The 82,044-nt window shown below is 63.9% G+C and carries 71 protein-coding genes, 1 other RNA gene and 7 pseudogenes; 55 read left to right on the forward strand and 24 right to left on the reverse strand.

The window, feature by feature from the left end:
• From H3V53_RS19270 to pyrF, 11 genes and pseudogenes are all read left to right on the forward strand, one after another.
• Positions 1-727 (forward strand): IclR family transcriptional regulator (locus H3V53_RS19270; protein ID WP_336599340.1); only part of this gene is annotated, 727 nt, incomplete at its 5' end.
• Positions 724-1,767 (forward strand): 2-dehydro-3-deoxygalactonokinase, encoded by a 1,044-nt coding sequence (locus tag H3V53_RS19275; protein ID WP_336599341.1) that lies wholly within the window; start codon positions 724-726, stop codon positions 1,765-1,767. The genes H3V53_RS19270 and H3V53_RS19275, both read left to right, overlap by 4 nt.
• Before the next feature lie 30 nt (positions 1,768-1,797).
• On the forward strand, positions 1,798-2,478 hold the full coding sequence (locus H3V53_RS19280; protein WP_336599342.1) for a 2-dehydro-3-deoxy-6-phosphogalactonate aldolase: 681 nt from the start codon (positions 1,798-1,800) through the stop codon (positions 2,476-2,478).
• Positions 2,475-3,261: pseudogene (locus tag H3V53_RS19285) on the forward strand (SDR family oxidoreductase). The gene H3V53_RS19280 and the pseudogene H3V53_RS19285 overlap by 4 nt, the downstream one beginning before the upstream one ends.
• Before the next feature lie 190 nt (positions 3,262-3,451).
• Positions 3,452-4,450, forward strand: coding sequence for a substrate-binding domain-containing protein (locus H3V53_RS19290; protein ID WP_054918925.1), 999 nt, complete (start codon positions 3,452-3,454; stop codon positions 4,448-4,450).
• Between the two features lie 202 nt (positions 4,451-4,652).
• The gene (gene araG, locus H3V53_RS19295; protein WP_336599343.1) at positions 4,653-6,167 is read left to right on the forward strand and encodes an L-arabinose ABC transporter ATP-binding protein AraG; all 1,515 of its coding nucleotides are present in this window, start codon (positions 4,653-4,655) and stop codon (positions 6,165-6,167) included.
• Positions 6,168-6,264: 97 nt separating this feature from the next.
• Complete coding sequence (gene araH, locus H3V53_RS19300; protein WP_054918868.1) at positions 6,265-7,281, forward strand: L-arabinose ABC transporter permease AraH; 1,017 nt, start codon at positions 6,265-6,267, stop codon at positions 7,279-7,281.
• Between the two features lie 43 nt (positions 7,282-7,324).
• Entirely contained in the window at positions 7,325-8,134 is an 810-nt protein-coding gene (locus tag H3V53_RS19305; protein WP_336599344.1) for an SDR family NAD(P)-dependent oxidoreductase, read from the forward strand.
• A complete protein-coding gene (locus H3V53_RS19310; protein ID WP_336599345.1) occupies positions 8,131-9,051 on the forward strand; it encodes an SMP-30/gluconolactonase/LRE family protein in 921 nt (306 codons plus the stop codon). Before H3V53_RS19305 ends, H3V53_RS19310 begins: the two co-directional genes overlap by 4 nt.
• Positions 9,052-9,245: 194 nt before the next feature.
• Complete coding sequence (locus H3V53_RS19315; RefSeq protein WP_336599346.1) at positions 9,246-10,310, forward strand: aldose 1-epimerase; 1,065 nt, start codon at positions 9,246-9,248, stop codon at positions 10,308-10,310.
• 154 nt (positions 10,311-10,464) lie between these two features.
• Positions 10,465-11,280 carry an orotidine-5'-phosphate decarboxylase gene (pyrF, locus tag H3V53_RS19320; RefSeq protein ID WP_054918882.1) on the forward strand — a complete coding sequence of 272 codons (816 nt, stop codon included), beginning with the start codon at positions 10,465-10,467 and terminating at the stop codon, positions 11,278-11,280.
• Here the strand turns inward: pyrF and H3V53_RS19325 are convergent.
• Genes H3V53_RS19325 through thiL form a run of 4 tightly spaced genes read right to left on the reverse strand, consistent with a single transcriptional unit; the run spans position 11,264 to position 14,014 of the window.
• Complete coding sequence (locus H3V53_RS19325) at positions 11,264-11,830, reverse strand: cupin domain-containing protein (protein WP_336599347.1); 567 nt, start codon at positions 11,828-11,830, stop codon at positions 11,264-11,266. The two genes, pyrF and H3V53_RS19325, sit on opposite strands and share 17 nt — an antisense overlap.
• Before the next feature lie 7 nt (positions 11,831-11,837).
• Complete coding sequence (locus H3V53_RS19330; protein WP_336599348.1) at positions 11,838-12,338, reverse strand: CinA family protein; 501 nt, start codon at positions 12,336-12,338, stop codon at positions 11,838-11,840.
• Positions 12,339-12,378: 40 nt separating this feature from the next.
• Entirely contained in the window at positions 12,379-13,017 is a 639-nt protein-coding gene (locus H3V53_RS19335; RefSeq protein ID WP_336599349.1) for a phosphatidylglycerophosphatase A family protein, read from the reverse strand.
• On the reverse strand, positions 13,007-14,014 hold the full coding sequence (thiL, locus tag H3V53_RS19340; protein WP_336599350.1) for a thiamine-phosphate kinase: 1,008 nt from the start codon (positions 14,012-14,014) through the stop codon (positions 13,007-13,009). The genes H3V53_RS19335 and thiL overlap by 11 nt, the downstream gene beginning before the upstream one ends.
• 308 nt (positions 14,015-14,322) lie before the next feature.
• On the opposite strand from thiL, the gene H3V53_RS19345 reads away from it, so the two are divergent.
• The 3 genes from H3V53_RS19345 (at position 14,323) to H3V53_RS19355 (ending at position 17,977) form a co-directional block, all read left to right on the forward strand.
• A complete protein-coding gene (locus tag H3V53_RS19345) occupies positions 14,323-16,617 on the forward strand; it encodes an NADP-dependent malic enzyme (protein WP_336599351.1) in 2,295 nt (764 codons plus the stop codon).
• A gap of 378 nt (positions 16,618-16,995) precedes the next feature.
• Positions 16,996-17,400 carry a ribonuclease gene (locus H3V53_RS19350; protein WP_336599352.1) on the forward strand — a complete coding sequence of 135 codons (405 nt, stop codon included), beginning with the start codon at positions 16,996-16,998 and terminating at the stop codon, positions 17,398-17,400.
• Positions 17,401-17,416: 16 nt separating this feature from the next.
• The gene (locus H3V53_RS19355; protein WP_336599353.1) at positions 17,417-17,977 is read left to right on the forward strand and encodes a barstar family protein; all 561 of its coding nucleotides are present in this window, start codon (positions 17,417-17,419) and stop codon (positions 17,975-17,977) included.
• A 154-nt stretch (positions 17,978-18,131) separates the two neighbouring features.
• Here H3V53_RS19355 and H3V53_RS19360 read toward each other — a convergent pair whose 3' ends face one another.
• Positions 18,132-18,872, reverse strand: coding sequence for a 16S rRNA (uracil(1498)-N(3))-methyltransferase (locus tag H3V53_RS19360; protein WP_336599389.1), 741 nt, complete (start codon positions 18,870-18,872; stop codon positions 18,132-18,134).
• Positions 18,873-18,891: 19 nt separating this feature from the next.
• Complete coding sequence (locus tag H3V53_RS19365) at positions 18,892-19,305, reverse strand: VOC family protein (RefSeq protein WP_336599354.1); 414 nt, start codon at positions 19,303-19,305, stop codon at positions 18,892-18,894.
• Between the two features lie 494 nt (positions 19,306-19,799).
• On the opposite strand from H3V53_RS19365, the gene tkt reads away from it, so the two are divergent.
• The gene (tkt, locus tag H3V53_RS19370) at positions 19,800-21,818 is read left to right on the forward strand and encodes a transketolase (RefSeq protein ID WP_336599355.1); all 2,019 of its coding nucleotides are present in this window, start codon (positions 19,800-19,802) and stop codon (positions 21,816-21,818) included.
• Between the two features lie 113 nt (positions 21,819-21,931).
• Entirely contained in the window at positions 21,932-22,942 is a 1,011-nt protein-coding gene (gap, locus tag H3V53_RS19375; protein ID WP_012401972.1) for a type I glyceraldehyde-3-phosphate dehydrogenase, read from the forward strand.
• A 91-nt stretch (positions 22,943-23,033) separates the two neighbouring features.
• Here gap and H3V53_RS19380 read toward each other — a convergent pair whose 3' ends face one another.
• Complete coding sequence (locus H3V53_RS19380; protein WP_054918903.1) at positions 23,034-23,726, reverse strand: FCD domain-containing protein; 693 nt, start codon at positions 23,724-23,726, stop codon at positions 23,034-23,036.
• A gap of 240 nt (positions 23,727-23,966) precedes the next feature.
• Here H3V53_RS19380 and H3V53_RS19385 point away from each other — a divergent pair, with 240 nt between their 5' ends.
• The 3 genes from H3V53_RS19385 to H3V53_RS19395 all read left to right on the forward strand — a co-directional run bounded on the left by H3V53_RS19385 (position 23,967) and on the right by H3V53_RS19395 (position 26,938).
• Positions 23,967-25,295: a C4-dicarboxylate transporter DctA gene (locus H3V53_RS19385; RefSeq protein WP_054918906.1), complete on the forward strand. Its 1,329-nt coding sequence runs from the start codon at positions 23,967-23,969 to the stop codon at positions 25,293-25,295.
• Positions 25,296-25,396: 101 nt separating this feature from the next.
• A complete protein-coding gene (alc, locus tag H3V53_RS19390; RefSeq protein ID WP_336599356.1) occupies positions 25,397-26,407 on the forward strand; it encodes an allantoicase in 1,011 nt (336 codons plus the stop codon).
• Between the two features lie 18 nt (positions 26,408-26,425).
• Complete coding sequence (locus H3V53_RS19395) at positions 26,426-26,938, forward strand: ureidoglycolate lyase (RefSeq protein ID WP_336599357.1); 513 nt, start codon at positions 26,426-26,428, stop codon at positions 26,936-26,938.
• Positions 26,939-27,053: 115 nt separating this feature from the next.
• On the opposite strand, the gene fur is transcribed toward H3V53_RS19395, so the two are convergent.
• Entirely contained in the window at positions 27,054-27,482 is a 429-nt protein-coding gene (gene fur / locus H3V53_RS19400) for a ferric iron uptake transcriptional regulator (protein WP_054918912.1), read from the reverse strand.
• 150 nt (positions 27,483-27,632) lie between these two features.
• Between fur and H3V53_RS19405 the strand changes: the two are divergent.
• From H3V53_RS19405 to H3V53_RS19450, 11 genes and pseudogenes are all read left to right on the forward strand, one after another.
• Positions 27,633-28,495, forward strand: a pseudogene (locus tag H3V53_RS19405) (outer membrane protein assembly factor BamE).
• Positions 28,496-28,666: 171 nt separating this feature from the next.
• Complete coding sequence (gene dapB / locus H3V53_RS19410) at positions 28,667-29,464, forward strand: 4-hydroxy-tetrahydrodipicolinate reductase (RefSeq protein WP_336599358.1); 798 nt, start codon at positions 28,667-28,669, stop codon at positions 29,462-29,464.
• 63 nt (positions 29,465-29,527) lie between these two features.
• A complete protein-coding gene (locus H3V53_RS19415) occupies positions 29,528-30,256 on the forward strand; it encodes a MotA/TolQ/ExbB proton channel family protein (protein ID WP_336599359.1) in 729 nt (242 codons plus the stop codon).
• A 31-nt stretch (positions 30,257-30,287) separates the two neighbouring features.
• On the forward strand, positions 30,288-30,749 hold the full coding sequence (locus H3V53_RS19420; protein WP_336599360.1) for an ExbD/TolR family protein: 462 nt from the start codon (positions 30,288-30,290) through the stop codon (positions 30,747-30,749).
• A gap of 275 nt (positions 30,750-31,024) precedes the next feature.
• Complete coding sequence (leuS, locus tag H3V53_RS19425) at positions 31,025-33,619, forward strand: leucine--tRNA ligase (RefSeq protein WP_336599361.1); 2,595 nt, start codon at positions 31,025-31,027, stop codon at positions 33,617-33,619.
• Between the two features lie 38 nt (positions 33,620-33,657).
• A complete protein-coding gene (locus tag H3V53_RS19430; protein WP_336599362.1) occupies positions 33,658-34,209 on the forward strand; it encodes an LPS-assembly lipoprotein LptE in 552 nt (183 codons plus the stop codon).
• A 55-nt stretch (positions 34,210-34,264) separates the two neighbouring features.
• On the forward strand, positions 34,265-35,407 hold the full coding sequence (holA, locus tag H3V53_RS19435) for a DNA polymerase III subunit delta (protein WP_336599363.1): 1,143 nt from the start codon (positions 34,265-34,267) through the stop codon (positions 35,405-35,407).
• A gap of 228 nt (positions 35,408-35,635) precedes the next feature.
• Positions 35,636-36,907 (forward strand): glutamate-5-semialdehyde dehydrogenase, encoded by a 1,272-nt coding sequence (locus H3V53_RS19440; RefSeq protein WP_336599364.1) that lies wholly within the window; start codon positions 35,636-35,638, stop codon positions 36,905-36,907.
• Between the two features lie 27 nt (positions 36,908-36,934).
• Positions 36,935-37,357: a CopD family protein gene (locus tag H3V53_RS19445; protein ID WP_336599365.1), complete on the forward strand. Its 423-nt coding sequence runs from the start codon at positions 36,935-36,937 to the stop codon at positions 37,355-37,357.
• 608 nt (positions 37,358-37,965) lie between these two features.
• Positions 37,966-38,079: pseudogene (locus H3V53_RS43665) on the forward strand (ESPR domain-containing protein); the annotation flags it as partial.
• 24 nt (positions 38,080-38,103) lie between these two features.
• Entirely contained in the window at positions 38,104-40,626 is a 2,523-nt protein-coding gene (locus H3V53_RS19450) for a YadA family autotransporter adhesin (protein ID WP_336599366.1), read from the forward strand.
• A 133-nt stretch (positions 40,627-40,759) separates the two neighbouring features.
• Here the strand turns inward: H3V53_RS19450 and H3V53_RS19455 are convergent, their stop codons facing one another.
• Positions 40,760-41,599 carry an SIS domain-containing protein gene (locus tag H3V53_RS19455; protein ID WP_054918948.1) on the reverse strand — a complete coding sequence of 280 codons (840 nt, stop codon included), beginning with the start codon at positions 41,597-41,599 and terminating at the stop codon, positions 40,760-40,762.
• Positions 41,600-41,891: 292 nt separating this feature from the next.
• Here H3V53_RS19455 and edd point away from each other — a divergent pair, with 292 nt between their 5' ends.
• The 4 genes from edd to H3V53_RS19475 all read left to right on the forward strand — a co-directional run bounded on the left by edd (position 41,892) and on the right by H3V53_RS19475 (position 46,575).
• On the forward strand, positions 41,892-43,799 hold the full coding sequence (gene edd, locus H3V53_RS19460) for a phosphogluconate dehydratase (protein WP_336599367.1): 1,908 nt from the start codon (positions 41,892-41,894) through the stop codon (positions 43,797-43,799).
• A gap of 19 nt (positions 43,800-43,818) precedes the next feature.
• Positions 43,819-44,460, forward strand: coding sequence for a bifunctional 4-hydroxy-2-oxoglutarate aldolase/2-dehydro-3-deoxy-phosphogluconate aldolase (gene eda, locus H3V53_RS19465; protein ID WP_336599368.1), 642 nt, complete (start codon positions 43,819-43,821; stop codon positions 44,458-44,460).
• 248 nt (positions 44,461-44,708) lie between these two features.
• Positions 44,709-46,070 (forward strand): GntT/GntP/DsdX family permease, encoded by a 1,362-nt coding sequence (locus tag H3V53_RS19470; protein ID WP_054918953.1) that lies wholly within the window; start codon positions 44,709-44,711, stop codon positions 46,068-46,070.
• 10 nt (positions 46,071-46,080) lie between these two features.
• Positions 46,081-46,575, forward strand: coding sequence for a gluconokinase, GntK/IdnK-type (locus H3V53_RS19475; protein WP_054918956.1), 495 nt, complete (start codon positions 46,081-46,083; stop codon positions 46,573-46,575).
• 815 nt (positions 46,576-47,390) lie between these two features.
• On the opposite strand, the gene purB is transcribed toward H3V53_RS19475, so the two are convergent.
• On the reverse strand, positions 47,391-48,779 hold the full coding sequence (gene purB, locus H3V53_RS19480) for an adenylosuccinate lyase (protein WP_336599369.1): 1,389 nt from the start codon (positions 48,777-48,779) through the stop codon (positions 47,391-47,393).
• 162 nt (positions 48,780-48,941) lie between these two features.
• Here purB and H3V53_RS19485 point away from each other — a divergent pair, with 162 nt between their 5' ends.
• From H3V53_RS19485 to H3V53_RS19515, 7 genes are all read left to right on the forward strand, one after another.
• The gene (locus H3V53_RS19485) at positions 48,942-49,898 is read left to right on the forward strand and encodes a LysR family transcriptional regulator (RefSeq protein WP_336599370.1); all 957 of its coding nucleotides are present in this window, start codon (positions 48,942-48,944) and stop codon (positions 49,896-49,898) included.
• Positions 49,899-50,061: 163 nt separating this feature from the next.
• Positions 50,062-51,354, forward strand: a complete 1,293-nt coding sequence (locus H3V53_RS19490; RefSeq protein WP_336599371.1) for a Glu/Leu/Phe/Val family dehydrogenase — start codon at positions 50,062-50,064, stop codon at positions 51,352-51,354.
• A 346-nt stretch (positions 51,355-51,700) separates the two neighbouring features.
• Complete coding sequence (locus tag H3V53_RS19495) at positions 51,701-52,594, forward strand: glutamate/aspartate ABC transporter substrate-binding protein (protein WP_054918961.1); 894 nt, start codon at positions 51,701-51,703, stop codon at positions 52,592-52,594.
• Between the two features lie 83 nt (positions 52,595-52,677).
• Positions 52,678-53,418: an ABC transporter permease subunit gene (locus H3V53_RS19500; RefSeq protein ID WP_054918962.1), complete on the forward strand. Its 741-nt coding sequence runs from the start codon at positions 52,678-52,680 to the stop codon at positions 53,416-53,418.
• Positions 53,418-54,095 (forward strand): glutamate/aspartate ABC transporter permease GltK, encoded by a 678-nt coding sequence (gene gltK, locus H3V53_RS19505; protein ID WP_054918965.1) that lies wholly within the window; start codon positions 53,418-53,420, stop codon positions 54,093-54,095. Before H3V53_RS19500 ends, gltK begins: the two co-directional genes overlap by 1 nt.
• Entirely contained in the window at positions 54,092-54,817 is a 726-nt protein-coding gene (locus H3V53_RS19510) for an amino acid ABC transporter ATP-binding protein (protein WP_336599372.1), read from the forward strand. The genes gltK and H3V53_RS19510 overlap by 4 nt, the downstream gene beginning before the upstream one ends.
• 253 nt (positions 54,818-55,070) lie before the next feature.
• A complete protein-coding gene (locus H3V53_RS19515; RefSeq protein WP_336599373.1) occupies positions 55,071-55,574 on the forward strand; it encodes a hypothetical protein in 504 nt (167 codons plus the stop codon).
• Positions 55,575-55,613: 39 nt separating this feature from the next.
• Here the strand turns inward: H3V53_RS19515 and H3V53_RS19520 are convergent, their stop codons facing one another.
• Complete coding sequence (locus H3V53_RS19520) at positions 55,614-56,519, reverse strand: class II glutamine amidotransferase (protein WP_336599374.1); 906 nt, start codon at positions 56,517-56,519, stop codon at positions 55,614-55,616.
• 205 nt (positions 56,520-56,724) lie between these two features.
• Here H3V53_RS19520 and pyrC point away from each other — a divergent pair.
• The 3 genes and pseudogenes from pyrC (at position 56,725) to rnpB (ending at position 59,098) form a co-directional block, all read left to right on the forward strand.
• Positions 56,725-57,790: pseudogene (gene pyrC / locus H3V53_RS19525) on the forward strand (dihydroorotase).
• 189 nt (positions 57,791-57,979) lie between these two features.
• Positions 57,980-58,633, forward strand: a pseudogene (locus H3V53_RS19530) (DUF3025 domain-containing protein); the annotation flags it as partial.
• Positions 58,634-58,684: 51 nt separating this feature from the next.
• Positions 58,685-59,098, forward strand: an RNA gene (gene rnpB / locus H3V53_RS19535) — RNase P RNA component class A.
• Positions 59,099-59,170: 72 nt separating this feature from the next.
• Here the strand turns inward: rnpB and H3V53_RS19540 are convergent.
• Entirely contained in the window at positions 59,171-59,593 is a 423-nt protein-coding gene (locus H3V53_RS19540) for an OsmC family protein (protein ID WP_336599375.1), read from the reverse strand.
• A gap of 602 nt (positions 59,594-60,195) precedes the next feature.
• Between H3V53_RS19540 and rplM the strand changes: the two genes are divergently transcribed.
• The 3 genes from rplM (at position 60,196) to erpA (ending at position 61,647) form a co-directional block, all read left to right on the forward strand.
• Complete coding sequence (rplM, locus tag H3V53_RS19545; protein ID WP_028371847.1) at positions 60,196-60,624, forward strand: 50S ribosomal protein L13; 429 nt, start codon at positions 60,196-60,198, stop codon at positions 60,622-60,624.
• Between the two features lie 11 nt (positions 60,625-60,635).
• Positions 60,636-61,028: a 30S ribosomal protein S9 gene (gene rpsI, locus H3V53_RS19550; protein WP_054918981.1), complete on the forward strand. Its 393-nt coding sequence runs from the start codon at positions 60,636-60,638 to the stop codon at positions 61,026-61,028.
• Between the two features lie 253 nt (positions 61,029-61,281).
• The gene (gene erpA / locus H3V53_RS19555) at positions 61,282-61,647 is read left to right on the forward strand and encodes an iron-sulfur cluster insertion protein ErpA (RefSeq protein WP_336599376.1); all 366 of its coding nucleotides are present in this window, start codon (positions 61,282-61,284) and stop codon (positions 61,645-61,647) included.
• An 89-nt stretch (positions 61,648-61,736) separates the two neighbouring features.
• Here erpA and H3V53_RS19560 read toward each other — a convergent pair whose 3' ends face one another.
• The gene (locus H3V53_RS19560; RefSeq protein WP_054919014.1) at positions 61,737-62,867 is read right to left on the reverse strand and encodes an anhydro-N-acetylmuramic acid kinase; all 1,131 of its coding nucleotides are present in this window, start codon (positions 62,865-62,867) and stop codon (positions 61,737-61,739) included.
• A 236-nt stretch (positions 62,868-63,103) separates the two neighbouring features.
• On the opposite strand from H3V53_RS19560, the gene tyrS reads away from it, so the two are divergent.
• The 3 genes and pseudogenes from tyrS (at position 63,104) to H3V53_RS19575 (ending at position 65,558) form a co-directional block, all read left to right on the forward strand.
• Entirely contained in the window at positions 63,104-64,351 is a 1,248-nt protein-coding gene (gene tyrS, locus H3V53_RS19565) for a tyrosine--tRNA ligase (RefSeq protein WP_336599377.1), read from the forward strand.
• 43 nt (positions 64,352-64,394) lie between these two features.
• Positions 64,395-64,854: pseudogene (dtd, locus tag H3V53_RS19570) on the forward strand (D-aminoacyl-tRNA deacylase).
• A gap of 32 nt (positions 64,855-64,886) precedes the next feature.
• Entirely contained in the window at positions 64,887-65,558 is a 672-nt protein-coding gene (locus H3V53_RS19575; protein ID WP_336599378.1) for a histidine phosphatase family protein, read from the forward strand.
• Between the two features lie 76 nt (positions 65,559-65,634).
• Here H3V53_RS19575 and ruvB read toward each other — a convergent pair whose 3' ends face one another.
• A complete protein-coding gene (gene ruvB, locus H3V53_RS19580; protein ID WP_054918988.1) occupies positions 65,635-66,699 on the reverse strand; it encodes a Holliday junction branch migration DNA helicase RuvB in 1,065 nt (354 codons plus the stop codon).
• Positions 66,700-66,808: 109 nt separating this feature from the next.
• A complete protein-coding gene (ruvA, locus tag H3V53_RS19585; RefSeq protein WP_054918990.1) occupies positions 66,809-67,390 on the reverse strand; it encodes a Holliday junction branch migration protein RuvA in 582 nt (193 codons plus the stop codon).
• Positions 67,391-67,554: 164 nt separating this feature from the next.
• On the opposite strand from ruvA, the gene H3V53_RS19590 reads away from it, so the two are divergent.
• Positions 67,555-68,187, forward strand: coding sequence for a LysE family translocator (locus H3V53_RS19590; RefSeq protein ID WP_336599379.1), 633 nt, complete (start codon positions 67,555-67,557; stop codon positions 68,185-68,187).
• A gap of 16 nt (positions 68,188-68,203) precedes the next feature.
• Here the strand turns inward: H3V53_RS19590 and ruvC are convergent, their stop codons facing one another.
• The 6 genes and pseudogenes from ruvC to H3V53_RS19620 all read right to left on the reverse strand — a co-directional run bounded on the left by ruvC (position 68,204) and on the right by H3V53_RS19620 (position 74,597).
• Positions 68,204-68,746: a crossover junction endodeoxyribonuclease RuvC gene (gene ruvC / locus H3V53_RS19595; protein WP_336599380.1), complete on the reverse strand. Its 543-nt coding sequence runs from the start codon at positions 68,744-68,746 to the stop codon at positions 68,204-68,206.
• A gap of 116 nt (positions 68,747-68,862) precedes the next feature.
• The gene (purH, locus tag H3V53_RS19600) at positions 68,863-70,428 is read right to left on the reverse strand and encodes a bifunctional phosphoribosylaminoimidazolecarboxamide formyltransferase/IMP cyclohydrolase (protein WP_054918995.1); all 1,566 of its coding nucleotides are present in this window, start codon (positions 70,426-70,428) and stop codon (positions 68,863-68,865) included.
• Positions 70,429-70,471: 43 nt separating this feature from the next.
• Positions 70,472-70,705, reverse strand: coding sequence for a Fis family transcriptional regulator (locus H3V53_RS19605; protein WP_007587477.1), 234 nt, complete (start codon positions 70,703-70,705; stop codon positions 70,472-70,474).
• A complete protein-coding gene (gene dusB / locus H3V53_RS19610; RefSeq protein ID WP_336599381.1) occupies positions 70,702-71,766 on the reverse strand; it encodes a tRNA dihydrouridine synthase DusB in 1,065 nt (354 codons plus the stop codon). The genes H3V53_RS19605 and dusB overlap by 4 nt, the downstream gene beginning before the upstream one ends.
• 198 nt (positions 71,767-71,964) lie before the next feature.
• Entirely contained in the window at positions 71,965-73,188 is a 1,224-nt protein-coding gene (locus H3V53_RS19615; protein WP_336599382.1) for a UbiH/UbiF/VisC/COQ6 family ubiquinone biosynthesis hydroxylase, read from the reverse strand.
• Positions 73,189-73,210: 22 nt separating this feature from the next.
• A pseudogene (locus tag H3V53_RS19620) lies at positions 73,211-74,597 on the reverse strand (aminopeptidase P N-terminal domain-containing protein).
• Between the two features lie 463 nt (positions 74,598-75,060).
• Here H3V53_RS19620 and H3V53_RS19625 point away from each other — a divergent pair.
• Complete coding sequence (locus H3V53_RS19625) at positions 75,061-75,672, forward strand: glutathione S-transferase C-terminal domain-containing protein (RefSeq protein ID WP_336599383.1); 612 nt, start codon at positions 75,061-75,063, stop codon at positions 75,670-75,672.
• Between the two features lie 288 nt (positions 75,673-75,960).
• Complete coding sequence (gene loiP, locus H3V53_RS19630) at positions 75,961-76,716, forward strand: metalloprotease LoiP (protein ID WP_336599384.1); 756 nt, start codon at positions 75,961-75,963, stop codon at positions 76,714-76,716.
• A gap of 95 nt (positions 76,717-76,811) precedes the next feature.
• On the opposite strand, the gene H3V53_RS19635 is transcribed toward loiP, so the two are convergent.
• The 3 genes from H3V53_RS19635 to H3V53_RS19645 form a co-directional block, all read right to left on the reverse strand.
• Positions 76,812-78,422, reverse strand: coding sequence for an FMN-binding glutamate synthase family protein (locus tag H3V53_RS19635; RefSeq protein ID WP_336599385.1), 1,611 nt, complete (start codon positions 78,420-78,422; stop codon positions 76,812-76,814).
• A 371-nt stretch (positions 78,423-78,793) separates the two neighbouring features.
• Positions 78,794-79,945, reverse strand: a complete 1,152-nt coding sequence (mnmA, locus tag H3V53_RS19640; RefSeq protein WP_336599386.1) for a tRNA 2-thiouridine(34) synthase MnmA — start codon at positions 79,943-79,945, stop codon at positions 78,794-78,796.
• A 42-nt stretch (positions 79,946-79,987) separates the two neighbouring features.
• Positions 79,988-80,485, reverse strand: coding sequence for an NUDIX hydrolase (locus H3V53_RS19645; RefSeq protein ID WP_336599387.1), 498 nt, complete (start codon positions 80,483-80,485; stop codon positions 79,988-79,990).
• A 279-nt stretch (positions 80,486-80,764) separates the two neighbouring features.
• Between H3V53_RS19645 and H3V53_RS19650 the strand changes: the two genes are divergently transcribed.
• On the forward strand, positions 80,765-81,907 hold the full coding sequence (locus H3V53_RS19650; RefSeq protein WP_336599388.1) for a Re/Si-specific NAD(P)(+) transhydrogenase subunit alpha: 1,143 nt from the start codon (positions 80,765-80,767) through the stop codon (positions 81,905-81,907).
• A 17-nt stretch (positions 81,908-81,924) separates the two neighbouring features.
• Positions 81,925-82,044: proton-translocating transhydrogenase family protein (locus H3V53_RS19655; protein ID WP_336599390.1), on the forward strand; the 120-nt coding region annotated here is incomplete at its 3' end.

Raw genomic sequence — 82,044 nt, forward strand, 5'->3', positions numbered from 1 at the left:
GTCGAAGGTATCGGCGGTGAGTTCCTGCATGTCGAACACCGCGAACGCGGTGCTGTCGACGGGGATGCCGGCCATGACGCGACAGATGCCTTACTTGGGGCCGGGCGGCTATCTGCTCGGCCCGAAGCTGATCGAACTCGGCACGATTGCGCTCGAACAGATGCCGCTCACGCAGGTTGCGCGTCCGCATCTGGAATCGCTCGCCGAACTCACGCACGACACGATCCACCTCGGCGTGCGCGACGGCGACGACGTGCTGTACATCGACAAGATTCCCGGCACGCGCGGCCTCGAAATGCGCTCGCGCGTCGGCCACCGGATGCCGCTCGCCTCCACTGGTATCGGCAAGGCGATGATGCTCGACCTCGTGCCCGACCAGTGGCAGTCGCTGTTCGACGCGTCGCGCCGCGCGCTAGCAGGCATGAGCTTCAAGCCCGACAACCGCCCCGACCAGCAGACCTTCATGCAGCGCATGACGCACTACTCGGCGGGCGGCTTCACGTTCGACCTGGAAGAGAACGAAGCGTCGATCCGCTGCGTCGCGGCGCCCGTGCGCGACGCGTCGGGTTCGATCGTCGCGGCGCTGTCGGTGGCGAGCACGATTCCGTACATGTCGCTCGAGCGGATGGACGAACTGATCCCCGTCGTGCAGCGCGAAGCGCGTGCCATTTCGGAAGAGCTAGGCTGGCGCGTTCCGCAACCGACTACCCGCAGGATCAAACGATGACTCAGACGGGCTCGACCCTGTCCCCGGCACAGACCCAGCACGCGGGCAGCGCTGCATTGATCGCGCTCGATTGGGGCACGACGTCGCTGCGCGCGTATCTGTTCGACGCGAATGGCGCGGTGCTCGACACGCGCGCGTCGACGGCGGGCATCATGAATCTGCCGCGCCCGGCAGCGGAAGGCGGCTTCGATGCCGCGTTCGACAGTGCCGTCGGCGGGTGGCTCGACCGCGCGCCCGGACTGCCCGTGATCGCCGCCGGCATGGTGGGCAGCGCGCAGGGCTGGAAGGAGGCGCCGTATGTGAACGCGCCTGCCAGCGCCGAAGCGCTCGTCGACGGCATCGTGCGCGTGCAGACGGCGCGCGGCGTCACGTTGCACATCGTGCCCGGCGTGCTGCAGAACGGCGAACTGCCCAACGTCATGCGCGGCGAGGAAACGCAGATTTTCGGCGCGCTCGCATGCGCGCAAGCATCGGCGGCCGGCAGCGGCGCGCTGATCGGCCTGCCCGGCACGCATGCCAAATGGGTGATGGTGCGCGATGCGCGGATCGAGCGCTTCGACACCTTCATGACGGGCGAAGTGTTCGCCGCGTTGTCGGAGCACACCATTCTCGGCCGCACGATGACCACGCCCGACCGCCCCGACACGGGTGCCTTCCTGCGCGGCGTGCGCGTCGCGCGCGACGAGGGCAAGGCGGGGATGCTGGCGACCATTTTCAGCACGCGCACCCTCGGCCTCACGGGGCAACTGACGCGCGAGCAGCAGCCGGACTATCTGTCGGGGCTGCTGATCGGTCACGAACTGAGCGGCCTCGAGGCGTCGCTCGCACAGCAGCAAACGACGCTCGCCGGCACCGCATTGAAGCTGATCGGCAACGAGGCGTTGTGCGAACGATATCGGCTCGCGCTGGCGCAGTTCGGCTGTCAGCAGGCGGAACTCGTCAAAGAGGCGACGGAGCGCGGCTTGTGGCGCATCGCGACGCAAGCGGGTCTCGTCGGCGAAACGCCGGGCGCGGCCCAGGCGGCGCAAAAAGCGAGCTGACGCATCCGGCAACACACGAAAGGAATCGCCATGCAACTCGACCTGAATCTGCCCGCACCGTACCAGCCGCACGCCGGCCTGATGGCCGCTTTCGAAGCGTGCCCGCTCGTCGCGATCCTGCGCGGCATCACGCCCGCTGACGCCGCCGATCACGGCCGCGCCTTGTATGAAGCGGGCTTTCGCATCATCGAAGTGCCGTTGAATTCGCCGGACCCGTTCGACAGCATCGCGGCCATCCGCCACGCGCTGCCTGCCGACGCCATCATCGGCGCGGGTACGGTGCTGCGCGGCGAACTCGTGCACGACGTGAAAGCGGCGGGCGGCGAGCTGATCGTGATGCCGCACAGCGACCCCGAAGTGGTGACGACGGCGAAGTCGCTCGCGATGGCGTGCGCGCCTGGCGTCGCGACGATGACGGAAGCATTCGTCGCGCTGAAGAACGGCGCCGACGTGCTGAAGATGTTCCCCGCCGAGCAGCTTGGCTGCCAGGTCGTGAAGGCGTGGCGCGCGGTGCTGCACAAGGACGTGCCGCTGTTGCCCGTGGGCGGAATCGCGCCGGACAACATGGGGCCGTTCCTGAGCGCGGGCGCCAACGGCTTTGGCCTCGGCTCGGCGCTCTACAAGCCCGGCCAGCCGGCGACGTCGACGGCCGCGCACGCGAAGGCTTTCATCAACGGGCTGCGCATCGCGCGCGCCGGCGTGAAGAAATGAACCGCCTGCAAGGCAAAGTCGCGCTGGTGACGGGCGCGGGACGCGGAATCGGCGCGGCGATCGCGACGGCGTTCGCACGCGAGGGCGCCGCTGTCGTGCTCGCCGAACTCGACATCGAAACGGCGCAGCGCACGGCCGCCGAGATCGCCTCGCTCGCGGTCGCAAACGAGCGGCAAGACGCTCGCGGTGCAGACGGACGTCACGCAAGCGGCGTCCGTGCAGCGCGCGGTGCGCGAAGCGGAAAAGGCGTTCGGCCCAGTCGACGTGCTCGTGAACAACGCCGGCATCAACGTGTTCTGCGACCCGCTGACCATGACCGACGACGACTGGCGCCGCTGTTTCGCCGTCGATCTCGACGGCGTGTGGAACGGCTGCCGCGCGGTGCTGCCGGGGATGGTGGCGCGCGGCGCGGGCAGCATCGTGAACATCGCGTCGACACACTCGTTCAAGATCATTCCGGGCTGCTTCCCATATCCCGTCGCGAAGCATGGCGTGATCGGGCTCACGCGCGCGCTCGGCATCGAGTACGCGCCGCGCAACGTGCGCGTGAATGCGATTGCGCCGGGTTACATCGAAACGCAGTTGACGCGCGACTGGTGGAACGGCCAGGCCGATCCCGCCGCCGCGCAACAGGCCACGCTCGACCTCCAGCCGATGAAGCGCATCGGCAAGCCGGAAGAAGTGGCGATGACGGCTGTCTTTCTCGCGTCGGACGAAGCGCCGTTCATCAACGCGAGCTGCATTACCGTCGATGGCGGGCGCTCGGCGCTGTATCACGACTGAAGCGCGACTGACGCAAGACTGAAGTCACAAAGAACAAAGCAGTAGCGAAGGAAACAGAAAAGCAGCAAAGCCGCCTCGACGAAGGGGCGACGGTGTGAACCGCCTGACGCGCTGGCCGCGTGTGTCGATGGCGGTACAAGAAGACGCGGCCAATACCTTCTCGTTACTCATTAGTCAGGAGACACGCATCATGAAACGCAGAATTTTCCTCACGCTGGCAGCAGCGGCGACGGCGGTGCTCTTCAACGGCCCCGTCGCGCAAGCCGCCGACCAGGTCAAGATCGGCTTCCTCGTGAAGCAGCCGGAAGAACCGTGGTTCCAGGACGAGTGGAAGTTCGCCGAGCAGGCAGCGAAGGAAAAGGGCTTCACGCTGGTGAAGATCGGCGCGCCGTCGGGCGAGAAGGTGATGAGCGCGATCGACAACCTCGCTGCGCAAAAGGCGCAGGGCTTCGTGATCTGCACGCCGGACGTCAAGCTCGGACCGGGCATCGTCGCGAAGGCGAAGGCTGACAACCTGAAGATGATGACGGTCGACGACCGTCTCGTCGACGGCGCAGGCAAGCCGATCGAGTCGGTGCCGCACATGGGCATCTCGGCTTACAACATCGGCAAGCAGGTTGGCGAAGGCATCGCGGCTGAAATCAAGAAGCGCGGCTGGGACATGAAGGACGTCGGCGCCATCGACGTGACCTACGAACAGCTGCCGACGGCGCATGACCGCACGTCGGGCGCCACCGACGCGCTGCTCGCAGCCGGTTTCCCGAAGGCCAACATCATCGCCGCGCCGCAAGCGAAGACCGACACGGAAAACGCGTTCAACGCCGCCAACATCGCGCTGACGAAGAACCCGAACTTCAAGCACTGGGTCGCTTACGGCCTGAACGACGAAGCCGTGCTCGGCGCCGTGCGCGCAGCGGAAGGCCGCGGCTTCAAGGCCGACAACATGATCGGCATCGGTATCGGCGGCTCGGACTCGGCACTCAACGAGTTCAAGAAGCCGGCGCCGACGGGCTTCTTCGGCACGGTCATCATCAGCCCGAAGCGCCACGGCGAGGAAACGTCGGAACTGATGTACGCGTGGATCACGCAAGGCAAGGAACCGCCGAAGCTCACGCTGACGACGGGCATGCTGGCCACGCGCGACAACGTCGGCGAAGTGCGTGAAAAGATGGGTCTCGCATCGAAGTAAGCGAAGCGAGTGCGCGTGAGTGCCGTCGCGGCACCCATGCGCGGCGCGCGCCGGGTCGGCATGAGCGGCGTGCGCCGGGTCGGCATGAGCGGCGCGCGCGAACGGTATCTGACGCAACAGAAGCAGAAGGGCAAGCCGTCGTGCGGGCGAAGTCAGAAGGCCGCGCATGCACGAAGGTTCAATCGAAGCAACAGGAGGCAAAGTGTCAGCGACGCTGCGTTTTGACAATATCGGCAAGGTGTTTCCAGGCGTGCGTGCGCTCGACGGAATTTCTTTCGACGTGCACGCCGGCCAGGTGCATGGCCTGATGGGCGAAAACGGCGCAGGGAAATCGACCCTGCTGAAAATTCTGGGCGGTGAATATCAGCCGGACTCCGGCCGCGTGTTGATCGACGAAAACGAAGTGCGCTTCACGAACGCGGGCGCGTCGATTGCGGCGGGTATCGCGGTGATACACCAGGAACTGCAATACGTGCCGGATCTCACGGTGTCCGAGAACCTGCTGCTCGGCCGCTTGCCGAACACGGTCGGCTTCGTGAAGAAGAGTGACGCGAAGCGTTTCGTGCGCGAGCAGCTCGCGGCAATGGGCGTCGATCTCGATCCGAACGCGAAGCTGCGCAAGCTCTCCATCGCGCAACGGCAGATGGTCGAAATCTGCAAGGCGCTGATGCGCAACGCGCGCGTGATCGCGCTCGACGAACCGACCAGCTCGCTGTCGCATCGCGAAACAGAAGTGCTGTTCAAGCTGGTGCGCGACCTGCGCGCCGACAACCGCGCGCTGATCTACATCTCGCACCGGATGGACGAGATCTATCAGTTGTGCGACGCGTGCACGATTTTCCGCGACGGCCGCAAGGTGGCGTCGCATCCTTCTCTGGAAGGCGTGAGCCGCGACACCATCGTCAGCGAAATGGTGGGCCGCGAAATCTCCGACATTTATGGTTACCGGCCGCGCGATCTCGGCGAGGTGCGCTTCTCGGCGAAAAACATCGAGGGCCATCCGCTTGCCGAGCCCGCGAGCTTCGACGTGCGGCGCGGCGAGATCGTCGGCTTCTTCGGTCTGGTGGGCGCGGGCCGCAGCGAACTGATGCACCTGATTTACGGCGACGACCCGAAGAAGGGCGGCGAACTCGTGCTCGACGGCAAGCCGATCAAGGTGAAGAGCGCAGGCGAAGCGATCCGCCAGGGCATCGTGCTGTGCCCGGAAGACCGCAAGGAAGAAGGCATCGTCGCGATTGCGTCGGTGGCTGAGAACATCAACATCAGCTGCCGCCGTCACTATCTGAAGGCGGGGCTGTTTCTCGATCGCAAGAAGGAAGCGGAGACGGCCGACCGCTTCATCAAGCTGCTGAAGATCAAGACGCCGAGCCGCCGCCAGAAGATCCGCTTTTTGTCGGGCGGCAACCAGCAGAAGGCGATTCTGTCGCGCTGGCTCGCCGAACCGGATCTGCGCGTGGTGATTCTCGACGAGCCGACGCGCGGCATCGACGTCGGCGCGAAGCACGAGATCTACAACGTGATTTATGAACTCGCCGAGCGCGGCTGCGCGATTGTGATGATTTCGTCGGAACTGCCGGAAGTGCTGGGCGTGTCCGACCGCATCGTCGTGATGCGCCAGGGGCGCATTTCCGGCGAGCTGCCGCGCAGCGCCGCCACCGAGCAATCGGTGTTGAGCCTCGCGCTGCCGAAGAGTTCGACGACGGCTCAGGCGGCCTGAACGCCCGCGCCGCGTGACACGATAGCCGTACGACATCTGTAACTGACGGGACCTGCAACTGTCCTGTAACCCGTGGGGAACGGGAGGAGTGAACCAAATGCAAGCCAGAGAAAACCTCGCGCAACAGGCCGCCAAGAGCGCCGCCGACGCGCTGATTCCGCAAGCCAGCGACAAGCAGAAGTGGTGGCAGCAGATCACGGAGTACAGCCTGATCGTGATCTTTGCCGTGATGTTCATCACGATGTCGCTGACCGTCGATCACTTTTTCTCGATCGAAAACATGCTGGGCCTCGCGCTGTCGATTTCGCAGATCGGCATGGTCGCGTGCACGATGATGTTCTGTCTCGCGTCGCGCGACTTCGATCTCTCCGTCGGCTCGACGGTCGCGTTCGCGGGCGTGCTGTGCGCGATGGTGCTCAACGCGACGGGCAACACGTTTATCGCGATCATTGCGGCCGTGGTGGCCGGTTCGGTGATCGGCTTCGTCAACGGCGCCGTGATTGCGTACCTGCGCATCAACGCGCTGATCACGACGCTCGCGACGATGGAAATCGTGCGCGGCCTCGGCTTCATCGTGTCGCACGGTCAGGCGGTGGGCGTGTCGTCGGATACGTTCATCGCGCTCGGCGGCCTTTCGATGTTCGGCGTGTCGCTGCCTATCTGGGTGACGCTGGTGTGCTTCATCGTGTTCGGCGTGATGCTGAATTCGACGGTGTACGGCCGCAACACGCTAGCCATCGGCGGCAATCCGGAAGCGTCGCGTCTGGCGGGTATCAATGTTGAGCGCACGCGCGTCTACATCTTCCTGATTCAAGGTGCCGTAACGGCGTTGGCGGGCGTGATTCTCGCGTCGCGTATCACGTCGGGCCAGCCGAATGCGGCCGAAGGCTTCGAGCTGAACGTGATTTCGGCGTGCGTGCTGGGCGGCGTGTCGCTGCTCGGCGGCCGCGCGACGATTTCGGGCGTGGTGATCGGCGTGCTGATCATGGGCACCGTCGAAAACGTGATGAACCTGCTGAACATCGACGCGTTCTACCAGTACCTCGTGCGCGGCGCGATCCTGCTCGCGGCTGTGTTGCTGGACCAGTTGAAGAACCGCGGTTCGCGTGACTGACGCGAGCAACCTGCACTCCATGTCAGAAGAAGGAAACCGAACGATGTCGTCTCCCGCCAACGCGAGCGCGCGCGACGCGCACAACCCGCACACCCATTACGCGCGCTATCCGAGCCTCGTGGACCGCACGGTGCTCATCACGGGCGGTGCGACGGGCATCGGCGCGTCGTTCGTCGAGCATTTCGTGGCGCAGGACGCGCGCGTCGCGTTCTTCGACATCGACGAAACGGCGGGCGACGCGCTCGCCGATCAACTCGGCGATTCGCGCCACAAGCCGCTTTTCCTGCGCGTCGATCTGACGGACATCGACGCACTGAGAAAAGCGATCGCCGACGTGCGCGCGGCGCTCGGCCCGATTGCCGTGCTGGTGAACAATGCGGCGAACGACAAGCGTCACAAGATCGAAGACGTGACGCCCGAATCGTTCGACGCGGGCATCGCCGTCAACATCCGTCACCAGTTTTTCGCGGCGCAGGCCGTCGCGGAAGACATGAAGGCGGCCAAAGGCGGCTCGATCATCAACCTCGGTTCGATCAGCTGGATGCTGAAGAACGGCGGCTTTCCCGTCTACACGCTGTCGAAGTCGGCGGTGCAGGGGCTCACGAAGGGGCTCGCGCGCGATCTCGGTCCCTTCAACATTCGCGTCAACGCGCTGGTGCCCGGCTGGGTGATGACGGAGAAGCAAAAGCGCCTGTGGCTCGACGACGCTGGCCGGCTCGCGATCAAGCAGGGCCAGTGCATCGAGGGCGAGTTGCTGCCCGAAGACCTCGCGCGTATGGCGCTCTTCCTCGCCGCCGACGACAGCCGCATGATCACCGCGCAGGACATCATCGTGGACGGAGGCTGGGCATGAGCGACGCAGTCACGAACGGTCAGGCGGCACTGCTCGTCGATTCGAAGTGCACGTTGGGGGAAGGCGCGACGTGGGACGCGCGCGCGGGCCTCTTCTACTGGACCGATATCGAAGGTGCGCGCCTGTGGCGCTACGATCCGCGCGATGGCCGCAGCACGTTCTGGCGCATGCCCGAGCGGCTGTCCACGTTCGCGTTGTGCGCCGATCCGCATTACATGCTGTTGGGTCTCGCGTCGCGGCTCGCTTTCTTCGACCTTGCGACGGGTGAGATCGAGCAGATCGTCGATGTCGAGCCGGGCATGAACACGCGCGTCAACGACGGCCGTTGCGACCGTCAGGGGCGCTTCGTGTTCGGCACGAAGGACGAGGCATCGCCGGTGCAGCCCATCGGCGGCTTCTACCGGTTGAATCACGATCTGTCGCTGGAAAGATTGCCATTGCCAGCGCCCGCAATTTCGAACAGTATCGCGTTCAGTCCCGACGGCGCGACGATGTACTTCTGCGATTCGCCGACGCTCGAAATCCGCGCGTGCGATTACCACGCGGACGGCAGCGTGACCAACGAGCGCCTGTTCGTGAAGCTGACGGACAAGACGGGCGAGCCGGACGGCTCGGCCGTCGATAGCGAAGGCGGCCTGTGGAACGCGCAGTGGGGCGGACGGCGCGTCGTGCGCTACGATGCGCTCGGGGTGGAAACCGAGCGCATCGATGTGCCGACGGCGCAGCCCAGCTGCGTCGCGCTGGGCGGCGCGCAACTTGCCACGCTGTATGTGACGAGCGCGCGCGTCGGTCTCGATGCTAAGGCGCTGGCGGGCGACACGCGTGCCGGTGGCGTGTACATCGCGACGCAACGTCGACGCGGCTTGCGGGAGCCGGTGTTCAAGGGCTCGCCGGCGTTGCGGGCGTCGAAGCCGTAACCGGCCGATGTCGGCAACTGTCGCCCAGGCCGGAAACCGAAGCAACCGAAGCAACCGAAGCAACCGAAGCAGGGCAGTCGCAGCATGCAACAAAGACCCAAGAGGCGGCCGCAGCGTCGCGCCGCCCGCATAAGCCGCCGTCCGTTCTTCAAAGGGCAGACGGCGCTGTCCGATGCCTCTCGTGGGAGTTTGATATGACTGTCGCGGATTCCGCTGTCCCGTCTTCTCCACAATCCCGCGCGCGCCGCGCACGCCTCGCGGCCGCCGTGCAGCCGGTGCTGGCCGGACCGAGCACGTCGGCCGTGGCCGTGGGCTCGACCAACGCCGCGTCGGGCGACGTCGCATGCGTGACGCTCGCGAATTCACTCTTGAGACTCGATGTCGTGCCGTCGCTCGGCGGCGGCATCACGCGCTTCGACTTTCGCAACGAAGGCACGCTGGTGCCAGTGTTCAGACGCTGCCGTCATGTCGCGGCCAATACGGATGCGAACGAACTCGCCTGCTACTCGCTGCTGCCGTATTCGAACCGGATCGGCGGGGGTCAATTCCGGCTCGGCGAGCGCGCGATCGACGTGCCGTGCAACCGCGCGGGCGAACCGCTGCCGATTCACGGCGACGGCTGGCTCGCGAAGTGGGACGTGGCCGCGGCGGACCAGGAAAGCGTCACGCTGACGCTCGACCTGCGCGACGGCAAGCCGTATGCGTATCGCGCGACGCAAACCTACACGCTCGACGGCGCGACGCTCGTCATCACGCTCGAAGTCGAAAACACCGGCCGCGACGCGATGCCGTTCGGGCTGGGCGTGCATCCGTTTCTGGTGCGCGACGCCGACACGCAACTGTCGGCGGCGGCGGCGGGCCTGTGGCTCTCCGGCGACGACTGGCTGCCCGTGCGCCATGTGCCCGTGCCGCCCGCGTGGCAATTCGGCGTCGCGTATCCGTTGCCGCGTAGCGTCGTCAATCATGCGTTCACGGGCTGGAGCGGACACGCGACGGTCGTGTGGCCGAAGCGGCGGCTGTCGCTGACGATGTCGGCGAATACCGAGTACTACATTCTTTACACGCCGGCGTCGAAGGACTTCTTCTGCTTCGAACCCGTCGATCACCCGATCAACGCGATGAACCTGCCGGGCGGCGCGGCCGCCAACGGCATGACGATGCTCGCGCGCGGCGAGCGGCTCGTGCGCTCGTTCAGCTTCGCCGTCGAGCGCACGGGTCTGCGCGCGGTCGCGGGCGGGCGCGGGGCGAAGCGGGGCTAACTTCGCCGCTCATGGCGTGCCAATTGTGCGACTGAGTGCGCGGCTACCTGCGCGACCAGATAGCGCGACGCGGCCCGCGCCCGGGCGGGCTCACATCGTCCGGCGCGAGTAAAATACGCGCCTCATCCGTCACCGAAGCGCCGCGAGATTTTCCATGTCCACATTCATCCAGACGCTCGACCACGCATGGCACACGACCCAATCGCTGCTGTGCGTCGGCCTCGATCCTGAGCCGTCGAAGTTTCCCGGCGCCTACGCCAACCGTTCGGACGCGATCTTCGACTTCTGCAAGAAGATCGTCGATGCGACCGCGCCGTATGCGTCGTCCTTCAAGCCGCAAATCGCGTACTTCGCCGCGCATCGCGCGGAAGAGCAGCTCGAACAGCTGATCGCGCACATTCATCTGAAGCATCCCGCTCTGCCCGTGATTCTCGATGCGAAGCGCGGCGACATCGGCAGCACGGCCGAGCAGTACGCGCGCGAAGCATTCGACCGCTATCGCGCGGACGCCGTCACGGTGAATCCGTACATGGGCTTCGATTCGATCGAGCCGTATCTCGAACACGATGGCAAGGGCGTGATCGTGCTGTGCCGCACGTCGAACCCGGGCGGCTCGGACCTGCAGTTTCTCGAAGCGGGCGGCCGTCCGCTGTATCAGACCGTCGCGCAACTCGCGGCGCAAAAGTGGAACGCGAAAGGGCAACTCGGGCTCGTGGTCGGCGCGACGTTCCCGAAGGAAATCGAAGTGGTGCGCGGCATCGTCGGCGATATGCCGCTGCTGATTCCGGGCATCGGCGCGCAAGGCGGCGACGTCGAGGCGACCGTGAAGGCGGGACGCACGGCGGCGGGAACGGGCATGCTGATCAACTCGTCGCGCGCGATCCTCTACGCAAGCAAGGGCGACGACTGGGTGGAAGCCGCGGCGCAAGCGGCGAAAGATACGCGCGATCGCATCAACGCGTTTCGCTGACGTGCGCTGAGTCGGGCGTGCCGAGCCGGTTGTGCTCAGCGGCCGGCCCGAGTCTGATGATCCGATCCCGATGCTGCGGATACTCGCGCAGCAGTGATTCGACGTCGGCAATCTCGAACTCGCTGAATTCGAACCCCGGCGCGACCGTGCAGCCGACGAGCGCCATATTCGCCGCACCGTTTGCCTCGTCGCACTGGGCGGCGAACCATCGGCCGGCGGGCACGACAGCCTGAAAGACACAATCGGGATGCTCGAGCGCATTGCCGAGCCGATGCACGGCGAGCGCGCCATCGTCGTCGAGCACGTAGACGTTCACCGGATCGCCGGCGTAGAAGTGCCAGACCTCGTCGGAGCGAATCCGATGCCACGCGGAATGCGCGCCGTCGCAGAGCAGGTAGTAGATCGCCGTGGACGCCGAGCGCCGATCGGCGGAGCCGTCGCGGCGCACGACATGCGCCGCACGATACGTCTCGCGAAAGAAGCCGCCTTCGGGATGCGGTTGCAGATCGAAGCGGCGAATCAGTTCGTCGCGGTCGTGACGCGTGGCCATCTGCGTTTTAGCGTTCGCGTTCGTCGAGCAGGGTCAGAAGGCCGCGCAATGCATGAGTCGCGGCCTGCACCCGCACGCGCTCGCGATCGCCCTTGAACACCAGCGTCTCGACGAGGGTGTGAAGCCGGTTGCTCCATCCAAAGCAGACCATGCCGACGGGTTTCGTCTCCGTGCCGCCGCCGGGCCCGGCGACGCCCGTAATCGACACGGCCACCTGCGCGCGCGAATTGCGCAGCGCGCCTTCGACCATCGCCCGCGCCACGGGCTCGGACACCGCGCCGTGCTTGTCGATCAGATCGGCGGGCACGCCGATCATCTCGCTCTTTGCCTGGTTCGAATACGTAACGAAGCCGCGCTCGAACCAGCCGCTGCTGCCGGAAATATCGGTGATGGCCGTCGCGACCATGCCGCCCGTACAGGATTCGGCCGTGGCAAGCATCAGCCGCTCGTCCCGCAGACGATTGCCGACGCGAATGGCGAGTTGGTGAACGACGGAATCGGTAGGCATGCTGGCCTCGGGTAGGAGACGTGACGAGAGGAGGAAAACGTCAGACCGACATCCGCCAGAGCGCAATCACGAGCAACGTGAAAAACGCCGCGACGAGATCGTCGAACATGATGCCAAAACCACCTTTCAGTCTGCGGTCGAAATAACGGATGGGGGGCGGCTTGACCATGTCGAAGAAGCGGAACACGACGAAGGCCCACAGCTGGCCGGTGAAATCGGCGGGCGTCACGATCAGCAGCACTAGCCAGAACGCGACGATTTCGTCCCACACGACGCACGACGGATCTTCAATGCCGAGCCTGTTCGCCGTGAAGCTGCAGATGCCGATGCCGGCGACGAACCCGGCCACGATCAGAATGCCCCATTCGATGACCGTGAGCCGCGCGCTGAACGCAGCGAACGACGCCCACGCGAACAGCGTGCCGATCGTGCCGGGCGCGACGGGCGACAGGCCGCTGCCGAAACCCAGCGACAGAATATGCAGCGGATGCGACAGCATGAAGCGCGCACTCGCGCGTCGCGGCTTCGGCGCGCGCGGCTTGCCTTGCGGCTCGCCGTTCGAGGTTGCGCTGGAGATACCGTCGCGCGCGGCGCCTGACGCGTCCGACGAACCGGGTTGTCCGCCCGTTGGCGCGTCGGAGAAACTGCCGGCGGGGCCAAACGAGGATTCATTCTGCATGGAAATGATCGAAGCCTTGCAACGTCAAAGTAAGGGGAGCGCCCGACGCATCGTGCCACACGATCATGGGCGCTGCGGTGGAAACCGCGCCTGCCGGATCGGGCGCAGTTATTGTACCGATGCGCGTCACGGGCACGCGCGCCTGTTGACCTGCCGCAACGACGGCTTCGCGTAAGGTGGACGGCGCGGTGAAGCACAGTTCGTAGTCGTCGCCGCCCGCGATCGTGCAGCGCCGCTGAACGTCGGCGGGAAGGCGGCGCAGCGCGTCGGAACGCGGCAGCGCGTCGGCATCGACGGACGCATTCACCTGCGAGCGCTCCAGAATGTGCATCAGGTCGCCCGCAAGACCGTCCGAGACGTCGAGCGCGGCCCGCGCGATGCCGCGCAGCGCGAGGCCCAGCGCGATGCGCGGCTCGGGCCATTCCATGGCGCGGCGGAATGTCGCAGCGTCGGTGGCATCGGCGGTCCATTCGCCGCGCTGCACGCCGAGGCTCGCGCGCGCGTCGCCCAGCGTGCCCGAGACCCAGATGTCGTCGCCGGGCTGCGCGGCGTCGCGGCGCAGCGCCGCTTGCGGCGGCACCGAGCCGAACACAGTGATGCACAGATTCAGCGGCCCGCTCGTCGTGTCGCCGCCGACCAGTTCGCAGCCCTGACGCCCGGCCAGCTCGAACAGGCCGTCGCTGAATGCCGAGAGCCAGTCGGCGTCGGCCTTCGGCAGTGAGAACGCCAGTGTGAACGCCTGCGGCTTCGCGCCCATCGCCGCGAGGTCCGACAGGTTCACGGCGAGCGCCTTGTGTCCGAGCGCCTTCGGATCGACATCGGGGAAGAAATGGCGGCCTTCGACCAGCATGTCCGTCGAAATGGCGAGCATCTCGCCGGCGGGCGGCGCGAGCAGCGCGCAGTCGTCGCCGATTCCGAGGGCGGCCCCTTGCGGATGAGGCAAAGCGGACGCGCGGCGCGCGAAGAAGCGGTCGATCAGCGAAAACTCTGAGAGCATAACCAGGCGTGAAGTGCGAAAAGCGGTCGGGCGAGATCGGTCGATATGCGTAACGAAGCGCGTAACGAACGGCATGACAAACCGTGTAACAGATCGTGTAACAAGCCGTGGAACAAGCGGGAACAGGCGCGAACACGACGTCAAACGCGTGCATTGTAGTCGCGGCATCGGTCGGGACCATGCTGTGTGCCTGCCTTTCACGCGCTTTCAGTCGCGGCAGCTGCACCCGGATTGCAGGGTTCGACTTTTGGGATTGGCGCTACAATGCGATCGAACATCTATTCTAATCCGCACTTCCAAGTCCGCTTATGTCGACTCCCGTCAATACCAAACTCCGCGAAGCCGCTCTCGATTATCACGAATTCCCGACCCCCGGGAAGATCGCGATCGCGCCCACCAAGCAGATGATCAACCAGCGCGACCTCGCGCTGGCGTACTCGCCGGGCGTCGCGTTCGCGTGCGAGGCGATCGTCGAGAACCCGTTGAACGCCGCCCGCTTCACGGCGCGCAGCAACCTGGTCGGCGTCGTGTCGAACGGGACGGCCGTGCTCGGCCTCGGCAACATCGGGCCGCTCGCGTCCAAGCCCGTCATGGAAGGCAAGGCCGTGCTGTTCAAGAAGTTCGCCGGCATCGACGTGTTCGACATCGAGCTGAACGAGACCGACCCGCACAAGCTGGTCGAGGTGATCGCCGCGCTGGAGCCGACTTTCGGCGGCATCAACCTCGAAGATATCAAGGCACCCGACTGCTTCATCGTCGAGCGCGAATGCCGCAAGCGCATGAAGATTCCCGTCTTCCACGACGACCAGCACGGCACGGCCATCGTCGTCGCGGCGGCGGTGACCAACGGCCTAAAGGTGGTCGGCAAGAGCATCAAGGAAGTCAAGCTGGTTGCGTCGGGCGCGGGCGCGGCGTCGCTGGCCTGTCTGAACCTGCTCGTCGATCTCGGCCTGCCGCTCGAAAACATCTTCGTGACCGACCTGGCGGGCGTGGTCTACAAGGGCCGCACGGAACTGATGGACCCGGACAAGGAGCGCTTCGCGCGCGAAACGGACGCGCGCACGCTGTCGGAAGTGATGAGCGGCGCGGACGTGTTCCTCGGTTTGTCGGCAGGCGGCGTGCTGAAGCAGGAGATGGTCAAGCAGATGGCCGACAAGCCGCTGATCCTCGCGCTCGCCAATCCGACGCCCGAAATCCTGCCGGAACTGGCGCTCGAAGTGCGCCCGGACGCCGTGCTCGCCACAGGCCGCACCGACTATCCGAATCAGGTCAACAACGTTCTGTGCTTCCCGTTCATCTTCCGCGGCGCGCTCGACGTCGGCGCGACGGTGATTACGAAGGAAATGGAAATTGCCGCAGTCAACGCGATTGCTGAGCTTGCCCGCCAGGAACAGTCTGACATTGTCGCGACCGCTTACGGGATTCAGGATCTGTCGTTCGGTCCGGAATATTTGATCCCGAAGCCGTTCGATCCTCGCCTGATCGTCCAGATCGCGCCCGCCGTTGCGCAGGCGGCGATGGATTCGGGCGTCGCGACGCGTCCGATCGAGGACATGGAGGCGTACAAGCAGCATCTGCAGCAGTTCGTCTATCACAGCGGCACCACGATGAAGCCGATCTTCCAGCTGGCGCGCGGCGTCGAGCCGGAGAAGAAGCGCATCGTGTTCGCGGAGGGCGAGGAAGAGCGCGTGCTGCGCGCGGTGCAGATCGTCGTCGACGAAAAGCTCGCGAAGCCGATCCTGATCGGCCGACCGGCCGTGATCGAGCAGCGCATCGCGAAGTACGGCCTGCGGCTCGTGAACGGCCAGGACTACACGATCGTCAACACGGACCACGACGAGCGCTATCGCGATTTCTGGCAGACGTATCACAAGATGATGTGCCGCAAAGGCTTCACCGAGCAGATGGCGAAGCTGGAAATGCGTCGCCGCACGACGCTGATCGGCTCGATGCTCGTCACGAAGGGCCACGCTGACGGCATGATCTGCGGCACGGTAAGCACGACGCATCGTCACCTGCACTTCATCGATCAGGTGATTGGCAAGAAGGACGGCGCGAAGGTCTACGCCGCGATGAACGCGCTGGTGCTGCCCGGCCGGCAGATTTTCCTCGTCGACACGCACGTGAATGTCGATCCGAGCGCGGAAGAGTTGGCCGAGATCGCGATCATGGCGGCCGAAGAAGTGCGCCGCTTCGGTATCGAGCCGAAGATCGCGCTCCTGTCGCACTCGAACTTCGGTACCAGCAATGCCCCTTCTGCGCAGAAAATGCGCGATGTGCTGGCTATCTTGCAGGAACGCGCGCCGCATCTGCAGGTGGACGGCGAGATGCACGGCGACCTCGCGCTCGACGCCAACCTGCGCAAGGAAATCCTGGCCGAGTCGACGCTGGAGGGCGACGCGAACCTGCTGGTGCTGCCGAACATCGACGCCGCGAACATCTCGTACAACCTGCTGAAGACGGCGGCCGGCAACAACATCGCGATTGGGCCGATCCTGCTGGGCGCGGCCAAGCCGGTGCATGTGCTGACCCCGTCGGCGACGGTTCGCCGGATCGTCAACATGACGGCGCTGCTCGTCGCCGATGTGAACGCGGCGCGTTAACTCCGCGCATTCTCCCGTTGCTGGCGATTTCGCCAGCGCGGGCAAAAAAAAAGCGTGCCCGCAATGGGCACGCTTCCAGATGATGGCCGGGAATGAGGCCATCCTGCAAAAGGCCGACGTGTGACAGCGCCCGCAGCACGCGGACCGTCCGGACGACGAGGCATGAAAGCCGTCCCAACATCTGCCTGAAGGTAAGTCTATCTCGCTCGAGATAACGCCTGCGTTGAAATTCGTCAAAACCGATGTCGGCAGCCGGGCAATTTCGCCCCGGCCGGTCTTTCGTCTGACTAAAGAACATTGATTCCAAAAGACATTAGCGATACCCTTACGTCTTTCATGGTCGTCAAACTCGTTAGTCAACAGCGGGAATTCTGATTCATGGCACGCAGGTGGCTTCGCGACGGCGTGCTGATCGCCGCCTTGATGGCCGGCGGTCTCGCCGGCGGCGGCGTGTCCACCGGCGCATTGGCCAGACAGGCTCAGCAGGAACAGGTCGGCGGCACCGTTGCGCTGGCGCAATTGCCGCCGGAGGCCGTCAAGACATTGAACTTGATTGCAGCCGGCGGGCCTTACCCGTATGAAAAGGACGGCGTCGTATTCGGCAATCGTGAGCGGTTGCTGCCTTCGCACCGGCGCGGCTATTACCACGAATACACCGTTCCCACGCCAGGCGCCCGTGATCGCGGCGCCCGCCGCATTGTCTGTGGAGGGCCGCTCAGGCGGACCGACAACTGTTATTACTCAGACGACCACTACACCAGTTTCAATCGCATCATTGAATGACATCGGGATAATCGGCATGAGCGACAACATCTACGCGCACGACTCGAAAGTCGCGACGGATCTTTTCGCGGCCGGCGACGGCAATCTGTTTCAGCGCGTCATGCAGATGCGCGATGCCGGCCAGGCCCGTGACGACCAGAACGAAGCCAGTACGGGCCTTTCATCGGAAGAGGAGCGCATGAGTCTTTTCCAGACCGTACGACCGAACATCGTGCAATCGATCCGCGCGTTTCGCGTACAGGATCTCGCCGACGAGGCGAACCGGCTTGGTCAGCATTTTCTTTATGCCTATGTCGGCAATGCGCAGTCCAAGCAGGAAGTCATGGAGACGATTGCGACGTCGTTCCTGTTTCCGAAGCACTTTGGCAAGAACTACGACGCGCTCTACGACTCGCTGACCGATCTGGTCCACAAGGCGGGCGCCCAGCCGGGTTTCGTGATCGTGCTCGAAGCATTGCCAATTGCCATCAAGTTCGACAAGGAAGCGCGCGAAACGCTGCTCGACGTATTCCGCGAGGCGGCCGAGTTCTGGGCGGAGCGCAAGGTCGCGTTCCGGGTTTTCTACTCCTTCGCGTGAGTTGTATGCAGATGACGACGCGTTCGTCGCAGTAAGCTGACGTCGTCTGATTCGCACCGAAATGAGAAAGGCCCGCCTTCTGGCGGGCCTTTCTCATTTGGAGGCCCGGGCGGAACGCTTCTGCGCCCAGGCCGCGCTGTCGATCCGCTGTCGCTTACCAGCCGCCCCAGCGCGCGGCCAGCGCGGACAGCACCGCGATTCCCGCCGTTTCCGTGCGCAGCACGCGCGGGCCAAGTCCCACGGCCATGAAGCCGTGGCTCGAGGCGGCAGCTTCTTCGGCAGCCGAAAAGCCGCCTTCAGGGCCGACCAGCACCAGCGCGCGCACCTTGGGCGGGTTAGCGGGCAGCGCCGAGAACGGCACGCTTGCGCGCGGCGATAGCAGCAGCCGCAATTCGCCGTCCACGGGATCTTTTGGCATCGAGCCGAGCCACGTCGCCAGTTCGCGCGTCGGCATCACTTCGGGCAGGCGGTTGCGCCCGCATTGCTCGCACGACGCCTGCACGATCCGCTGCCAGTGCACCTGGCGTCGCTGCGCGCGTTCGCCGGCAAGGCGCACCACGCTCCGTGTGGTCGTGAGCGGCACGAACTCGGACGCGCCGAGTTCCGTCGCCTTTTCGATCAGCCAGTCCATCTTGTCGCTGCCGGCGATCCCTTGTGCGAGCGTCAGCTGATACGGCGGCTCCGCCTCGACATCGCGAAAATCGCCGATCCGCACAAGGGTGCCGTGTCGGTCCATCTCGACTATTTCAGCGCCGAATTCGCCGCCATTGCCGTTGAAAAGGCTCACTGTGTCGCCGGGTTGCAGACGCAGGACGCGGACGTGCCGGTTGACTTCGTCCGGCAGGGAAACGATGTCGTCGGTTCGGAACGGGGTGCCGACGAAAAAGCGAGGCATAAGGGAAGTTCTCATTCACTCAAGACAGATGGCAGGCTAGCGCCCAGCGATAGCCGTCGGGATCTTCGATCTGGGCGAAACGATCTCCCCAGAACTGATCTTGCGGCTCGCTCAGCGACCTGGCGCCGGCCGCGACGGCCCGCGCATAAACGGCGTCGACGTCGTCGACATACAGATAAAACGATTGAGGTGCCGTCGTGCCCGCGCTTTTCGGCGTTTTTGCCGTCGAGCCGAACGCGCCCTCAGGGGCGAACATCACGATCAACTGATCCTGATAGGTCATTTCGACATGCATCACGGCGCCGTCGTCATGCACGCTGTCCCGGACATGAAAACCGAACGCCGCTTCGAAGAAGGCGATGGACGTATGCGCATCGCGAACCGTCAGATACGGCGTCAGCCACGGGACGCCGGCTGGGCGTGGGGCAGTCATCGGACTCTCCTGTAGCAGTGGGTCGTTGGCGCCATCGCCCTCGGCCGGTTTTCGCCGTGATGGCGGCCCCTGCCGGAGAAGCGATGAATTTTGCAGCAGTCTCAAAGCGAACGCTTTAAGAATCGGCTTAGTTTATCGTCTGATACGCGATGAATGGCGAACAATCAAGCCCCGGGCGACATTTCCAGGCGTGGCGCGGCGGCGGATTTCGGCAACGTGGCGGCACGAAAATCGCGCGATTCATCAAGTGTTTGCGCTTTCGCACGGGCGGCGCGAAGGCGCGTCGATGCACGCCCGATCGCTCGGGAACGCCCGTCCTATGGCCGAAAGCGAGCGCGGCTATCTGTTAGAATATCCCGCTTTGCAGCCCTGTCCGTTTGCTCTGCCCGCCTCGCGTCTCCCGGCGCCGCACCGTGCGCCGGAGCAGATCGGCCGCCGGGCTCCCGGACCCCCAACGGCGCCTTCCGCTTTTTGGACCATTCTCCGGAATCGACATGACGACCTCGTCTCCCGCCCCCACCTCCCTGATGGCCAACGCGATCCGCGCGCTGTCCATGGATGCCGTTCAACAAGCGAATTCCGGTCACCCCGGCATGCCGATGGGCATGGCCGAGATCGGCGTTGCACTGTGGTCGCGGCACCTGCGTCACAACCCGAGAAATCCGCACTGGGCCGACCGCGACCGCTTCGTGCTGTCCAACGGTCACGGCTCGATGCTGCTGTATTCGCTGCTGCATCTGACGGGCTATGACCTGCCGATGGAAGAGCTGAAGAACTTCCGTCAGCTGCACTCGAAGACGCCGGGTCACCCCGAGTACGGCATCACGCCGGGCGTCGAAACCACGACGGGCCCGCTTGGCCAGGGTCTGGCGAACGCGGTCGGCATGGCGCTCGCCGAGTCGCTGCTCGCAAACGAATTCAACAAGCCGGACGCGAAGATCGTCGATCACCACACGTACGTGTTCGTCGGCGACGGCTGCCTGATGGAAGGCATTTCGCACGAAGCCTGCTCGCTCGCGGGCGTGCTGAAGCTGAACAAGCTGATCGCGTTCTACGACGACAACGGCATTTCGATCGACGGCGAGGTGGTGCACTGGTTCCACGACGACACGCCCAAGCGCTTCGAAGCGTACGGCTGGAACGTGATTCCGGGCGTGATCGGCCATGACGTCGACGCCGTCGACGCCGCCATCAAGAAAGCCAAGCAATCGGACAAGCCCACGCTGATCTGCTGCAAGACGGTGATCGGCGAAGGCTCGCCGAACAAGGCGGGCACGCACGACGTGCACGGCGCGGCGCTCGGCGAGAAGGAAGTTGCCGCTGTGCGCGAGAAGCTCGGCTGGCACTATCCGCCGTTCGTGATTCCGGAAGAAGTCTACGCAGCGTGGGACGCGAAGGAGTCGGGCGCGAAGTTCGAAGGCGCATGGAACGACGCGTTCGCCGCTTATCAGGCGAAATACCCGCAGGAAGCGGCCGATTTCGCGCGCCGCATGGACAACAAGCTGCCCGCAGATTGGGCGGAGAAGGCGCAGGCGATCATCGCCGCCGCGAACGAGCGCGCCGAAACCATCGCCACGCGCAAGGCCTCGCAGCAAACCATCGAAGGGCTCGCAGCCGTCCTGCCCGAACTGCTCGGCGGCTCGGCCGACCTGACGGGCTCGAACCTGACCAACTGGAAGGCGGCGAAGTACGTGCGCGTAGGCGAGCAGGGCGCGGCGGGCAACTACGTCAACTACGGCGTGCGGGAATTCGGCATGAGCGCGGCCATCAACGGCCTCGCGGTGCACGGCGGCCACAAGGCGTTCGGCGGCACGTTCCTGACGTTCTCGGACTACAGCCGCAACGCGCTGCGTGTCGCCGCGCTGATGAAGTCGCCGTCCATTTTCGTGTTCACGCACGATTCGATCGGTCTCGGCGAAGACGGTCCGACGCACCAGTCGATCGAACATGTCGCGAGCCTGCGTCTGATTCCGCACATGCAGGTGTGGCGTCCGGCGGATACCGTCGAAACGGCCGTCGCGTGGACCCAGGCTGTCGAGCATCATGGCCCGTCGTGCCTGATCTTCAGCCGCCAGAATCTCGCGTTCAATCCGCGCACGGAGCAGCAGATCGCGAACATCGCGAAGGGCGGCTACGTGCTGAAAGACTGGAACGACGACATTCCCGCGCGCAAAATCATCCTGATCGCGACGGGTTCGGAAGTCGAACTGGCGATGAAGTCGGTTGAAGCGCTCGCGCGCGAAGGCATTGCGGCGCGCGTCGTGTCGATGCCGTCCACCACGGCCTTCGACAAGCAGGACGCCGAATACCGCGAACGCGTGCTGCCGCATGGCGTGCGCCGTGTCGCGATCGAAGCGGGCGTGACGGATTTCTGGCGCAAGTACGTGGGTCTGGAAGGCGGCGTCGTGGGCATCGACGTGTTCGGCGAGTCGGCCCCGGCAGGTGCGCTGTTCAAGTATTTCGGCTTCACCGTCGAGAAGGTTGTCGAGACGGCGAAGGCCGCGCTCGGCTAATCAGGGCAAACGCGCGTCGTGCGCAGGCGCTGGCAGGCAGCATGCGCACGACGACTCCGCATCGAACCGCCGAAGCATCAAGCAAGCATTTTTTCAGTCATCAGGAGATAAACATGACGATTCGCGTCGCAATCAACGGCTATGGCCGGATCGGCCGCAACACGCTGCGTGCCTTCTATGAAAACGGCAAGAAGCATGACCTCGAGATCGTCGCGATCAACGACCTGGGCGATGCCAAGACCAACGCGCACCTGACGCAGTACGACACGGCGCACGGCAAGTTCCCGGGCGAAGTGAGCGTCGACGGCGAGAACCTGATCGTCAACGGCGACAAGATCCGCGTGCTGGCTAACCGCAACCCGGCTGAACTGCCGTGGGGCGAGCTGGGCGTCGACGTCGTGATGGAGTGCACGGGCTTCTTCACGACGAAGGAAAAGGCGAGCGCGCACATCAAGGGCGGCGCGAAGAAAGTGATCATCTCGGCGCCGGGCGGCAAGGACGTCGACGCGACGATCGTCTACGGCGTGAACCACAACGTGCTGAAGGCCGAGCACACGGTCATCTCGAACGCATCGTGCACGACGAACTGCCTCGCGCCGCTCGTCAAGCCGCTGAACGACAAGATCGGCCTGGAAACGGGTCTGATGACCACGATCCACGCGTACACGAACGACCAGGTGCTGACGGACGTCTACCACGAAGACCTGCGCCGCGCGCGCTCGGCCACGCACAGCCAGATCCCGACCAAGACGGGCGCTGCGTCGGCTGTCGGCCTGGTGCTGCCGGAACTGAACGGCAAGCTGGACGGCTACGCGATCCGCGTCCCGACCATCAACGTGTCGATCGTCGATCTGTCGTTCATCGCCAAGCGCGACACGACCGTCGATGAAGTCAACGCGATCATGAAGGAAGCATCGGAAGGCGCGCTGAAGGGCATCCTCGGCTACAACTCGGCGCCGCTGGTGTCGATCGACTTCAACCACAACCCGGCTTCGTCGACGTTCGACGCGACCCTGACCAAGGTGTCGGGCCGTCTGGTCAAGGTGTCGAGCTGGTACGACAACGAGTGGGGCTTCTCGAACCGCATGCTGGATACGGCCGTCGCGTTCGCCAACGCGAAGTAAGCATTCCGCCAGCCGAGTTCAAGAACGCAAAAAAGCCGCTCTTCAGAGCGGCTTTTTTTATGCGCGGCTCAGCTTCGTAAACGGGCTTGTATCAGGCGTGCGGCGTCGGGAAATACACGCCTGCGCGCTGCGCCGCGTTCGCGATGTGCTTCTCGATGGCCTTGCCGGCCGCGTGCGGATCTCGCGCCTTGAGCGCATCGAGAATCAGCCGGTGCTCGTGGTACGTGGACAGCACCAGTTCACGCCGATAAAACGGCATCCGCTGGCTTTCCTTCATGATGTCCGCGCTGCTGCGCAAGATCGACTCGATGGCGGCGTTGCCCGCGATCGCCACGATCCGCATGTGAAAGTCGAAGTCCAGTTGCGCGGCCTCGTCGAGGTCGCCATGGGTGAGCGCCGTTTGCAGCGCCGCAATGTTGTCCTCGAACCATTCGACGTCGTCGTCGCCGATGGCGAGCGCCGCCATCCGTGCGACGAATCCTTCCAGCGCGAAACGCATCTGATACGTATCGGGCAGCGACGACTGATCCGCAAAACGCCACGGATGCGCCGTCGATGCCTTGGTCGATTGCACGTACACGCCCTTGCCCGGGCGGATTGTCAGCATGCCGAGCGCTTCGAGCGTCGATAGCGCCTCGCGCAGCGACGCGCGGCTGATGTCGAGCTCTTCCGACAACTGGCGCTGCGCGGGCAACAGGCTGCCGACGGGATAAGCGCCGCCCTCGATCCGCTCGCGAATGATCGCAATCGCGGCGTCGGTGACGGTGTGCGGAACGTTTTTCATGATCTCGGCGGCGGTTCAGAGCGGTCTGACCAGTATTGTAAATCCGCTTTGGCCGTCTCGTCCAAATCGCCGCGCACATACATTTTCCGTGCGACAAGGCCGGTCAGACCGCGTCGGGTAAACACCGTCCCACCAATCCTTGACCTCACTATATCGGCTTCCTACTATTCGCCATAACAGTACTGGTCGGACCAGTATGAACAGGTGGTGCAAGATTCAATTCCTGATCGGGAGAAAGCCGTGTTGAAGTTCTTCAATTCGCTGTTTGGCCGGGTGGTGATCGCTCTCGTGGCGGGCATCGTGATCGGCGCGCTGTTTCCGCATTTCGCGCAGTCGCTGCGTCCGCTGGGCGACGGCTTTCTGAAGCTGATCAAGATGGTGATCGGACCGATCGTGTTTTGCGTCGTCGTCAGCGGCATGGCGCACGCGGGCGATCTGAAGAAAGTGGGGCGCGTCGGCCTGAAAGCCGTCGTCTACTTCGAGATCATGACGACGATCGCGCTCGTGATCGGCGCCGTGCTCGCGTACGTGACGCGCCCGGGCGTCGGCATGAACATCGATATTCATTCGCTCGACGCCGGCTCGCTCGCCACCTACACCGAGCACGCGAAGAGCCTGAAGGACACGGCGGGCTTCCTGCTGAAGATCATTCCCGACACAGCCATCGACGCGTTCGCGAAGGGCGACATCCTGCAGATTCTCGTGTTCTCCGTACTGGTCGGTTCCGCGCTGTCGCTGCTCGGGCCGCGCGCGAAGCTCGTCAACAGTCTGATCGACGAACTCGCGCAGGTGTTCTTCCGCGTGATGAGCTTCATCATCAAGCTCGCGCCCCTCGGCGTGCTGGGCGCGATTGCGTTCACCACGGGCACGTACGGCGTCGCGTCGCTCAAGCAGCTCGGCATGCTCGTCATCGTGTTCTACGCGAGCTGCATCGTGTTCGTCGCCGTCGTGCTGGGCATCGTGATGCGGCTTGCCGGTTTCAGCATCTTCAAGCTGATCCGCTATCTGCGCGAAGAGCTGTCGATCGTGCTCGGCACGGCTTCGTCGGACGCCGTGCTGCCGCAGATCATGCGCAAGCTCGAATGGATGGGTGTGAAGGATTCGACTGTCGGCCTCGTGATTCCGACGGGCTATTCGTTCAACCTTGACGGCTTCTCGATCTATCTGACGCTCGCCGTGATCTTTATCGCGCAGGCCACGAACACGCCGCTGTCGACGCACGATCTGATCGTCGTCGTGCTGGTGTCGCTGATCACGTCGAAGGGCGCGCACGGCATTCCCGGCTCGGCCATCGTGATTCTCGCCGCGACGCTTTCCGCGATTCCCGCGATTCCCGTGCTCGGCCTCGTGCTGATCCTGCCCGTCGACTGGTTTGTCGGCATCGCCCGCGCGCTGACCAACCTGATCGGCAACTGCGTCGCGACGGTCGTGGTCGGCGTGTGGGAGAACGACATCGACAAGGCGCGCGCCCGCCGCGTGCTGAACCTCGACAGCGAATACCGCTTCGTGCCGACCCGCACCGATCTCGACGACGAAGCGGGCCCCGTGAACCCGGCGCACGCTGTCTGACACCGCTTTCCGCCATCTGACCGACCACCAATGGCAACGGCGGCGGGCTCGCAAGGTCCGCCGCCACTCATCACCTCACCCGACTGAACACCGAACCGATCATGGCCAATCCGATACTCGATCCGAACGCACCCGCCTTCACGCGCCGCTACATGAATCTCGCCGACCCGCGGCTGGGCGCGAAGGCACTCTTCGCCAGCGACGAATTCTTCGCGCCGAAGGAACGCATGCTCGACCCGCAGCCGGCCGTCTTCATTCCCGGCAAATACGACGATCACGGCAAGTGGATGGACGGCTGGGAGACGCGCCGCAAGCGCACGACGGGCCACGACTACTGCGTCGTGCGGCTGGCGCGGCCGGGCATCGTGCATGGTGTCGATCTCGATACGAGCCACTTCACGGGGAATTTCCCGCCGGCGGCCTCGATCGAGGCCTGCTATTCGAACGACGACGTTCCCGCCGATAACGCCGACTGGCAAACCATCGTCCCCGCGACCACGCTGCAGGGCAATCAGCATCACTATGTCGAAGTGGGCGACACGCGCGCCTTCACGCATCTGCGCGTGAACCTGTATCCGGACGGCGGGCTCGCGCGGCTGCGTGTCTACGGGCAGCCCAAGCGCGACTGGGAGCGTGTCGAGCGCGGCAGCCTCGTCGATCTGGCCGCTATCGAAAACGGCGCGTATCTCGTCGCGGCGAACAACCAGCATTTCGGACCCGCATCGCAAATGCTGATGCCGGGGCGCGGCGTCAACATGGGCGACGGCTGGGAGACGCGCCGCCGTCGGGAGCCGGGCAACGACTGGGCGATCGTCGCGCTCGCGCGGCCGGGCGTGATTCGCAAGGTCGAAGTGGACACGGCGCACTTCAAGGGCAATTTCCCCGACCGCTGTTCGCTGCAGGCGGCATCCGTCACGGGCGGCACCGATGAATCGCTCGTCACGCAGGCCATGTTCTGGCCCGTGCTGCTGCCCGAGCAGAAGCTGCAGATGGACAACGTGCATACGTTCAGCGCGGAACTGGCGGCGCTCGGTCCCGTCACGCACGTGCGTCTGAACATCTATCCGGACGGCGGCGTGTCGCGGCTGCGTCTGTGGGGCGAGCTCGAATAACGTTCGGCGGAGACGGCCATGAACACACTGCGCATCGAGCGCCTGACGCGAGCAGCGTTCGCACCGTTCGGCGACGTGATCGAACTGGAGGGCGCGCGCCACTATCCCATCAACGAAGGCACGACCGAGCGCTTTCACGACCTCGCCAACGTGGACGTGAGCACGCAGGGCGGCCGGGCGCTGATCAACGTGTTTCGCGCGCAGCCGCGTGCATGGCCGATCGACATCGCGATGATGGAGCGGCATCCGCTGGGCAGCCAGGCGTTCGTGCCGCTATCGGACGCGCCGTATCTGATCGTCGTCGCGCCGGCCGGCGAACTCGACCCGGCGAAGCTGCGCGCGTTTTCGGCGCATGGCTGGCAGGGTGTTAACTACGCGAAGGGCGTCTGGCATCATCCGCTGCTGGCGCTCGGGCGCGTCAGCGATTTTCTCGTCGTCGACCGTGGCGGCGAAGGCCCGAATTGCGATGAAGTAGCGTTGCCGCAGACGTGGCGTCTGACGCGTGAATCGTTCGAAACACTCGCCGTTTAAGGGTGTTTTCGAATCGGTAAGCAGACGAAAGCAAAAGGCCCGGTGGGCAAACCGACCGGGCCTTTCTGCGTTCGACCTGCGGGGGCCGCTCAACGCGACGTGGCGCAAGACTCCATCAATGCTTGCGATGCGGGCAATTTTCCTTCGTGCAGGCGCCGTACAGCGCGAGCGCGTGTTCCTGCAGCTTGAAGCCGCGTTCTTTCGCAATTGCCTGCTGGCGGTTCTCGATTTCGGGGTCGAAAAATTCTTCCACCAGACCGCAGTCGATACACACCAGATGGTCGTGGTGCGTGCCTTCGTTCAGTTCAAAAACGGCTTTACCCGACTCGAAGTTACTGCGCGACAGCAGACCAGCCTGCTCGAACTGCGTGAGCACGCGATACACCGTGGCGAGGCCGATATCCAGCTCTTCATGCAGCAGATTGCGGTAGACGTCTTCGGCCGTCAGATGGCGCACCGGGCTGTGCTGAAAGATTTCCAGAATCTTGAGGCGCGGTAGGGTCGCCTTGAGTCCGATATTTTTCAGATCGGTTGGATTGGTCATGGCAAGGGATCCCTAGAGTACAATGCAGGGTTCTAATAGTAATGTGAATTGCTGTTCAGGTCATCTTACACGGAAAGTCGCGCGGCTCGGGAAGCCCGCACGGTGAGGGAAATGATTCCAAAAGCTCTGTTGATCAACCGGGGGAGCCGCATGCGGGGTACCTTGATCGTCGCTGCGGCCGTAGCGCTTCTTGCTGGGTGTTCCACGTATGACAGCCTGACGCAGCGCTTCGCCCAAAGCATTACGCCGTACCGCATTACCGTGGTTCAGGGCAACTTCGTGTCGAAGGAAATGGCTGCGCAGATGCAGGTCGGCATGTCGCGCGCGCAGGTCAAGCAGGTGCTTGGCACGCCGCTTCTGTCGGACATGTTCCACGCGGATCGCTGGGACTACGTGTTCTATTTCAAGCGCGGCTCGACGTCGATCGTCCAGCAGCGTGACTTCATCGTGAATTTTGCCGGCGATCGCGTCGCGAGCTGGTCGGGCGGCGACGATCTGCCGTCCAACCTCGAACTGCTCGCCGATATCGACGGCGATCGTACGGGCAAGAAGGTTTCCGTCGCACCGCAGGCGCGAGCGCCGCAGGTGCGGCGAGCGCGCCCGTGGCGGCCGCATCGGCGCCTGCAGCGGCGCCCGCGGCGACGCTCGACACAGTCCGCTCGGCAACCTCGGACGCCTCACAGGCGGGCAGTCTGCCCATCGTCGATCCGAACGCGCAGGCCGCGCAGGCCGCGAACCGTCTGACCAACGCCGTGCAGGCGCCGGCGCCGGGCACGACGCCGTCGGTGCGCGCGAATACGCCGCCGTCCAACGGCGGCGTGCCGCAGAACTCGACGGAGCCGGGCAAGCCGCAGTTCCGCTTCACGCGTCCGCCGCCGCCGCAGATCCAAGGCGTGCCGAGCGAGAACCCGGTCGGCCCGACGGGTCCGGAAAGCAACAACGGCAAGTCGAAAGACGCGCCCGTGCAGTCGTCGCAGTCTTCTTCGCAAACGGGCACGGGAACGGGCGGCTGATTCCGTTGTCCCTACTAGCGTGACGGGCGGCTTGTCCGCCCGTCGTGCTTTTTGCCGCGATGCGCCGCGATGTTGCTCCGTTTTCGCGTGTTGCTCGCTCCGTATCTTTTGCCGCCAATCGTCGCGCTGTCTTACGGCGCGATGTTTTCGGCGCTGATTGCTGGACTACCCATGAAAATTGCCATCGCCGGCGCGTCGGGCCGCATGGGCCGGATGCTCATCGAAACCGTCCTCAATGATCCCGATGCAACGTTGTCGGGCGCGCTCGACCGCGCGGGCACGCCGCAACTCGGTCAGGATGCCGGAGCGTTTCTGGGCAAAGAGACGCGCGTGCCGGTTTCGGACGATATCGATGCCGTCCTCGCGCAATCCGACTATCTGATCGATTTCACGCGACCCGAAGGCACGCTCGCGCACATCGAAGCCGCGCTGCGCACGAACACGAAGCTCGTGATCGGGACGACGGGTTTCGACGACGCGCAAAAGGCGCAAATTCGCGCCGCGTCGGAAAAAACGGGCATCGTGCTCGCGTCGAACTTCAGCGTCGGCGTGAACGTGACCATGAAGCTGCTCGAATTCGCCGCGAAGCACTTCTCGCAGGGCTACGACATCGAGATCATCGAGGCGCATCATCGGCATAAGGTCGACGCGCCGTCGGGCACGGCACTGACCATGGGCGAAGTGATCGCGGGCGCGCTCGGCCGCAAGCTCGAAGATTGCGCCGTCTATGCACGCGAAGGCGTGACGGGCGAGCGTGATCCGTCCACCATCGGTTTTTCGGCGATTCGCGGCGGCGATATCGTCGGCGATCACACGGTGCTGTTTGCGGGAATCGGCGAGCGCATCGAGATCACGCACAAGTCGGCAAGCCGTCTGTCGTACGCGCAAGGCGCGCTGCGCGCGGTGCGCTTCCTCGAAGGCCACGCAAACGGCCTGTTCGACATGCAGGACGTGCTGGGCTTGCGCTAAGCCCGGCTCCTGGCCTGTTCTCATCCGTCGCGGCCGGGCGGCTGCGGCGAACAGCGAAATCCGATGGCAAACACGGGCATCCTCCACTACCTGCAAACCAGCGACGCCATCACGCATGGCGTCGCGTACGTGCTGCTGGCGATGTCGGTGGCGAGCTGGTGTTTCCTGATCGTCAAAAGCTGGATGCTGAGCCGCGCGAAGCGGCAAGGGCCGCGCGCGATCGCGCGCTTCTGGCAGGCGCCGACGCTCGCCGACGGCGTCGCGGCGCTGCGTCTCGCGGATCGGGAGCACATCTTTTCTCCGTTGGCGGAAGCGGCGCTGCAGGCGTCGGAAGTCGAGGCCCCGGGCGTGCTGCTCGCGCGCGTCGAGCGCAGCGAGCGGGTGTTGCGGGCGCTGCGTCAGGCGCTGCACCGCTCGCAGCGGCGGCTGGAGTTCGGCCAGGTGCTGCTGGCGTCGGTGGGCAGCACGGCGCCGTTCGTCGGCCTGTTCGGCACCGTGTGGGGCATCTATCACGCGCTCGGCAGCATCGCGCAGAGCGGGCAGGCGATGATAGAGAACGTCGCGGGGCCAGTGGGCGAGGCGCTGATCATGACGGCCTTCGGCCTCGTCGTCGCGATTCCCGCGGTGCTCGCGTACAACGTGCTCGGGCGGATGGTGCGGCAGTTGTCGGAAGAACTCGACGGCTTCGCGCACGATCTGCATGCGTACGTCTGCGCGCCGGCGGGCGACGTCGCCGGGAACGCGCACGCCGCGCACCCCAGCGAGCGCGCCCCCGCCCGCACGCAGGTCTAAGCAGTTGTAGCAGGCAACGGGAGGCGATCACATGGCATTCGGCGGACTCGACCGGCACAAGACAGCCGCGCCGATGGCGGACATCAACATGACGCCGCTGATCGACGTGATGCTCGTGCTGCTGGTCATTTTCATCATCACGGCGCCGCTGTTCACGCACGCGATCCGGCTGGATCTGCCGCGCGTCGCGGCCGCCGAGGCGCGCGAGACGCCAAACACCGTCACGCTGTCGATCGACGGCGCGGGCAGGATTTACTGGAACGACAAGCCCATCACGCTCGACGAGATGCGCGCGCGCTTCAACGACGCGGGCAAGCAGCAGGAGCAGCCGGAAATCCACCTGCGCGCCGAGCGCTCGACGCGCTACGAAGTGATCGCCCAGGTGATGGGCGCGGCGCAGCAGGCGGGGCTCGAACGGATCGGTTTCGTGACGGAGCCGCCAGCTGACAACGCGAAAGCGGGGCAGCAGCAGCCGGCCTCGACGGCGCGATAGGTCGAGAAGCTGCAACCGGCGGCACAGCGGTAGCAAGCCGCGACAAGCAACAGCACGACGGGCCAACCGCCCGCTTCAGCACGGAGTCGCGCCCAATCGGCGCGCAAAACGCGCGACACACCCGGATCGCGCGCGGCGCGAGCCCGGCCGAACGGTATAATCAGCCCTTTCCCCTTGACGACAGGGGAAACGATCCAAATTTCATCACGCAGCACACCGTGCCGGTGCCGACGCACCGACCAGCGGCAGGCACCGAACAGCGATCCCATCACACCATGCACGAAAAATACGTTCCCTCCGACGTCGAATCCGCCGCGCAAGGACAATGGCGCGCCACCGACGCGTACAAAACGACGGAAAAGGCCGACAAGCCCAAGTTCTATTGCGTTTCGATGCTGCCGTATCCGTCGGGCAAGCTGCACATGGGGCACGTACGCAACTACACGATCAACGACGTGATGTACCGCTATCTGCGGATGAACGGCTACAACACGCTGATGCCGATGGGCTGGGACGCGTTCGGCATGCCCGCCGAAAACGCCGCGATGGCCAACAACGTGCCGCCCGCAAAGTGGACCTACGACAACATCGCGTACATGAAGAAGCAGATGCAGTCGATGGGTCTTGCCATCGACTGGTCGCGCGAAGTCGCCACCTGCTCGCCCGACTACTACAAGTGGAACCAGTGGATCTTCCTGAAGATGCTGGAAAAGGGCGTCGCGTACAAGAAGACGGGCACGGTGAACTGGGATCCCGTCGATCAAACCGTGCTCGCGAACGAGCAGGTGATCGACGGACGCGGCTGGCGTTCGGGCGCGCTGGTCGAAAAGCGCGAAATCCCGATGTACTACATGCGCATCACGCAGTATGCCGATGAACTGCTGAACGATCTCGACGGCCTCGGCTGGCCGGAGCGCGTCAAGACCATGCAGCAGAACTGGATCGGCAAGAGCTTTGGCGTGACCTTCGGCTTTCCGTACGAACTGGACGGCGAACAGAAGCTGCTGCGCGTGTTCACCACCCGCGCCGACACGATCATGGGCGTCACTTTCTGCGCTATCGCCGCCGAGCACCCGCTCGCGACGCGTCTCGCGCAAGGCCGTCCGGAACTGCAGGCGTTCATCGACGAATGCAAGCACGGCGGCGTCGCCGAAGCCGACATGGCGACGATGGAAAAGAAGGGCATGGCCACGGGCTTTTTCGTCAAGCATCCGCTGACGCAGGAGAAGGTCGAGGTCTGGATCGGCAACTACGTGCTGATGAGCTACGGCGAAGGCGCCGTGATGGGCGTGCCCGCGCACGACGAGCGCGACTTCGCGTTCGTGAAGAAGTACGGTATTCCCGTGAAGCAGGTGGTGGCCGTCGAAGGCAAGACGTTCTCGACGGACGCATGGCAGGAGTGGTACGGCGACAAGGAAAGCGGCGTCCTGATCAATAGCGGCAAGTACAACGGACTGAAGTACGCGCAAGCCGTCGATGCGATCGCGGCCGACCTGAAAGCGCTCGGACTCGGCGACAAGCAGGTCACGTGGCGTCTGCGCGATTGGGGCATTTCGCGCCAGCGTTACTGGGGCACGCCGATCCCGATCATCCACTGCCCGTCGTGCGGAGACGTGCCCGTGCCGGAGAAGGATCTGCCCGTCGTGCTGCCCGAAGACCTCGTGCCGGACGGCACGGGCAATCCGCTCGCGAAGTCCGAGGCGTTCCTGAACTGCACGTGCCCGACGTGCGGCGCGCCCGCGAAGCGCGAAACGGACACGATGGACACGTTCGTCGATTCGTCCTGGTACTTCTATCGCTACGCGGCACCCGACGCGAAGACGATGGTCGACGAGCGCACCGATTACTGGATGCCGATGGACCAGTACATCGGCGGCATCGAGCACGCCATTCTTCACCTGCTGTACTCGCGTTTCTGGGCGAAGGTTTGCCGCGATCTGGGCATCGTGAAGTTCGGCGAGCCGGCGAAGAACCTGCTCACGCAGGGCATGGTGCTCAACGAAACGTATTACCGCGAAAACGAAGCGGGCAAGAAGACCTGGTACAACCCGGCCGATGTGACCGTCACGCACGACGACAAGGGCCGCCCCGTCGGCGCGACGCTCCATGCCGACGGCCAGCCCGTCGAGCTGGGCGGCGTGGAGAAGATGTCGAAGTCGAAGAACAACGGCGTCGATCCGCAGGTGCTGATCGACCAGTACGGCGCCGATACCGCGCGTCTTTTCACGATGTTCGCGGCGCCGCCCGAGCAGCAGCTCGAATGGTCGGGCGCGGGCGTCGAGGGCGCGAGCCGCTTCCTGCGTCGCGTGTGGGCGTACGGCCAGGCGAACGAAGCCGCGCTGTCGCAGCGCGCCACGTTCGACGCCGCGACGCTCGCCGACGCCGACAAGACCCTGCGTCGCGAAATCTACAGCGTGCTGAAGCAGGCCGATTTCGACTACCAGCGTCTGCAGTACAACACGGTCGTGTCGGCGGCGATGAAGATGCTCAACGCGATCGAGAGCGCGAAGGGCGCGAGCCAGGCCGTGCTGCGCGAAACATACGGCGTGCTGCTGCGCGTGCTGTACCCCGTCGTGCCGCACATCACGTTCCAGCTGTGGCAGGAACTCGGCTATGCAGACGAGTTCGGCGGGCTGCTCGACGCGCCGTGGCCGAAGGTCGACGAGAAGGCGCTCGAGCAAAGCGAGATCGAACTCGTGCTGCAGGTGAATGGCAAGGTGCGCGGCGCCGTGACGGTCGCGAAGGACGCATCGCGCGAAGCGATCGAGGCCGTCGCGCTCGCACACGAGATGTTCGCGAAGTTCAGCGAAGGCAAGCCGGCGAAGAAGGTGATCGTCGTGCCGGGCCGTCTCGTGAACGTGGTCGTCTGACGGACGTGACCGGCGCTAACTGCGAACCAGGAGCCCATGTGACTCGCAGATCGTTTTTGACTTTCGCATGCAGCGCAGTGCTGCTGTCCGCGTGCGGCTTCCAGCTGCGCGGCCAGCAGGACTACGCGTTCAAGCGTCTGGCTATCACGGGCGCATCGGCGCCCGTTTCCGCGCGCCTGACGCGCATGGTGCAGGGCGGCAGCGACACGGTGATCGTGAATTCGCCTGTCAACGCCGACGCGATCCTGCAGGTCACGGAAGGGCGCGGCAGCAGCGTGCTGACGCTGAACTCGCTGGGCGTGGTCGAGGAATACGCGCTCGACTACTGGCTGAGCTACACGGTGCGCGGCGCGGACGGCACGCTGCTGATTCCGCCCAGTTCGATTCACCTGAACCGCGCGATGACATACAGCGACCAGTTCTCGCAGGCAAAGGCCTCCGAAGCGGACATCCTCTACGCGGACATGCAGAACGATGCCGTCGATCAGTTGATACGGCGTCTGGCCGTCGTGAAGTCGCTGCATCCCGCGCCGGGCCAGGAAGTGCCGGGCGTGTCGCCGCGCGCGCCGCTGCCGCCGCCGCCGCTTTGACCGGCTATTTTTGACCCACTGATTCGAAACGTTTCACTCTCGTTCATCCGTCGCCATGCAACTGCGTCTTGACGCGCTCGAAGCGCATCTCGGGAAAGGACTCGCCGCCCTGTACGTCGTGTACGGCGACGAGCACCTGCTCGCGCAGGAAGCGTGCGACCGCATCCGCGCTGCGGCGCGCGCGAACGGCTTTACGGATCGCACGGTGTTCACGGTCGAGCGCAGCTTCGACTGGAGTTCGCTGCTCGGCGCGAGCCAGTCGATGTCGCTGTTCGGCGACCGGCAACTGGTCGAGTTGCGCATCCCTACGGGCAAGCCCGGCAAGGAAGGCGCGGACGCGCTGAAGACACTCGCGGCATCGGCGAATCCCGACGTGCTCACGCTCGTCACGTTGCCGCGCCTCGATGCCGCCACGCAGAAGTCCGCCTGGTTCACGGCCTTGTCAGAAGCGGGCGTCGCGCTGAAGGTCGATCCCGTCGAGCGCGCGCAGTTGCCCGGCTGGGTCGGGCAGCGTCTTGCGCAGCAAGGCCAGCGCGTCGCGCCGGGCGATGACGGCAAGCGCGCGCTGCAGTTCATCGCGGAGCGCGTCGAAGGCAATCTGCTCGCCGCGCATCAGGAAATCCAGAAGCTCGGGCTGCTGTATCCGGCGGGCGTGCTGAGCTTCGAGCAGATTCACGACGCCGTGCTGAACGTCGCGCGCTACGACGTGTTCAAGCTCAACGAAGCGATGCTGGCGGGCGATGTGAGTCGCCTCTCGCGGATGATCGATGGCCTCAAGGGCGAAGGCGAGGCCGCCGTGCTCGTGTTGTGGGCCGTCGTCGAAGAGATTCGCACGCTGTTGCGGATCAAGCGCGGCGTCGAGGCGGGCAAGCCGCTCGCGATGCTGCTGCGCGAAAACCGCGTGTGGGGCCCGCGCGAACGGCTCGTCGGCCCGGCGCTGTCGCGCGTGACGGAAGCCGCGCTCGAAAGGGCGCTGGCGCTCGCGGCGAAGCTCGACCGGCAGGTGAAGGGTTTGTCGGGCGGCACGCCGGGCAATCACCGCAACGACCCGCCGCCCGATCCGTGGGCCGGGCTGTTCGAACTCGCGATGAGCGTGGCGGGCGCTGCGCCGGCTTCGCATGCGCAAGCTGGCGGCGCGCGTTCCGCCCCAGCGCGACCGGGCCCAGCGCGACCGGCGCCAATGCGCCGACCGTCGTAGGCTGTCGCCTGCGCGACGGATCAGGCAGAGGGACGCGCTTATCGGGCGCAGACGCCAGATTCATCGCAGACGCGGCGCGGCAGCCTGCCCCAGCCTTGTGACACGGCGCCCCGGCGCTGAGCAGACAACTGTCACACGTCATACAATCGTCGCAACGTTCCGCTTACTGCAATTGTTCGCCGCGCTTCGCATGCATTCGAAGCAACACGCGGCACAACGGGAATCATCATGGATATCGACCAGTACATGACCGACCTCGGCCGCCGCGCGCGTCACGCATCGCGCGCGATGGCGCGGGCGTCGACGGCGGCGAAAAATGCCGCGCTCGAAGCGGTTGCCGTCGCGATCGAGCGCGACACGCAAGCGCTGAAAGAAGCGAATGCCCACGATCTGGCCCGTGCGCGCGACAAGGGGCACGACGCCGCCTTCATCGACCGCCTGACGCTGTCGGACAAGGCGCTGAAAACGATGGTCGAAGGCTTGCGGCAAGTGGCCGCGCTGCCCGATCCCATCGGCGAGATCAGCAACATGAAGTATCGGCCGAGCGGTATCCAGGTCGGCCAGATGCGCGTGCCGCTCGGCGTGATCGGCATCATCTACGAATCGCGCCCGAACGTGACAATCGACGCCGCCGCGCTGTGTCTCAAGTCTGGCAACGCCACGATTCTGCGCGGGGGGTCCGAAGCGCTCGAATGCAACACGGCGCTCGCCAAGCTGATCGGCGAAGGCCTCGAAAAAGCGGGCCTGCCGCAGGAAGCGGTGCAGGTCGTCGAAACGTCGGACCGCGCGGCCGTCGGCAAGCTGATCACGATGACCGAATACGTCGATGTGATCGTGCCGCGCGGCGGCAAGAGCCTTATCGCCCGTTTGATCGAAGAAGGCCGCGTGCCGATGATCAAGCACCTCGACGGCATTTGCCATGTGTACGTCGACGATCGCGCGGATATCGCGAAGGCGATGACGGTGTGCGACAACGCCAAGACGCATCGCTACGGCACCTGCAACACGATGGAAACGCTGCTGGTCGCGCGCGGCATCGCGTCCGAAGTGCTGCCGGCGCTCGGCAAGCTGTATCGCGGAAAGGACGTGGAGCTGCGTGTCGATCCGGCGGCGCGCAAGGTGCTGGAAAGCGCGGGCGTCGCGCCGCTGGTCGATGCGACGGAAGAGGATTGGCGCACCGAATATCTCGCGCCCGTGCTGGCCGTGAAGGTGGTCGACGGCGTCGATCAGGCGATCGAGCACATCAACGAATACGGCTCGCATCACACGGATGCGATCGTCACGGAAGACCACGACCGCGCGATGCGCTTCCTGCGCGAAGTGGATTCGGCGAGCGTGATGGTGAATGCATCGACGCGTTTTGCCGACGGCTTCGAGTTCGGCCTGGGTGCGGAAATCGGCATTTCCAACGACAAGCTGCACGCGCGCGGACCCGTTGGGCTGGAAGGGCTGACGTCGATGAAGTACGTCGTGCTGGGACACGGCGAAGGCCGCCAATAAATTCTCGAACGTCGAAGAAGAACAATCATGTCGTTCCTGTGGATCAAGACGTTTCATATCGTTCTGGTCGCTTCGTGGTTCGCGGGGCTGTTCTATCTGCCGCGAATCTACGTGAATCTCGCGATGGAGACAGATGCGAACGCGCGAAAGCGTCTGTTGCTGATGGCGCGCAAGCTGTTTCGCTTCATGTCGTTCATCGCGGTGCCGGCGCTCGCGTGCGGGCTGTGGCTGTGGCTCGTGATGGGGATTGGAAGTGGGGAGGGCTGGATTCACGCGAAGGTCGGCGTGGTCGTGCTGTTGATCGCCTATCACGTGTATTGCGGCGTGCTGCTGCGCACGTTCGAACGCGGCGAGAACCAACGCTCGCACAAGTGGTATCGGATGTTCAATGAGCTTCCCGTGCTGGGCATGCTGATCGCCGTGGCGCTGGTGGTGATCAAGCCGTTCTGATTTTCTCTTCCCTGTTTTCTGATGCGGAACGGGCTCCTTAAGGAGCCCGTTTTTGTTTTGGCGTACAGCTTTGGCGCTGCCTTGCCGCTCCGATGGTAGTGCGATCCGCACTCGCGCGTCGCTCGACTCCGGCTCTCTACGGCTGGTCTCAGGCTCATTTCCAGCGCATTGTCAGCGCGCGCAGGTTATCGCTGCATCGCCTTCCTCCGCTTCCCACAGGTCATGCAGGTCCAATTCCGAGTGCCTCTCAAAGTCTGACCGCTGACGTAAGAATTAACGAAGACAAGTAAGTCTCGGCTACGTAGGAATCTTGAAACGCTTTGTCATTTTTGCCTTGGTTTAAGAGTCGTCCTATTCGTCGTTTTGATAATCCTCAATAAAGTTCGACCCCGCTGCGACAGGTTAACGCAGGATTCTTAGTTAGCATGACTAAGCCTTTGCCGTTGGCCGACCGCAACTCGCCTGCTGACGTGACGGCGGTATCTGACAGAACGTAAGCATCGACTTGCACAGATGTTCCGGAATGCCGCGCTTTGCGTAAGTCACAGCCAGTCGCGCGCTCGCGAAGTTTGAACTTTGCAGCATCAACTAAAAATTTAGGATAACGGATGAATAAGGCTTATCGGTCAGTCTGGAATGAAGCGTTGGGAACCTGGGTGGCGGTTCAGGAAAATGCGAGGGGACGTGGGAAGAAGTCTGCTCGTTCCGCGTTGGTTTTCACGGCCATCACGTCGGCGATTGGTGTCATGTCCGCGACGCCTGCATGGGCGGCCTCGATCGCGAACAGTTCATGTTCTCCCGACGGTCCGGGTAGTGGTACGTGGTCGAACGTGGCGGGCTGTTGGGCCAACGCTGGCGCCGCTGGCGCGCTGCACAACCTTGGCGAGACCGTCATTGGTTCGTACGGTTATGTGCCGACCAATGTCAGCTTCGCCACCATTTTCGGTTTCGCGGGCCAGTCCAACGCGCTGTACGGCACGTCACTGGGCGCGAACGGCGTAGTTGCCAGTGGCGCACAGAACAGCGTGGCCTTGGGCGCTGGATCAGTCGCGACGGAATCCAACACGGTCTCGGTGGGACGAGTCGGAAACAACCCGCTCTACAACGTTCATACCAGCGGCGACTCAACCGGAGCGGATTCCGCGCCCATGAACCAGTCGCTTCTCGGCACGGTGAATCGCCGCGTGACGAACATGGCAGCGGGTATCAACGATACGGACGCAGCCAACGTTTCTCAGGTCAAGGGCGTGACGAGCGCGCTAGGCGGCGGCGCCGGCGTCAATTCCGACGGCTCCGTCAAGAAGCCGACGTACGTCGTGCAGGGCGCGAGCGTCAGCGATATCGGCTCGGCGCTGTCGAAGCTCGACTCCGTCGTCAGCAACGTCAACAATGGCGCCGGTATCAAATATTTCCACGCGACTTCGACGCTCGCCGATTCGGTCGTAGGCGGCGCAAACTCCATCGCCATCGGCGGCGCGGCGGTGACGGGCGCGGCGGCCAATGCAATCGCCATCGGCGCCAACGCATCGGCGCAGGGCGCGAACTATTACGATGGCAGCTATAGCGTTGCGATTGGTTCGGGCGCGCGCGCGGATTCGACAGCAGGCAACTGGGGCCACGACACGGCCATCGGCGGCAACGCGAACGCCAGCACGACCAATGGCACAGCCGTAGGTTATGGTGCGACGGCATCCGGTATCACCGCCAGTGCGGTCGGATTCACTGCTACTGCCGGCGGCGGTTACGCAAACGCAGTCGGCTACCAGACCAACGCAGCGGGTCAGGACAGCGTGGCGATCGGCACGCAGGCGAACGTCGCCGCGACGGCTTCACAGAGCGTCGCACTGGGTGCGCGGGCCACGGCATCGGCGATTAACTCGGTTGCGCTCGGCACCAACTCGACGACTACGGCAAACCTGGGCGCCGCTGCCTACAACCCCGGCTCGGCGGCGCTGTCAGGTACGGCTTCCGTCGCCAACGGCGAAGTGTCGGTGGGCAAGGCAGGCGCTGAGCGTCGCGTGACGAACGTCGCAGCAGGTTCCGCTGCAACGGATGCCGTGAACGTGAGCCAACTGCAGTCGGAAGACGCAAAGGTCAACGGCGTCTCGAACAGCGTGGCCAACCTCAGCAACACGGTCAACAACTTCGCTGGCAGCGTCACGAACATCAACAACATCAGTACCTCCGTGACGAACATCGTCAACGGCGGCGGCATCAAGTACTTCCACGCGAATTCGACCCGCGCGGATTCGGTCGCCTCCGCGACGGACGCGGTGGCGATCGGCGGTAACGCGACGGCCTCTGGCAACTGGTCGCAGGCGGTCGGCGAACTGACGACGGCCAGCGGCACGAGTTCGCTGGCAATGGGCGACGCGACGATCTCGACGGGCGCCGCGTCCGTCGCGCTCGGCGCGCACGCAACAGCGGCCGGCGCAGCAGGCATCGCGATCGGTCAGAACGCACAAAACCTCGCTGGCGCCAACAACTCGCTGGCGCTCGGCGGAGACGCCGCTGCCGGTGACAAGGCAGTCGCGATCGGCAATGGCTCGAAAGCGGCCGGCACGTGGGCGGTTGCAGCCGGCGTGAATTCGCAGGCAGCGGGTGCACAGGGCTCGGCGTTCGGCAACAGCGCCAGCGCGAGCGGTTCGCTGGCGACGGCGCTGGGCACGGGTGCTGCCGCGACAACCGCGAATTCGGTGGCGATCGGTGCGTACTCCACCACCACGGCCAATCTGAGCGCGGCGGCATACAACCCGGGCTCGGCGGCGCTGTCGGGCACGGCTTCCGTCGCCAACGGCGAAGTGTCGATGGGCAAGTCGGGCGCTGAGCGTCGCGTGACGAACGTCGCAGCAGGTTCCGCTGCAACGGATGCCGTGAACGTGAGCCAGTTACAGTCTGAAGACGCGAAGGTCTCGGCTTTCGGCAATAACGTGTCGAATCTGAGCAACACGGTCAACAACTACGCCGGCAGCATCACGAACATCAACACCTCGGTGACGAACATCGTCAACGGCGGCGGCATCAAGTACTTCCACGCGAATTCCACGCGCACGGATTCCGTCGCGTCGGGCACGGCGCTGACGATGATTCCCGACGTCGATCAGGGCAAGACGGTGGCGGTCGGCGTCGGCGCGGGCACGTATCAGGGCTATCAGGCGGCTGCGCTGGGCGCGTCGGCGCGGGTCACGGAGAACATCAAGGTCAAGCTTGGCGCGGGCATCAGCGCGCAGGGGACGACCTTCGGTGCGGGTGCGTCGTACCAGTGGTGAGCGCGCGTCGCGCGTTTACAAGCCGTACGCCTCAAACAAGGCGCAAACAAGGCGCAAACAAGGCGCAAACAAGCCGCAAACGAAGCGGGCTCCATCGCGAGCCCGTTTTTCATGCGCTGGACCGCAAGAGCCGCTATGTCGCCACTCTGCGCTGCGCAATCAGATCCTTCGCGCCCGCGAGCTTCTCCGCCAGCTCCGGCCCGCGTTCCAGCGCGACGCCGACAGCCAGAATGTCGCCGATGGCCAGATGCGACGTGCGCGATGTCATCGGCGAAAAGATGTCGGTGTCTTCGTCGACGTTGGCGAACAGGCCGACCGTCGCGATGCGCGCCAGCGGCGAATTGCCATGCGTCACGGCGATCACCTTCGCGCCCGCGGCCAACGCTGAACGCGCCGCATCGATGATGTCGCGCGTGCGGCCCGTATTCGAAATCGCCACCACGACATCGCCTTCGCCGAGCAACGCCGCCGACATCAGAAACGTGTGCGGATCGGAATACGCGACGCTCGGCATGCCCAGGCGGAAGAACTTGTGCTGCATATCGAGCGCGGCGATACCCGAGCCGCCCGCTCCGTAAAACTCGATGCGTTTCGCCTGCGCGAGCAACTGGATCGCCGCCGCCACGCTATCGGAGGACAGATTGTTGCGCACCTGGATCAGCGCGCCGATGGTCCGGTCGAGCACCTTCGCGGCTACGCCGGGCACGGGCTCGTCGGGGCGCACGTCGCGATAGACGGCGGGCACCTCCGTTGCTATGCCTTGCGCCAGGCGGATCTTGAATTCGCGGAAGCCTGAAAAGCCCAGCGCATGGCAAAAGCGCGCGATGGTCGGCTGACTGACACCGGCGCGCGCGGCCACCTCCGTCATCGACAGGTCGAGCACTTCGCGCGGCGCTTCGATCACGTAGTCGGCGAGCTTGCGTTCGGAAGGACGCAACTGGTCGCGCATCGCCTCCACCTGGGACAGCATCATCGGGAATCTCGCACTATGCTGAAGAATGCGTGGACTATAGCTGATACACGGATAAGTACAAAAACTACATATGTGCCGTAGGGGATTACCCTGATGGCATCGTGAATTTCGCTGAAACGTCCGCCTCGCAACGGATTGAGATGATTTCTGAAGCGACGCAGATTCAGCAACTGCCACATTGTGTGCTTGTAGTTTTTCTACTAATATCCCGGTTGCCGGCTTCCATGCCGTTCCCCGCGATATCAATCTGGCGCAGCGCGCACGAGCGCGAGCCAGCGACGAAGGAGCATCGATGGTTTCCCCGCATTCGCAACTGATGAAGGTCACGAAGCGCGTGATCGAGCGCAGCAAGCCGACGCGCGCAGCCTATCTGGCGCGCATCGACCATGCGCAAGGCAAGTTCCCGGCGCGCGGCGCGCTGTCTTGCGCGAATCTCGCGCACGGCTTCGCCGGCATGGAGGGCAACGACAAGCTCGTCATCAAGCAGATCCGGCAACCGAATATCGGCATCGTCTCGTCGTACAACGAGATGCTCTCGGCGCACGCGCCGTACAAGGATTTCCCGGACATCATCAAGGCCGCCGCGCGTGAAAACGGCGGCGTCGCGCAGTTCGCGGGCGGCGTGCCGGCGATGTGCGACGGCATCACGCAGGGCAACGCGGGCATGGAACTGTCGCTGTTCTCGCGCGAAGTGATCGCGATGAGCACGGCCGTCGCGCTCACGCACAACATGTTCGACGCGGCGCTGTGCCTCGGCGTGTGCGACAAGATCGTGCCGGGCCTGCTGATTGGCGCGCTGCAATTCGGCCATCTGCCCACCATCTTCGTGCCCGCCGGCCCGATGACGAGCGGCATCTCCAACGACGCGAAGGCCAAGGTGCGCCAGGAATTCGCAACGGGCCAGTGCAACCGCGAGGCGCTGCTCGAATCGGAAGCGGCCGCGTACCACGGCCACGGCACCTGCACCTTCTACGGCACGGCCAACAGCAATCAGATGCTGATGGAAATCATGGGCCTGCATCTGCCCGGCTCGGCGTTCGTGCACCCGCACACGCCGTTGCGCGACGCGCTGACGGCGCAAGCCGCGCGCCGCGTGCTCGATCTGACCGTTGAGCGCGGCAACTACATGCCGATCGGCCATGTGATCGACGAGAAGGCGATCATCAACGGCATCGTCGGTTTGCTGGCGACGGGCGGTTCGACCAATCACACGCTGCACCTCGTCGCGATTGCGCGCGCGGCGGGCATCATCATCGACTGGGACGATTTCGACACGCTGTCGGCATCCGTGCCGCTGCTCGCGAAGGTCTACCCGAACGGCAAGGCCGACGTGAACCACTTCCACGCGGCAGGCGGCATGGCGTACCTGACGCGCACGCTGCTTGAAGGCGGCCTGCTGCACGACGACGTGAATACGGTCGCGGGCAAGGGCCTCGCGCATTACACGGAAGAACCGAAGCTGCTCGACGGCAAGCTCACGTGGGTGCCCGCCGCCACGGAAAGCCACGACACGGCGGTACTGCGCAGCATCAATGATCCGTTCCAGCCGGACGGCGGCCTGCGCCTGATGCAAGGCAAGCTCGGCCGCGGCGTGATCAAGATTTCGGCCGTCGCGAAACAGCATCGCACGGTGAAGGCGCCCGCGATCGTGTTCGATTCGCAGGAAGCCGTGCAGGAAGCGTTCGATAACGGCGAACTCAAGCGCGACTTCATCGCCGTCGTGCGCTTCCAGGGCGCGCGGGCAAACGGCATGCCCGAGCTGCATCGTTTGACGCCGCTGCTGGGCGTGTTGCAGGATCAGGGTTTCCACGTCGCGCTCGTGACTGACGGCCGCATGTCGGGTGCGTCGGGCAAGGTGCCCGCCGTGATCCACGTGTCGCCCGAAGCGCTGCTGCAAGGGCCGCTCGGCAAGGTGCGCACGGGCGACATGCTCGTCATCGACGCGGAAGCGGGCGTGCTCGATATCGAAATCGACGATGCGCAATGGGCCGCGCGCCCGATTGCCGTGTCGCAGCATCAGGCGGAAAACGAAGTGGGTTTCGGGCGCGAACTGTTCGGCGTGTTCCGCGCTGCGGCGGCGCCGGCGGAAATGGGCGCGTCGGTGTTCGGACCGCTCGTCGGCGAAGCGCCGCACGCGGCGCAGGCAGATCAAACGGCAGGCGTTGCTGCGCGCGAAGCCAGCCACGCAATGCAGACATAAAGCGAAAAGGAGTCTGAAGATGACGTCGAAAACAGTCAGCGAAATCGTGCGCCTCGGTCCCGTGATCCCGGTTCTCGCATTCGATACGGTCGAGCAGGGCGAGCACGTGTCGCGCGCGCTGCACGCGGGCGGCGTGAAGGTGCTCGAAATCACGCTGCGCACCCCAGCCGGCATCGGCGCGATCGAGCGCGCGAGCCAGCTGGCGGAAGACATCGTGGTCGGGGTCGGCACGATCACGCGGCCCGAGCACTGCGAGCAGGCGAAGAAGGCGGGCGCGCAATTCGGCGTGTCGCCGGGTCTGACGAAAGACATGCACAAGGCCGCGCAGGACGCCGGCTTGCCGTTGCTGCCCGGCGTGATGACGCCGAGCGACATCATCGTCGCGCTCGAACTCGGCTATGAGATCGTCAAGTTCTTCCCCGCGCAGCAAGCGGGCGGCGTGCCGATGCTGCAAGCGTTCTACGGTCCGTTCCCGACGCTGAAGTTCTGCCCGACGGGCGGCATCACGGCGGAAACGGCGCCGAATTTCCTCGCGCTGCCGAATGTGGTCTGCGTCGGCGGTTCGTGGCTCACGCCGAAGGCGGCACTTGCCGCGCAAAACTGGGACGAAGTCACGCGTCTCGCGCGCGCCGCCAGCGAGTTGGCCGCCCCGGCGCATTGATGCGCCGCGCCGCGCTTTAACCGAACCCCGCAAGCGGCTTCATCGAACCTCGCCGTTAGCCTCTACAGGCTCTCGCGGCGAGGTTTTTTGCTTTTTGCGCGGGTTTATTCCGTGCGCGATTTACGTCAACAAACAGTAAAATTCAGCGTCCGCGAACGCGCCTGTATTGACGGCGCTTCAGCGTCCGGAAGCGGGCGAGGTGCAGCAGCACTTTGCAATCAAACCAACAAAACCAATGGAGGAGCTTCATGGAAGCTGTCCACGGCAGCATGCTGCTGATTTACGCCGTGATCGCCATTGCAGTGCTGATCCTGATGATCACGCGCTTCAAGGTGTATCCGTTCCTCGTCCTGATCATCGTGTCGCTGCTGCTCGGTCTTGCCGTCGGCATGCCGGCGGGCACGATCGTGAAGTCGTTCGAAACGGGCAACGGCAACACGCTCGGCCACATTGCGATCGTCGTCGGTCTCGGCACGATGCTCGGCAAGATGATGGCCGAATCGGGTGGCGCCGAGCGCATCGCCACCACGCTGATCAACTGGTTCGGCGAGAAGAACATTCACTGGGCGATGATGTGCGTCGCGATCATCGTCGGTTTGCCGGTGTTCTTCGAAGTCGGCTTCGTGCTGCTGATTCCGATTGCGTTCAACGTCGCGAAACGCACGGGCAAATCGCTGCTGCTGATCGGCTTGCCGATGGTCGCGGGTCTGTCCGTCGTGCACGGCCTGATTCCGCCGCACCCGGCCGCGCTGCTCGCCGTGCAGGCCTATCACGCTGACATCGGCCGCACGATTGCGTATGGCCTGCTCGTCGGCGTGCCGACGGCGATTGTCGCCGGTCCGCTGTTCGCGCTGCTGATTCATCGGCAGATCAAGCTCGCCGAGAACAATCCGCTCGCCGCGCAATTCATCGATACCGAGCATCAAGAGGGCTCGCGCGAACTGCCGGGCTTTGGCATCACGCTGTTCACGATTCTGCTGCCTGTGATCCTGATGCTGATCGGCAGCTGGGCGGATCTCATCGTCCCGCCGAAGACGACGGCGAACGATCTGCTGAAGTTCATCGGCATCTCCGACGTCGCGCTGCTGATCGCCGTGCTCGTCAGCTTCTGGACGTTCGGCGCGAAGCGCGGCTTCAACCGCGAGCAGATCCAGAAGTTCTGCGGCGAGTGTCTGGCGCCCATCGCGGGCATTACGCTGATCGTCGGCGCGGGCGGCGGCTTTGGCCGCGTGCTGCTGGATAGCGGCATCTCGAAGGAGATTGTCGCGACGGCAACGGCGGCGCATCTGTCGCCGCTGATGTTCGGCTGGCTCGTGGCGGCGATGATCCGTCTTGCGACGGGTTCCGCGACGGTTGCGATGACGACGGCCTGCGGCATCGTCGCGCCTGTGGCGGCGGCAAGCGGCGTGCAGGTGAAGCCGGAACTACTGGTGCTGGCCACGGGTTCGGGCTCGCTGATTTTCTCGCACGTCAACGACGGCGGTTTCTGGCTGATCAAGGAGTATTTCGGCATGACGGTGGGGCAGACGTTCAAGACATGGTCGCTCTGCGAAACCATCATCTCGCTGATGGGCCTGGGTTTGACCTTCGCGTTGGCGGCGGTCCTGTAAGGAGTTTCAGATGATTTTGATCGTGATGGGCGTGTCGGGCGCCGGCAAGACCCTGATTGGCGAAATGCTGGCGGAGCGGCTCAAGTGCAGCTTCACCGACGGCGACGCGTTTCACAGTGCCGCCAACAAGGAAAAGATGCACAACGGCATTCCGCTGACGGACGAAGACCGCTGGCCGTGGCTCAGAACGATCCGCGCGGCGATCGAAGAGAAGCAGCGGGCGCACGAGACGGCCGTGTTCACGTGCTCGTCGTTGAAGCGCTCGTATCGCGATGTATTGCGCGACGGTGATCGCGATGTGTGTTTTGTTTATCTGAAGGGATCGCGGGAGGTGCTCGAAGAGCGTCTTAAGACGCGCACCGGGCATTTCTTCGATCCTTCGCTGCTGCAGAGTCAACTCGATACGCTCGAAGAGCCGGGTGATGACGAGGCGATTACGGTGAGTATCGAGTTGACGCCTGAGCAGATCGTCGAGGAGACGCTGGCTAAGATCGCCGCCAGGTAGTTTTTTTGTTTTGTCTGCGACGCTGTGATTCTGCTTGCATCGGCGGTGCTGTGTTTTTTCGCTCGCATCCGCGAGGCGGCTAGCGTTGCCGTTGGTGTCAGTGTTTTCGCTTGCATCCGCGATGCGGTGGTTGCTGCGCTAGCGTTGCCCCTGTGCGGGGCGGCAGTTACTTTCTTTGCCGCCGCAAAGAAAGTAAGCAAAGAAAGTAAGCAAAGAAAGCGGGCTAACACCACTAACTCTTGCCCTTTACCCACGGGTCCCCAACGTCCCCACACCTCACACGGCAACGCACTCGCTTTAGGTGCGTTGCCAACGTTCTTCCCCCCGCTCCTCACCCACTTCACGCGTCCGTACAACGGCTAGCCGTGTCTGACATTTGGCGTTCCATTGCGGCAAACTCTGTGTAGGTCGTCTCGCCGTTTAGGCTGATGCACGGACAGCAATCCATCGGGCACCGATCGGTTTGCAGTGCGATGGGTTTGCGATGCGATGACCTACACAGAGTTTGCCGCATGGCGGCTCAAACCATCCGGCGTGGCTATTTGATGTACGGATGGGCAAGCGGGTGCGGCGCTGCCTCGCGCGCGGGCAACTGACGCACGCTGATGCGCTGCCGCGCGAAGGATGGGGACGCGGAGAGCCCGTGGAAAAGCGTCAAGCGGCTCGGCGTGAGCGGCTTTCTTTTGCCTGCTTTTCTTTGCCGCTGCAAAGAAAAGTAGGTGCCGCCCCGCACAGGGGCAACACCAGCAAACCAGAGGCAAAACGCGGATGCCAGCAAAACCCCCAAAAGTGCGTCGGCAGAGGGGAAAAAAGCGTTACTTGATCCGCTTGGCCAACTCAGCGGCCATACCGACGTAAGAAGCAGGCGTCATCGCCAGAAGACGCGCTTTGGCGTCAGAAGGAATGGCAAGGCCGTTGATGAACACCTGAAGTGCATCCCGCGTGATGCCCTTGCCACGCGTCAGCTCCTTCAACTGCTCGTACGGGTTCTCGATGCCATAACGGCGCATCACCGTCTGCACCGGCTCGGCGAGCACTTCCCACGTCGCATCGAGGTCGTCGTTCAGGCGCTGCGGATTCACCTCGAGCTTGTCGAGGCCGCGATTCAACGCATCATAAGCAAGCAGCGAATAACCAAACGCAACACCGATATTGCGCAGCACCGTCGAATCCGTCAGATCGCGCTGCCAGCGCGAAACGGGAAGCTTGTCGGCGAGATGGCGCAGCGTCGCATTCGCAAGACCGAGGTTGCCTTCCGAGTTTTCGAAGTCGATCGGGTTGACCTTGTGCGGCATCGTCGACGAACCGATTTCGCCTGCCTTCGTCTTCTGCTTGAAGTAGCCGAGCGAGATGTAGCCCCACACGTCGCGGTCGAGGTCCAGCAGGATCGTGTTCGCGCGCGCGACGGCGTCGAACAGTTCGGCCATGTAATCGTGCGGCTCGATCTGGATCGTGTACGGGTTGAACGTGAGCTTCAGGCGCTGCTCGACCACTTCCTTCGAGAACGCTTCCCAATCGAACTCCGGATACGCCGACAGGTGCGCGTTGAAGTTGCCGACGGCCCCGTTCATCTTGCCGAGCAACTCGACCTTCGCAATGCGCTCGATTGCGCGCGCAAGACGCGCCGCGACGTTGGCAATTTCCTTGCCCAGCGTGGTCGGGCTGGCGGGCTGGCCGTGCGTGCGCGAGAGCATCGGCTGATCGGCGTGCGCATGCGCGAGCGCGACGAGGCGCTGGTGCACGGCGCGCAGCGCGGGCAGGATGACATGTTCGCGCGCGCCCGCGAGCATCAGGCCGTGCGACGTGTTGTTGATGTCTTCGGACGTGCACGCGAAGTGAATGAACTCGCTCGCGCGCTCCAGTTCCGGCTGACCCTTCACCGATTCCTTCAGCCAGTACTCGACCGCCTTCACGTCGTGATTCGTCACACGCTCGATGTCCTTGATGCGCGCGGCGTCATGCGCGGTGAAGCGCTCGACGAGTTGCAGCAGGAACTGCTCCGACGCTTCGGAGAAGCGCGGCACTTCGGCGAAACCGGCGCGCGACAGCGCGATCAGCCAGTGAATTTCCACCGTCACGCGATGGCGCATGAAGGCGGCTTCCGAGAGCCAGTCGCGCAAGGCTTCGGTTTTCGATGCATAACGGCCGTCGAGCGGAGAGAGGGCGGTCAGCGCGAAGAGGGTGTCGGGGCGGGTGTCGGACATGATGGGGCGGGCAGGATCGTGAAGAAAGCGATACGGGGAGAACCGGGAATTTTACCACTTTAGGACATGCGCTCCGGCGCGTGCGGATGCGCGACGGCGCTTCGGGACGCACGCCGCCGCTAGAATGCTGACTTTCCGTCATTGCTGGAGTGTTGGGTCTGTATGGAACTGAAATGGCTCGAAGACTTCGTTTCGCTGGCGGAAACGCGCAGTTTCAGCCGGTCGGCGGAATTGCGGCACGTGACGCAGCCCGCATTCTCGCGACGCATCCAGGCGCTCGAAGCGTGGCTCGGCACGGAACTGATCGACCGTTCGGTTTACCCGACGCGGCTCACGGCGGCAGGCCAGGTGTTCTACGAACAGGCGCTCGCGATGCTGTCGCAGTTTCACGAGGCGCGCACGCTGTTGCGCGGCCATACCGCGACGCCTGCCGCGACCATCGAGTTCGCCGTGCCGCACACGCTGTCGCTCACCTACTTTCCGCGCTGGCTGCAGCGCATCGAGGCGCAGCTCGGTTCGATCCACACGCGGCTGCGCGCGCTGAACGTGCACGATGCCGTGCTGTCGCTGGTCGAAGGCGGCTGCGATCTGGTGATGGGCTACCACCATCCGAGCCATCCCGTCGCGCTCGACCCGGCGCGCTACGACATGTTGACGCTCGGCATCGAATCGATCAGTCCGTTTTCCGCGCCGGGCAAAGGCGGGCGCCCGCGCTACACGCTGCCCGGCACGTCCGACGCGCCCACGCCCTATCTGTCGTACACGCCGAATGCGTACCTGGGCCGCATGACGGAGGTGATCTTCGCGACCGCGCCGGGGCGGCTCTATCTCGACCGCGTGTATGAAACGGACATGGCGGAAGGGCTGAAGGCGATGGCGCTCGCGGGACACGGCGTGGCGTTCCTGCCGCACAGCGCCGTCGAGGACGCCATTGCCGAAGGCCGCCTGATCCGGCTCGACCGCGCCTCGCGCGGCGTCGCGCAAGGGCAGTTGACCCTCACGATGGAGATTCGCCTGTATCGAGACAAGCTCGCCGTGCAAGGCGACGACGCGCGCCAGCAGCTCGTGCGCGCGCTGTGGGATGTCGTGAGCGCCGAACTCGCGCACGCCTCGAAGTAGGCAACAGTGCATTGCGCGGCCCGGCAATACCCGCTCTGCGACATGTATTTGCGGTTTACGCAGCGTTATGCAAGAAAAGCATAAGGGGATGATCAAACGGCATTGGACCCTTCGAGCGCTTTCTTTCGACAATGGCGGCACCCGATAAAACGCTGGAGCGTTCATGTCTACCGCGGCAAATCTGCAGTCCATCCCGTCCTACCTTCACGCCGACGATCTCGGCCCCTGGGGCAACTATCTGCGTCAGGTCGATCGCGTCGCGCCGTATCTCGGCTCGCTGTCGCGCTGGCTCGAAACGCTGAAGCGCCCGAAGCGCATTCTCATCGTCGACGTGCCCATCGAGCTCGATAACGGCACCGTCGCGCACTTCGAAGGCTATCGCGTGCAGCACAACGTATCGCGCGGTCCGGGCAAGGGCGGTGTGCGTTATCACCAGGACGTGACGCTGTCGGAAGTGATGGCGCTGTCGGCGTGGATGTCGGTGAAAAATGCTGCCGTGAATGTGCCCTACGGCGGCGCTAAAGGCGGTATCCGCGTCGATCCGCGCACGCTGTCGCGCGGCGAACTGGAACGCGTGACGCGCCGCTACACGAGCGAAATCGGCATCATCATCGGACCGAACACCGACATCCCCGCGCCGGACGTGAACACGAACGAGCAGATCATGGCGTGGATGATGGACACCTACTCGATGAACCAGGGCCAAACGGCCACGGGCGTCGTGACGGGCAAGCCGATTACGCTGGGCGGGTCGCTCGGCCGTCGTGAAGCGACGGGCCGCGGCGTGTTCGTGGTCGGCTGCGAAGCGGCGCGCCGCATCGGCATGGACATCGAAGGCGCGCGCATCGCCGTGCAGGGCTTCGGCAACGTGGGCGGCATCGCGGCGCGTCTGTATCAGGAAGCGGGCGCGAAGGTCGTCGCCGTGCAGGATCACACGGGCACGCTTTACAAGGAGTCGGGCATCGATGCCGTCGCGCTGCTCGAGCACGTCGCGAAGCACGGCGGCGTGGGCGGCTATGCGGAAGCCGACAAGATCGCGAACGAAGACTTCTGGACGATCGAATCGGACATCCTGATTCCCGCCGCGCTGGAAAACCAGATCACCGAGAAAAACGCCGGCAAGATTCGTACGAAGATCGTCGTGGAAGGCGCGAACGGCCCGACCACGACAGCCGCCGACGACATTCTGCATGACAAGGGCATCCTCGTGATTCCCGACGTCGTCGCGAATGCGGGCGGCGTGACGGTGTCGTACTTCGAGTGGGTGCAGGACTTCTCGAGCTTCTTCTGGACGGAAGACGAGATCAACGAGCGTCTCGAGCGCGTGATGCGCGAAGCGTTCGCGGCCGTCTGGCAGGTGGCGAGCGAGCAGAAGGTGTCGGTGCGCACGGCGGCGTTTATCGTTGCGTGCAAACGCATCCTCCAAGCGCGCGAAATGCGCGGCCTGTACCCCTGATGCACGCATGGCCGGCGCAGCAATAGCCGGCCGACAGGGCGCCCGGCGAGGAGGGCGCCCGCAGCGCTTCACCAGCGCGAATCAGGCAGTTCGCGCAGAATACCGGGCGGACGGCATCTTCGGATGCCGTCCGTTTTTGTGCAGTTGAAGTGGGCTGCAACCGGCAAAAACGACGCATCCGATGAGGTTTGCATCGGCCGGTAAAGCCGCTGTAAGCCAATACGGACGGCGCCGCCGCGCAAATGGTGGCTTTACGCAACACTGCGCGCGGAACATGGTTAACAACCATACTTTCAGAATAATTACTGAGATACACTGGCGCCGGTTCTTGCCAAGGAGATCACAAATGAAGGTTAAAAAAGCTGCGCTGCTTCTCGCGACTCTGGGTTTGTTCACGGTAGGCGCGCAAGCGCAGGACGCCGGCACGCTGAAGAAAATCAAGGACACGGGCGTCATTTCGCTGGGTCACCGCGAATCGTCGATTCCGTTTTCGTACTACGACGACAAGCAGAACGTGGTCGGCTACTCGCAGGAATTCGCACTGAAGGTCGTGGATGCCGTCAAGCAGAAGCTGAATATGCCTGACCTGAAGGTCAAGCTCACGCCTGTCACGTCGCAGAACCGTATTCCGCTGGTGCAGAACGGCACCATCGACATCGAATGCGGCTCGACCACCAACAACGCCGAGCGTCAGCAGCAGGTCTCGTTCTCGAACACGATCTTCGTGATCGGCACGCGTTTGATGACGAAGAAGGATTCGGGCATCAAGGACTGGGCTGACCTGAAGGGCAAGACGGTTGTCACGACGGCGGGCACGACGTCGGAGCGCCTGCTGCGCAAGATGAACCAGGACAAGAACATGGGCATGAACATCATCAGCGCGAAGGATCACGGGGAATCGTTCCTGACGCTGTCGACGGGCCGTGCCGCTGCGTTCATGATGGACGACGCGCTGCTCGCGGGCGAGCGCGCCAAGTCGAACAATCCGGGCGATTTCGTGATCGTCGGCGCGCCGCAATCGCATGAAGCGTACGGCTGCATGATTCGCAAGAACGATCCGGAGTTCAAGAAGGTCGTCGACGATGCGATCGCCAAGGTCGAAACGTCGGGCGAAGCCGACAAGATCTACAAGAAGTGGTTCGAATCGCCGATTCCGCCGAAGGGCCTGAACCTGAACTTCCCGGAAAGCGATGACATCAAGGCGTTGTACAAAGCACCGAACGACAAGGCAATCGACTAAATAACGTCAACTGTCGGACAACGTGTTGAACGGAACGGAAGGGGCAGGCGCTTCTTCCGTTTCTTTTTGTTGGAGTCTTCGTCATGTCATACCACTGGAACTGGGGCATTCTGCTGAGTCCGGTTTCCACCGGCGAGCCGACCACCTATCTCGGTTGGCTGCTATCCGGTCTCTGGGTGACGGTCACCGTGTCGCTGTGCGCGTGGGTGATCGCGCTGATCGTGGGTTCGTTGTTCGGCGTGCTGCGCACGGTGCCGAACAGGAAACTCGCGGCGATCGGCACCGTCTACGTCGCGATCTTCCGTAACATCCCGCTGATCGTGCAGTTCTTCATCTGGTATCTGGTGATACCGGAACTGCTGCCCGTCTCGATCGGCACATGGTTCAAGCAACTGCCGCCCAGCGCGCAGTTCTTTTCGTCGTCGATCATTTGCCTGGGCCTGTTCACCGGCGCGCGCGTGTGCGAGCAGGTGCGCTCGGGCATCAACGCGCTGCCGCGCGGCCAGCGCGGCGCGGGTCTCGCGCTCGGCTTCACGCAATGGCAGACCTACCGCTACGTGCTGCTGCCCGTCGCGTACCGGATCATCGTGCCGCCGCTCACGTCCGAGTTCCTCAACATCTTCAAGAACTCCGCCGTCGCGTCGACGATCGGCCTGCTCGATCTGTCCGCGCAGGCGCGCCAGCTCGTCGACTACACGGCGCAGACGTATGAATCGTTCATTGCCGTGACCGTCGCGTATCTGCTGATCAACCTGATCGTGATGACGCTGATGCGCATCGTCGAAGCCAAGAGCCGGCTGCCAGGCTACATCGGAGGCAAGTGATGCATCATTTCGACTGGAGCGGCATTCCGGGCTCACTGCCTACGTTATGGACGGGCGCCATCGTCACGCTGAAGATCACGATTCTCGCGATCGTGGTCGGCATTGTGTGGGGCACGGTGCTCGCGCTGTTGCGGCTGTCGGGCATCAAGCCGCTGGAATGGTTCGCCAAGCTCTACGTAACGCTTTTCCGTTCGATCCCGCTCGTGATGGTCCTGCTGTGGTTCTTCCTGATCGTGCCGCAGGTGCTGCAGAACGTGCTGGGCCTGTCCGCCGACATCGACATTCGCCTCGCGTCGGCGATGGTCGCGTTCTCGCTGTTCGAAGCCGCGTATTACTCGGAAATCATCCGCGCGGGCATTCAGGCGGTGCCGCGCGGGCAGGTGAACGCGTCGTTCGCGCTCGGCATGAACTACCCGCAGGCCATGCGCCTCGTCGTGCTGCCGCAGGCGTTTCGCGCGATGGTGCCGCTGCTGCTCACGCAAGCCATCGTGCTATTTCAGGATACGTCGCTGGTCTACGTGATCAGTCTCGCCGATTTCTTCCGCACGGCCACGAATATTGGCGATCGTGACGGCACGAACGTCGAGATGGTACTGTTCGCCGGTGCGTGTTACTTCGTGATCTGTGTGGTCGCGTCGGGCCTCGTCAAAAGTCTTCAGAAAAAGGTCGCAAGATGATCTCTATCAAGAACGTATCGAAGTGGTACGGCCAGTTCCAGGTGCTGACCGACTGCACGACGGAAATCAAAAAGGGCGAAGTGGTCGTCGTGTGCGGCCCGTCGGGCTCGGGCAAGTCGACGCTCATCAAGACGGTGAACGGTCTCGAGCCGTTCCAGAAGGGCGAGATCGTGATCAACGGCCAGTCGCTCACCGACAAGAAAACCAATCTGTCGAAGCTGCGCTCGAAAGTCGGCATGGTGTTCCAGCACTTCGAGCTGTTTCCGCATCTGTCGATCACCGAAAATCTGACGCTCGCGCAGATCAAGGTGCTCGGCCGCTCGAAAGACGAAGCGACGGCGAAGGGCCTGAAGCTGCTTGATCGCGTCGGCCTGCGCGCGCATGCGGATAAATATCCGGGCCAGCTGTCGGGCGGCCAGCAGCAGCGCGTGGCGATTGCGCGCGCGCTGTCGATGGACCCCATCGCGATGCTGTTCGACGAGCCCACGTCGGCGCTCGATCCCGAAATGATCAACGAAGTGCTCGACGTGATGGTCGAACTGGCCCAGGAAGGTATGACCATGATGTGCGTGACGCACGAAATGGGCTTTGCGAAGAAGGTCGCGCATCGCGTGATCTTCATGGACAAGGGCCTCATCGTCGAGGACGATCGCAAGGAAGATTTCTTCGCCAATCCGAAGTCGGATCGCGCGAAGGATTTTCTGGCGAAAATCCTGCACTGAGTTCACTTCGCCGCACAGAAAAAGCCGCTTCTCTGAAGCGGCTTTTTTATTTTTACGCTTGGATCGTTGAACTCTTGCTGATATCGAGAAAATGATAAGAAATATTTAGGAATATCGTTTAATGCGTTTCATCTAATCGGATTCGTCTCATTTGTTCTGCGATGATCTCGGCATAATCTTACGGTCCGAGTTTAGTAATTGCGCGAATCGCACGCGTCGCGCGGATTCAATTCAGACCCATGCGAGACAACCGATGAAAGTGTTTCTGCTGAACAGCCTTGTCGTTCACGAACTGGTATCCATGCATCTGGAAGGGCAGTGGCTGACGGCGGAACAATTCGCCGAGTCCGCAACTCTTTGGATCTCCCGTCATGCACCTGACATTCAGTTATCCGAAAAAACAATCGCGGAATTGCGGTTGGCGGCGATTCAGATTGCGAAGGATCTGATGAACGATGTTCAAGAGTCGCCGCTGACGTGTCTTTTCTTGGAAATTCCTGACGTCAACTACGCAAACCCGCTCAGTACGAAAGCATTTTCAGCGAGCCTGAACGTATGTCGCGAAAAGTTGTGTGGCTACGGACTGAGCCGCGGCGAAAAAAAAGGAAGCGGCAAAGATGCGGTGCTCGACGGGCGAACTGAACTGCGACCCTGCGCTGCGTCTGCTTGTCTGCGGAGCAAAGACGCCTTGCAACTGCGCGCCCGGCAACTGCGCGCCCGGCAACTGCGGCGCACGGGGCGAACTGCTTACGCGTGACGTATCGCCGCGTCTGGCATGACGCGGGCCGGGAGCCGATCAGGATTCGTATGCGGCGGCGTCGTCGGACTCGAGATCGACGACGGACGCAGCGGGCAGCATGCTCGCCGACGCGCTCGCGTCGCACGCCGGATTGCGCGCTTTCTCGAGCACGGCGGGCGGGACGGGCACATTGATGCGGGCGATCACTTCGCCGTGCTGGAACATCAGCAGGTCGCCGGGCTGGAATGCCGTCCACACTTCGTTGTCCGTCAGCGGCTGGGTGGCGATGACGGCGACGCGGTCTTCGGGCGTCGTGTACTTGGCGAAGTCGATCGAGACGTCGGCGTCGACAAGATGCGCGGTTGAAAACGGCCAGCTGCGCACCAGGTAATGCAGATGAGTCGAGCAGTGCGCGAACAGCGCCTGGCCATTCGACATCAGAAAATTGAACACGCCGAACTGTGTGATCTCGCGCGTCAGCGTTTCCAGCGCGGCGAACAGCTCGTTCAGCGGCGGCTGCGAGCCGGGAAACGTCTTGCGTAGTCCTTGCAACAGGGCGCAGAAAGCTAGCTCGCTATCCGTGCTGCCGACGGGCTGATACACGCCTGACAACACCGGGCTGTAATTCTGCAGGTCGCCGTTGTGCGCGAAGATCCAGTGCCGTCCCCACAACTCGCGCATGAACGGATGGCAGTTTTCGAGCACGATATGCCCCTGCGTCGCTTTGCGGATGTGCGCGATCGTGTTTTTCGACTTGATCGGGTAGCGCTTGACCATCTCGGCGATAGGCGACGTGGCCGACGACTGATGATCGATGAACAGGCGACAGGCCTTGTCTTCGAAGAAGGCGATGCCCCAGCCGTCGGAGTGGTGGTCGGTGACGCCGCCGCGCGCCGCGAAGCCGGTGAACGAGAACGTGACGTCCGTTGGCGCGGCGCAATTCATTCCGAGTAGTTGGCACATGATGCGAAAGACGAGCCTTTCTAACGGGGTATGCGCCGGGGCATAAGCACGCCGGGGCCGACCCGTTACAATGATGATTTTCCAAGCATATCACCGAGCCAGAAACGGCAAAAAGCAAAATTGACGGGTGTTTTGCCTGCATTTTGTGCAAAGACCTCGTCAGTTGTGCGATCTGCCGCGCCGCCGCCGCTCGTGACTTCCCGCCATGACTGCCTCTACTGCCGCTTCCGTCGATACCCTCACGCTCGCCCGTCCCGATGACTGGCACCTGCACGTCCGCGACGGCGCGATGCTCGCCGCCGTGCTGCCACACACTGCGCGCCAGTTCGGCCGCGCGATCATCATGCCGAACCTGAAGCCCCCCCGTCACGACGACGGAAATGGCGCGCGCCTATCGCGAGCGCATCGTCGCGGCGATTCCCGCCGGCGTGAAGTTCGAGCCCCTGATGACGCTGTATCTGACCGACAACACGCCGCCCGACGAAATCCGCCGGGCGCGTGAAAGCGGCTTCGTGCACGGCGTGAAGCTGTATCCGGCGGGCGCGACGACGAATTCGGACGCAGGCGTCACCGACATCCGCAAATGCGCGAAAACGCTCGAGATGATGCAGGAATCGGGCATGCCGCTGCTGATTCACGGCGAGGTGACGGACGCATCAATCGACCTGTTCGACCGCGAAAAGGTGTTCATCGACCGCGTGATGACGCCGTTGCGCCGCGATTTCCCCGCGCTGAAAGTCGTGTTCGAGCACATCACGACCAAAGACGCCGCCGATTACGTCCGCGACGCGGGCGCGCCGCCCGAACTGCTTGGCGCGACGATCACCGCGCATCACCTGCTGTACAACCGCAACGCGATCTTCCAGGGCGGCATCCGTCCGCATTACTACTGCTTGCCGGTGCTCAAGCGCGAGACGCATCGCGTGGCGCTGGTCGAGGCAGCGACGTCGGGCAATCCGCGCTTTTTCCTCGGCACGGACAGCGCGCCGCATCCGAAGGGGCTGAAGGAGCATGCGTGTGGCTGTGCGGGCTGCTACACGGCGCTGCACGCGCTCGAGCTGTACGCGGAAGCGTTCGACGGCGCGGGCGCGCTCGACAAGCTCGAAGGCTTTGCGAGTTTCCACGGCGCGGATTTCTACCGGCTGCCGCGCAGCGAGGAGAAGGTGACGCTGCGCCGCGAAGCGTGGACGTTGCCGGCGGAGGTCGCTGCCGGCGAGACGCCCGTCGTGCCGTTGCGCGGCGGCGAGACGATCGGCTGGAAGCTCGTTTGAACGCTTGCTGAGCCGATGTCGCGCAATGTGGATCGGCCGGGTGGCGCGCTCAAGCGCGTCGTACCTGGTTTTGCCGATATCGACTGGGCGAGGCCGTGGTTCGCCCAGGTAGCGGCGCGCGGCGTGCGCTGGCAACGTGCCGCGCTGCACAGCGCGGCAGAGCAGTTGCGCGAGATGAACGCCGATGCCATGTCGGCCGGCCTCGCCACGGGTCGCGGGCAGCGCCTCGCCTTCATCGCGCAGGACGCACTGCCGCCCGGCACCGCGTACGAAGCGCACATTGCCGCGACGGGCTGCGTGCCGACGCGCCACAACCTGCACGATTTTTTCAACGCGCTGATGTGGTTCCAGTTTCCGCGCATCAAGGCGGCGCTGACGGCGCGCGGCTCGGCGGCCGTCGATGCGCTGGGCGTCGGTCCGACGCGCGGCGGCACGCGCGACGCGCTCACGCTATTCGACGAGAACGCCGTGCTGTTCGCCTGCGCGGACCCGGCGCTGAGCGCCGCGCTGCGGGCGTTCGACTGGAAGACGCTGTTCATCGATCACCGGGCCGCGTGGGACGAGCGGTGCGAAGTGCGCTGTTTCGGGCATGCGTTGCTGGAGAAGCTCGTTGCGCCGTACAAGGCCTGCACCGCGCATGCATGGATCGTCGGCGTGCCTTCGGCGTACTTCATGTGGACGCGTGCCGCACGCGATGCCTATCTCGACGAAACGGTGGGGCGGGCGCTGCTCGACGGCGCCGGATTCAGCAGCCAGATGTTCGCGCCGCTTCCCGTGCTCGGCATTCCGGGCTGGTGGGCGGAGAACGGCACGCCGTCGTTTTACGACGATGCGTCCGTGTTTCGCAGCGGGCGCCGGTCGCGAACGGGCCCGGATGGTAAAATCGCCGCCAGCAAAGCAGGCCAGGCAGTCGCGGCTTCGACGGTTTCGGCCGGCGAGGGCGAGGAAAGTCCGGACTCCACAGGGCAGGGTGATGGCTAACGGCCATCCGTGGCGACACGCGGAACAGGGCAACAGAAAGCAAACCGCCGATGGCCCGGCGCAAGCCGGGATCAGGTAAGGGTGAAACGGTGCGGTAAGAGCGCACCGCGGCTGCGGCGACGCAGACCGGCACGGTAACCTCCACCCGGAGCAATTCCAAGTAGGCAGGCGCGCATCTTCGCGATGCAGGACGGGGCCCCCGTCTCGTCTGCGGGTAGGAAGCTTGAGCGCGTCAGCAATGGCGCGCCTAGAGGAATGGCTGCCACGCGTGGCGCGCTTTCGGGCGCGTCGCGTGCACAGAATCCGGCTTATCGGCCTGCTTTGCCGCTCAAACGACAAATGCCGGCGTCCGTGTGGACGCCGGCATTTTCTTTTTCGATGCGCCGATGCGCTGCGGCTTTACTCGGCGACGATGTCGAACGAATGCGTGAGTTCGGCCGTCTTCGCGATCATGATCGACGCCGAGCAGTACTTGTCGTGCGACAGATTGATCGCGCGCTCGACCGTCGACGGATTCAGGTTCTTGCCCGTCACCGTGAAGTGAAAGTGGACCTTCGTGAATACCTTCGGGTCTTCGCTTGCGCGTTCGGCTTTCAGCGTCACCGAGCAGCCGGAAATTTCCTGGCGGCTCTTTTTCAGGATCATCACGACGTCATACGCCGTGCAGCCGCCCGTGCCGAGCAGCACCATTTCCATCGGGCGCGGCGCCAGATTGCGACCGCCGCCTTCCGGCGCGCCGTCCATTGCAACGAGGTGGCCGCTGCCCGTCTCGGCGGCGAACGCCATGCCGTCCTGACCCATCCAGCTGACTTTGCATTCCATGCTTGTGCTCCGGCTTCCAGGCTTGAATTCGAAAAACGCATTGTAGCCCGGCGGATGATGGCTCGCCCGAAGCGACACTGCCCGAGGATTATGCCGGCCGGGGATGGTATGTTGCGCTGCCGCATGTGCTGTGCATTAGGGATAGCCCCAGCGTTCGCAGGAGTGTTGCGCCTAGGCCACCGCCAGCGGTATTTGCAGAAGATAGTCTATCTACCTGTTTTATAAGCGGTTTTATTCTTGCTGATATACCGGTTGGCAATTGCGTATTATGAAATTGAATTTCACATCGCAAATGCTCTTGCGTTGCACAAGCCGCTTCCCTATAATCTGCTCATTGGTTGTCGCAGTTCGGCAACCTCCGCATGTCTCCTCCACCCTCCTCCTAAGGTGGATTAAGCCCGAACCGCTAGTTCGGGCTTTTTTTCGTCCCTGCTCCATGCGGCTTCGCATCTTTTGACTCCCTGACGCAAAATCCTTTATAATCATCAGCTTTTCCGCATTCGTGCCCGCGGAGGAAGAACAGGGAGAGCCTGCACGCGCCTCGATGCGCAACGACAAGCAGGAAAAAACACAGGGCGCAGCACTATTTTTTTGGATCGATCATGAAGACGTTTTCCGCAAAAGCCCATGAGGTGACGCGTGAATGGTTTGTGATTGACGCGACGGATAAAGTTCTCGGCCGTGTCGCCAGCGAAGTGGCACACCGTCTTCGCGGCAAGCACAAGCCTGAATTCACTCCGCACGTCGACACCGGTGATTTCATCATCGTTATCAACGCCGGCAAGCTGAAGGTCACGGGCAACAAGACCACGGACAAGAAGTACTACCGCCACTCGGGCTACCCGGGCGGTATCTATGAAACGACATTCGGCAAGATGCAGGAACGCTTCCCGGGCCGCGCGCTCGAGAAGGCGGTCAAGGGCATGCTGCCGAAGGGCCCGCTCGGCTACGCGATGATCAAGAAGCTGAAGGTCTACGCAGACGCAACGCATCCGCACTCGGCACAACAGCCGAAGGCGCTCGAGATCTAAGGGGAGCCCACATGATCGGTAACTGGAATTACGGTACGGGCCGCCGCAAGAGCGCCGTTGCTCGTGTCTTCATCAAGGCAGGCAAGGGCGACATCGTCGTCAACGGCAAGCCCATCGCTGACTACTTCTCGCGCGAAACCTCGCTGATGATCGTGCGTCAGCCGCTGGAACTCACGAACCACGCTTCGACGTTCGACATCAAGGTCAACGTGTCGGGCGGCGGTGAAACGGGTCAAGCAGGCGCGGTTCGCCACGGCATCACGCGCGCGCTGATGGACTACGACGCAACGCTGAAGCCGGCGCTGTCGAACGCAGGCTTCGTGACGCGTGACGCACGTGAAGTCGAGCGTAAGAAGGTCGGTTTCCACAAGGCACGTCGCCGCAAGCAGTTCTCGAAGCGTTAATCGTTTCGGGCTGGCTCTGTTTCGTGCAGAGCCTGCTGCAGAAAGCCGCCGACGCAGATGCGAAGGCGGCTTTTCTATTTGCGGCTGCCGATTCCGCCGTACGGACACACCGCAGACAGATGCACGGGAACGCGGTTGACACCCGCCATTCCCATCGGGCACCGCGCCTAAGAACCTATTGATTTCATGGGCTTCAGCACGATATCGGGAAGAGCAATACAATAGCGTTTAGAAGCTATTTTGGAGAGTTCGCATGGACGCAGTGACCGACACCCCCGTGACCGAGATGCCGGGCCCGTTCGTCTTTACCGACGCAGCGGCCGAAAAGGTCAAGCAACTGATCGAAGAAGAAGGCAACCCGGAGCTGAAACTGCGCGTGTTCGTGCAGGGTGGCGGCTGCTCGGGTTTCCAGTATGGCTTTACGTTCGACGAAGAAGTCAACGAAGACGACACCGTCATGAACAAGAGCGGCGTCCAGTTGCTGATCGACTCGATGAGCTACCAGTACCTGGTTGGCGCCGAGATCGACTACAAGGACGACATCAACGGTGCGCAATTCGTGATCAAGAACCCGAACGCCACGACCACCTGCGGTTGCGGTTCGTCGTTCTCGGTTTGATCTACGGCGTACTTCGCGCAAGTTGCAGCAAAAACGGGGCTTCGGCCCCGTTTTTTTATGTTCGCCGCAAGGCTTGAGTGCGCTTCGTCTCAGCGCGGATAGATCGCGCCGAGCACGCGTTCGTCGGAGGCGCCTGTCACCGACGGCAAATTCCCCGGCTCGCGCGCCACGCAGCGCATCGCGAGCCACGCGAACGCCAGCGGCTCGACCTGATGCGGCGGCACGCCAAGCGCTTCCGTCGTCATCACGGGTACGCCGCTGCAGCCGCTTTCCGTCAGCGCGCCTTGCAGCGCTTTCATGATCTCCGGATTTCGCGCGCCGCCGCCGCACACATAGACGGCCTTGCAATCGGGCGCATGTCGCTCGATCTCGCGCGCGACGGTCACGGCCGTCAGCGCGACGAGCGTCGCTTGAACATCGGCGGGACTAACGTCGGCGAACCCTTGCAGCCGGGCGTCGAGCCATTCGGCGTTGAAAAGATCGCGGCCCGTGCTCTTCGGCGGTTGCGCCTCGAAAAACGGCTCGTCGAGAAACGCGTTCAGCAACGGGCGATGCACCTGACCCGACGCCGCAAACTGGCCGTTTTCGTCGAAAGACTTGCCCAGATGCCGCTGCGCCCATTCGTCGAGCAGCGCGTTGGCTGGCCCGCAATCGAAGCCGCGTACGGCGCCGTTCGCCGACAAAATCGTGATATTGCTGATCCCGCCCAGATTGCAGACCACGCGCGTCTCGTTCTTCGCCCCGAACACCGTCGCGTGGAAAGCGGGAACGAGCGGCGCGCCCTGGCCGCCCGCGGCGACGTCGCGGCTGCGGAAATCGGCGATCACGTCGATGTGCGTCATTTCGGCCAGCAGCGACGGGTTGTTGATCTGCCGCGTGTAACCCTTCTCGGGCCGATGCCGCACCGTCTGGCCGTGCACGCCGATCGCGCGGACCTCGGCGGCGGACAGGTTGCCCGCGCGCAGCAGTTCGTGACAGCACACCGTGTAGCGCGCGGCCAGCGCATTGGCCGCAAGCGCTTCTCGTTCGATTTCATTGTCGCCGGGTTGCTGAAGCGCGAACAGCGCGTCGCGCAGCCCCTCCGAAAAGCCGACGAACGCCTGCGACCGTACGACGGGCGCCTTGCCCTTCGCGAATTCGACGGCCACGCCGTCTACGCCGTCCATGCTCGTGCCCGACATCAAGCCGAGATACACGCCGTCTGCGCTGTCTTTGGCCACGCTTTGCTCCTCTCATCGTCGTTCATTGCGCGTCGGGGACATGCTGGCGCGCGGGTGACGTCGATTGTCGCTCATCGATGCAGCGCGAAACAACCGTCGAACGTTCGCGCCCCGACCGGAAAAAGCGCTGTGGCGAACCCCGTTGCGCCGCGAATTGGCGGCGTTTCGCGCGAGATCGGGGCGCAATGCGCCGCAACTATGGGACAATCTCCCTTTTTGCGATCTCCCGTTCCAGCATGAGCACCGAGTCCACCGCCAAGCCCAATTCCGCCTACCCGATCACCGACGAAGTCCGCCACGCGCTCGAAGTCACGAAGCGCGGCGTCGATGAACTGCTGATCGAAGAGGAGTTCGCGCAAAAGCTCGCGAAAAGCGCCGCGACGGGCACGCCGCTGCGCATCAAGCTCGGTCTCGATCCTACGGCGCCCGACATCCACATCGGCCACACCGTCGTGCTGAACAAGATGCGCCAGCTCCAGGACCTCGGCCACACGGTAATTTTTCTGATCGGCGATTTCACGTCGCTGATCGGCGATCCTTCCGGCCGCAACGCGACGCGCCCGCCGCTCACGCGCGAGCAGATCGAATCGAACGCGAAGACGTATTTCGAGCAGGCCGCGCTCGTGCTCGATCGCGAAAAAACGGAAATCCGCTACAACAGCGAATGGTCGATGCCGCTCGGCGCCGACGGCATGATCAAGCTTGCGTCGCGCTACACGGTCGCGCGCATTCTGGAGCGCGAAGACTTCACCAAGCGCTTCCAGAGCGGCGTGCCTATTTCGATCCACGAATTCCTGTACCCGCTGATGCAGGGTTACGACTCCGTTGCGCTGAACGCCGACCTCGAACTCGGCGGCACGGATCAGAAGTTCAATCTGCTGGTCGGCCGCGAACTGCAAAAGCAGTACGGCCAGGAGCAGCAGTGCATTTTGACCATGCCGCTGCTCGAAGGGCTCGACGGCGTCGAGAAGATGTCGAAGTCGAAGGGCAATTACGTCGGCATCAGCGAAAAGCCGAACGATATGTTCGGCAAACTCATGAGCATTTCCGACGTGCTGATGTGGCGCTACTTCGAGCTGCTGTCGTTCCGTCCGATGAGCGAGATCGAAGGCTTCAGGCGCGAAATCGAAGGCGGGCGTAATCCGCGCGATTTCAAGGTCATGCTGGCGCAGGAAATCGTCGCGCGTTTTCACTCGCAAGCCGACGCCGAACGCGCGCTCGAAGACTTCAACCACCGCGCGAAGGGCGGCGTGCCGGACGACATTCCGTCGGTGACGCTCGCGGGCGCACCGCTCGCGATCGGACAACTGCTGAAGCAGGCGGGGCTCGTGCCGTCGACGAGCGAAGCGCTGCGCAACATCGAGCAAGCCGGCGTGAAGATCGACGGCACGACGGTGACGGACAAGGGCCTGAAGGTCGAAGCGGGCGAGTTCGTCGTGCAGGTGGGCAAGCGCCGCTTCGCGCGCGTGACGCTGACGGCATGACGTTCCGCGAGTCTTCGCGCGTGGCGCGGTGGCGGGAGGTCGCATGATCGCGCTGATTCAACGCGTGCGGCGCGCGGAAGTGCGCGTGGGCGACCGCGTGACGGGCGCGATCGATGCGGGCCTGCTCGCGCTGGTCTGCGCCGAGCGCGGCGACACCGATGCTATCGCCGACAAACTGCTCGCCAAAGTACTCGGCTATCGCGTGTTCAGCGACGCAGCGGGCAAGATGAACCTGTCCGTGCAGAACATCGACGGCGAGGGGCGCACGGGCGGCTTGCTGCTGGTGTCGCAATTCACGCTCGCCGCCGATACGAACAGCGGCCTGCGCCCGAGCTTCACGCCCGCCGCGCCCCCCCGACGAGGGCAAGCGCCTGTTCGATTACCTTGTCGCGGCGGCACGGTCGAAGCATTCCATCGTCGAAACGGGCGAGTTCGGTGCGGAGATGCAGGTTTCGCTGGTCAACGACGGCCCGGTCACATTCTGGCTGCAGACGCGCCCATAACGCTCGCCATCGAGGTTTTCCACGCCGATTTCATGGCTACACAAGTTCTCCTCATCCGACACGGCGAAACCGACTGGAACCGCATCAAGCGGATTCAAGGGCACATCGACATTCCGCTCGCGACGAGCGGCGTCGAGCAGGCGCAGCGTCTCGCCGAACGTTTCGCGCGCGAGGCGCAAGCGGGGGCGAGGCTCGATGCGATCTATTCGAGCGACCTGTTGCGCGCGCAGCAAACGGCGCGGCCTTTCGCCGATGCGCTTGGTTTGCCGTTGCAGCTGCGAGAGGGCTTACGCGAGCGCAACTATGGCGCGTTCCAAGGGCACGACAGCGACGAGATCGCGCTGCGTTTTCCCGACGAATACGCACAATGGCAGACGCGCAATCCTGGTTTTTCGCCGCCTGAGGGCGAATCGCAGCGGGTGTTCTATCACCGCGTGCTGCATGCAATCGAGCCCATCGTTGCCGCGCATCCGAATGGCCGGATCGCGCTTGTCGCGCACGGCGGCGTGTTGGACTGCGTGTATCGCTTCGCGAACGGTTTGCCGCTCGACGCGCCCCGCACATACGCGCTACTGAATACTAGCGTCAATGCGGTCGATTTCGATGGCGGTCACGCGACGGTCGTGTCGTGGGCCGATGTCGCGCATCTGGACGGCCATTCCGCCGACGACAGTTTCAAGAAAACGCCCGCAGTGCGGCGTTGAATCCGATCGGCGCGGCGTCGCTTTTGAGAACGCCGCGCTTTTCGCTTCTTGCTTCTTAACTGATGAACACAGCCGCTTAGCTCGGCTCGGAATCCCACAAATTGCGGACCGGGCTCGCCGAATCCGGCGCGGCCAAGCCGAAGTGCCGATAGGTCAACAGCGTCGCGACCCGTCCGCGCGGCGTGCGCTGCAAGAAACCTTGCTGGATCAGATACGGTTCGAGCACGTCTTCGATCGTATCGCGCTCCTCGCCGATCGCGGCCGCGAGATTGTCGACGCCCACGGGACCGCCATCGAACTTGTGCAGGATCGCTTCGAGCAGCTTGCGGTCCATCAGATCGAAGCCGACGGGATCGACGTCGAGCATCTTGAGCGCGGCGTCCGCCACCTTTGCGGTGATGTTGCCATCCGCCTTCACTTCGGCGTAGTCGCGTACGCGGCGCAGCAGCCGGTTTGCGATACGCGGCGTGCCGCGCGAGCGCTTCGCGATTTCCAGCGCGCCTTCGGGATGAATCTGCGCACCCAGCAGCGACGCCGAACGGCTCACGATGCGCGCCAGTTCCTCGGCGTTATAGAACTCCAGCCGCGCGACGATACCGAAACGGTCGCGCAACGGATTGGTCAGCATGCCCGCGCGCGTGGTCGCGCCGACCAGCGTGAAAGGCTGCAGATCGAGCTTCACGCTGCGCGCCGCCGGGCCTTCGCCGATCATGATGTCGATCTGATAATCCTCCAGCGCCGGGTACAGGATTTCCTCGACGACGGGCGACAGCCGGTGAATTTCGTCGATGAACAGGACGTCGTTGGCTTCGAGGTTGGTCAGCAGCGCGGCGAGGTCACCTGCGCGCTCCAGCACAGGGCCGGACGTTTGCCGCAGATTGACGCCCATTTCGCGCGCGATGATGTGCGCGAGCGTGGTTTTGCCGAGACCCGGCGGGCCGAACAGCAGCACGTGATCCAGCGATTCGGAACGGCGCTTGGCCGCCTCGATGAAGATTTCCAGCTGGCCGCGCACCTTTTCCTGGCCGACGTATTCGTCGAGCTGGCGCGGGCGCAATGCGCGCTCGAACGCTTCCTCGTTCGGCGAAACGGGCGTGGCGGCGATGATGCGTTCGGCGGCGAGTTTGTCGTGTTCGATCATGCGGCAATTGTACCGCGCGACAACCCTTCGCAAAGCTGGCCGAACGGCCAGGGTGCGTACGAATGAGCGGCGTGCGAAGCTTCACGCATCGCCGCTCGTGCAACGCCGCTCAGGCCTTCGACAGCGCCTTCAACGCGAGCTTGATGCCCTCGGAAACGCCTGTGCCCGCCGGCACGTTCTTGATGGCCGCGAGCGCTTCTTTTTCGGAGTAACCCAATGCCAGCAATGCATTCAGGATGTCGGACGCGTGATCGGATTGCGACGCGGCGCTCGCCATTGCGCCCAGGTCGGCGCCGAGCTTGCCCTTCAGTTCGAGCAGGAGCCGCTCGGCCGTTTTCTTTCCGATGCCCGGCACGCGCGTGAGGCGCGCGGCGTCCTGCATCGTCACCGTCTGCGACAGTTCCTGCACGCTCATGCCGGACAGCACGGCCAGCGCCATGCGCGCGCCGATGCCCGTGATCTTTAACAATTCGCGAAACGTCGAGCGCTCTTGCGGCGTGAGAAAGCCGTATAGCAGGTGCGCGTCTTCACGCACGATCATCTGCGTGAGCAACACGACCTTCTCGCCGGTGCCGGGCAGGTTGTAGAACGTGCTCATCGGCACGTCGACTTCGTAGCCGACGCCGTTGCAGTCGATCAGAAGGTGAGGCGGGTTCTTTTCCAGCAGGACGCCGGCGATGCGACCGATCATGGCGGGTTCGTACTATCAGGGGAAAGCGCGAGTGTAGCGCAGCGTGGTGGGCTTTCGTGCGCCGGTTCTGACAGGTGTAGGCGCGCGGCCGATTGACTAGGCCGCTTGGGCTCCATACACTGAGATCCCTTTTGGACGTTCCGCAACTCGCCAAGGGGTCTTCGATGCTCAGTCTCACCACGCTCGCGCTGTTCTCAGGCGCGTGTCTCGCACTTACCGCCACGCCAGGTCCCGATATGCTGCTGATCGCTTCCCGCAGCGTCAGCCAAGGGAGCGCCGCGGGTTTTGCGTCGCTTGCCGGCATCCTTGTCGGCACCTATTGCCACGCGCTGGCTGCAGCGCTTGGTCTGTCACAGTTGTTTCTTGCTGCACCAATGGCCTACCACATGGTGCGCTTCACAGGCGCGGCCTATTTGCTCTATCTCGCGTGGAAGACATTGCGCTCAGAGGGCACCGTGCTTGCACCGAACACATCGATGCGACGCTATCCCATCGGCAGAATTTTCAGGCAAGGGTTGTTCACGAACCTGCTCAATCCTAAAGTCGCGCTGTTCGTGCTCGCGCTGTTTCCACAGTTCGTGAAACCGGAAGCGGGATCGGTCGCTGTACAGATCATGTTGCTTGCGACCGTGCTGAACGTGATCGGGTTTTTCGTCAATGGCAGTGTGATCCTGCTGGCCAGCAGGCTGAGCCGGAAGCTGATCAGCGGCAAGCGTGCGTCGCGTTGGCCTCAGTATCTGCTCGGATCTGTCTTCGCCGGCCTGGCGTGCCGGCTGGCTTTGGCAGGGCGACGCTGACGTCGCCTGAAGGCGTCTAACCCACCAACCGCCCGCGCCGCACCCGCAGCCCCTTCTTCGCCAGTGCCGGCGCAATGCCGCCCAGCGTGCTCAACGTGCCACCGCCATGCGCATGACAGATCGCCATGCCGAGCGCATCGGCGGCATCTGTGGATGGAATGCCCGAGAGGCACAGCAACCGCACGACCATCTGCTGCATCTGCTCTTTCGTTGCGCGTCCGTAGCCGACCACGGCCTGTTTCAATTGCAAAGCCGTGTATTCGGCGACGGGCACGCCGCCCGCCACCAGCCCGCAAATTGCCGCGCCGCGCGCCTGGCCGAGCAACAGGGTGGACTGCGGGTTGACGTTCACGAACACCTTTTCGATCGCCGCCTGATCGGGTGCATGCTGGCGGATCAGCGTCGAAATGCCTTCGAAGATAGTACCGAGGCGCGTGGGCAGATCGGCATCGGCGGTCTTGATGACGCCGCTCGTCACGTAAGTCAGCTGATGACCGGACTGGTCGATCACGCCAAAACCAGTGACGCGCAAGCCTGGGTCGATGCCGAGAATTCTCATATGTGCGGTGCGTGTTCAGTGCCTGCGATACTACAACGGCACACCGTCAAACGCGATATGCAAAACGGCCCGGCAGTTGCGCACTGCCGGGCCGTTTCTAAGCGTGTTGAAGCCGATCAGTGACGGAAGTGTCGAACGCCCGTCACGACCATCGCGATGTTGTGCTCGTCGGCGGCGGCGATCACTTCGTCGTCGCGCATCGAGCCGCCAGGCTGGATCACGCACGTCGCGCCCGCGTTCACGACCACGTCGAGACCGTCGCGGAACGGGAAGAAAGCGTCCGACGCCACGGCCGTGCCCGACAGCGTGAGGCCCGCGTTCTGCGCCTTGATGCTCGCGATGCGCGCCGAGTCCACGCGGCTCATCTGGCCCGCGCCGACGCCCATCGTCATGCCGTTCGCACAGAACACGATCGCGTTCGACTTGACGAACTTCGCGACGCGCCACGCGAACAGCAGGTCGTCCATTTCCTTCGGCGTCGGGTGACGCTTCGTGACGACGCGCAGTTCATGCGGCTGCACGTTTTTCGCATCGAGCGATTGCACCAGCAGCCCGCCGCCCACGCGCTTCAGGTCGAACGCGTTGTGGCCGTCGCCCAGCGCGATTTCGAGCAGACGCACGTTCTGCTTCGCGGCGAACACCTGCTTCGCGGCTTCGCTGAACGACGGCGCGATCAGCACTTCGACGAACTGCTTCGCCACCGCCTGTGCCGCCGCTTCGTCCACTTCGCGGTTGAACGCGATGATGCCGCCGAATGCCGAGGTCGGATCGGTCTGGAACGCCTTCGAATACGCTTCGTGCGCGTTCGCGCCGACGGCCACGCCGCAAGGGTTCGCGTGCTTGATGATCACGCAGGCGGGCGCGTCGAACGTCTTCACGCATTCCCACGCGGCGTCCGAATCGGCGATGTTGTTGTACGACAGTTCCTTGCCCTGCAACTGGCGATAGTTCGCGAGCGCGCCGGCGGGCACCGAAATGTCGCGATAGAACGCGGCGCTTTGGTGCGGGTTTTCGCCGTAGCGAAGATCCTGCACCTTGTCGAACGCCATGTTCAGCGTGGCGGGATACGTGTTGCGGTCGCGGTGCTGCAGTTCTTCCGTGAGGCTCGTCAGGTAGTTCGTGATCGCGCCGTCGTACTGCGCGGTGTGCGCGAATACCTTGGTCGCGAGGCGGAAGTTGGTCTTGTAGCCGACCGTGTTGCCGTTCGCGCGCATTTCGTCGAGCACGCTCGCGTAGTCGGCGGGATCGACCACGACGGTGACGTCGCGATGATTCTTCGCCGCCGAGCGCAGCATGGTCGGGCCGCCGATATCGATATTCTCGATCGCGTCTTCCAGCGAGCACTCTTCCTTCGAGATCGTCTGCACGAACGGGTACAGGTTCACGACGAGCAGATCGATGGTCGGGATGTCGTGCTTTTCGAGCGCGGCCATGTGTTCGGGCAGATCGCGGCGGGCGAGAATGCCGCCGTGCACCTTGGGGTGCAGCGTCTTCACGCGCCCATCCAGCATTTCCGGAAAGCCCGTGTAGTCGGCCACTTCGGTGACGGAAAGGCCGGCGTCCGCGAGCAGTTTCGCGGTGCCGCCCGTCGACAGGATCTTGACGCCGAGGTCCGACAGCGATTTCGCGAAATCGACGATGCCGGACTTGTCGGAAACGGAGATGAGCGCTTGCTTGATCATGATGGGAAGAAAAGCCGATGAAAGGCGTGGCAGGGCGCCGAGACTACAGCAGGCCGTGCTGTTGCAGTTTCTTGCGCAGCGTATTGCGGTTGATGCCGAGATACTCGGCGGCCAGCGACTGGTTGCCGCCGGCCTGCTCGAGCACCACCTCGAGCAACGGTTTCTCGACGCACGAAATCACCATGTCGTAGACGTCGTGCGGATTGGAGCCGTCGAGATCCTGGAAGTACATCCCCAGGCTATCGCGGACACATTGTTCGATATTGTGCTTGCTCATGCTGCTAATCGGTCGGTTTGATCCTGCTCACCGTTGTTGTTGACTTCGTTGTCGACGTACACGAGGCGGTCCGAAATCGCCTTTTGCGCGTCGAAGAATTCGTTGACGGCGAGCAGTTGTTCGCGCGTCGTGTCCAGCGTATTCATGCGGTGGCGGAACACGTTGGCGCCGGAAAGGCCGCGAGTGTACCAGCCGATGTGCTTGCGCGCAGTCCGAACGCCCGTAAATTCGCCGTAGAACGCGTAGTGATCTTCCAGGTGTTCGTTCATCACCTGCTGGATCTCGTCGACACGCGGCGCCTCCATCAGCTCGCCCGTGCGCAGGAAATGCTCGATCTCGCGGAACAGCCAAGGCCGGCCCTGAGCTGCACGGCCGATCATGATCGCGTCGGCGCCCGTTGCCGCCAGTACCTCGCGCGCCTTGTACGGCGACGTTATGTCGCCGTTCGCCACCACGGGAATCTTCACCGATGCCTTCACGGCGGCGATCGTCTCGTACTCCGCTTCGCCGTGATACAGGTCGGCGCGCGTGCGGCCGTGCACGGTCAGCATCGAAATGCCCGATTGTTCGGCGATGCGCGCCACGTTCAGCGCGTTCTTGTTCTCGCGGTTCCAGCCGGTACGGATTTTCAGTGTGACGGGCACGGCATCCGGCCCGACGCCGACGGCGCCAACCACGGCCTCGACGATCTGTTGCACGAGCGGCTCGTTCTGCAGCAACGCCGAACCGGCGGCGACGTTGCAGACCTTCTTGGCGGGGCAGCCCATGTTGATGTCGATGATCTGTGCGCCGTTGGCGACGTTGTAGCGGGCGGCTTCCGCCATCGTCTGCGGGTCGGCGCCCGCGATCTGCACGGCGATCGGCTCGACTTCGCCCGCGTGATTGGCGCGGCGCATCGTCTTTTCGCTTTTCCACAGCTGCGCGTTCGACGCAACCATTTCCGACACCGCATAACCCGCGCCCATGCGCTTGCAGAGCTGGCGGAACGGCCGGTCGGTCACGCCCGCCATCGGGGCGACGAACAGGTTATTGCGCAGAGTATGGGAGCCGAGAGTGGGCATGGCGGAAACGGCGGCAAGGAGCCCCGCGCCTGGTTGGAAATGGCGCGCGGCACGAACCGCAAAATACGAGGGAAAACCGCTATTTTAGCGTTAACGCGCTCGGCCAGACCGAACGGCGTCTGAGCTAACTCATTAAATCTTCTATGAAAGTGGCCGCATTCATAGAACGGCGGCCACTGTGGCGCGATTTTTTCGCGCTTACCGGCGCTGCCCGAACATCATCTGACGCGCGAGCGCCGTCTTGACGGGCGGCACGAATTCGAGCGCGGTGAGCGCGAGGCCGCGCAGCGTCGCGAGCGGCGGAAAATCGATCGTGAAGAGGCGCGCGAGCATGTCCGTGGCGCCGATCGTCATGCGCCGGTCGAGCGCGCGGCGTTGCGCGAAGGCGACCAGCGCGCTGCGCGTCGCGCCGTAGTGCGAGATCGCGTCGGCGAGCGCGTGCGCGTCGCGCAGCCCGAGATTCAGGCCTTGACCCGCAACGGGATGCAGCGTCTGCGCAGCATTGCCGATCGCGACCACGCTGCCTTTGACCAGCGTATCGACGGTATTCAGGCCGAGCGGGAACGCTGCGCGCCCCTTGATCTGCGTGAAGCGGCCCATCCGGTCGCCGAACTCGGCGCCGAGTTCGCGCAGAAACGCGTCGTCCGGCAATTGGGCACGGCGCGCCGCTTCGCCCGGCGCGCAGCACCAGACGAGCGCATAGTCCGCGCCCCGCACGCCGCCCGTCGGCAGCAGCGCGATGGGACCTTGCCGCGTAAAGCGCTCCCACGCGACATGCGGCTGCGGCGCGGACATCGTCACCGTGCCGACCAGCGCCGTCTGACCGTAATCGCGCGTTTCGCCCGGCCCTGCCTGCTGTTCGCCGAACAGACCGCCCTCGGCGCTCACCAGAATCCGCGTGCGCAGCGTGCGCGTCACGTGCGCGCTTTCGATCGGCAGCAGCACGCCTTCGTCGTTTTCGAGCTGCTGAGGCGTCTGGGCCTTCGTCGACTTGAACCAGTGCACGGGCGTCGCGCGCACGGCTTCGGCGAGCGCATGGACGATCGAGCCGTAGCGCAATACATAGCCGAGCGCGGGCAGACCGTGCTCGGCGTGATCGATCAGCGTGCGCCCGAAATGGCCGCGCTGCGACACGTGGATGCGCTGGATCGCCGTGGCATCGGCGGGCCAGTTGAGCGGCTCGAGAATCATCCGGCTGCCGTGCGACACGGCGATCGCGCGCGGATCGGCGACCGAATCTTCCGGCTCGCGCGCGTCGATCAGCGCGATGTTCAGCTTCTGCGTCGCGCTTCGCCGCGCGAGCCAGCCCGCGAGCGCGAGCCCGACGGGCCCCGCGCCGACGATCGTCACGTCGTAGTCGAACGGCGCGTGGCTGGCAGTCAAGGCGGGCGCGTCCGACGCCGCGTGGTGGAGGTCGTTCATCTTCTTGTCGTTTCCGTTCGGCTCAGGCGATGCCGGCTTTCTCCCGCATCAGCGCTTCGATCTCGTCGGCATCGACGGGCACGTCGCGCGTGATCAGCTCGCAGCCCGTCGCCGTGACGATCGCGTCGTCCTCGATGCGGATGCCGATGTTCCAGTACTGCTCGGGCACGTCGTCGGCGGCGCGGATGTAGAGGCCCGGCTCGATCGTCAGCGTCATGCCGGGTTTCAGCGTGCGCCACGGCAGCGCGCCGTGTTCGTCGGCGGGCGCGCCGCGCTCGCGATAATCGCCCGCATCGTGCACGTCCATGCCGAGCCAATGGCCCGTGCGATGCATGTAGAAACGCGCGTACGCGCGCTCCTCGATCACTTCGTCGACGCCCGCGAACAGATCGCGATTCAGGATGCCCGTGTCGAGCAGACCTTGCGCGAGCACGCGCACGGCGGCCTGATGCGGCGCGTCGAAGCTCACGCCTGCTTTGGTCGCGTCGACGGCGGCCTGTTGCGCGGCCAGCACGATATCGTAGATTTCGCGCTGCGCGGGCGTGAAGCGGCCGCTCGCGGGAAAGGTGCGCGTGATGTCCGACGCGTAGCCGTCGAGTTCGCACGCCGCGTCGATCAGGATCAGGTCGCCGTCCTGCGCGACGGCATTGCCCGCGGGGTAGTGCAGCACGCACGCGTTCGCGCCCGCCGCGACGATCGAGCCGTACGCGGGCGCCTGCGCGCCATGCTTGCGGAACGTGTAAAGCAACTCGGCTTCGAGTTCGTATTCGCGCACGCCGGGACGGCATGCCGCCATCGCGCGCCGGTGCGCCTGCGCGGAGATCGCGGCGGCGCGGCGCATGATCGACAGTTCGTGCGCGTCCTTGACGAGGCGCATCTCGTCGAGCAACGGCACGAGGTCGTGCACGGCCGACGGCGCGAGCACGCCGCTGCGGCCCTGCGCGCGCACGGCGTCGAGCCATTGGCGCACCTTGCCGTCGAATTCTTCCGACGCGCCGAGCGCGTAGTGCAGCGCCGGCTTGTCCGCGATGATGCGCGGCAGCTGCGTGTCGATCTCGTCGAACGCGAACGCCGCGTCGAAGCCGAACGCCTCGCGCGCGCCTTCAGGACCGAAGCGGAAGCCTTCCCACGTCTCGCGCTCCGCGTTCTTCGCGCGGCAGAACAGGATCGCGGCGGGCTGGTCCGGCTTTGCGCTTGCATCGAGCACGAGGGTCGCCTCGGGCTCGGTGAAGCCGGTCAGATAATAGAAGTAGCTGTCGTGCCGGTAGGGATAGTCGGCGTCGCGATTGCGCAGCACTTCGGGTGCCGTCGGGACGATCGCCACGCCGCCGCCCGTCGCGCGGCAGCGCCTGGAGCACGCGCGCGCGGCGCTGGCGGTAAATGTCGATAGCCGGAGTCAGATCGGTCATGAGTTCGGTCGGCGGTTGATCTTGCTGGATGGACGGCGGCTCGGCGCGCGGCGAAAACGCGCTGGGGCCTGCCGCCGTCATTTTGCGATTGTATCGCCCAACGCAAATCGGTTCCGGACGGGCCGCGCCCGCGCGCGGCGGGGCGGCGGGGTGTGCGATGTGCGCTCGCGCGTGCAGGTCGCGGGTGCCAGGCGGGATGCCGGTCGCGGGTGCCGGCCGGGATGCCGGTCGCGGATTCCGGTCGCGGATGCCGATCCCGGGCGCCCGTCGTGGCCCGCGATCCGCCGCCGCGCGACGCCTGGCCATCCGGCCAGCTAGACCGTCGCGCGTCCGATTGGATATGTTGCAATCTGTCTACAACTGCGCGTGCCAACGGAGCGAAGCGCACGGTGCGAGGCAGGGAAAACCCTCCGGAAAGCGCCAACGCACGTATACTTTCGGCCAATTTCAATAAAGGCAGGATGTGATGAAACTCATCGGTTCGCTGTCGAGCCCATTCGTCCGCAAGGCGCGGGTGGTGCTCGCCGAAAAGAAAATCGACTACAAGCTCGAACTGGAAAATGTCTGGGCTCCCGACACGCACATTCACGACTTCAATCCGATCGGCAAGGTGCCGTGTCTTGTGATGGAAGACGGCGCCGCCGTGTTCGACTCGCGCGTGATCTGCGAATACGTCGATACGCTGTCGCCCGTCTGCAAGCTGATGCCGCAAGCGGGCCGCGAGCGTGTCGAAGTGCGGTGCTGGGAAGCGCTCGCGGACGGCATCATGGACGCCGCCGTGCTGATCCGTCTGGAAGGCGTGTTGCGCGACGAGGAACATCGCAGCGAAACGTGGGTCGCGCGTCAGCGCCACAAGATCGACGACGGCCTGAAGGCGATGGCGCAAGGCCTGGGCTCGAAGGCATGGTGCGCGGGTAATCAGTACACGCTCGCCGACGTGGCCGTGGGCTGCGCGCTCAGCTATCTGGACTTCCGTATGCCGCAGCTGAACTGGCGCGAGCTGCATCCGAATCTCGACAGGCATTATCAGAAACTGTCGCAGCGTCAGTCGTTCATCGACACGCAACTGTCCTGATCCGCTTCCGCCGATCCATCGCGCATCGACTTGCAGCTCGGGTGTCGCGCGGGCCTGAAGGCGTGCCTGGACAGCGAGTGTCAAGAAAGCTTACGATTTCCCCGAAACTGTCTTTCGACATGTTACAAAGCGCCTGCCCGTCAGGCGCTTGCCGTTTGAGCGTCTGCCTGGACGAAACCGCCCGGATGCGTTCGTTGCGCTAGCAGGCATCGAGGACGTCTCGTGCGGTGATCCGCGGTTGCCCCGCGGTTACCCATCAATAACATCCGTCAAAGGGGACGTCCGACGATGAAAACGATCCGTGTCACTCTCGCAGCCGCCGCATGCGGCGTACTCGCCGCCTGTTCGGGCGCGAGCCTCGATCCCAGCTCTCTCGTTCAATCCGGTTCGCAGGCCTTTCAGGCCGCATCGCTGACGGATGCCGACGTGCGCACGCTATCCGACAAGTCGTGCGCGCAGCTCGATTCCGAAAACCGGGTGGCGCCCGCCGGCAGCGCCTACGCGAAGCGCCTGAACAAGATCGCCGCGCAGCTGGGCGACAACATCAACGGCGTGCCCGTCAACTACAAGGTCTACATCACGAAGGACGTCAACGCCTGGGCGATGGCGAACGGCTGCGTGCGCGTTTATAGCGGCCTGATGGACATGATGACGGACGACGAAGTGCGCGGCGTCGTCGGTCACGAGATGGGGCACGTCGCGCTTGGCCATACGAAGAAAGCGATGCAGGTTGCGTATGCAACGTCGGCGCTGCGCTCGGTGGCGTCGTCGGCGGGCGGCATCACGGGGGCGATTTCAGCTTCGCAGCTCGGCGACTTCTCCGAGAAGCTCGTCAACGCCCAGTTCTCGCAGTCGCAGGAATCGGCCGCCGACGACTATTCGTTCGATATCCAGAAGAAGAAGGGCCAGGACCCGTCCGGCCTCGTCAGCGCGTTTAACAAGCTCGCGAAGCTCGATGGCGGCAAGTCGAGCATGCTGAGTTCGCATCCGGCATCGGCGGCGCGCGCGCAGCATATCGAACAGCGGCTCGCGTCGAACAAGTAACGCGGCAAGCGCAAATCAGAAAGCGCGCGTTGGACTCTCATCCAACGCGCGCTTTTTCCTGGCCTTCGCTCAGAGGCGATCAGGCGATCAGGCTATCAGGCGGTCACGGCTTCGAGATCCGGCGCGAACGAATCGCTGCGCGCGACAGGCCAATACTTCTCATACAGCGTATATCGGTAGTTGCCGTTGATCAGATCGTTCGGCTCGAGATACTTCAACAGATCGGACATCAGCCGCACTTCATACGACGACACGCGCCGCACGATGTGATGCGCGCGCAGATCGGCCGGGTGACGCAGGCCCGCCGCCTGGACGATTTCCTGCAGCGCGTGCAGCGTGTTGTGATGGAAGTTGAACACGCGGTCGGATTTGTCGGTGACGATCAGCGCGCGCTGGCGCACCGGGTCCTGCGTCGCGACGCCCGTCGGGCAGCGGCCCGTGTGGCACGTCTGCGCCTGAATGCAGCCGACCGCGAACATGAAGCCGCGCGCCGCGTTCACCCAGTCGGCGCCGATGGCCAGCGTTTTCGCGATATCGAACGCCGTGATCATCTTGCCGCTCGCGCCGACGCGGATCTTGTCGCGCAGCCCGATGCCGACGAGCGTGTTGTGCACGAGCAGCAGCCCTTCCTGCAACGGCACGCCGATGTGATCGGTGAATTCGAGCGGCGCCGCGCCCGTGCCGCCTTCCGCGCCGTCGACTACGATGAAGTCGGGCAGGATGCCCGTCTCCAGCATGGCCTTGGCAATGCCGAAAAATTCCCACGGATGGCCGATGCACAGCTTGAAGCCCGTCGGCTTGCCGCCCGACAGATTGCGCAGCCGCTCGACGAATTCGAGCAGTTCGCGCGGCGTCGAAAATTCGGAGTGCGTGGCGGGCGAGATGCAGTCGCGGCCCATCGGCACGCCGCGCGTTTCGGCGATTTCGGGCGTGATCTTCGCGGCGGGCAACACGCCGCCGTGGCCGGGCTTGGCGCCTTGCGACAGCTTCACTTCGATCATCTTCACCTGCGGCTCGCTTGCCTGCTTCGCGAACTTGTCGGCGCTGAAAGTGCCGTCGTCGTTGCGGCAGCCGAAGTAGCCCGACGCGATCTCCCAGATGATGTCGCCGCCATGCTCGCGGTGATATTTCGACATCGAGCCTTCGCCCGTGTCGTGCGCGAAGTTGCCTTTTTTCGCGCCGAGGTTCAGCGCGCGGATCGCGTTCGCCGACAGCGAGCCGAAGCTCATCGCCGAGATGTTGAAGATCGACATCAAGTACGGCTGCGCGCGGTTCGCGCCGACCGTGACGCGGAAATCGTGGCCGTCGATCTTCGTCGGCACGAGCGAATGGCTGATGAATTCGTGGCCGGCCGCTTTCACGTCGACTTCGGTGCCGTATGGGCGGCTGTCCACTTCGTTCTTCGCGCGCTGATAGACGATGCTGCGTTGCGCGCGAGAGAACGGCTTTTCTTCCGTGTCGTCCTCGACGAAATACTGGCGGATCTCGGGCCGGATGAATTCGAACAGGAAGCGCAGATGGCCCCACAGCGGATAGTTGCGCAGGATCGCGTGGCGCTCCTGCGTCAGGTCGTACAGACCAAGCGCCACGAGCAGCGCGGGCAAGATGATCCACAGCCACGCGATTTGACCGGCTGCCCCAAGCGTCGCGCAGGCCGCGAGCAGCAGGATGGCACCCCACATCGCCAGATAACGTCGAGAAAACATGACAACTCCATTGCAGTGATTTCGCTGCTGCGGATACATGCCGTGGACGTTCGCACCTGTGCTTGCGTCGAAGCGGGCGAGCGGCCATGCAATGGATCGCGCGGCGAGACAGTACGGCGGGTTGTCCACGTCCGGCCGGTTTACATCGGCTTTGCATCGGCGTGCCAGTGGCTTTGCGGTGCGTTGCAGCGGCACGCAGCGGTCAGGCGTTGCGCCCAGGCGCTGCGGCCCGGATCGGGCGCGCATCGCATGACATAAGCCGGGCGGCGGGACAACCGTCGCCCGGAAGATACAACGATCCGTAAATTGATGCAGCGGTATCGGCGGCGACAGGCTCGTGGATCATCGCCGCGAGCCTTTACCGGCAGGTCTCAGCGCGCCGTCAGCAGGGCCGCCTTCTGGGCCTGGCGGGCGACGGGCTGAGCCGTGGCTGCGTGCTCGATGATGCCGCCGCCCAGGCACACGTCGCCGTCGTAGAGCACGGCCGATTGCCCGGGTGTGACGGCCCATTGGGCGTCGGGGAAGTGAAGGGAGAAGAGGGCGTTTCTGTCTGCGCCTTCGACGGCGCCGAACGTGCATGCCGCGTCCGCCTGGCGATAACGCGTCTTCGCCGCGCACGCATGGCCTGCTGCGGGCGCGTGGCCCGCGACCCAGCTCGTGTTGCCCGCCGTCAGCGTATGGCTGAGCAGCCACGGATGGTCGTGTCCTTGCGCGACGTAGAGCGTGTTCGACGGGATGTCCTTGCCCGCGACGAACCACGGTTCGCCGCTGCCGTCCTTGCTGCCGCCAAGGCCGATGCCCTTGCGCTGGCCGAACGTGTAGAACGCGAGGCCGATGTGCTCGCCGACCGTCTTGCCGTCCGTCGTCTTCATCGGGCCGGGCCTGGTCGGCAGATAGCGGTTGAGGAAGTCGCGGAACGGCCGCTCGCCGATGAAGCAGATGCCCGTCGAGTCTTTCTTCTTCGCGTTAGGCAGGCCGATCTGTTCGGCGATCTCGCGCACCTTCGTTTTCGGAATTTCGCCGAGCGGGAAGAGTGTTTTCGACAGTTGCGCCTGGTTCAGCCGGTGCAGGAAGTACGACTGGTCTTTCGTGTGATCGAGCGCCTTGAGCAGTTCGAAGCGGCCGTCGACCTCGCGCACGCGCGCGTAGTGGCCCGTCGCGATGGTTTGCGCGCCGAGCGACATCGCATGATCGAGGAACGCCCTGAACTTGATTTCGGCGTTGCACAGCACGTCCGGGTTGGGCGTGCGGCCCGCCGAGTATTCGCGCAGGAATTCGGTGAACACGCGGTCCTTGTATTCGGCCGCGAAATTGACGGCTTCGACGTCGATGCCGATCAGGTCCGCGACCGACACGACGTCGATCCAGTCCTGACGCGTCGAGCAGTATTCGCTGTCGTCGTCGTCTTCCCAGTTCTTCATGAACAGGCCGACCACGTCGTAGCCCTGTTCCTTCAGCAGCCACGCCGTGACGGACGAATCGACGCCGCCCGACATGCCTACCACTACCTTCTTTTTGCTCATCTGAATCTGCCTACAGCTTTCGTTCGTGCCGAAGCACGCGTTCTATCGGGAGGGCCCGACCGAATGCGTTTGCACGAAGTCGAGCGGGAAACGCCGGCCTGCGAGGTAATCGTCGATACATTGCATCACGAGCGGCGTGCGATGCCGCTCGGGGCACGCGCGCAGTTCGTCGGCGCTCATCCATAGCGTGCGGACGATATCGGGATCGAGCGCGCGGCCTTCAATGCGCGGGCCGCCCGCCGAGCCGCAGTACGTAAAACGCAGATACGTGACGCCGCTCGCCGGGCCATCGACCGTTTCCGGCCGGCTGAAATGCGTCATGTACACACCCACCAGCGCCTCGGGCGTGAACGGCTGCGCCGTTTCTTCGAGCGTTTCGCGGATCACCGCTTGCGCGAGCGATTCGCCCGCTTCCAGGTGCCCGGCGGGCTGGTTCAGACGCAGCCCGGCGGGCGAGTGTTCTTCGACCAGCAAAAAGCGCCCATCGCGCTCGACGACAGCCGCCACCGTCACGTGCGGAGCCCAGGTTTCCGGTTTCATGGGCCGCTATTTTACCGTTTATGGCGCCTGCTTGCCGGCGCCCGGCGAGCAGGCCCTAGCACAGGTCGGTCAAAAAGGCACGGAAAGATGGAAGGATCGCCTTCCTGAATACCGGGATCGTTACCAATTTCGATCTGCCCCTGGACTTCGGTTAAAGTGGACATCGTGGCTGAAGCCCCAGCCGTGCCTTGCCGTTGCACTTGCCCTATTGCATTGCCGGCGTTGCCCTTCGTCGGCGATTCCAGATTTTCATAACAGGATGGTCGAGGAGGATTCACGATGCACATCGGAGTGCCAGCCGAGACGCGGCTGTACGAAACACGCGTCGCCGCGACGCCCGAGACGGTCAGGAAGTACGTGTCGCAGGGCCATAGAGTTACCGTACAAGGCGGCGCAGGAACGGCCGCGAGCTATCCGGACGACGCGTATGCCGCTGCCGGCGCAGAGATCGTCGATGCGCCTACCGCATTCGGCGCAGAGCTCGTTCTCAAGGTTCAAAGCCCCACCGATTCAGAACTCCCGCTTCTTAAACGCGGGTCCGTGCTGGTCGGCATGCTGGAGCCGTTTAATGCCGAAAACGCATCGAAGCTAGCAACGGCGGGCATCACTGCGTTCGCGCTCGAAGCCGCGCCACGCACGACGCGCGCGCAAAGCCTCGATGTACTGTCGTCTCAGGCCAACATCGCGGGCTACAAGGCCGTGTTGCTGGCCGCTGACCTGTACCCGCGCTTCATGCCGATGCTGATGACGGCGGCGGGCACCGTGAAAGCGGCGCGCGTGCTGATTCTGGGCGCGGGCGTCGCGGGCCTGCAGGCCATTGCGACGGCCAAGCGGCTGGGCGCCGTGATCGAGGCGTCGGACGTGCGGCCTGCCGTGAAGGAGCAGATCGAATCGCTCGGCGCGAAGTTTCTCGATGTGCCGTACGAAACCGATGAGGAACGCGAAGCGGCCGTTGGCGTCGGCGGCTACGCGCGGCCGATGCCGCCCTCGTGGCTTACGCGTCAGGCCGCGCTGGTGCACGAGCGCGCCAAGCAGGCCGACATCGTCATCACGACGGCGCTGATTCCCGGCCGTGCCGCGCCAACCTTGATCTCCGTCGATACCGTGCAGGCGATGAAGCCGGGCTCCGTGCTCGTCGACCTCGCGGCGGGACGCGGCCCCGAGCACGAAGGCCAGCGCGGCGGCAACTGTCCGCTGACGGAAGCCGACAAGGTCGTCGTCAAGCATGGCGTGACGATCGCGGGCCATACGAATCTCGCTTCGATGGTCGCCTCGGACGCATCGGCGCTGTACGCGCGCAATCTGCTCGACTTCCTGAAGCTGATCATCACGAAGGAAGGCACGCTCAACATCGATCTCGCCGACGACATCGTCGCGGCCACGCTGCTGGCCCGCGACGGTGAAGTCGCGCGCAAGGCATAAAGAATAGGAGACGGGTGATGGAAGTCATCAACCATACCGTGATCAACCTGATCATTTTCGTGCTGGCGATCTACGTCGGCTACCACGTCGTCTGGAACGTGACGCCGGCGCTGCATACGCCGCTGATGGCCGTGACC

The organism is Paraburkholderia bengalensis (assembly GCF_037126505.1).
Taxonomy (GTDB): Bacteria; Pseudomonadota; Gammaproteobacteria; order Burkholderiales; family Burkholderiaceae; genus Paraburkholderia; species Paraburkholderia bengalensis.

What these genes read in the sequence shown, in the direction of transcription:
- araH (WP_054918868.1), top strand. Translation starts at nt 6,265, where the DNA reads ATGCAAGCCAGAGAAAACCTCGCGCAACAGGCCGCCAAGAGCGCCGCC.
- H3V53_RS19290 (WP_054918925.1), top strand. Translation starts at nt 3,452, where the DNA reads ATGAAACGCAGAATTTTCCTCACGCTGGCAGCAGCGGCGACGGCGGTG.
- H3V53_RS19305 (WP_336599344.1), top strand. Translation starts at nt 7,325, where the DNA reads ATGTCGTCTCCCGCCAACGCGAGCGCGCGCGACGCGCACAACCCGCAC.
- H3V53_RS19345 (WP_336599351.1), top strand. Translation starts at nt 14,323, where the DNA reads ATGTCGACTCCCGTCAATACCAAACTCCGCGAAGCCGCTCTCGATTAT.
- H3V53_RS19350 (WP_336599352.1), top strand. Translation starts at nt 16,996, where the DNA reads ATGGCACGCAGGTGGCTTCGCGACGGCGTGCTGATCGCCGCCTTGATG.
- H3V53_RS19615 (WP_336599382.1), bottom strand. Translation starts at nt 73,188, where the DNA reads ATGAACGACCTCCACCACGCGGCGTCGGACGCGCCCGCCTTGACTGCC.
- H3V53_RS19330 (WP_336599348.1), bottom strand. Translation starts at nt 12,338, where the DNA reads ATGCCTACCGATTCCGTCGTTCACCAACTCGCCATTCGCGTCGGCAAT.
- H3V53_RS19540 (WP_336599375.1), bottom strand. Translation starts at nt 59,593, where the DNA reads ATGGAATGCAAAGTCAGCTGGATGGGTCAGGACGGCATGGCGTTCGCC.
- mnmA (WP_336599386.1), bottom strand. Translation starts at nt 79,945, where the DNA reads ATGAGCAAAAAGAAGGTAGTGGTAGGCATGTCGGGCGGCGTCGATTCG.
- rplM (WP_028371847.1), top strand. Translation starts at nt 60,196, where the DNA reads ATGAAGACGTTTTCCGCAAAAGCCCATGAGGTGACGCGTGAATGGTTT.
- H3V53_RS19280 (WP_336599342.1), top strand. Translation starts at nt 1,798, where the DNA reads ATGCAACTCGACCTGAATCTGCCCGCACCGTACCAGCCGCACGCCGGC.
- H3V53_RS19500 (WP_054918962.1), top strand. Translation starts at nt 52,678, where the DNA reads ATGTCATACCACTGGAACTGGGGCATTCTGCTGAGTCCGGTTTCCACC.
- H3V53_RS19495 (WP_054918961.1), top strand. Translation starts at nt 51,701, where the DNA reads ATGAAGGTTAAAAAAGCTGCGCTGCTTCTCGCGACTCTGGGTTTGTTC.
- H3V53_RS19380 (WP_054918903.1), bottom strand. Translation starts at nt 23,726, where the DNA reads ATGAAAAACGTTCCGCACACCGTCACCGACGCCGCGATTGCGATCATT.
- H3V53_RS19310 (WP_336599345.1), top strand. Translation starts at nt 8,131, where the DNA reads ATGAGCGACGCAGTCACGAACGGTCAGGCGGCACTGCTCGTCGATTCG.
- erpA (WP_336599376.1), top strand. Translation starts at nt 61,282, where the DNA reads ATGGACGCAGTGACCGACACCCCCGTGACCGAGATGCCGGGCCCGTTC.
- leuS (WP_336599361.1), top strand. Translation starts at nt 31,025, where the DNA reads ATGCACGAAAAATACGTTCCCTCCGACGTCGAATCCGCCGCGCAAGGA.
- H3V53_RS19485 (WP_336599370.1), top strand. Translation starts at nt 48,942, where the DNA reads ATGGAACTGAAATGGCTCGAAGACTTCGTTTCGCTGGCGGAAACGCGC.
- H3V53_RS19315 (WP_336599346.1), top strand. Translation starts at nt 9,246, where the DNA reads ATGACTGTCGCGGATTCCGCTGTCCCGTCTTCTCCACAATCCCGCGCG.
- H3V53_RS19470 (WP_054918953.1), top strand. Translation starts at nt 44,709, where the DNA reads ATGGAAGCTGTCCACGGCAGCATGCTGCTGATTTACGCCGTGATCGCC.
- fur (WP_054918912.1), bottom strand. Translation starts at nt 27,482, where the DNA reads ATGACCAATCCAACCGATCTGAAAAATATCGGACTCAAGGCGACCCTA.
- H3V53_RS19605 (WP_007587477.1), bottom strand. Translation starts at nt 70,705, where the DNA reads ATGAGCAAGCACAATATCGAACAATGTGTCCGCGATAGCCTGGGGATG.
- H3V53_RS19395 (WP_336599357.1), top strand. Translation starts at nt 26,426, where the DNA reads ATGAACACACTGCGCATCGAGCGCCTGACGCGAGCAGCGTTCGCACCG.
- H3V53_RS19325 (WP_336599347.1), bottom strand. Translation starts at nt 11,830, where the DNA reads ATGGCCACGCGTCACGACCGCGACGAACTGATTCGCCGCTTCGATCTG.
- gap (WP_012401972.1), top strand. Translation starts at nt 21,932, where the DNA reads ATGACGATTCGCGTCGCAATCAACGGCTATGGCCGGATCGGCCGCAAC.
- H3V53_RS19415 (WP_336599359.1), top strand. Translation starts at nt 29,528, where the DNA reads ATGGCAAACACGGGCATCCTCCACTACCTGCAAACCAGCGACGCCATC.
- ruvB (WP_054918988.1), bottom strand. Translation starts at nt 66,699, where the DNA reads ATGATCGAACACGACAAACTCGCCGCCGAACGCATCATCGCCGCCACG.
- eda (WP_336599368.1), top strand. Translation starts at nt 43,819, where the DNA reads ATGACGTCGAAAACAGTCAGCGAAATCGTGCGCCTCGGTCCCGTGATC.
- H3V53_RS19515 (WP_336599373.1), top strand. Translation starts at nt 55,071, where the DNA reads ATGAAAGTGTTTCTGCTGAACAGCCTTGTCGTTCACGAACTGGTATCC.
- ruvA (WP_054918990.1), bottom strand. Translation starts at nt 67,390, where the DNA reads ATGATCGGTCGCATCGCCGGCGTCCTGCTGGAAAAGAACCCGCCTCAC.
- H3V53_RS19490 (WP_336599371.1), top strand. Translation starts at nt 50,062, where the DNA reads ATGTCTACCGCGGCAAATCTGCAGTCCATCCCGTCCTACCTTCACGCC.
- purB (WP_336599369.1), bottom strand. Translation starts at nt 48,779, where the DNA reads ATGTCCGACACCCGCCCCGACACCCTCTTCGCGCTGACCGCCCTCTCT.
- thiL (WP_336599350.1), bottom strand. Translation starts at nt 14,014, where the DNA reads ATGCTCTCAGAGTTTTCGCTGATCGACCGCTTCTTCGCGCGCCGCGCG.
- H3V53_RS19335 (WP_336599349.1), bottom strand. Translation starts at nt 13,017, where the DNA reads ATGCAGAATGAATCCTCGTTTGGCCCCGCCGGCAGTTTCTCCGACGCG.
- tkt (WP_336599355.1), top strand. Translation starts at nt 19,800, where the DNA reads ATGACGACCTCGTCTCCCGCCCCCACCTCCCTGATGGCCAACGCGATC.
- pyrF (WP_054918882.1), top strand. Translation starts at nt 10,465, where the DNA reads ATGTCCACATTCATCCAGACGCTCGACCACGCATGGCACACGACCCAA.
- edd (WP_336599367.1), top strand. Translation starts at nt 41,892, where the DNA reads ATGGTTTCCCCGCATTCGCAACTGATGAAGGTCACGAAGCGCGTGATC.
- ruvC (WP_336599380.1), bottom strand. Translation starts at nt 68,746, where the DNA reads ATGAGAATTCTCGGCATCGACCCAGGCTTGCGCGTCACTGGTTTTGGC.
- H3V53_RS19275 (WP_336599341.1), top strand. Translation starts at nt 724, where the DNA reads ATGACTCAGACGGGCTCGACCCTGTCCCCGGCACAGACCCAGCACGCG.
- H3V53_RS19445 (WP_336599365.1), top strand. Translation starts at nt 36,935, where the DNA reads ATGTCGTTCCTGTGGATCAAGACGTTTCATATCGTTCTGGTCGCTTCG.
- H3V53_RS19455 (WP_054918948.1), bottom strand. Translation starts at nt 41,599, where the DNA reads ATGATGCTGTCCCAGGTGGAGGCGATGCGCGACCAGTTGCGTCCTTCC.
- H3V53_RS19475 (WP_054918956.1), top strand. Translation starts at nt 46,081, where the DNA reads ATGATTTTGATCGTGATGGGCGTGTCGGGCGCCGGCAAGACCCTGATT.
- H3V53_RS19360 (WP_336599389.1), bottom strand. Translation starts at nt 18,872, where the DNA reads ATGCCTCGCTTTTTCGTCGGCACCCCGTTCCGAACCGACGACATCGTT.
- purH (WP_054918995.1), bottom strand. Translation starts at nt 70,428, where the DNA reads ATGATCAAGCAAGCGCTCATCTCCGTTTCCGACAAGTCCGGCATCGTC.
- H3V53_RS19575 (WP_336599378.1), top strand. Translation starts at nt 64,887, where the DNA reads ATGGCTACACAAGTTCTCCTCATCCGACACGGCGAAACCGACTGGAAC.
- H3V53_RS19590 (WP_336599379.1), top strand. Translation starts at nt 67,555, where the DNA reads ATGCTCAGTCTCACCACGCTCGCGCTGTTCTCAGGCGCGTGTCTCGCA.
- H3V53_RS19650 (WP_336599388.1), top strand. Translation starts at nt 80,765, where the DNA reads ATGCACATCGGAGTGCCAGCCGAGACGCGGCTGTACGAAACACGCGTC.
- H3V53_RS19645 (WP_336599387.1), bottom strand. Translation starts at nt 80,485, where the DNA reads ATGAAACCGGAAACCTGGGCTCCGCACGTGACGGTGGCGGCTGTCGTC.
- loiP (WP_336599384.1), top strand. Translation starts at nt 75,961, where the DNA reads ATGAAAACGATCCGTGTCACTCTCGCAGCCGCCGCATGCGGCGTACTC.
- tyrS (WP_336599377.1), top strand. Translation starts at nt 63,104, where the DNA reads ATGAGCACCGAGTCCACCGCCAAGCCCAATTCCGCCTACCCGATCACC.
- H3V53_RS19355 (WP_336599353.1), top strand. Translation starts at nt 17,417, where the DNA reads ATGAGCGACAACATCTACGCGCACGACTCGAAAGTCGCGACGGATCTT.
- holA (WP_336599363.1), top strand. Translation starts at nt 34,265, where the DNA reads ATGCAACTGCGTCTTGACGCGCTCGAAGCGCATCTCGGGAAAGGACTC.
- alc (WP_336599356.1), top strand. Translation starts at nt 25,397, where the DNA reads ATGGCCAATCCGATACTCGATCCGAACGCACCCGCCTTCACGCGCCGC.
- rpsI (WP_054918981.1), top strand. Translation starts at nt 60,636, where the DNA reads ATGATCGGTAACTGGAATTACGGTACGGGCCGCCGCAAGAGCGCCGTT.
- H3V53_RS19365 (WP_336599354.1), bottom strand. Translation starts at nt 19,305, where the DNA reads ATGACTGCCCCACGCCCAGCCGGCGTCCCGTGGCTGACGCCGTATCTG.
- H3V53_RS19520 (WP_336599374.1), bottom strand. Translation starts at nt 56,519, where the DNA reads ATGTGCCAACTACTCGGAATGAATTGCGCCGCGCCAACGGACGTCACG.
- H3V53_RS19510 (WP_336599372.1), top strand. Translation starts at nt 54,092, where the DNA reads ATGATCTCTATCAAGAACGTATCGAAGTGGTACGGCCAGTTCCAGGTG.
- H3V53_RS19420 (WP_336599360.1), top strand. Translation starts at nt 30,288, where the DNA reads ATGGCATTCGGCGGACTCGACCGGCACAAGACAGCCGCGCCGATGGCG.
- H3V53_RS19635 (WP_336599385.1), bottom strand. Translation starts at nt 78,422, where the DNA reads ATGTTTTCTCGACGTTATCTGGCGATGTGGGGTGCCATCCTGCTGCTC.
- H3V53_RS19450 (WP_336599366.1), top strand. Translation starts at nt 38,104, where the DNA reads ATGTCCGCGACGCCTGCATGGGCGGCCTCGATCGCGAACAGTTCATGT.
- dusB (WP_336599381.1), bottom strand. Translation starts at nt 71,766, where the DNA reads ATGCCCACTCTCGGCTCCCATACTCTGCGCAATAACCTGTTCGTCGCC.
- gltK (WP_054918965.1), top strand. Translation starts at nt 53,418, where the DNA reads ATGCATCATTTCGACTGGAGCGGCATTCCGGGCTCACTGCCTACGTTA.
- dapB (WP_336599358.1), top strand. Translation starts at nt 28,667, where the DNA reads ATGAAAATTGCCATCGCCGGCGCGTCGGGCCGCATGGGCCGGATGCTC.
- H3V53_RS19440 (WP_336599364.1), top strand. Translation starts at nt 35,636, where the DNA reads ATGGATATCGACCAGTACATGACCGACCTCGGCCGCCGCGCGCGTCAC.